110 protein-coding genes (1 of these 110 only partly in view) are annotated in these 112,242 nt (G+C 68.1%); 65 read left to right on the plus strand and 45 right to left on the minus strand.

What is annotated here, in order from left to right:
* Positions 1-228: 228 nt before the first annotated feature.
* Positions 229-1,443 carry an ROK family protein gene (locus ACIQ0W_RS01745; RefSeq protein WP_396641161.1) on the minus strand — a complete coding sequence of 405 codons (1,215 nt, stop codon included), beginning with the start codon at positions 1,441-1,443 and terminating at the stop codon, positions 229-231.
* Between the two features lie 121 nt (positions 1,444-1,564).
* Between ACIQ0W_RS01745 and ACIQ0W_RS01750 the strand changes: the two genes are divergently transcribed.
* From ACIQ0W_RS01750 to ACIQ0W_RS01765, 4 genes are all read left to right on the plus strand, one after another.
* Positions 1,565-2,827 (plus strand): ABC transporter substrate-binding protein, encoded by a 1,263-nt coding sequence (locus ACIQ0W_RS01750; RefSeq protein ID WP_396641162.1) that lies wholly within the window; start codon positions 1,565-1,567, stop codon positions 2,825-2,827.
* 45 nt (positions 2,828-2,872) lie between these two features.
* Positions 2,873-3,814 (plus strand): carbohydrate ABC transporter permease, encoded by a 942-nt coding sequence (locus ACIQ0W_RS01755; RefSeq protein WP_396641163.1) that lies wholly within the window; start codon positions 2,873-2,875, stop codon positions 3,812-3,814.
* Positions 3,814-4,686 carry a carbohydrate ABC transporter permease gene (locus tag ACIQ0W_RS01760; protein ID WP_396641164.1) on the plus strand — a complete coding sequence of 291 codons (873 nt, stop codon included), beginning with the start codon at positions 3,814-3,816 and terminating at the stop codon, positions 4,684-4,686. The genes ACIQ0W_RS01755 and ACIQ0W_RS01760 overlap by 1 nt, the downstream gene beginning before the upstream one ends.
* 113 nt (positions 4,687-4,799) lie before the next feature.
* Positions 4,800-6,497, plus strand: a complete 1,698-nt coding sequence (locus ACIQ0W_RS01765) for a glycoside hydrolase family 13 protein (protein WP_396641165.1) — start codon at positions 4,800-4,802, stop codon at positions 6,495-6,497.
* Positions 6,498-6,653: 156 nt separating this feature from the next.
* Here ACIQ0W_RS01765 and ACIQ0W_RS01770 read toward each other — a convergent pair whose 3' ends face one another.
* Both ACIQ0W_RS01770 and ACIQ0W_RS01775 read right to left on the minus strand, forming a co-directional pair.
* The gene (locus ACIQ0W_RS01770) at positions 6,654-7,583 is read right to left on the minus strand and encodes a hypothetical protein (protein WP_396641166.1); all 930 of its coding nucleotides are present in this window, start codon (positions 7,581-7,583) and stop codon (positions 6,654-6,656) included.
* Positions 7,580-7,930, minus strand: a complete 351-nt coding sequence (locus ACIQ0W_RS01775) for a hypothetical protein (protein WP_396641167.1) — start codon at positions 7,928-7,930, stop codon at positions 7,580-7,582. The genes ACIQ0W_RS01770 and ACIQ0W_RS01775 overlap by 4 nt, the downstream gene beginning before the upstream one ends.
* A 231-nt stretch (positions 7,931-8,161) precedes the next feature.
* Between ACIQ0W_RS01775 and ACIQ0W_RS01780 the strand changes: the two genes are divergently transcribed.
* The 3 genes from ACIQ0W_RS01780 (at position 8,162) to ACIQ0W_RS01790 (ending at position 11,309) form a co-directional block, all read left to right on the plus strand.
* A complete protein-coding gene (locus ACIQ0W_RS01780; RefSeq protein ID WP_396641168.1) occupies positions 8,162-8,656 on the plus strand; it encodes a hypothetical protein in 495 nt (164 codons plus the stop codon).
* Positions 8,653-10,185, plus strand: a complete 1,533-nt coding sequence (locus ACIQ0W_RS01785) for a polysaccharide deacetylase family protein (RefSeq protein WP_396641169.1) — start codon at positions 8,653-8,655, stop codon at positions 10,183-10,185. The genes ACIQ0W_RS01780 and ACIQ0W_RS01785 overlap by 4 nt, the downstream gene beginning before the upstream one ends.
* 176 nt (positions 10,186-10,361) lie before the next feature.
* Positions 10,362-11,309 (plus strand): putative zinc-binding metallopeptidase, encoded by a 948-nt coding sequence (locus ACIQ0W_RS01790; protein WP_396641170.1) that lies wholly within the window; start codon positions 10,362-10,364, stop codon positions 11,307-11,309.
* A 34-nt stretch (positions 11,310-11,343) separates the two neighbouring features.
* Here ACIQ0W_RS01790 and ACIQ0W_RS01795 read toward each other — a convergent pair whose 3' ends face one another.
* Complete coding sequence (locus ACIQ0W_RS01795) at positions 11,344-12,093, minus strand: DUF805 domain-containing protein (protein ID WP_396641171.1); 750 nt, start codon at positions 12,091-12,093, stop codon at positions 11,344-11,346.
* Positions 12,094-12,176: 83 nt separating this feature from the next.
* Here ACIQ0W_RS01795 and ACIQ0W_RS01800 point away from each other — a divergent pair, with 83 nt between their 5' ends.
* Entirely contained in the window at positions 12,177-13,451 is a 1,275-nt protein-coding gene (locus ACIQ0W_RS01800; protein ID WP_396641426.1) for a glycoside hydrolase family 3 N-terminal domain-containing protein, read from the plus strand.
* 61 nt (positions 13,452-13,512) lie between these two features.
* On the opposite strand, the gene ACIQ0W_RS01805 is transcribed toward ACIQ0W_RS01800, so the two are convergent.
* Together ACIQ0W_RS01805 and ACIQ0W_RS01810 are read right to left on the minus strand one after the other, a co-directional pair.
* Positions 13,513-14,958 (minus strand): DUF222 domain-containing protein, encoded by a 1,446-nt coding sequence (locus ACIQ0W_RS01805; RefSeq protein ID WP_396641173.1) that lies wholly within the window; start codon positions 14,956-14,958, stop codon positions 13,513-13,515.
* Positions 14,959-15,093: 135 nt separating this feature from the next.
* Complete coding sequence (locus ACIQ0W_RS01810; RefSeq protein ID WP_396641174.1) at positions 15,094-15,390, minus strand: antibiotic biosynthesis monooxygenase family protein; 297 nt, start codon at positions 15,388-15,390, stop codon at positions 15,094-15,096.
* A 244-nt stretch (positions 15,391-15,634) separates the two neighbouring features.
* Here ACIQ0W_RS01810 and ACIQ0W_RS01815 point away from each other — a divergent pair, with 244 nt between their 5' ends.
* Both ACIQ0W_RS01815 and ACIQ0W_RS01820 read left to right on the plus strand, forming a co-directional pair.
* Entirely contained in the window at positions 15,635-16,009 is a 375-nt protein-coding gene (locus ACIQ0W_RS01815) for a VOC family protein (protein ID WP_396641175.1), read from the plus strand.
* A gap of 179 nt (positions 16,010-16,188) precedes the next feature.
* A complete protein-coding gene (locus ACIQ0W_RS01820; protein WP_396641176.1) occupies positions 16,189-16,986 on the plus strand; it encodes an IclR family transcriptional regulator in 798 nt (265 codons plus the stop codon).
* A 119-nt stretch (positions 16,987-17,105) separates the two neighbouring features.
* Here the strand turns inward: ACIQ0W_RS01820 and ACIQ0W_RS01825 are convergent, their stop codons facing one another.
* Genes ACIQ0W_RS01825 through ACIQ0W_RS01850 form a run of 6 tightly spaced genes read right to left on the minus strand, consistent with a single transcriptional unit; the run spans position 17,106 to position 23,285 of the window.
* The gene (locus ACIQ0W_RS01825; RefSeq protein WP_396641177.1) at positions 17,106-18,086 is read right to left on the minus strand and encodes an aldo/keto reductase; all 981 of its coding nucleotides are present in this window, start codon (positions 18,084-18,086) and stop codon (positions 17,106-17,108) included.
* A gap of 50 nt (positions 18,087-18,136) precedes the next feature.
* Positions 18,137-19,330 (minus strand): acyl-CoA dehydrogenase family protein, encoded by a 1,194-nt coding sequence (locus ACIQ0W_RS01830; protein ID WP_396641178.1) that lies wholly within the window; start codon positions 19,328-19,330, stop codon positions 18,137-18,139.
* Positions 19,331-19,343: 13 nt separating this feature from the next.
* The gene (locus ACIQ0W_RS01835; RefSeq protein ID WP_396641179.1) at positions 19,344-20,222 is read right to left on the minus strand and encodes an amidohydrolase family protein; all 879 of its coding nucleotides are present in this window, start codon (positions 20,220-20,222) and stop codon (positions 19,344-19,346) included.
* Positions 20,219-21,835, minus strand: coding sequence for an AMP-binding protein (locus ACIQ0W_RS01840; protein WP_396641180.1), 1,617 nt, complete (start codon positions 21,833-21,835; stop codon positions 20,219-20,221). Before ACIQ0W_RS01840 ends, ACIQ0W_RS01835 begins: the two co-directional genes overlap by 4 nt.
* Before the next feature lie 5 nt (positions 21,836-21,840).
* The gene (locus ACIQ0W_RS01845) at positions 21,841-22,743 is read right to left on the minus strand and encodes an SDR family NAD(P)-dependent oxidoreductase (RefSeq protein ID WP_396641427.1); all 903 of its coding nucleotides are present in this window, start codon (positions 22,741-22,743) and stop codon (positions 21,841-21,843) included.
* Between the two features lie 38 nt (positions 22,744-22,781).
* On the minus strand, positions 22,782-23,285 hold the full coding sequence (locus ACIQ0W_RS01850) for a MaoC family dehydratase (protein WP_396641181.1): 504 nt from the start codon (positions 23,283-23,285) through the stop codon (positions 22,782-22,784).
* Positions 23,286-23,493: 208 nt separating this feature from the next.
* Between ACIQ0W_RS01850 and ACIQ0W_RS01855 the strand changes: the two genes are divergently transcribed.
* The 6 genes from ACIQ0W_RS01855 (at position 23,494) to ACIQ0W_RS01880 (ending at position 29,314) form a co-directional block, all read left to right on the plus strand.
* A complete protein-coding gene (locus ACIQ0W_RS01855; protein ID WP_396641182.1) occupies positions 23,494-24,597 on the plus strand; it encodes a hypothetical protein in 1,104 nt (367 codons plus the stop codon).
* A 34-nt stretch (positions 24,598-24,631) separates the two neighbouring features.
* Entirely contained in the window at positions 24,632-25,912 is a 1,281-nt protein-coding gene (locus ACIQ0W_RS01860) for an aconitase X (RefSeq protein ID WP_396641183.1), read from the plus strand.
* Positions 25,909-26,400, plus strand: a complete 492-nt coding sequence (locus ACIQ0W_RS01865) for an aconitase X swivel domain-containing protein (RefSeq protein ID WP_396641184.1) — start codon at positions 25,909-25,911, stop codon at positions 26,398-26,400. The genes ACIQ0W_RS01860 and ACIQ0W_RS01865 overlap by 4 nt, the downstream gene beginning before the upstream one ends.
* Positions 26,401-26,538: 138 nt before the next feature.
* Positions 26,539-27,591, plus strand: a complete 1,053-nt coding sequence (locus tag ACIQ0W_RS01870) for an ABC transporter substrate-binding protein (RefSeq protein ID WP_396641185.1) — start codon at positions 26,539-26,541, stop codon at positions 27,589-27,591.
* A gap of 80 nt (positions 27,592-27,671) precedes the next feature.
* Positions 27,672-28,517, plus strand: a complete 846-nt coding sequence (locus ACIQ0W_RS01875) for an ABC transporter ATP-binding protein (RefSeq protein WP_036301006.1) — start codon at positions 27,672-27,674, stop codon at positions 28,515-28,517.
* Positions 28,517-29,314 carry an ABC transporter permease gene (locus ACIQ0W_RS01880; protein ID WP_036301003.1) on the plus strand — a complete coding sequence of 266 codons (798 nt, stop codon included), beginning with the start codon at positions 28,517-28,519 and terminating at the stop codon, positions 29,312-29,314. Before ACIQ0W_RS01875 ends, ACIQ0W_RS01880 begins: the two co-directional genes overlap by 1 nt.
* Before the next feature lie 63 nt (positions 29,315-29,377).
* On the opposite strand, the gene mftF is transcribed toward ACIQ0W_RS01880, so the two are convergent.
* The 6 genes from mftF to mftA are packed head-to-tail and all read right to left on the minus strand — an operon-like array spanning position 29,378 to position 34,473.
* Positions 29,378-30,784, minus strand: coding sequence for a mycofactocin biosynthesis glycosyltransferase MftF (gene mftF, locus ACIQ0W_RS01885; RefSeq protein ID WP_396641186.1), 1,407 nt, complete (start codon positions 30,782-30,784; stop codon positions 29,378-29,380).
* The gene (gene mftE, locus ACIQ0W_RS01890) at positions 30,777-31,553 is read right to left on the minus strand and encodes a mycofactocin biosynthesis peptidyl-dipeptidase MftE (protein WP_396641187.1); all 777 of its coding nucleotides are present in this window, start codon (positions 31,551-31,553) and stop codon (positions 30,777-30,779) included. The genes mftF and mftE overlap by 8 nt, the downstream gene beginning before the upstream one ends.
* Complete coding sequence (gene mftD, locus ACIQ0W_RS01895) at positions 31,553-32,743, minus strand: pre-mycofactocin synthase MftD (RefSeq protein WP_396641188.1); 1,191 nt, start codon at positions 32,741-32,743, stop codon at positions 31,553-31,555. Before mftD ends, mftE begins: the two co-directional genes overlap by 1 nt.
* A 50-nt stretch (positions 32,744-32,793) precedes the next feature.
* Positions 32,794-34,071, minus strand: coding sequence for a mycofactocin radical SAM maturase (mftC, locus tag ACIQ0W_RS01900; protein WP_396641190.1), 1,278 nt, complete (start codon positions 34,069-34,071; stop codon positions 32,794-32,796).
* Complete coding sequence (mftB, locus tag ACIQ0W_RS01905; protein ID WP_036300994.1) at positions 34,068-34,352, minus strand: mycofactocin biosynthesis chaperone MftB; 285 nt, start codon at positions 34,350-34,352, stop codon at positions 34,068-34,070. Before mftB ends, mftC begins: the two co-directional genes overlap by 4 nt.
* A gap of 1 nt (position 34,353) precedes the next feature.
* Positions 34,354-34,473, minus strand: coding sequence for a mycofactocin precursor MftA (mftA, locus tag ACIQ0W_RS01910; RefSeq protein ID WP_081766437.1), 120 nt, complete (start codon positions 34,471-34,473; stop codon positions 34,354-34,356).
* Between the two features lie 102 nt (positions 34,474-34,575).
* Here mftA and mftR point away from each other — a divergent pair, with 102 nt between their 5' ends.
* Both mftR and ACIQ0W_RS01920 read left to right on the plus strand, forming a co-directional pair.
* Entirely contained in the window at positions 34,576-35,172 is a 597-nt protein-coding gene (gene mftR / locus ACIQ0W_RS01915; protein ID WP_396641192.1) for a mycofactocin system transcriptional regulator, read from the plus strand.
* The gene (locus ACIQ0W_RS01920; RefSeq protein WP_396641194.1) at positions 35,169-36,812 is read left to right on the plus strand and encodes a GMC family oxidoreductase N-terminal domain-containing protein; all 1,644 of its coding nucleotides are present in this window, start codon (positions 35,169-35,171) and stop codon (positions 36,810-36,812) included. The genes mftR and ACIQ0W_RS01920 overlap by 4 nt, the downstream gene beginning before the upstream one ends.
* Positions 36,813-36,951: 139 nt before the next feature.
* On the opposite strand, the gene ACIQ0W_RS01925 is transcribed toward ACIQ0W_RS01920, so the two are convergent.
* Complete coding sequence (locus tag ACIQ0W_RS01925; RefSeq protein WP_396641195.1) at positions 36,952-38,409, minus strand: aldehyde dehydrogenase; 1,458 nt, start codon at positions 38,407-38,409, stop codon at positions 36,952-36,954.
* A 2-nt stretch (positions 38,410-38,411) separates the two neighbouring features.
* Complete coding sequence (locus ACIQ0W_RS01930; protein ID WP_198517725.1) at positions 38,412-39,569, minus strand: NDMA-dependent alcohol dehydrogenase; 1,158 nt, start codon at positions 39,567-39,569, stop codon at positions 38,412-38,414.
* A 269-nt stretch (positions 39,570-39,838) separates the two neighbouring features.
* On the opposite strand from ACIQ0W_RS01930, the gene ACIQ0W_RS01935 reads away from it, so the two are divergent.
* The 5 genes from ACIQ0W_RS01935 to ACIQ0W_RS01955 all read left to right on the plus strand — a co-directional run bounded on the left by ACIQ0W_RS01935 (position 39,839) and on the right by ACIQ0W_RS01955 (position 44,320).
* The gene (locus tag ACIQ0W_RS01935; protein ID WP_396641196.1) at positions 39,839-40,849 is read left to right on the plus strand and encodes an ABC transporter substrate-binding protein; all 1,011 of its coding nucleotides are present in this window, start codon (positions 39,839-39,841) and stop codon (positions 40,847-40,849) included.
* A 112-nt stretch (positions 40,850-40,961) separates the two neighbouring features.
* On the plus strand, positions 40,962-41,801 hold the full coding sequence (locus ACIQ0W_RS01940) for an ABC transporter permease (RefSeq protein WP_081766435.1): 840 nt from the start codon (positions 40,962-40,964) through the stop codon (positions 41,799-41,801).
* A complete protein-coding gene (locus ACIQ0W_RS01945; RefSeq protein ID WP_243420041.1) occupies positions 41,798-42,583 on the plus strand; it encodes an ABC transporter permease in 786 nt (261 codons plus the stop codon). The genes ACIQ0W_RS01940 and ACIQ0W_RS01945 overlap by 4 nt, the downstream gene beginning before the upstream one ends.
* Complete coding sequence (locus ACIQ0W_RS01950; protein ID WP_396641197.1) at positions 42,573-43,412, plus strand: ABC transporter ATP-binding protein; 840 nt, start codon at positions 42,573-42,575, stop codon at positions 43,410-43,412. The genes ACIQ0W_RS01945 and ACIQ0W_RS01950 overlap by 11 nt, the downstream gene beginning before the upstream one ends.
* Before the next feature lie 110 nt (positions 43,413-43,522).
* Positions 43,523-44,320: an IclR family transcriptional regulator C-terminal domain-containing protein gene (locus ACIQ0W_RS01955; RefSeq protein WP_396641198.1), complete on the plus strand. Its 798-nt coding sequence runs from the start codon at positions 43,523-43,525 to the stop codon at positions 44,318-44,320.
* Between the two features lie 108 nt (positions 44,321-44,428).
* On the opposite strand, the gene ACIQ0W_RS01960 is transcribed toward ACIQ0W_RS01955, so the two are convergent.
* Together ACIQ0W_RS01960 and ACIQ0W_RS01965 are read right to left on the minus strand one after the other, a co-directional pair.
* Positions 44,429-45,808: an FAD-dependent oxidoreductase gene (locus ACIQ0W_RS01960; protein WP_396641199.1), complete on the minus strand. Its 1,380-nt coding sequence runs from the start codon at positions 45,806-45,808 to the stop codon at positions 44,429-44,431.
* On the minus strand, positions 45,805-47,589 hold the full coding sequence (locus ACIQ0W_RS01965; RefSeq protein WP_396641201.1) for a dihydroxy-acid dehydratase: 1,785 nt from the start codon (positions 47,587-47,589) through the stop codon (positions 45,805-45,807). The genes ACIQ0W_RS01960 and ACIQ0W_RS01965 overlap by 4 nt, the downstream gene beginning before the upstream one ends.
* Positions 47,590-47,641: 52 nt before the next feature.
* Here ACIQ0W_RS01965 and ACIQ0W_RS01970 point away from each other — a divergent pair, with 52 nt between their 5' ends.
* From ACIQ0W_RS01970 to ACIQ0W_RS01985, 4 genes are all read left to right on the plus strand, one after another.
* On the plus strand, positions 47,642-48,937 hold the full coding sequence (locus ACIQ0W_RS01970; RefSeq protein WP_396641202.1) for a multidrug effflux MFS transporter: 1,296 nt from the start codon (positions 47,642-47,644) through the stop codon (positions 48,935-48,937).
* Positions 48,938-49,005: 68 nt separating this feature from the next.
* Entirely contained in the window at positions 49,006-49,557 is a 552-nt protein-coding gene (locus tag ACIQ0W_RS01975; RefSeq protein WP_036300980.1) for a UGSC family (seleno)protein, read from the plus strand.
* Positions 49,558-49,865: 308 nt separating this feature from the next.
* Positions 49,866-50,504: a PadR family transcriptional regulator gene (locus ACIQ0W_RS01980; protein WP_396641203.1), complete on the plus strand. Its 639-nt coding sequence runs from the start codon at positions 49,866-49,868 to the stop codon at positions 50,502-50,504.
* A 106-nt stretch (positions 50,505-50,610) separates the two neighbouring features.
* Complete coding sequence (locus tag ACIQ0W_RS01985; RefSeq protein WP_396641428.1) at positions 50,611-52,356, plus strand: ABC1 kinase family protein; 1,746 nt, start codon at positions 50,611-50,613, stop codon at positions 52,354-52,356.
* Positions 52,357-52,524: 168 nt separating this feature from the next.
* Here the strand turns inward: ACIQ0W_RS01985 and ACIQ0W_RS01990 are convergent, their stop codons facing one another.
* Positions 52,525-53,598, minus strand: a complete 1,074-nt coding sequence (locus ACIQ0W_RS01990) for a DNA polymerase IV (RefSeq protein WP_396641204.1) — start codon at positions 53,596-53,598, stop codon at positions 52,525-52,527.
* A gap of 46 nt (positions 53,599-53,644) precedes the next feature.
* Here ACIQ0W_RS01990 and ACIQ0W_RS01995 point away from each other — a divergent pair, with 46 nt between their 5' ends.
* Positions 53,645-53,989 carry a DUF2200 domain-containing protein gene (locus ACIQ0W_RS01995; RefSeq protein WP_396641205.1) on the plus strand — a complete coding sequence of 115 codons (345 nt, stop codon included), beginning with the start codon at positions 53,645-53,647 and terminating at the stop codon, positions 53,987-53,989.
* A 129-nt stretch (positions 53,990-54,118) separates the two neighbouring features.
* Positions 54,119-55,687: a DUF222 domain-containing protein gene (locus ACIQ0W_RS02000; RefSeq protein ID WP_396641206.1), complete on the plus strand. Its 1,569-nt coding sequence runs from the start codon at positions 54,119-54,121 to the stop codon at positions 55,685-55,687.
* Positions 55,688-55,901: 214 nt separating this feature from the next.
* Here the strand turns inward: ACIQ0W_RS02000 and ACIQ0W_RS02005 are convergent, their stop codons facing one another.
* The gene (locus ACIQ0W_RS02005; protein ID WP_396641207.1) at positions 55,902-56,909 is read right to left on the minus strand and encodes a lytic transglycosylase domain-containing protein; all 1,008 of its coding nucleotides are present in this window, start codon (positions 56,907-56,909) and stop codon (positions 55,902-55,904) included.
* A 235-nt stretch (positions 56,910-57,144) separates the two neighbouring features.
* A complete protein-coding gene (locus tag ACIQ0W_RS02010) occupies positions 57,145-58,329 on the minus strand; it encodes a hypothetical protein (protein ID WP_396641208.1) in 1,185 nt (394 codons plus the stop codon).
* Positions 58,330-58,455: 126 nt separating this feature from the next.
* Here ACIQ0W_RS02010 and ACIQ0W_RS02015 point away from each other — a divergent pair, with 126 nt between their 5' ends.
* Positions 58,456-59,178, plus strand: coding sequence for a potassium channel family protein (locus ACIQ0W_RS02015; RefSeq protein ID WP_396641209.1), 723 nt, complete (start codon positions 58,456-58,458; stop codon positions 59,176-59,178).
* Positions 59,179-59,299: 121 nt separating this feature from the next.
* Positions 59,300-59,971, plus strand: a complete 672-nt coding sequence (locus ACIQ0W_RS02020; protein WP_396641429.1) for an NUDIX hydrolase — start codon at positions 59,300-59,302, stop codon at positions 59,969-59,971.
* 88 nt (positions 59,972-60,059) lie between these two features.
* Here ACIQ0W_RS02020 and ACIQ0W_RS02025 read toward each other — a convergent pair whose 3' ends face one another.
* Positions 60,060-60,446: a DUF3054 domain-containing protein gene (locus ACIQ0W_RS02025; RefSeq protein WP_396641210.1), complete on the minus strand. Its 387-nt coding sequence runs from the start codon at positions 60,444-60,446 to the stop codon at positions 60,060-60,062.
* Between the two features lie 92 nt (positions 60,447-60,538).
* On the opposite strand from ACIQ0W_RS02025, the gene ACIQ0W_RS02030 reads away from it, so the two are divergent.
* The 6 genes from ACIQ0W_RS02030 (at position 60,539) to ACIQ0W_RS02055 (ending at position 65,045) form a co-directional block, all read left to right on the plus strand.
* Positions 60,539-61,498, plus strand: coding sequence for an NAD-dependent epimerase/dehydratase family protein (locus tag ACIQ0W_RS02030; RefSeq protein ID WP_396641211.1), 960 nt, complete (start codon positions 60,539-60,541; stop codon positions 61,496-61,498).
* A gap of 158 nt (positions 61,499-61,656) precedes the next feature.
* Positions 61,657-62,553: an SDR family oxidoreductase gene (locus tag ACIQ0W_RS02035; protein WP_396641212.1), complete on the plus strand. Its 897-nt coding sequence runs from the start codon at positions 61,657-61,659 to the stop codon at positions 62,551-62,553.
* 182 nt (positions 62,554-62,735) lie between these two features.
* Positions 62,736-63,299 (plus strand): NYN domain-containing protein, encoded by a 564-nt coding sequence (locus tag ACIQ0W_RS02040; protein WP_396641213.1) that lies wholly within the window; start codon positions 62,736-62,738, stop codon positions 63,297-63,299.
* 80 nt (positions 63,300-63,379) lie between these two features.
* Positions 63,380-63,808 (plus strand): DUF6325 family protein, encoded by a 429-nt coding sequence (locus ACIQ0W_RS02045; RefSeq protein ID WP_396641214.1) that lies wholly within the window; start codon positions 63,380-63,382, stop codon positions 63,806-63,808.
* A gap of 92 nt (positions 63,809-63,900) precedes the next feature.
* Positions 63,901-64,251 (plus strand): SHOCT domain-containing protein, encoded by a 351-nt coding sequence (locus ACIQ0W_RS02050; RefSeq protein WP_396641215.1) that lies wholly within the window; start codon positions 63,901-63,903, stop codon positions 64,249-64,251.
* A 92-nt stretch (positions 64,252-64,343) separates the two neighbouring features.
* Positions 64,344-65,045, plus strand: a complete 702-nt coding sequence (locus tag ACIQ0W_RS02055) for a DUF2510 domain-containing protein (RefSeq protein WP_396641216.1) — start codon at positions 64,344-64,346, stop codon at positions 65,043-65,045.
* A gap of 6 nt (positions 65,046-65,051) precedes the next feature.
* Here the strand turns inward: ACIQ0W_RS02055 and ACIQ0W_RS02060 are convergent, their stop codons facing one another.
* Genes ACIQ0W_RS02060 through ACIQ0W_RS02070 form a run of 3 tightly spaced genes read right to left on the minus strand, consistent with a single transcriptional unit; the run spans position 65,052 to position 67,563 of the window.
* Entirely contained in the window at positions 65,052-65,810 is a 759-nt protein-coding gene (locus tag ACIQ0W_RS02060; RefSeq protein ID WP_396641217.1) for an alpha/beta fold hydrolase, read from the minus strand.
* Between the two features lie 47 nt (positions 65,811-65,857).
* Positions 65,858-67,018, minus strand: coding sequence for a DUF4349 domain-containing protein (locus ACIQ0W_RS02065; RefSeq protein WP_396641218.1), 1,161 nt, complete (start codon positions 67,016-67,018; stop codon positions 65,858-65,860).
* Positions 67,015-67,563 (minus strand): RNA polymerase sigma factor, encoded by a 549-nt coding sequence (locus tag ACIQ0W_RS02070; RefSeq protein ID WP_396641219.1) that lies wholly within the window; start codon positions 67,561-67,563, stop codon positions 67,015-67,017. The genes ACIQ0W_RS02065 and ACIQ0W_RS02070 overlap by 4 nt, the downstream gene beginning before the upstream one ends.
* A 290-nt stretch (positions 67,564-67,853) precedes the next feature.
* Between ACIQ0W_RS02070 and ACIQ0W_RS02075 the strand changes: the two genes are divergently transcribed.
* On the plus strand, positions 67,854-68,990 hold the full coding sequence (locus ACIQ0W_RS02075; RefSeq protein WP_396641220.1) for a TerC family protein: 1,137 nt from the start codon (positions 67,854-67,856) through the stop codon (positions 68,988-68,990).
* Between the two features lie 187 nt (positions 68,991-69,177).
* On the opposite strand, the gene ACIQ0W_RS02080 is transcribed toward ACIQ0W_RS02075, so the two are convergent.
* Entirely contained in the window at positions 69,178-69,795 is a 618-nt protein-coding gene (locus tag ACIQ0W_RS02080) for a hypothetical protein (RefSeq protein ID WP_396641221.1), read from the minus strand.
* 778 nt (positions 69,796-70,573) lie between these two features.
* On the opposite strand from ACIQ0W_RS02080, the gene leuC reads away from it, so the two are divergent.
* Genes leuC through ACIQ0W_RS02110 form a run of 6 tightly spaced genes read left to right on the plus strand, consistent with a single transcriptional unit; the run spans position 70,574 to position 77,005 of the window.
* Positions 70,574-72,118 carry a 3-isopropylmalate dehydratase large subunit gene (gene leuC, locus ACIQ0W_RS02085; RefSeq protein ID WP_396641222.1) on the plus strand — a complete coding sequence of 515 codons (1,545 nt, stop codon included), beginning with the start codon at positions 70,574-70,576 and terminating at the stop codon, positions 72,116-72,118.
* 1 nt (position 72,119) lies between these two features.
* The gene (leuD, locus tag ACIQ0W_RS02090; RefSeq protein ID WP_396641223.1) at positions 72,120-72,731 is read left to right on the plus strand and encodes a 3-isopropylmalate dehydratase small subunit; all 612 of its coding nucleotides are present in this window, start codon (positions 72,120-72,122) and stop codon (positions 72,729-72,731) included.
* An 11-nt stretch (positions 72,732-72,742) separates the two neighbouring features.
* Complete coding sequence (gene murA / locus ACIQ0W_RS02095) at positions 72,743-74,125, plus strand: UDP-N-acetylglucosamine 1-carboxyvinyltransferase (protein WP_396641224.1); 1,383 nt, start codon at positions 72,743-72,745, stop codon at positions 74,123-74,125.
* Positions 74,126-74,129: 4 nt separating this feature from the next.
* Entirely contained in the window at positions 74,130-74,894 is a 765-nt protein-coding gene (locus ACIQ0W_RS02100; RefSeq protein WP_396641225.1) for a lysophospholipid acyltransferase family protein, read from the plus strand.
* The gene (locus ACIQ0W_RS02105) at positions 74,884-76,011 is read left to right on the plus strand and encodes an NAD(P)H-dependent glycerol-3-phosphate dehydrogenase (protein ID WP_396641226.1); all 1,128 of its coding nucleotides are present in this window, start codon (positions 74,884-74,886) and stop codon (positions 76,009-76,011) included. Before ACIQ0W_RS02100 ends, ACIQ0W_RS02105 begins: the two co-directional genes overlap by 11 nt.
* On the plus strand, positions 75,917-77,005 hold the full coding sequence (locus ACIQ0W_RS02110) for a D-alanine--D-alanine ligase family protein (RefSeq protein WP_396641227.1): 1,089 nt from the start codon (positions 75,917-75,919) through the stop codon (positions 77,003-77,005). The genes ACIQ0W_RS02105 and ACIQ0W_RS02110 overlap by 95 nt, the downstream gene beginning before the upstream one ends.
* Before the next feature lie 29 nt (positions 77,006-77,034).
* Here ACIQ0W_RS02110 and ACIQ0W_RS02115 read toward each other — a convergent pair whose 3' ends face one another.
* Entirely contained in the window at positions 77,035-77,511 is a 477-nt protein-coding gene (locus ACIQ0W_RS02115) for a DUF3515 family protein (RefSeq protein WP_396641228.1), read from the minus strand.
* A 22-nt stretch (positions 77,512-77,533) separates the two neighbouring features.
* On the opposite strand from ACIQ0W_RS02115, the gene thiL reads away from it, so the two are divergent.
* Positions 77,534-78,523, plus strand: coding sequence for a thiamine-phosphate kinase (gene thiL / locus ACIQ0W_RS02120; RefSeq protein ID WP_396641229.1), 990 nt, complete (start codon positions 77,534-77,536; stop codon positions 78,521-78,523).
* 59 nt (positions 78,524-78,582) lie between these two features.
* Here the strand turns inward: thiL and rsmD are convergent, their stop codons facing one another.
* Positions 78,583-79,137: a 16S rRNA (guanine(966)-N(2))-methyltransferase RsmD gene (rsmD, locus tag ACIQ0W_RS02125; protein WP_396641230.1), complete on the minus strand. Its 555-nt coding sequence runs from the start codon at positions 79,135-79,137 to the stop codon at positions 78,583-78,585.
* 81 nt (positions 79,138-79,218) lie between these two features.
* Here rsmD and ACIQ0W_RS02130 point away from each other — a divergent pair, with 81 nt between their 5' ends.
* From ACIQ0W_RS02130 to mutM, 6 genes are all read left to right on the plus strand, one after another.
* Positions 79,219-81,390, plus strand: a complete 2,172-nt coding sequence (locus tag ACIQ0W_RS02130; protein ID WP_396641231.1) for an ATP-dependent DNA helicase RecG — start codon at positions 79,219-79,221, stop codon at positions 81,388-81,390.
* 76 nt (positions 81,391-81,466) lie between these two features.
* Entirely contained in the window at positions 81,467-81,964 is a 498-nt protein-coding gene (coaD, locus tag ACIQ0W_RS02135) for a pantetheine-phosphate adenylyltransferase (RefSeq protein ID WP_396641232.1), read from the plus strand.
* Between the two features lie 136 nt (positions 81,965-82,100).
* Positions 82,101-82,592, plus strand: a complete 492-nt coding sequence (locus tag ACIQ0W_RS02140) for a YceD family protein (RefSeq protein WP_396641430.1) — start codon at positions 82,101-82,103, stop codon at positions 82,590-82,592.
* A gap of 24 nt (positions 82,593-82,616) precedes the next feature.
* Positions 82,617-82,826 carry a 50S ribosomal protein L32 gene (gene rpmF / locus ACIQ0W_RS02145; RefSeq protein WP_036296900.1) on the plus strand — a complete coding sequence of 70 codons (210 nt, stop codon included), beginning with the start codon at positions 82,617-82,619 and terminating at the stop codon, positions 82,824-82,826.
* A gap of 16 nt (positions 82,827-82,842) precedes the next feature.
* Positions 82,843-83,568 (plus strand): ribonuclease III, encoded by a 726-nt coding sequence (gene rnc, locus ACIQ0W_RS02150; protein WP_396641233.1) that lies wholly within the window; start codon positions 82,843-82,845, stop codon positions 83,566-83,568.
* Positions 83,561-84,496, plus strand: coding sequence for a bifunctional DNA-formamidopyrimidine glycosylase/DNA-(apurinic or apyrimidinic site) lyase (gene mutM / locus ACIQ0W_RS02155; protein WP_396641234.1), 936 nt, complete (start codon positions 83,561-83,563; stop codon positions 84,494-84,496). Before rnc ends, mutM begins: the two co-directional genes overlap by 8 nt.
* 162 nt (positions 84,497-84,658) lie before the next feature.
* Here mutM and ACIQ0W_RS02160 read toward each other — a convergent pair whose 3' ends face one another.
* The 3 genes from ACIQ0W_RS02160 to ACIQ0W_RS02170 all read right to left on the minus strand — a co-directional run bounded on the left by ACIQ0W_RS02160 (position 84,659) and on the right by ACIQ0W_RS02170 (position 86,439).
* Positions 84,659-85,750, minus strand: a complete 1,092-nt coding sequence (locus ACIQ0W_RS02160; RefSeq protein ID WP_396641235.1) for a GNAT family N-acetyltransferase — start codon at positions 85,748-85,750, stop codon at positions 84,659-84,661.
* Positions 85,751-85,838: 88 nt separating this feature from the next.
* Positions 85,839-86,111 (minus strand): hypothetical protein, encoded by a 273-nt coding sequence (locus ACIQ0W_RS02165; RefSeq protein ID WP_396641236.1) that lies wholly within the window; start codon positions 86,109-86,111, stop codon positions 85,839-85,841.
* Between the two features lie 199 nt (positions 86,112-86,310).
* Entirely contained in the window at positions 86,311-86,439 is a 129-nt protein-coding gene (locus ACIQ0W_RS02170) for a hypothetical protein (protein ID WP_396641237.1), read from the minus strand.
* A 169-nt stretch (positions 86,440-86,608) separates the two neighbouring features.
* Between ACIQ0W_RS02170 and smc the strand changes: the two genes are divergently transcribed.
* The 3 genes from smc (at position 86,609) to ACIQ0W_RS02185 (ending at position 91,632) form a co-directional block, all read left to right on the plus strand.
* Positions 86,609-90,139, plus strand: coding sequence for a chromosome segregation protein SMC (smc, locus tag ACIQ0W_RS02175; protein ID WP_396641238.1), 3,531 nt, complete (start codon positions 86,609-86,611; stop codon positions 90,137-90,139).
* A 9-nt stretch (positions 90,140-90,148) separates the two neighbouring features.
* Positions 90,149-91,021: a signal recognition particle-docking protein FtsY gene (ftsY, locus tag ACIQ0W_RS02180; RefSeq protein WP_304689000.1), complete on the plus strand. Its 873-nt coding sequence runs from the start codon at positions 90,149-90,151 to the stop codon at positions 91,019-91,021.
* Positions 91,022-91,131: 110 nt separating this feature from the next.
* The gene (locus ACIQ0W_RS02185) at positions 91,132-91,632 is read left to right on the plus strand and encodes a DUF2004 domain-containing protein (protein ID WP_396641239.1); all 501 of its coding nucleotides are present in this window, start codon (positions 91,132-91,134) and stop codon (positions 91,630-91,632) included.
* Between the two features lie 106 nt (positions 91,633-91,738).
* Here the strand turns inward: ACIQ0W_RS02185 and lipA are convergent, their stop codons facing one another.
* Both lipA and lipB read right to left on the minus strand, forming a co-directional pair.
* On the minus strand, positions 91,739-92,701 hold the full coding sequence (lipA, locus tag ACIQ0W_RS02190; protein WP_396641240.1) for a lipoyl synthase: 963 nt from the start codon (positions 92,699-92,701) through the stop codon (positions 91,739-91,741).
* A gap of 83 nt (positions 92,702-92,784) precedes the next feature.
* Positions 92,785-93,456 carry a lipoyl(octanoyl) transferase LipB gene (gene lipB / locus ACIQ0W_RS02195; protein ID WP_396641241.1) on the minus strand — a complete coding sequence of 224 codons (672 nt, stop codon included), beginning with the start codon at positions 93,454-93,456 and terminating at the stop codon, positions 92,785-92,787.
* Positions 93,457-93,635: 179 nt separating this feature from the next.
* Here lipB and ACIQ0W_RS02200 point away from each other — a divergent pair, with 179 nt between their 5' ends.
* Together ACIQ0W_RS02200 and ffh are read left to right on the plus strand one after the other, a co-directional pair.
* Positions 93,636-94,217, plus strand: coding sequence for a TetR/AcrR family transcriptional regulator (locus tag ACIQ0W_RS02200; protein ID WP_396641242.1), 582 nt, complete (start codon positions 93,636-93,638; stop codon positions 94,215-94,217).
* A gap of 67 nt (positions 94,218-94,284) precedes the next feature.
* The gene (ffh, locus tag ACIQ0W_RS02205; RefSeq protein WP_396641243.1) at positions 94,285-95,841 is read left to right on the plus strand and encodes a signal recognition particle protein; all 1,557 of its coding nucleotides are present in this window, start codon (positions 94,285-94,287) and stop codon (positions 95,839-95,841) included.
* Positions 95,842-96,012: 171 nt separating this feature from the next.
* Here ffh and ACIQ0W_RS02210 read toward each other — a convergent pair whose 3' ends face one another.
* Positions 96,013-97,176: a glutamate--cysteine ligase gene (locus ACIQ0W_RS02210; protein ID WP_396641244.1), complete on the minus strand. Its 1,164-nt coding sequence runs from the start codon at positions 97,174-97,176 to the stop codon at positions 96,013-96,015.
* A 207-nt stretch (positions 97,177-97,383) separates the two neighbouring features.
* On the opposite strand from ACIQ0W_RS02210, the gene rpsP reads away from it, so the two are divergent.
* The 5 genes from rpsP to trmD all read left to right on the plus strand — a co-directional run bounded on the left by rpsP (position 97,384) and on the right by trmD (position 100,870).
* Positions 97,384-97,809: a 30S ribosomal protein S16 gene (rpsP, locus tag ACIQ0W_RS02215; protein ID WP_100813897.1), complete on the plus strand. Its 426-nt coding sequence runs from the start codon at positions 97,384-97,386 to the stop codon at positions 97,807-97,809.
* A gap of 4 nt (positions 97,810-97,813) precedes the next feature.
* Entirely contained in the window at positions 97,814-98,044 is a 231-nt protein-coding gene (locus ACIQ0W_RS02220) for an RNA-binding protein (protein WP_036296939.1), read from the plus strand.
* A complete protein-coding gene (gene rimM / locus ACIQ0W_RS02225; RefSeq protein ID WP_396641245.1) occupies positions 98,028-98,678 on the plus strand; it encodes a ribosome maturation factor RimM in 651 nt (216 codons plus the stop codon). The genes ACIQ0W_RS02220 and rimM overlap by 17 nt, the downstream gene beginning before the upstream one ends.
* A 172-nt stretch (positions 98,679-98,850) precedes the next feature.
* Positions 98,851-100,050, plus strand: a complete 1,200-nt coding sequence (locus ACIQ0W_RS02230; RefSeq protein ID WP_304689010.1) for an NADH:flavin oxidoreductase/NADH oxidase — start codon at positions 98,851-98,853, stop codon at positions 100,048-100,050.
* A 130-nt stretch (positions 100,051-100,180) separates the two neighbouring features.
* A complete protein-coding gene (gene trmD / locus ACIQ0W_RS02235; protein ID WP_304689011.1) occupies positions 100,181-100,870 on the plus strand; it encodes a tRNA (guanosine(37)-N1)-methyltransferase TrmD in 690 nt (229 codons plus the stop codon).
* Positions 100,871-100,919: 49 nt separating this feature from the next.
* Here trmD and ACIQ0W_RS02240 read toward each other — a convergent pair whose 3' ends face one another.
* From ACIQ0W_RS02240 to ACIQ0W_RS02265, 6 genes are all read right to left on the minus strand, one after another.
* Complete coding sequence (locus ACIQ0W_RS02240; RefSeq protein ID WP_304689012.1) at positions 100,920-101,657, minus strand: sirohydrochlorin chelatase; 738 nt, start codon at positions 101,655-101,657, stop codon at positions 100,920-100,922.
* On the minus strand, positions 101,654-102,796 hold the full coding sequence (locus ACIQ0W_RS02245) for a uroporphyrinogen-III synthase (protein WP_396641246.1): 1,143 nt from the start codon (positions 102,794-102,796) through the stop codon (positions 101,654-101,656). The genes ACIQ0W_RS02240 and ACIQ0W_RS02245 overlap by 4 nt, the downstream gene beginning before the upstream one ends.
* The gene (cobA, locus tag ACIQ0W_RS02250; RefSeq protein ID WP_304689014.1) at positions 102,793-104,025 is read right to left on the minus strand and encodes a uroporphyrinogen-III C-methyltransferase; all 1,233 of its coding nucleotides are present in this window, start codon (positions 104,023-104,025) and stop codon (positions 102,793-102,795) included. The genes ACIQ0W_RS02245 and cobA overlap by 4 nt, the downstream gene beginning before the upstream one ends.
* Positions 104,022-104,453, minus strand: a complete 432-nt coding sequence (gene nirD, locus ACIQ0W_RS02255; protein ID WP_396641247.1) for a nitrite reductase small subunit NirD — start codon at positions 104,451-104,453, stop codon at positions 104,022-104,024. Before nirD ends, cobA begins: the two co-directional genes overlap by 4 nt.
* Positions 104,450-107,026: a nitrite reductase large subunit NirB gene (nirB, locus tag ACIQ0W_RS02260; RefSeq protein WP_304689017.1), complete on the minus strand. Its 2,577-nt coding sequence runs from the start codon at positions 107,024-107,026 to the stop codon at positions 104,450-104,452. The genes nirD and nirB overlap by 4 nt, the downstream gene beginning before the upstream one ends.
* Positions 107,027-107,318: 292 nt before the next feature.
* Positions 107,319-107,984, minus strand: coding sequence for a GAP family protein (locus ACIQ0W_RS02265; protein WP_304689018.1), 666 nt, complete (start codon positions 107,982-107,984; stop codon positions 107,319-107,321).
* Positions 107,985-108,109: 125 nt separating this feature from the next.
* On the opposite strand from ACIQ0W_RS02265, the gene pyk reads away from it, so the two are divergent.
* Entirely contained in the window at positions 108,110-109,567 is a 1,458-nt protein-coding gene (pyk, locus tag ACIQ0W_RS02270; RefSeq protein WP_396641248.1) for a pyruvate kinase, read from the plus strand.
* Here pyk and map read toward each other — a convergent pair.
* A complete protein-coding gene (gene map, locus ACIQ0W_RS02275) occupies positions 109,564-110,346 on the minus strand; it encodes a type I methionyl aminopeptidase (protein ID WP_396641249.1) in 783 nt (260 codons plus the stop codon). The genes pyk and map overlap by 4 nt on opposite strands.
* Positions 110,347-110,478: 132 nt before the next feature.
* Between map and ACIQ0W_RS02280 the strand changes: the two genes are divergently transcribed.
* The 3 genes from ACIQ0W_RS02280 to lepB form a co-directional block, all read left to right on the plus strand.
* Positions 110,479-111,015 (plus strand): MFS transporter permease, encoded by a 537-nt coding sequence (locus ACIQ0W_RS02280; RefSeq protein ID WP_396641250.1) that lies wholly within the window; start codon positions 110,479-110,481, stop codon positions 111,013-111,015.
* Positions 111,016-111,180: 165 nt separating this feature from the next.
* A complete protein-coding gene (rplS, locus tag ACIQ0W_RS02285; RefSeq protein ID WP_396641251.1) occupies positions 111,181-111,528 on the plus strand; it encodes a 50S ribosomal protein L19 in 348 nt (115 codons plus the stop codon).
* Positions 111,529-111,694: 166 nt separating this feature from the next.
* Positions 111,695-112,242 carry the 5' portion of a signal peptidase I gene (gene lepB, locus ACIQ0W_RS02290; protein WP_396641252.1) on the plus strand. The gene runs 217 nt beyond the window's last position, so only the first 548 of its 765 coding nucleotides appear in the window; it begins with the start codon at positions 111,695-111,697; its stop codon lies beyond the right edge, outside the window.

Raw genomic sequence — 112,242 nt, forward strand, 5'->3', positions numbered from 1 at the left:
GACCTGTTCTTGCGGACCGAGCTGACCCACGACGCCGACCACCACATCGTGGCGATCGAGGGCGGCGCCGCGGGCTGAGGCGTCGCGCGGGGCTCACGAACGGTCGCGACATGCCGTTTCATACGGGTGTGGAACGGCATGTCGCGACCGTTCGGTGCGTTTCGACCCGCTGCGTTCGCTCGACGACCGGAGCGACCGGAGCGACCGGAGGGCTGGGCGATGCCGGCGTCAGACGGCGAGGGTGCGGTCCAGGGGCGTGAGTGACAGGATGCCCGAACGTGCCAGCTCGATGGCTGCCGAGACGGCGCCCGTCGATACGACATCGCCCCCGAGATCGGAGGCGACGAGCTCGGGCGGCGGTACGTGGAGAAGGTCGGAGAGTCGCGCCCGAGCGGCAACGAGAACGTCCGCGACGCCTGCCGAGACCGCGCCCGAGATCACGATCATCCGCGGATCGAGCAGACTCGCGAAGACCCCGGTGACGCGCGCGAGCATCTGGCCGACGCGGTCCACGATCGCGAGTGCGAACTCGTCGCCGGCCGACGCCAACTCAAAGACGATGCGTCCCGAGATGTCGTCCGCGGATGCGCCGGCCAGCGGATGCCCCGGCGGCACCTGGCCCGCGGCGATGGCTTCGCGCGCCCACTGCGCGGCCCGGTACCCGAGTCCCCACGCGCCCTCGACGCCCGAGACCTGGTCGAATGCGATCATTTCGCCGACGCCGCCGTGGGCCCCGCGCAAGAGGCGTCCGTCGACGACGACACCCGCGCCGAGGCGTTCGCCGGCGAGAAGCGTGACGTAGTCGCGGCATCCGCGGGCGACGCCCAGACTGCCCTCTGCGACGGCGGCGAGCGAGGCGTCGTTCTCGACGCGGACGAGCGGGGCCCAGGCGCCGAACATGTCGATCAGGTCCGGGTTCATCCGCTGCCAGAAACCGTCGTGGTGCGTGGGGGAGACGCCCTCCGAGTTCACCGGGGCAGGCACGCCGGCGCAGAGAGCGATGACGTCACCGCGCTCGAGGCCGGCGACCGCGAGGGCATCGTCCACCGCGGACTCCAACACGGCACGACGTCGGGCGACGGAGTCGTCGTCGAGCGTGAGGTGTTCGCGTGCCAGGACGTCGCCGCTGAGATTCGCGACGGTGGTCGTCGCGTGGGCGCGTCCCGCGTCGAGCCCGACGACGACACCGGCATCCGCACAGAATTCGAAGCGGCGTGCCGGTCGGCCCTTGCTGTAGCCGCCCACCGCGCGGGCGTTGGGGAGTTCCCGGATCAGACCGCGCTCGACCAACTCGTCCAGCGCATCGATCGTCGTCGATCGGGTCAGGCCGACGGCCGGCATCGCCTCGCCGGCGGTGAAGATCTCGGCGTCCCAGGCGTAGTCGAGCAGAGCGTCCAGGCTGGCGCGGCGCGGGGCGGAAACCCGCTCGGAGGGCTGTGACAAGGGTCTTGACCTTTCGGGTGCTTCCCTGCATTATGGTCCACATCGACTTGATTCGAGAGATAAATCTAATCGGTGTACAAAGACGTACGACCGCCCACGAGGCGGTAGAAGGGACGATGACGTGCCGAGAATACGGTCACATGCGCTACGTCTGACGGTAGCCGCGCTGGGAATCGCTCTGGCGGGCGGGACGCTCGCAGGATGCTCATCGGGCGGGCCCACCGAGATTCGTTTCCACCTGAGCAAGCCCGAGGCGATCCCGTATTTTCGCGAGCTGATCGCGGAGTACAACTCGTCGCAGGACGACGTGCGCGTCGTCTTCGACACCTCCTCGAACCTGCAGGCGGGCTTTCTGCGCGGCAACCCGCCCGATCTCGGCCTGTTGAACTACAACATGGAGATGTCGCGCTTCATGGAGCGCGGTGCCCTCAGCGATCTGAGCGACATGCCCGAGGCCGACCGGATCCTGCCCGAGGTGCAGGACCTCGTCGACCAGTACGCGACCTACCCGGGGCGAACGAGCGTGCTGCCGTACTCGGTGATGGCAGCATCCGTCATCTACAACGTCGACATCTTCGAGCAGCAGGGCCTCGAGGTGCCGCAGACCTGGGACGAGCTCATCGCGGTCTGCGACCAGTTGCAGGCCGCGGGGATCACCCCGTTCTACGGCACCTTCAAGGACCCGTGGACGGTCGCGCAGGGATGGTTCGACTACACGGTCGGGGGCACGGTCGATGTCGCCGAGTTCTACGACGAGATGAACGAGCTCGGCACCGAGGTCGGTCCCGACTCGCCCGTGTCGTTCGAGCGCACCTTGATCGAGCCGGTCGACCGCATGACCCTGCTCACCGAGACCTACACGAACCCGGACGCCGCGAGCCGCGGCTACGGTGACGGCAACCTGGCCTTCGCCCAGGGGCAGGCCGCGATGTACCTGCAGGGTCCGTGGGCGTTCGGCGAGATCGCCAAGACGTCTCCCGATCTCGAGCTCGGCACCTTCCCCCTCCCGATGACGGACGATCCGGAAGATCTCGAAGTCCGCGTGAACATCGACCTGGCGGCGTGGATCCCCGAGGCGTCCCCGCATCAAGAGGAAGCGCGGGAGTTTCTGTCGTACCTGTTCCAGAAAGACGTGATGGATGAGTACAACGCCGCTCAACTCGGATACGGGACCACGACGGATGCGGCGCCGGTGACAGATCCCCGCATCCTCGGGATGAAGGAGTTCTACGACGAGGCTCGCTTCTACCAGGGAGCATCCAAAGCCATCCCGTTGACCATCCCCACCGAGAACTACATGCAGGGCATCGTCACGGGCGGCAACGCCGAACGCACCCTGCGGGTCATGGATGCCGACTGGGCGCGCCTCGCGCTGCGTCAGTAACCCGACTCTTTGCGCGAGACCCAACGAAGGGAACCGACACACATCATGGCCACGACAACGGCGGCGTTGATCACGCCGAAGACCCGCGGGCGCACTGCCGCACCCGCGGATACGAAGGTGCCTCGAAAGCGGCGCAAGGTCGAGGGGGTCTACTACTTCTTCCTCCTGCCGAGCCTCATCCTCTTCAGCCTCGCGATCACCCTGCCGGCGATCGTCGGGATCTTCTTCAGTTTCACCAACTCGATCGGGTTCGGCGACTGGGAGTTCATCGGGCTCATCAATTACATCGCGCTCTTCTCCGACCCCGCGATCCTGCAGAGCTACCTGTTCACCTTCGGATTCGCGACCGTGACGGTGCTGGCGGTGAATGTGCTCGCGTTCCTGCTGGCGGTGGGACTGACCTCGCGCATCCGCTTCAAGACCGCGCTCCGGACGATCTTCGTGATCCCGATGGTGATCTCGGGAATCGTCATCGCGTTCGTCTTCAACTTCCTGTTCTCGAACTCGGTGCCGGCCCTCGGGCAGGCCATGGGAGTCGGATGGCTGAGCGAGAGCATCCTCGCCAACCCCGACCTCGCCTGGGTCGCCGTCGTGATCGTGACCGCGTGGCAGGCGATCCCGGGCACGCTGCTGATCTACATCGCCGGGCTCCTGTCGATCCCCGGGGATGTCTACGAGGCGGCCGAACTCCACGGTGCCGGCAAACGCCAGCAGTTGTGGCGCATCACCCTGCCGCTCGTCGCCGGGTACGTGGTGATCAACGTCATCCTCGGCTTCAAGAACTTCCTGAACGCCTACGACATCATCGTCGGTCTGACCAACGGCGGTCCGGGCACCTCCACCCGAAGCATCGCGATGACGATCGTGACGGGCTTCACCGGTGGCGATTACGCCTACCAGATGGCGAACGCGACGATCTTCTTCGTCATCGTCGTCGCGATCTCGCTCATCCAGCTGCGGCTGACGCGCGGAAGGAACGTGTTCTGATGACTGTTCAACCAGCCCTGGCGGTCGAGGACATCGACGCCGAACGAACACTCGCGGGCGACTCGCCGCGCAAGGCCAACCGTGGTCGATCCGCCATGGAGCGGGTCAGCTGGTCGAACACCATCGTGCTCGCGCTGTGCACCATCACGGTTCTCATTCCGCTCTACGTGACCCTCTCGATGGCGTTCAAGACGCAGTCGCAGGCGGTGGATGGCAACGCGTTCTCGCTGCCGAACCCGTTCAGCGTCGAGGGTTTCGTCACCGCCTGGAACCTCACGAACTTCCCGCTGGCTTTCACGGTGTCGGTGCTCATCACGGCGGGGACCGTGGTCGGCACGATCGTGCTGGCCGCATGGGCGTCCTTCGCGATCTCTCGAAACTGGGACCGCAAGCTCTTCCGGTATTCGTTCTACTACCTTCTGGCGGCGATGTTCCTGCCGTTCCCCGTCGTCGCGCTGCCGCAGATCCAGCTGACCGGACTGCTGGGCCTCGACAACCCCGCCGGGGTCGCGCTGTTGCACATCATGTTCCAGCTGAGCTTCAGCATCCTGCTCTTCACGGCCTTCTTGCGGTCGATCCCGGCGGAGCTGGAGGAGAGCGCTCGGATCGACGGCGCGTCCACCTGGCAGACGTTCTGGCGGCTGATCTTCCCGTTGCTCGCTCCGATGAGTGCCACGGTCGGCATCTTCGCCTTCCTCGCCTCGTGGAACGACTTCATGATGCCGTCGCTGATCATCTCGGACCCCGGGCTGCAGACCCTCCCGGTCGTCCAGAGCATCTTCCAGACGCAGTTCAGCAACAACTACAACGTCTCGTTCGCGTCGTACCTCATGGCGATGGCGCCGGCGATCGTCGTCTATCTCTTCACCTAGCGCTGGGTGATGGAGGGCGTGACCCAGGGCGCCGTCAAGGGCTGACGCCCCGGCGACGCGGGACAGAAACCCGCACCGCACCGAACAACCTCGATGAAAGGACCCGTTCTCTGATGAGCCAGGCAGTCTCAGCGACCCCCGACCTTCGCGCCCAGGCGTCGCCCGATGCCGCGCCGTGGTGGCGTCAGGCCGTGGTCTATCAGGTCTATCCGCGCAGTTTCGCGGACACGGACGGGAACGGCCTCGGCGATATTGCGGGAATCACGTCACGCGCGGACTACCTCGACGAACTCGGGGTGGACGCCGTGTGGCTCAGCCCGTTCTATCCGTCGGCGCTGGCAGACGGTGGGTACGACGTCGCGGACTATCGCGACGTGGATCCGAAGCTCGGCACCCTCGCCGACTTCGACGAGATGGTCGCGACGCTGCACGCGCGAGGCATCCGTGTCGTCGTGGACATCGTGCCGAACCACACCTCCGACCTGCACGCGTGGTTCCAGGAGGCGCTGCTCGCCGAGCCGGGTTCGCCTGCGCGAGACCGTTACATCTTCCGTGAGGGGACGGGACCGGATGGCTCTCTTCCGCCGAGCGACTGGATCTCTGCTTTCGGGGGCCCGGCCTGGGAGCGGGTGCCCGACGGTCAGTGGTACCTGCATAACTTCGCGGTCGAGCAGCCGGACCTCAACTGGTCGAACCCGGAGGTGCGGGCCGACTTCGTTCGGACACTGCGATTCTGGTCCGACCGCGGCGTGGACGGATTCCGCATCGACGTCGCGCACATGCTCACGAAGGACCTCGCCGAGGTCCTGCCGTCTCAGGCCGAACTGGACGCGATGCCCCGGGACGGGCAGCACCCCACGATCGACCGGGACGACGTACACGAGGTCTACGCCGAATGGCGCGCCGTGTTCGATTCGTACGACCCACCGCGAACCGCCGTCGCCGAGGCGTGGGTGGATCGGTCGCGGGTACCTCTCTACGCAAGCTCCGAGAGCCTGGGCCAGGCGTTCAACTTCGACCTGCTCGAGGCGGACTTCGACGCCTCGCAGTTTCGCGAGATCGTGACGGCGAACCTCGAGCTGGCCGACTCATCGGGATCGTCGAGCACCTGGGTGCTGTCGAATCACGACGTCGTGCGGCACGCGACACGATACGGGCTGCCTGACGCCGGGCGGGGCGCCGACGGACGTCCGAGCCGCAAGCACGGGCAGGAATGGCTGCTCTCGGGCGGACGGGAGCCCGAGCTCGACCGCGCACGCGGCGAGCGGCGCGCTCGCGCAGCGACACTGTTCGTGCTGGGGCTCCCCGGGTCGGCCTACCTGTACCAGGGTGAAGAACTCGGTCTGCACGAGGTCGCCGAGATCGAAGTAGGGCAGCGCCAGGACCCGACGTTCTTCCGCAGCCCCGGATTCGACCTCGGACGGGACGGATGCCGCGTGCCATTGCCGTGGGAGGCATCCGGTCCCTCGTTCGGATTCGGGCCGGGCGAAGCCCACCTGCCGCAGCCGGAGTGGATGGGGGATTATGCGGTCGAGCGTCAGGTCGATCACGACGACTCGACGCTCAACTTCTACCGTCGTGCACTCGCCCTGCGCACCAACCTGCAGACGGGCGAGAGCCTCGACTGGTTCGAGACCGGACGCGCCGACGTGCTGCGGTTCGGCCGGCCGAACGGCTGGCAGATCGTGACGAACTTCGGGGACGAGCCCTACGCGCTCGACGCGGCGGGGTTGTCGGTCGTGCTTGCGAGCGACCCGGAAGCTGCGCCCGACGTCGTGCACCCGGCGTCGACGGTGTGGCTCGCACCGTAGCGACGCACAAGGAGCGCGTCGAGCGGACGCGACATGCCGTTTCATGCGCGTGGAACGGCATGTCGCGACCGTTCGGTGCGTTTCGTCTCGCTGCGCTCGCTCATCGACCGGGGAGACGCGGGTGGCTTCTGCAGGCTCAGCGGCCGGAGACCGGGTTCAACCGGCGACGATGCCCTGCCAGATGCCGGCCGCCCAGCCGAGCTGCGCCGGCCCGCACCCGCCCGAGGCCTGTGTCGCACCGCGAGTGGCGGCCATGCAGTTCGCCAGCAGCTCGGGGTTCCTGTTGAACAGGGTCTGGTACGAAGGCGACGCGGTCATCTGCTTCCACACCCGGAACTGGTACTGGTGCGCGAGCTCGTGCGTCATGCCCCAGACCTTCGTCACATAGGGCCAGTTCGCCACCGCGGACGACACCATGATCGTGCCGCTGCTGCTCGCACACGCGGGAGCCGTCACGCCACCGCAGTTTCCGTCGTATTCGACGAGCGCGTAGCCGCCGCCGCCGACGTTGTTCAGGATCGCCCGCATCTCGGCGAACCATCCGGCGCTGCCACCTCCCGTCGAGGGTGACGAACTCGTTCCGCGGGTCACGGGAGCGGAGTATGACCGCGCTGCCGCCTCGGCGGCCTTTCGGCGTTGCTCAGCCTCGTACGCCTTGACCTTCGCATCCACCTCGCTCGTAGCGCGCTGGACGGCGGCGGTCGGTTCGGCGTAGGTGCCCGCCTCGGTGGGAGCTGCCGTCACGGTGGCCTGGGCATCCAGCGCGGCCTGGCGCTGCGAGTCGACGTCCACCTTGTCCGCGGCCGCGTCGAGGGCCGTCCGCAGAGCGGCGATCGCCTCGACGAAGGTGGCCCGCGCGGTCGCCGCTTCGGACAGGGCGGACGCTTCGGTGTTCTCCTCGTCGATCGTGGTGCGGAGTGCGGTCAAGGATGCCTCGGCATCCGTGATCTGCGTTTCGAGAGCGAGCATCCGTGATTCGCGGATGTCGGCCACGCCGTTCAGCTCGGCGACCTTGATCGTGCCGAGCGTGATGGTGAAGGCAGCGACGCCCGACACCATGATCAGGGCCCACGACGACGCCCTCACTCGAGGAACCCCTCCGTGGATCCGAGCGCGGCCCGCGCGTCCTCATTCTGCGCCTGACGGTCGGCCGCACGAGTGGTGAGGTCGTCGACCTGTTCGAGGTGATCCTGGAGGCGCAGCTGCATCAGGGTGATGCGCTCGTCGAGCTCGAGCAGACGTGCTTCCGCCCGCGTCTGAGCTGTCACTCCGATCCCGAACGCCACGAGCGTGCATACGACGGCGACGCTCGTGAGCAGGGCGACGAGTCGACGACGCCGTGCGCCGGCCCGTTCACGCCGGGGTTCGCGGTCGTCCGGGCGAGTGGACGGGGACGTCTGCGCTGGGCGCCTGTCCTTCGTCTGCTGGAACACGATTCCCCTCCTCGTGACCTCTTCTTGCCCCTGATCCACCGGATTTCGCCGGTCGATGCTCCCCGATCCGGATTCTAGGTCGGACAATGGCGGGAATCGGGGAGGCGCGGCGGCTCGCCACGAGACTCGAACTCGCAACGCTTGTCCGGCGCGCTTACCGAGCAACCGCGCGGCGGTTCGAGAAGATTTCGACGTGCGACAGGCTCCGTACAACGCGCGCTCGGCGTCGTTGTGTTGACGGCGGTCGTCACGGCGATGCTGGGCGTGGCCGTCGTCGCTCTGCTGCCCCCGATCTGGGTCGCGGCCACGACGCTCGTCGCGGAAGAAGACATGACGACCACGATTCGTGGGGAGCGTGTCGAGGCATCCGTGCCTGTGCCTGCCGGGTGGGCGATGCGGCCCACGTTCGCCGATGAGTCCCGGGTGACACTCACGAGCCCTGACGGTCGGATGCAGGTCGATCTGGCCGTCCGCGATGCGGGTGACCCCGTCGTGACCCTCGGGGACATCGCCCCGCGACCGCTCGATGCCCTCAGCCGCGAGCGAACGGTCGCGGGCCAAGAACTGCTGCACGCCAACACCGCGGACGGCGAACTCATCGTCGGCGTCGTCGTGTCGGGCGACGCCCTGCTGACTTTCGTGTCGGGTCCGCGTCAGGGGTACGACGCCGAACTCGCCGAACTCCTCGCCGAGATCGACGTGAGTCAGATCGGGGTGACCGGGTGATCCGCCGGAAGGTTCTCGCGACGGTGCTCGTCGCCGCGGGAGTCGTCGGTCTGTCGGCCTGTGCACCCGACACTGATCCGTCGTGGACGCCCGTTCAGTGGCCGGTCGTCGGAAGGATGCTGACGGCGCCGCCGCCACCGGTGGACCCCGCGGGCATCGCGCTCGCGTCGCAGCGGATCCGTAACGATGCGGTGCGTGTCGAGGCGCGTTGGGCGTACCTGCCCGGCGCGCAGCCGCTGAACGAGAAGATCGAGGCGACGGTGCGGGCCGCTATCGGCGAGCAGTCCGCGGCGGTCGGGGTCGTGTACGAGCCGCAGGTGTTCGGCGTCGAGGCTGCGCTCGGTGAGCGCGGGTGTGTCGCCGGCGTCACGGCGCTCCCGGCGGCCGACTTGCTGGGGACCGCGACCGACTCGCACACGGTGGTGGTGTGCGAGATCGTGCACGCCGCGGGATCTACGTTCGGCGAACGCCTCCGAGTCGTGCGCGGCTCCGCCACGGCTGTCGAGATGGACCAGATCACGACGCTCTACACGGATGTCGCGACCGGCGCCGTGGGCGACGGTGCGGCGCTGATCGGTGAGACCGATGTGCTGTGGGAAGACGTGGTTTCGATCGCTCGTCGCGCCGCCGGGGGACTGAGCCTGATCGCGGTCGGTCCGCCGTCGGACGAGCAACGCGCTTCGCTCGGGAATGCGCTGCAGGATGCCTCTTTCGTGGGTGGCGAACTCGTCGTGCCGCTGCCGGTGGGCTTCACAGCGCCCGAACTCGAGCGGCTTGCGGGTTGGCAGACGCCTGACGCGGCGCATCCGGTCTGGGTGTCGCTGCCGCGGGAATCCTACGATCCGGCCCTCACGGAATTCGGACGCCTGATCGCGGATGCGCAGGGTCCGTTCGCCGGCCCCGCGACGACCGGTGCCGCGTTCGATCGAACGCCGTGCGATCTCGTCCCGTGTATGGCCCTCACTCTGGATGACGGTCCGAGTGGGCTGACCGACGGCATCCTCGATGCTCTCCGTGATCGGCACTCCTCGGCGACGTTCTTCATGCTCGGCCGCAACGCCCAGAACAGACCCGATACCGTGCGGCGGGTTTCGGCCGAGGGGCACGAGATCGGCAACCACACCTGGAATCACTCCGATCTGACGACGCTCACGGACGAGCCGATCGCAGCCGAGCTGCAGTCGACCGGCGACCTGCTGCGTTCGCTTTCGGGTCAGGCTGTCTCGACATTCCGCCCGCCGTACGGCGCGCTGAACGATCGCGTGCTGGGCGTGGCGAGTATGCCGGCGATCCTGTGGAGCGTCGACACCCGGGATTGGGCCGGGCAATCCGATGCCGACCTGCTCTCGTACTCGGTGAGCGCTCCACGCGTCGGCACGATCATGCTCATGCACGATATTCAGGGTGCGACGGGCCGGGTCATGCCCCAGGTCCTGGACGGCCTGCTCGACCGCGGGTTCAGCCTGGTGACGCTGTCGAAGCTGTTCGACGGGCAGAGTCCCGGCGGGATCGTCCGGTATGCGCCCTGATCCGGGCGTTCGCGAGCCCGGCGCGGGCGCTACGGTGAACACGTGAGCTCTGCCCCGCGTTGTCCGCACTGTCGCCACTTCGTCTTCCTCGGCACGTTGACGTGCCCCAACTGCGAGGGTGAACTGGGTTTCAACCTGCTCGATCGCTCGTTCTAGCCATCCGTCAGGGTCGCACCGTGATCGAGGGCGCGACCTGGTACACCTGCTCGAACCGGGGCTGGGGCTGCAATTGGCTGGTGCGAGAGGATGCTCCGGCGGGCAAGTGCTTCTCGTGTCGCCTCACCCGTCGCCAACCGGACAGCAACGACACCATCGCCCTCGAGAAGCTCGGCAAGACCGAAGAGGCCAAGCGGCGCCTGATCCTGCAGCTGGGTGAGCTCGGCCTGCCGATCGTGCCGTGGGATGTGAAGAAGGGCGGGCTCGGGTTCGATCTCGTCTCGAGCCTGTCGACGGGCGAGCGGGTCGTGATCGGACACGCCAACGGCATCATCACGATCGACCTGGCCGAGAGCCTCGACGACCGACGCGAAGCCCTCCGCGTGCGGCTCGGCGAGCCGTACCGAACGATGCTCGGCCACCTGCGGCACGAGGTCGGACACTACTTCCAGAACGTCCTGTTGCCGGATGACGCGGCCTGGGACCGATGCCGGGCGCTGTTCGGAGACGAGCGCGCCAGCTATCAGGACGCCATCGCTCGCCACTACTCGCGCGGCGCGCCCGAAGGGTGGAGCGAATCCTTCATCTCGGAGTACGCCACGATGCATCCATGGGAGGACTTCGCCGAGACGTTCGCCCACTACCTCCACATCACCGGCACCTTGCAGACGGCGGCGGCGATCGGAATCCACCTCGACGCGGGCGTGACGAACCGCGACACCGATGTCGAACCGCTGGAAAGCTACCGGGACGAGCCGATACAGCGCCTGCTGACGGACTGGGACTGGATGAGTCAGGCGTTCAACCGCATCAACCGTTCCATGGGGTCGGCGGACCTCTACCCCTTCGAATTGGTCGGACCGGTACGTCACAAGCTCGCGTTCGTGCACGACATCGTCACGAAAGCGCCGCTCACCCTGCCCGAGCAGATCGCGTTGGCGCTGCCGAGGGATATGGAGCGGACCTGAGCTCTTTTCGGCGGCTTGTTGGGCTGCGGCTCGATCAGGGGTACTTCGAGGGCTGGCACCACAACACGATGAGCGCGATGCCGCCGAAGGGCACCACGGACAGAAGGATCCACGCCCAGTGCAACCCGGCGTCGCGCAGGCGCCGCACCGAGAGAGCGAGGGTCGGGATCAGGATGCCCAGTCCCCAGGCGAGAAACCCGAGACCCGCGAGGTAGCCGAGGATCGCCACGACGCTGAGGAACATCAGGCCGACCGTGATGAGCACCGAGAAGAGGGTGAAGTACCAGAATTCGGCGCGCGTGGCGCGACCCTCGAACGTCGCGTAACGCGTGAAGACGACGCGGATCGCGTCCCCCATGCCGCGGATGAGCGGCCGGGTGTCTGCGGGCGAGCGCCACACGCCGACGGGTGGCGGGGTGTATCCGGAGCCCAGCTGGCCGCCGGTGCCGGGAACCAGCGGACGATAGACGGATGCGGGTGATGTCGATCCGGGGGTCGCTCGTGCGGACGCGGCTGATGCGGACGGGGCTGATCCGGTCGGGACGAGCGCGTACTGCGGTGTCGTCTGTGGCCTCGCGTACGGCGGGATGCGTGTCTGCTCCGGGGGAGTCGGAGACTCGGCGTGGAGCAGCGCTCGTGGCTGCGCTCCGGGTGTCGTCGGCACCGGTGACGTCTGGTTGGACCACGAGAGTCCGTCCCACCAGCGTCGCTGACGGGCGTCGGACGGGTCGGGATACCAGCCTGCGGGCGGCGGGGGTGAGACGGGCGGGGGTGAGACGGACATGGTGCTCCCGAATCGGTGGAGATGTATGCACCATTCAACAGCACCGCGTGACGCCGAATCGCCACGCCTAAGCTGGACCGGTGATGCACCGGCGCGGAACCCTCACCGCTGTGGCGGCGGCTGTCGCGTTGCTGTGCGTCGCACCGTCCGCGGCCGCCGTCGGCGCCACCGCATCGTATGGCGCGGCGTCGACTCCCGCCCCCGCATCCGTCTTCGCATCGCAATCCTCTGACGTGGCGTCCTCCGATTCACCGTCCTCGGGGCCGACCGCGACGGATTCGCCGGCCGGGGTTCGAGTTGTCGCGGGCGCCGATGCGGCGCTGGCCGAGCGTGCGTCCGCCCTCGTCGCGGCAATGAGCCCACGCCAGAAAGCGGGTGCTGTCGTTATGGGGCATCTGCCCTCCACCGATCCCGCTGCCGTGAGCTCCTACATGGAGCAGACGGGCGCCGGCGGCTTCATCGTGATGGGCGCGAATGTCTCGGGCTCCGAGTCGGCGCTCCGTGCGCTCGCCCAGTCCGTCACGCTCGATCCCATGCTGCCTGCACTGGTGGCTGTCGACCAGGAGGGCGGGGACGTGCGGCGGCTGAAATGGGACGACTTCCCGTCGTCGCTGACGCTCAAGTCCGCGCCGCCCGAGTCGACGGCCGCCGCATTCTCAGGACGCGGGTCTCTCGTCGAGCGCGCCGGCATCGACATCAATTTCGGGATCGTCGCGGACTACTCCGACGATCCGGGCTCGTTCATCTATCGACGCTCGTTGGGGACGGATGCCTCGGCTGCCGCACCCCGTGTCGCGGAGGCAGTGTCGGGTGAGGCGTCCTTCGTCGACTCGACGCTGAAGCACTTTCCGGGTCATGGCGCGGCGCCCGGTGACTCGCACCGGACGATTCCCTCCACCGACATGTCTCTTGAGGCGTGGCGTGCCGGCGAAGCACTGCCGTTTCAGGCGGGCATCGACGCCGGCGCTCAGCTGGTGATGTTCGGGCACCTCGCGTACACGTCGGTGGATGCCGCCCCGGCGTCGTTGTCGGTTGCCTGGCACGACATTCTGCGCAACGAACTGGGGTTCACCGGAGTTGCGATCACGGACGACATGGCGATGCTCGAGGCATCCGGAATCGCCGCCTATCGGGACCCGGTCGCGAACGCCGTCGCGGCGCTCGTGGCCGGCAACGACATGGTGTTGGGCGTGGCGTATTCGTCCGTAGATCGCGCGAACGCGGTGATCGACGGCATCGCCGGTGCCGTCGCATCGGGGGCCCTATCTGCGGAGCGTTTGGACGAGGCTGCGACACGCGTGGTCGCGCTGCGCCTGAGCTCGGCGACGGCGGGTGCCCTGCCCTGCAGCGGGTGCTGACCCGCTGGTTCTTTGTCTGAGCCGAATCCTGGCCTGAGCGGGGGTCGTCGGCGTGTGTGGGTCAGAAGGGGATGGGTTCGAGTGGGTCGAATTCGAGGTTGTCGTATTCGATGTCGTCGGGGTCGAGTTCGTCTGGCACGCGCGTCGTTGTCGCGGGGATGGGGTCGTGGGGTATTTCGTGTTCGGGGTCGGGTGCGAATTCGATGGTGCTGATGGGTTTGTCGAGGTAGATGCGTCCGGTGGGGCTGGTCCATTCGAGGACGCCGCCGGGGAGTTGTTTGACGGTCCAGGCGGTGTTGTGTTTGAGCATGTGATGGCGTTCGCAGAGCAACGCGAGGTTGTATTCGCAGGTGACGCCGCCGTGGGCGTGGTCGATGGTGTGGTCAACATCGCAGCGTTTGGCGGGCATGCGGCATCCGGGGAATCGGCAGTGTTGGTCGCGGATGGTGAGGTGTCTTCGTTGTTGTTCGCTGGGCCGGTACCTGTCGACGGCGAGGACTTGGCCGGAGATGGGGTGGGTGAGGATCCGGTCCCACCCGGCCGCGCCAGCGGTGAGCATGCACGCGGTTTGCGGGTCGACGGGGGAGTGCCCGACGAGGAACGCGGTTTCGTAGGGGTCGGTGATGCGCTTCTCGATCAAGCTCATCACCGGGACGGTGATCTGGACGCTCGCGCGGATCGCACCGAGGTCGGTGGGACCGCCGTCGTGCGCGGTGGGCGCGGCCGTGAGGAGCAGGTCACCGAGGATGTCCGCACGGATCTGGTCGGTCGTGCGGATATCAGGGGTGGCAGTGGCTTCGTCGTCCCCGCATCCGCCCGCGTCGCCACCCGTGCCCGCTTCGCCCCGGCGCGCGTCGATGACGGATCGGGCCATCTCGCTGAGCCGGTCGTGCACCCCATGCGCGACGACGGCGGGCAGGAGTGCGCGAAGCTCAGCCATCCCGTCCTCGACATCGGTGACCCAGACGGCGCGGTCTTCGACGGCGCGGCGGTGGCGTTGCTCGAACGTGGTGTCGGCGTACCACTCCGCCCGCCGCTTCGCGAGGGGCGTCAACCGCGTCGCGGACTCCGCCGCCGCGAGCTGCAAGACATCCTGTTCGAACTCGGCCCGCATCTCCGGCGTCTCGATGATCGCCCCGGCGGTCACGATCGCCCGCACATGCGCGCTTGAGATGGCCCCGGCATCCAGTGCTTCGAGCGTGCCTTTGTAGTCGTTCACGAGGGTTGCGGCGTCGCCCATCTGGCGTTGCACGGTGCGGTCACTGACCCGCAACGCGGCACCGATCTCGGCCGCGATCGACCGATACGGGAACCCGGCATCCGACCCGACCCGCCCGTTGTCCGCTTCTTCGGTCCAGTCCGCCGCGATCGCCTCCGCCTCAGCAAACGCGCGCGCTTCCTCAGCGTCCAAACGGGCTTTCGCGGCACGAATCTCGATCAGCTTCGGCAGCACCACATTCATCCGCGCGTCGGCCCGAAGCCGGGCATTCAGTGCGGAATCGGTCATGACTTCATCATCCGACCAACCACCGACATTCCCACCCCGAAAACGACCCGGATCAGGCCTTCACAGATGAGAAGAACATGAGAAAACCGACCCTTCTGGGTGCGTGCTCAGGCCGCACGGCCCGAGCGAGCCAGATCATTCTGCGATGACGGAGATGAAGTGCTCGACCACCGGGAAGGGGTCGTAGAAGTGATGCAGCAGTGCCTTCCAGGACTCGTACTCGCGAGACATCCGAAAGCCCTCTGTGTGCGCCTCGACCGAGTCCCACTCGATGAGCAACAGGTAGAGGTTCGGGGATTCGATCGACCGAGTCAGGGACACGGAACGGCAGCCCGGTCGGTTCGCAACGAGAGGCCGCGCCTGCGCAAACGCCGCCTCGAAGTCGGCCTCGGTACCGGGACGGACGGGAAGGATGGCGTGCTCGAGTATCACGGGGCCAGCTTCGCATGCCGTCGAACTGTCACGAACCGCTCGATCCGGACGACGGACGCCGCGGTTCGTGACAGGTCGACGAGCCGAGGTGGCGCTGGGCGGGGGTGCCCGTTAGCATCGGCGGGATGATGACCAGCCAGGCCGTTCGCGGCCGCTCCCGGATCGGCGATCTGGTCGATCCCTGATCCGCGCCCCTCCCGTCGTCTGTGCGACCTCGACCCACTCACACAGACGAAGGAGCATCATGACCGCGCGTTTCAACCACACCATCATCGCGTCCCAGGATGCGGCCGAGATGGCCGACTTCTACCGGGACCTGCTCGAAGCCGACGAGGCCCCGTCCTGGGGACCGTTCACCAACATCCTCATCGGCGACGGGGTATTGCTGCAGTTCGCGGCTCCGCCGATCGAATTCCCGCCCCAGCACTATGCGTACCTCGTGGACGACGAACACTTCGACCGCGCCTACGCGAAGATCGCCGGCAGCGGTCGTGAGCACTGGGCGGACCCGCAGCGCACCCGCCCGGGAGAGATCAATGACGAGCACGGGGGACGGGGTGTCTACCTGCTCGATCCGTCCGGCCACTACCTGGAACTGATCACGCGCCCGTATCTGTGATCCGGCATCGAACTGTCACGAAACGCTCGATGGGGGCGACGGATACAGCGGTTCGTGACAGTTCGGCGGCCGGAAAGACGCTGTCGAGCAGCGGAAAATCGGACGCACGGGCGACAGAATGTGAACGCCCAGCGTACTCCTAGGTGCCAAAGCGTACATCGAGGAGTAACCTGTCACGCATGACGATGGCGCCAATGAAGGTCCTCGACCCCGATGCCGGGTCCCGTTCGGTCGTTGACCGTGCACTCTCGATCCTGGCCACATTCCAAGGCACTCGCTCCCGGCAGGCCCTCTCCGACATCAGCCGGAACAGCGGTCTTCCGATCGCGACCTGCTACCGCATCGTGCAACGCCTCACCGAGTGGGGCGCGCTCGAGCGCGACAGCGACGGCCGCTACCGCGTCGGCCTGCGGCTGTGGGAGGTGGCGTCACGCGCGCCGCGCTCCGTCGGCCTGCAGCGATACGCGCGGCCTTACCTGCTCGACCTCTACGAGACGACGGGATTCGCGACCCACCTCGCGATCCGCGAGGGCATCGAGCTCGTCTCGATCGAGCGCTTCCACAACCCCCGCAAGAACCCGCGCCGCCCCATCATCGGCGACCGCTACCAGATGCACACGAGCGCCATCGGGCAGGTTCTGCTCGCCTACGCGCCCCGGCATATCCAGGAAGAGGTGCTCGCCGGCGACCTGCCCGCCTTCACCGCGCACACCTACACCGATCGCGACACGCTCGAGCGCGTGCTCGTCGACGTCCAGCGCAGCGGCTACGCGGTGAGCGACCGGCAGACCGACCTCGAGAACGTCGCGGTCGCCGCCCCCGTCCGCGGATTCGACGGCTCGGTCATCGCCGCTGTGTCACTCTCGTACCCGCCCGAAACGGGCGACGTGCGCGGAATGGTGCACCTCATCCGCCTGACCGCGACCTCGATCTCGCGCACCCTCGCCGCCGCGGGCTACGGCGACGCCGCCAGCTGACCTGCACACACAGACAAGACCGGGCACACACAGACAAGACCGGGCACACACAGACAAGACCGGGCACACACAGACAAGACCGGGCACACACAACAGGGCCCGCGCAGCACACGGCAGCTCTAGACGAACCCCTCTGGCCGCCGCGGTGTGTACGGCGCCTCGATCCGCGCCACCTCGTCGTCGGTGAGCTCGACATCGAGCGTCGCGACCGCGTCCGAGAGGTGATTCGGCTTCGTCGCCCCGATGATGGGCGCCGACACGGCCGCCTTCGTGAACTGCCACGCCAAGACAACCTGGGCGCGCGAGATTCCGCGTTCGTCGGCGATCGACCCGACGGCATCCGAAATCGCGCGATCGGATGCCTCGTCCTGGCGGTAGAGCTTCGCGCCCGTCTCGTCGAGCCCGAGCCGCTCGCTCGAAGCGCCATACGGTCGCGAGAGCCGTCCCCGCGCGAGCGGGCTGTAACTGAGCACGCCGACCCCGGTCGCGGCGCAGAACGGATGCATCTCGCGCTCTTCTTCGCGCATGATCGGGTTGTACTGATCCTGCATCGAAACGAACGGCGTCCAGCCGTTCCGCTCCGCGACGTGCTGCGTTTGCGCGAACTGCCACGCCCACATCGACGACGCGCCGAGGTAGCGGACCTTCCCCGCCCGTACGACGTCGTGCAGCGCCAGCATCGTCTCTTCGATCGGCGTATGGGGGTCGTAACGGTGGATCTGGTACAGGTCGATGTAGTCGGTGCCGAGGCGCTGCAGCGAGGCATCCACCTGCGTCATGATCGCCCCGCGTGACAGGCCTTGATCGTTCGGACCCGGCCCCATCGGCATCGCGAGCTTGGTGGCGATCACGACCTGGTCGCGGGTCGCGAACTCTCGAAGCATCCGTCCCGTGATCACCTCACTCGACCCGAGCGAATACACGTTCGCGGTGTCGAAAGTCGTGATACCGGCTTCGAGGGCGGCCCGGAAGAACGGGCGTGAGTCGTCTTCGTCGAGCGACCACCCGTGGCCTCCCCGCCCCGGCTCGCCGTAGCTCATGCACCCCAGCACGAGCCGCGAGATCGTGAGTCCGCTCGCACCGAGTTTCACGTGCTTCACAACTGCCTCCTGAGACGTGGACGGGACGGATGCTTCGGCGGGCGATCCGGTCAGCGCGTGAACGCCGACAAGCCCGTGATCGAACGCCCCACGATGAGAGAGTTCATCTCGTGCGTGCCCTCGTAGGTGTAGACCGCCTCGGCGTCGGTGAAGTACCGGGCCAGATCGTGGTCGACACGGATGCCCTCGGCCCCGGCGATCTCGCGCCCGAGCGCCACCGTCTCGCGCACACGGTCGGCGGCCCAGGTCTTCGCCAGCGCGGCGACGGTCTCGGTGAGCTCGCCGCGCACCTTCAGGTCGGTCAGGCGAACCGCGAACGAGAGGGTCGCGGTCGCGTTGCCGAGCATGCGGGTGAGCTTCTCCTGGATGAGCTGGAATCCGGCGATCGGGCGTCCGAACTGCTGCCGCCCGAGTGCGTACCGGAGCGCGGCCTCGTAGGCGCCGATCTGCATGCCGGCCGCGTTCCAGCCGATCACGTAGCGCAGCTGCGCGAGGATCGCCGAGACGTCCCGGAACGAGTCGATGCGCTGCAGCCGCTCGGACTCGGGCACGACCACGTCATCGAGCGTGATGTCGCCGTTGCGCACCATGCGCAGCGCGATCTTGCCGCGGATGTCGGTCACACCCACACCCGGCGCATCCCGTGGCACGAGGAATGCCTTGGCCGCGCCATCCGCCGCGTCCTTCGCCACGACCAGGATCAGGTCCGAGAGTGCGGCGTTGCCGATCCACCGCTTGTGGCCCGTGATGCGCCACGAATCGCCCTCGCGCGTCGCGGTCGTCGCCATGCCGGCCGCGACGTCCGAGCCGTGATCGGGCTCGGTCAGCGCGAAGCATCCGGTCACCTCGAACGTGGCGATACGCGGATCGAGACGCGCGACCTGTTCGGGGCTGCCGCCCTCGCGCACGACTGTGCGGAACATGCCGACCTGCCCGCCGTAGAGCGTGGCGATGGATGCGTCGAAGCGCTGGAACTCGAAGTGCTTGAACCCGATGTAGTACGGGTTCGGGGCGCCGTTCGCGTCGAGCAACGCCGGGTCGTCCTCGAGGTTCAGGGCCGCGAGCTCGGTGCGCAGGTGCGCGGGGGATTCGGCGGCCTCCCACCAGTCGGCGAGGTGCGGGCGGGCTCGCTCCTCAAGCAGGTCGCGCAGGGCCTGCAGCTTGGCGCGCTCACCCTCCGACAGCAGGTCGGCCGCGTAGCCGAGCAGGTCGGTCGGTGCCGCACCTCGCGCCGGTGCATCCATCAGCGATCGCCCATCAGTTCAGTCCGAGGAGCCGAACGGCGTTGTCTTTCACGATCGCCTGGCGGGCCGCGTCCGGAAGCTCGAGCGCATCGAAGTCCTTGAGCCACCGATCGGGCGTGAGTGCCGGCAGATCCGATCCGAACAGCGTCTTGGCGTTGAGGTAGGTGCGGGCCGCGCGTACGAGCGAGGGCGCGAAGTACTTCGCCGACCAGCCCGACAGCTCGATCCAGACGTTGCCCTTGTGGGTCGCGACCGAGAGCTGCTCGTCCTGCCAGGGAACGCTCGGGTGGGCCATGACGATCTGCAGCTCCGGGTGGCGCGCGGCGACGTCGTCGAGCAGCATCGGATTCGACAGGCCGAGCCGGAATCCGAACCCGCCCGGTAGCTGAGCGCCCGCGCCGGTCTGCCCCGTGTGCACGATGATCGGCAGGCCCAGCTCTTCGATCGCGGCGAACAGCGGGGTGTAGGCGGGGTCGGACGGATCGAACGCCTGCACGGTCGGGTGGAACTTGAACCCGCGCACGCCGATCTCGGCCTGCCGGCGGGCCTCGTCGACCGCGGCCTCGCCCTGCAGGGGGTCGACGCTGCCGAACGGGATGAGCACGTCGGCGTTGCGCGCCGCACCCTCGACGATCTCGTCGACGCTGTTGGGCGCGTGATCGAGGTTCGTGGTCGCGTCGACCGTGAAGACGACCGCGCCCATCTGCCGCTCGCGATAGTAGGCGGCGGTGGCATCGACATCCCGCGGCTTCTCATCGCTCTTGAAGTACTTCGCGAGGGCCTCGGTCAGTGCCGGCGGCGACGCCGTGCGACCGGTGGAGTCGATCGAGACGTGCACGTGCATGTCGATCGCGGTCAGCGGCGCGGGGTCGAACCCGGGGATCTTGCTCATACGTTCGCCTCCTGCAGTTCGCGCAGCGCGTCCTCTTTCACGCGAGCCAGCTCGACCTTGCCCGTGATGGAGCGGCCGAGCGTCTCGCGCACGAAGAGGTGCCGCGGTTTCTTGAATCCGGCCAGTCGCGACGCGACGAACTCGAGCAGCTCGGCGCTGTCGATCTCGGCGCCCTCGGCGGGTGCGACCATCGCGCTGACGGCCTCGCCGAATCGCGGATGCGGCAGCCCGAACACGATCGCATCACCGACACTCGGATGCTCGAGCAGCACCTCTTCGACCTCGGTCGGGAACACCTTCTCTCCGCCGGTGTTCACAACGGCCGAGAGGCGGCCGAGCAGGTCGATCGTGCCGTCGCCGTTGGAGCGCGCCCAGTCGCCGGGCACCACGTAGCGGTGGCCGCGGATCTGGAGGAAGGTCTTCGCCGTCTTCTCGGGATCGCCGTAGTAGCCCTTCGGCAGAACGCCGCGGTAGCCGAGGATGCCGAGGGCTCCGGCCTCGAGCGAGATCTCGTTGTAGTCCTCGTCGAGCAGCACGGCGCCGGGCGTCAGCACGAGGCGCGCCGGCAGGTCGTCGACGCCCTTCGTGATGCCGAACGCGTACGGGCCGCCTTCGCTGGACGCGAGCAGATCGATGATCTCGAGGTCGCCGAGCGAGTGCAGGCGCCTCTTCACCTCGTCGCTGAAGCGCATGCCGGACGAGAAGATCCACTTCACATGGGGGAGACCATCGTGCTGCTCGGCCTTCTCGGCGAGGGGGAGCGCGAGGGCGTCGCCCGCCACGATGAGCCGCGTCGCACGGTGCTCGGTCATGAGGCGGTAGGCCTCTTCGAGATCCATGCTCGGGTGCGCGTGCAACACGACCGTGCCGCCGAGCGACAGGGTGCCCATCGTCATCGACTGGGCCGTGCCGTGCAGCATCGGACTCATGGGGAGCGTCACGACCTTCGGCGTCGCCGGGTCGATCGCGATCTGGATGGCCCGCTCGAGGGTTTCGGGCGGCTTGATCCCGGTGACGGCCCAGGTGGACTGGCGGCGCGCCTCGAGCAGCGTGTCGAGATCCCACTCGACGGCCTTCGGCGCGCCCGTCGTACCACCCGTGTACAGGCGCAGGACGGCGCCCGCGGGAGCCTCGGCGGGCATCGACCCGCCCGCCGACACGATGTCCTCGTAGCGGACCGCGCCGGGGATCGAGGAGCTGTCGAAGGTGCCGTCCGTGTCGTCGACGAGGACGATCGGGATGTCGAGCCCCGCCGCGGCCTGCGCGGCGATCGCGCCGAACGACGCGGGCGCGAAGAGCACCTTCGAGTCCGAGTCGACCAGCAGCGCCCGCACCTCGCTGGCGTTGTAGCGGTAGTTCAGCGCCACCGGTGCGACACCGGTGGCGAGGCACGCCCATGTGAAGGTGAGGTACTCGGGCCGGTTGTAGAGCAGCGTCGCCGCGGCATCCTCGGTCTGCAGCCCGCACTCGTCGATGAGGTAACGAGCGATGGCGCCGGACTCGTCGGCGAACTGGCCCCAGGTCATGTCGCCGTCGCGGGTGATGATCGCGGTGCGCTCCGGAGCCTCGCGGGCTATGCCCTGCCAGAGGTCGGAGTAATGGATGCGAATCACCCGCGTCACCCCTCCGTGCGGGACGGCGGACCGGATGTCTGCGCCTGGGCGGCGAACCGCGACTGCCAGCTGGCGTCGATGGCCGCGGCGCTCCATCCTCCGTCGGCGTAGTCGACGTCGAGCACGGCCGGGTGCGAGTAGAGGGTGAGTCGGTCACCGCCGATGCCGATCGCCTGACCGGTGACCGCCTGCGACTTCTCGGAGGCGAGCCAGACGATGAGCGGGGCGACATCTTCGGGGCTGCCGAGTCCCTTGTCGCGCCGGATCTCGCGGGGGATGGGCTCACCCGCGAGGTAGCGCTCGTAGAGCTCGGTGTAGGCGGGGATCGTGCCCGTCATGGGCGACATCGCGATCGGGATGACGGCGTTCGCGGTGATGTCGGCACGGGCGAGCTCGAGCGACCACGTCCGCGCCATGGCGACGAGTCCGGCCTTGACCGCGGCGTAATTGGTCTGCCCGAAAGATCCGAACTGACCCGCCGGCGAGCCGATGACGATGATGCGTCCGCCCTCGCCCTGCTCACGCATCCGGATCGCGGCGGCACGCCCCGTCGTAAAGGTGCCGCGTAGGTGAGTCGTCACGACGGCATCGAAGTCGTCGTCCGACATCTTCCACAGCACCCGGTCGCGCAGGACTCCGGCGTTCGCGACGAGGATGTCGAGCCGGCCGAAGGCGTTCACGGCATCATCGACCAACTGCTGCGCCGTCTCGGCCGAACCGACCGGCGCGACCGACGCGATGGCCCGGCCGCCGCGTCCCTCGATCTCGGTCACGGCGTCGGCGGCGGACTCGGCATCCACATCGTTGACGACGACCGCGGCACCCGCGTCGGCCAGGGCGATCGCATACGCGCGACCGAGGCTCCGGCCCGCACCCGTCACGATCGCGACGCGACCGTCGAGACGGATGTCGTCCGCCGCAGCGCCCGACATCTCCTCGGCGGCGCTCACTTGTAGTGCCTCAGGACGAGCTCGGCCGCGACGGCCGGCTTGGTCGCACCCTCGACCTCGAAGACGAGCGCCAGGGTCACCTGCCATCCACCGGGAATCTCTTCCACCTTCGCGACCGTCCCACGCACGCGGATGCTCGCGCCCGAGGGCACGGCATTCGGGAACCGGATCTTGTTGAAGCCATAAACGATGCCCGTCGAGGTGCCCGACACCTTGTAGATCTCGCGGAGGTGGGGGACGACCATGCTGAGCGTCAGCATCCCGTGTGCGATGCGCCCGCCGAACGGCGACTTGGCCGCGGCCTCGGCATCGACGTGGATCGGGTTGTCGTCGCCCGAGAGCTGCGCATACAGATCGATGTCTTCTTGGGGGATCGCACGCCAGGTCGACGGGCCGAACGCGCGGCCCTCGATGGAGCCGACCTCGTCGATCGTCGTGAACACGTGCAGCTGCTCGGAATCAGCAGGAGCGCTGGTGGGCGCGGGGGAGTTCTCGGTCATACGGGCTTCCTTGCCTGATCTGCTCGGCCTGATCGGGTACACCTGATCGGTACCTTCGCCATCCTGCCGTGTGACAGACACCCTGAGACGCAGCTTTTCGAACAGTGAAACCGCCGCCGTGGCCCCCCGCGGCCCTATGCGACATTGCTTGCGGCCCCCGGCGCGGTGGGCCAGCGCTTACATCAGCGGATACAGAGGAGTTTCACGCATGTCTGTCACGGTGTCCAGCACGCCCGAAGTCGATTCCCACGAGATCATCGACGCCGTCGAGTACTACTTCCAGAACGAGTGGACGGATGGCCTGCCCGTCGTCCCCGTCACCGAGTCCTACCTCGCCGAGTTCCTCGCGACGGTAGACCGTGACCCGTCCGAGGTCCTCTTCACGGTCACGCACCTGAACCGCAGCATCACGGTGCGCCTCGCCGCGCTCAACGCCGCGCTCGCCGGCTGCAAGCCCGAGTACCTGCCCACCGTGATCGCCGCGTGGGAGTCGGTGGCGAAAGAGCCGCACCCCGCCCGCGGCATCTGGCAGTCGACCACGGGAACGGCCCCGTTCCTGCTCGTCAACGGCCCGGTGCGAGCCGAGCTCGAGATCAACAGCCGCGGCAACATCTTCGGCGGCGGGTTCCGCGCCAACGCCACGATCGGCCGCGCCATCCGCCTCGGCCTGATCAACGTCTTCGGTCTGAACCCGCACGGGCTCGACCAGGCCACGCAGGGAAACCCCTCGAAGGTCACAGCCGTCATCGCCGAAAACGAAGAGCAGAGCCCGTGGCCCTCGTTCGCCGTCGAGAACGGGTTCGCCGAGGGCGACAGCGTCGCGACCATGTTCGTCATCCGCTCCGTCGTGCACATCGAGGCGCGTCACACGATGATCCCCGAGCAGCTGGCTCTCGACTTCGTCGATACCATCTGCCGCACGGGCGCCCTCATCCACGAGTACACGTCGACGTTGCTCGTGCTCGTGCCCGAGCACGCCGAGCTGTTCGCCAACGCGGGCTGGAGCAAGGACGACCTCCGGGCCTTCATCTTCGAGAACGCCGTGCGTGATCGGGCCGAGCTCGCCCGGGTCGGCAAAGAGGCGCTCTCGAACAAGACGCGCTGGCGCCTGCCCGCGGACCACCCCGACTCGACCCCCGACACGGCGAGCGCTTCCGACACGCCCGACCGCGTGCGGCTGCTCAGCCATCCGACCAACGTCCAGATCGTCGTCGCAGGCGCGGATAACGCGGGTGTCTCGGCGGTCGTCGAGGTCTTCACGCTGAACCCGCCGCGCGCGATCCCGTTCTCATCGACCAAGATCGACGAGTAAGGCTATGCCCGCTCTGCGGGCCTGAGGAGGAGCGATGCAGCTCACCGACGAAGAAATCCGGATGCGTGACGGCGCGGATGGCGCGGCCGTCGCGGCCGCGATGGACCTGCTGATCCGGTACGGCGAGGCGCTCGGGGCGGAGCGTCTCGTCGACACCCGCAATGTCGCCGGCACGATGACGCAGCCGTCACCCGCGAAGGCACAGCTGGTGCGCGAGGGCGGCTGGGCCAAGGCCTACGCCGTCATCAACCTCGATTGCGACGACGACATCGAGATCCCGCGCATGAAGGTGCCGACCTGCCAGCTGCAGCACGGCTTCTCCGACGATGCCGAGGGACTCACGGCCTATTCGCCGCAGTCGATCGAACTGCAGACGGATGCCGAGAACTACTACTCCGAGCGCGGCGTCAACATCCTGGCGACCTGCACGCCATACCAGGTGGGTAATCTGCCGGTGCGTGGCGAGCACGTCGCGTGGATGGAGTCATCCGCCGTCGTCTACGCCAACTCGGTACTCGGTGCCCGCACCAACTGCGAGGGGGGTGCTTCGACGGGCGCCGCCGGGCTCACCGGCAAAATCCCGTACTGGGGCAACCACATCACCGAGAACCGGTACGCGACGCACCTGCTGCAGGCCGACGCGCGCATCGACACGTTCCAGGAGTGGGGCATGTTCGGCTACTTCGTGGGCGAGCACGTGCAAGAAGCGCGTCCGGCGATCGTCGGATCGTTCGCGCAACCCGACCTCGCCGACCTCAAGCACTTCGGTGCGGCGACCGCGACGTCCGGCGGTGTCGAGATCTTCCACATTCCGGGCATCACTCCCGAGGCGCCGACGCTCGAGGCCGCCTTCGGCGGGGGAGCGATCCCCGAGCCGATCCGCTACGGCGAGGCCGAACGTCGCTGGGTATACGACACCCTCAACGCGCAGGGTGAGAGCGACGAGGTCGACTTCATCCTGCTCGGCTGCCCGCACGCGTCGCTCGACCAGGTCGCCCTCGTCGCCCACTTGCTCGAGGGCAAGCGCCTGAAGGAGGGGACGGAGCTCTGGGTCATGACACCGCGAGCCCTCCGCACCATGGCCGACCGCAACGGGTACACCCGCGCGATCACCCGGGCCGGCGGCAAAGTGCTGACCGATTCGTGCCCCGCCATGTCGCGCGCAGCCCCTCCCGGCACGAAGGTATTCGCGACAGACTCGGCCAAACAGGCGCACTATCTCCCCGCCATCCTCGGCATCGAGGCCTGGTTCGGAACGCTCGAAGAGTGCGTGGACGCGGCCATCACCGGACGCTGGCGCGGGGCGCTCGCGTGAGCGCCGTCACGGACGACTACCGCGAGCCGATCACAGAATTCCGTGGACGGGGCATCGTGCCCGGCGTGACCGAGGCGGAGGCGCTCGTGACCCGAGACCCGATCTCGGGTTTCGGGGGGATCGACGTCGCGACCGGCACGGTCATCGAACCCCGCCACGAGCTGTTCGGTGTGTGCTTCACCGGCAAGGTGCTCGTCTTCCCCGGCGCGAAGGGTTCTTCAGGTTGGTCGGGGTTCTTCCAATCGACGCGGCTCATGGGCACGGCACCCGCGGCGATGGTGTTCAACATCGTCACGACCAAGGCCGTTCTCGGGGCGATCGTCACCCGCATCCCGACCGTCGTCGAAGCCTCGCCCAACCCGCTCGACGTCATCCGCACGGGGGATCTGCTCCGCGTCGACGGCGACACAGGGGTCGTCACCATGCTGCGTCGCGGTGCTGCCCCTGCAGGTTCCCCGCGAGTTCGCTCGGCTGATTCCATCCAGTAAAAACTCGCGTTTGCATCCCGAGTTATGCTCGGCACACTCGATGGACCGGCCGCACAGTTGCGGGCGGGTCATCCGACACAGGAGTCGAAAATGTCCACAGCAGTGCAGAAAAAGAACCCCTGGTCCTTCCGTCGACGCATGCGAATCACGACCACGGCGCTCGTCGCCGTAGCCGGACTCGCCCTCGCCGGATGTACGGGAACAGCCGCGCCGTCGGCGAGTGAGGGCGAGGCTGCCCCCGCCGAACTCAACGACATCGTCGTGGTGTCGTTCCTTCCCCTCCAGTCGTTCACCTTCACGCCCGAGATGTACGCGTACTCGTCGGGCATCTTCGAGGAGTACGGCCTCGACGTACAGCTTCAGCCCGTGCAGGGAACGTCGGCCGCGATCCAGACGCTGCTCGGTGGCGCAACCCCGATCACCCGCGTGAGCACGGTCGACGTCATGCCCGGCATGGAGTCCGGCCAGCCCATCGTCGGCGTCGGCACGATGGCTTACCGCAGCAACCTGCGCGTCATCTCGACCGAAGAGAACCCGATCGAATCGGCAGCCGACATGGAGGGCAAGGTCATCGGACTCGGCTCGGTCGGCGGCACCAGCGAGAAGATGCTCAACTTCGCCCTCGACGACGCCGGAGTGGATCGTGACTCGGTCACGCGTCAGGCTGTTCCCGTCACGTCCGCGACCTACGAGCTTGTCAAGCAGGGTCAGCTCGACGGGTACGTCGTCAGCCTCGACACCTCCATCGGCATCACCGAGCAGAACGAGGATGCCGTCTCGAGCCCCGCAGGTCTCGTCGATGCCCCCGAGCGTCAGGTCTGGATCACGACCCAGTCGAACCTCGAGAACCCGGAGCGGGTCGAAGAGATCGAGCTGTTCCTCGCCGCGATCAAGGAAGCGACGCAGGAGATCATCGACGACAGCGAGAACGACTTCGCCAACGTCCTCGCCACGCTCCGCGACAGCGGTGACTGGGACTTCGCGGCTCTGACCGACGACGCGATCGCGGTCGAGGCCTTGAAGACCTACACGACCGAGACGTGGATCGACTCGACCGGCACCGTCGGTCTGCTCGAGAACGACGAGGACTTCTGGACCACGATCTACGACTCCTACGTCGCGGGCGGCCTGCTCGAGGGCGGCGCCGACCCGTCGGCGTGGATCACAAGCGACCTGCTGCCGGCCAACTAAACCTCGCAGCCATCCGGTGGTGGTCTCGCGGACTCCGCGAGGCCACCACCTTCCCCTGAAACGAGAGCGATGATGCCCCTATGAGCACCCCGATCCCGACTCCGTCCCCGGCCGGAAGCGCACCCGCATCCGGTACGACCGACACCGTCCCACGACTGAAGATCCAGGGCGTGGGACGTGACTTCATCACACGCTCCGGCACGACGCACGCTGTCTCAGGCGTCGACCTGACCATCGAGCGCGGTGAGTTCATCGCCCTGATCGGCCGATCCGGTTGCGGCAAGACGACGCTCCTGCGCATGATCGGCGGGCTGCTGTCGCCCACCGCGGGCACGATCGAGGTCGACGGCAACAATCTGTGGCGCGGCACGACCGTCGATGAGTCGGCGATCACCAAGCTCGGCTTCGTCTTCCAAGAGAGCAACCTCTTCCCCTGGCTGTCGGTGCTCGACAACATCGCCCTGCCGATGAAGCTGCGCGGGGCGAGCAAGCAAGCCCGCCGCGCCCGTGCCACCGAGCTCGCGGCCCTCGTGGGCCTCGGCGGGTTCGAGAAGTCCTACCCGCGTGAGCTGTCGGGCGGTATGCGCCAGCGTGCAGCCATCGCGCGTGCACTCTCGACCGAGCCTGACCTGCTGCTGATGGACGAGCCGTTCGGTGCCCTCGATGCTCTGACGCGCGAGCGCATGAACCTCGAGTTGCAGCGCATCGTGCTCGAGACGACATCGACCGTCGTCTTCGTCACCCACGACATCCCCGAGGCGGTGTTCCTGGCCGACCGCGTCGTGCACATGACGCCGCGACCGGGTCGCGTGCGTCAGATCCTGCCGGTCGCCGAGCCGAAGCCGCGCACGATCGACACCACGACGACCGCCGAATTCAACGAGATCGTGCGGAAGCTCCGTCACGACATCGACGAGGAGAACTGATGAACCGCCAGAAGGTCATGCGGATCCTGCCCTGGGTCGTGACGCCGGTTCTGGTCGTCGTGATCATCGTCATCTGGCAGCTGGTCGTGACGATCGGGCAAGTCAACCCGTTCCTGTTCCCACCGCCCGCCGCGGTCGGCGAGAAATTCATCGGACTGTTCACAACCCCGGGAATCTGGGGTCACACCCTGACCACGCTGTCCGAGATCCTCATCGGGTTCGCGATCGCCGTCGTGACCGGTGTCGTCGTCGGCGTGCTGCTCGGAAAGCTGCCCTGGCTTGAGGCGAGTGTGCGTCCGCTCATCGTCATCACGCAGGTCGCCCCGAAGGTCGCCTTCATCCCGCTGTTCGTCATCTGGTTCGGATTCGGCATCACGTCGAAGATCTGGCTGTCGGCCCTCTTGGCCTTCTTCCCGATCATGCTCAACATGCTCCTCGGTGTCCGCTCGGTCGAGCAGGGGCAGCGCGAGGTCATGAAGAGCCTGAACGCATCGCGCACGCAGACCCTGCTCCAGCTCGAGATGCGAAGCGTCCAGCCCTATCTGTTCGCGGGTATGGAGGTCGGTATCGTCCTGGCCACGACCGGTGCGATCGTCGGTGAGTACATCGCCGGCAGCCAGGGACTCGGATTCCTCGTTGTCTCGAGCATGAACCAGCTGGATGCCGCGCTCACCTTCGCGCTCATACTCTGGCTCTCGCTGCTCGGGCTCGCGCTGTATCTGATCGTGAACGAGCTGAAGCGCTTCTTCATCCCGTGGCACGAGTCGGTGTACGGCCTGCGCAACACCACGGCGTAACGCGCCGCACAAGGCGCCGCACTCTGCGCCGAACGAATAGGCCGACGGATGAACTCCGTCGGCCTATTCGTTGCCTCGGACGACCCGGGGCCGGAGTGCGGCGGCGGACCGGCCGCGGAGGGACGACCACCACACACCCGCGCCGTAGGCGACGTCATCGAGGCGCCGGGCGAGCGTGAACCGCACCGGGTCGAGCCGGGGACGCAGTCGCACGTACTCGATCGCGGCATCGCCGAGGGCGGCGACGAGCGCAGCGCGGCGCACCCGCTTCGACCCGAGCGCGAGGACGATCGTGAGCGGCCACCAGTGCCGCACCAATAGCGCCGATCCCTGCACGAGCGTCGTGACCGTTCCCTGAGCAGCGAGAAGCGCCGCGAGACTGCGCCGATTCGGGATGTGCGAGATACGTCGGGAAATTCGTGCGGCAAAAGCCGCGACGATGCCGACACCGACCGGCACGGACCACGGGCGCTGCGCCAGGGTGACGGTGAGTAGCGCGATGCTCCACGGTGGCAGGGCCACCGGCGCGATGTCCTGCGGATGCCGCACACCGAGCCCGTATGCCCCCGTGCCGTAGTCGAACTTGCGCCGCATCCAGGCCACGAGCGAGGCACGATGTTCGTGCCGGACGATCGCGGTGGGGTCGTACGTCACGCGATGACCGGCGGCCACGAGACGCCACACGAGGTCGACGTCCTCTCCGACCCGGAGGTCGGCATCGAACCCGCCCCCGAGCGCAGAGACACGTGCGACGAGGCACGTGCTCGACACCCAGGACACGCGGCTGCGCGGACGGACGGTCGAGGCATCCGGACCCAGATCGAGTGAGGACCGCGCGTCCTCGTACCTTTCGAGCCAGGTCTCGCGTTCCTGCCGCAGCCCGCGGACACCGGGTGCGACCAGAGCGACGTCGGGGTCGATGAGGTGCCGGACGAGCGTCTCGAGCGCGTCCTCATCGAGGACGACATCCGAGTCGACGAATGCCACGTACGGCGTCTGCGCCGTCGACATGCCGGCGTTCCGCGCCGCGGCGGGGCCCCGATTCTCGGGCAGCTTCACGAGCCGCGCGCCATGCTCGGCCACGACGCGAGCAACGGCCTGCGGACGAACGGAGCCGTCGTCGACCACGACGACCTCGGCGACACCCGCGGGGACGCTCGCGAGCAACCGGGCGAGTGGGGTCGGGCGGTCGCGCACGGGGATCACGACCGTGAGCATGCCGAGAGGAACGTCCGGAAGGGAGGCCGACAGAAGCTCGCCCATGCCGGTCTCGAGAAGGTACCGAGCGAGCGCACGGCTCGTCTCGTCACCTACCGCGAGATCGCGTCCCGGCAATCGTTCGGCGGCCGCCGCGCTGATTCGCGAGACCCGGATCGGAGCACCGCCCACGAGGACCCGCCCGCCCGTTCGACGAGTGTGGGTATTGAGACGCACGATGGTGCCATCCGGCGGGAAGGTCGGGTCAGACATCCGTCCCGCCCCGATCGCCGGTTGCTGGCACGAGTCGTCCGTCGTCCGCGACGACGCCCGTGAGTCGCCTCCACGCTGCGTCGACAATGGTCGCCAGGAGCTGCTCGCCCGCCTCGGCCGACGCCCCACGCGGGTCGCCGAGTACTCCGTTCGGCGAGACCGCCCGCACACCGCCAGTGCGCAGGCGGGGGAGGAGAGCGGTGATCGGGTCGGTGGCGCCGGGTTCGAAACGATCGAAACGGATGGCCGGGGCACGCAGATGGGCCATGATTGACGTTTCGTCATAGCCCGCGTGGGCGTCGTGGCGCCCACGCGCGTCCGCTGCACACGGCAGCCAGGCCGCGTCGCGACCTTCCGACCGGAGCACACGGACGGACGCGACGAGGGCGTCCAGATTGCCCCCGTGCGCGTTGACGAAGACCACACGGGGCGCCCACGACGACGCCGAGCGACCGAGCTCGATGAGCATCAGCTGAAGCGCTGCCGTACCGATCGAGAGCGTGCCGGGAAAGTCCTGGTGCTCGCCGCTCGACCCGTACGCGATCAACGGCGCGACGACGGCATCGTCACCCCGATCGCGCGACCGCGCGGCGAGTCGATCGGCGACCGTCTGCGCAATCGCCGCGTCGACGTCGAGCGGCAGGTGCGGTCCGTGCTGCTCGGTCGCGCCGACCGGCACCAGCAGGAGAGGTGCGGCGACGCTCGGCCACGTTCGGTCGACGAGCCGCGCCGAATCGTCCAGCGGGTGCTGATCCGGGCGCTCGGGCATCAGTCGACCGGAGCCTGCGGAACCCCCAGTCGACGCTCGAAGCCCGGCGGGATCCAGAGGTCTTCGCGGCTCAACTCGTCGATGGAAGCCCGGCCGAGGCCGAGGACGGCAGAGTCCAACCCGCCTCGCAAGATGTCGAGCACGTTCTCGACGCCCGCCTGTCCGTTCGCGGCGAGGCCCCACAGGTACGCACGGCCGATCATCACGGCATCGGCGCCGAGCGCCAGGGCCTTCGCCACATCGCCGCCGCGGCGCACGCCGCCATCGAGGAGCACCTCGATCTGGTCGCCGACAGTCTCGGCGATGCCCGGAAGCATCCGAATCGCTGCGGGCGTGGAATCGAGATTGTTGCCGCCGTGGTTCGACACCGAGATCGCCGAGACGCCGGCATCCACGGCGCGGAGCGCGTCGTCGATGCGTGAGACACCCTTGAGGAGGAACGGACCGTCCCACTGCTCGCGGAGCCACGCGACGTCTTCCCAGCTCGGCGGCGGGGTCGTCATCCATTCTCCGTAGGCCCCGAAGAACGTCGGCGGCTTACCCCCGCCGACGGCCAGGTTAGGCGCCGTGAGATCGGGTACGCGGCCCGAACGCAGGAACTCGGCGAGCCACTGCGGACGCACGAGTGCGTGCGGTGCGAAGCGTGCGGCGGCGCGCAGGGTCAACTTTTCGGGAATCTCGGGGCTGCCCCAGTCGCGCCCGTGCGAGAACGACCAGTCGAGTGTCGCGATGAGGGCCTTGGCGCCGGCCGCGCGGGCCCGGTCGATTCGCTCGAGCATCGTGTCACGGGTGCCCTGCCAGTACACCTGGTAGAGCACGTTCTCGTTCGCGGCGGCCACCTCTTCGACGCTCTTGCTCGCGAACGAGCTCAGGCCGATGGGGATGCCCCGGTTCGCCGCGGCGCGTGCGACCGCGACCTCGCCGTCGGGATGGACAGCCTGCACCCCCGTCGGCGAGATGATCACCGGCATCCCGATGTCGAGACCCAGGACCGTCGTCGACAGCCGTCGTTCGGCCTGATGACCGGCGACCTTCGGAGCGAACGCGAGTTCGCCGAACGCGGCCAGGTTGTCCTTGTACGACAGCCCCCGCTCCGACCCGGCGATCAGTGCGCCGTAAACGGGGGCGGGCAGTCGCTTCTTCGCGCGACGCTGCGCCTCGGCGACCGTTTCGAACCACGGATTGGGCATGGGTGTCTCCTGAAAGGGGTCGTGCTGAGAAGGGAACCGGATGCGTCGAATCAGCCCGCGGGGGGCACGAATCCGGCGAGCGGACTCGACGCACACGCGCTGACGGGCATCGTCTCGATGTCGTCGCGACGCTTCAGGGTGAGGGGAACCGGCTTGTTCGTACGCGGCCGCGGCGGCGATGTGCGGTGTGAGTGGTCGCCGCTCGGACGAGGAGCATCCGCGGGATCCTGACGGCCCGCGAGCAGCTCTTCGCCATAGCCCTGGACGCACTCGGGGTCGGGCCCATCGAGCGGTAGTCCTGTGAAGAACTTCGCCGCCATGCATCCGCCCTTGCACGTGTCGAAGAACGCACACGACGCACACGCGCCACCGGTCTGCGGTGCACGCAACTCCTGGAACAACTCGGATTCGCGCCACACCTCGGTGAAGCCGCCGGGGGCGCGCACGTTGCCCGCGAGGAAGTCATCGTGGATCGCGAACGGGCAGGCGTAGACGTCACCGATGGGGTCGATCAGGCACACGACTCGGCCTGCACCGCACAGGTTCAGACCGGGGAGCGACTCGCCGTAGGCCGAGAGGTGGAAGAACGAATCGCCCGTCAGTACCTCATCGGCGTGCGCGAGCAGCCAGTTGTAGAGCTCGCGCTGCTGGGCCTGCGTCGGGTGAAGCTCATCCCACACATCGGCCCCGCGACCCGAGGGCCGCAGGCGCGTGAGGCGCAGCTGCGCGCCATATTCGTCGGCGATCCGCTTGAAATCGTCGAGCTGCGGGATGTTGGTGCGCGTGCAGACGACCGACAGCTTGAAATTCTTCATGCCCGCGTCGCGGAGATTGCGCATCGCGGTGATCGCGGTCTCGTACGAGCGCGGGCCTCGGATGTAGTCGTTGACCTCGGGCGTGGCGCCATCGAGTGAGATCTGCACGTCGACGTAGTCGTTGGCGGCGAGCAGCGCCGCGCGTTCGGGCGTGAGCATCACGCCGTTCGTCGAGAACTTCACGCCGACGTGGTGCTGGGTCGCGTAATCCAGCAGCTCCCAGAAGTCAGATCGCACCGTCGGCTCGCCGCCGCCGATGTTGACGTAGAAGACCTGCATCCGCTCCAGCTCGTCGATGACGGCCTTGCACTCGTCCGTCGACAACTCGCGAGGGTCGCGGCGACCCGAGCTCGACAGGCAGTGCAGACAGGACAGGTTGCACGCGTAGGTGAGCTCCCACGTGAGGCAGATGGGGGCATCAAGACCGCGCTCGAACAGATCGACGAGGCGTTCGGGTCGCGGTGCCGGTGCGCGCGGGGGCGCGAGAGTCGTGGACTCGAGTGCGATGGTCATGCGGCGTGCTCCTCGATACGTCGTCGTTCGATCATTCGAGACTCAGCGAGAGTCCCGAGAGCACGCAGGTAGCGCGCTTGGTCCTCATCGGCGACGCCCACCGCGACGCACGCGGTGCGAGCGCTAGGGGAGTCCGACAGGGACGTGACGATGCTCAGCAACGTCCGGTCTTTCAGGAACGACAGCTTGCGGGTGCCGAAATGATAAAGCAGAGCTCCGAACGGCTCGGGCCGGACGGAAACCTGCTCGCTCAGCGTCCACCCCGCGTCGGGGTCGAACACGTCAGTACACGCCGCACATGCCGTCGATGGATACTTCCTCGACGAGGCTGTCTGATTCGACGGGGCTGTCGGCTGCGACTGCCTCGGTCGACGTGGCGGGCTTCACGATCTGCGGATCCATGGGATGCTCCTTCACAACGCCACGGCTCCTTCGCCGTGCGCGGTACGCTCGACTCTAATGGCACTGAGTGCCGAATGGAAGACAGAAGGCGAACAACACGCCGTGACGACATCGCCCCGTATCGGCCGCGCTCCGGCAACGACGCACGGAGAGCTCAGTACCATCGCGCTCGGGCTATTTCTTGAGCACGGCTACGACGAGACCACAGTCGACGACATCGCCGCCGCCGCCGGGATCGGCCGCCGCACGCTATTTCGCTACTTCCCCTCGAAGAACGACCTGCCGTGGGGGGACTTCGACGCTCTGCTGACGATGATGCGCGGCCACCTGACCGATCTGCGACCCGATGTGCCGGTCATGGAAGCGCTGCGCGTCGCCATCATCGAGTTCAACAGGTTTCCTCCCGAGCAGATCGCGCTGCACCGCGAGCGCATGCACCTCCTTCTTGAGGTACCCGCACTCGTCGCGCACTCGTCGCTGCGCTATCGAGACTGGCGCACGGCTGTCGCGGAGTATGTCGCGCGGCGAATCGGGGCGGACGTGAACGACCTCGAGCCGCAAGCCGTCGCCTGGGCGTGTCTCGGTCTCTGTCTGTCGGCGTATCAGGAGTGGCTGCACCACGACAGCGAGGATCTGCTGACGCTGATCGATCGGGCTTTCCGCCGTCTCGAAGCCTCGTTCCAGGTGTCATCCTCATGAGCATCGACGAGAACGGCCCGGACCTCGACGTCATCGTCGTGGGCTCGGGTGGAGCGGGTGCGCCGCTCGCCGCTCGCCTGAGCGAGGATCCGAAACGTCGCGTGCTGGTGCTGGAAGCGGGGCCGGTGCCCCGCAGCCGACGCGACTACCCGGCGGAACTGCTCGACGCATCCACCGTCCAGGGCGCGATGCCCGGATACCCCCACAACTGGGCATACCTCGGTCACCTGACCCCCGAGCTGCCCTACCTCGTGGCGCGGGGCCGGATCCTCGGGGGATCGACCGCGCTCAATGGCGCCTACTTCGTGCGCGCGACCCCCGAGGACTTCGCCGCCTGGGCCGAAGTGGGGGGACCGGACTGGACCTACGAGGCCGTGCTCCCCGCGATGCGCCGCCTCGAAAGCGATCCCGCGTTCGCCGACGATCCGCGCCACGGCGACGCGGGTCCGATCCCCATCGAGCGCTCCGCGCTCACCGACCGACTGAGCGCGGCTTTCCGTGCCGCGGCGCTCGAGCGGGGGTTCGCCGACGAGCCGGATAAAAACGTGCCGGGCACACCCGGTGTCGGACCGGTGCCCTCGAGCCTGCATCGCGGGATGCGGTGGAATACCGGCCTCGCCTATCTGCTGCCGGTGCTTGATCGAGCCAACCTCGAGGTGCGGGGTGACGCACGCGTCGTGCGCGTGCTCATCGAAGACGGCACGGCGGTCGGGGTCGAACTCGCGGGCGGTGAACAGCTGAGAGCCCGCGAGGTCGTGTTGGCAGCCGGCGCCATTGCCACGCCGCAGCTTCTGCTTGTGTCGGGCGTCGGACCGCGCGAGCAGCTCGAGGGATTCGGCATTCCCGTCGAGGCCGACCTGCCCGTCGGGGCCGCATTCTCGGATCATCCGGATATCGCGGTCGGGTGGCGTCCGCGCGCGAGCGTCGGTAGCCCGGGGGATCGGGCCGCGTTCCCCGCGTGCCTGAACTTCGCCTCGGCCGGGGCCCCGCACGCCGATCTTGAGATCCTCCTGTCCGTGAAGCCCTTGGGCTACCTGCTCACCGGGTCCGCGCATCCGCTCGGCAGTGGGGTGCTTGCGGCGCTCCGGCATCCGTTGCGCACGATCCGCGCGCTCGTCGGAGTCTCAGCCCGGCGGATGGCCTCGCAGTTGGCGCACCGGGACGACCTGCAGTTGATCGTCGCGGTGCAGCAGCCCGAGGGTCGCGGCTCGATCCAGCTCGTGAGCGCCGATCCCGACGACGGCCCCCGCATCGATTACCGCTACCTCGAAACGCCGTCCGACCGCGCCCGCATGCGCGAGGGACTGCGGGTTGCCGTGAGCCTGCTGCGTTCCAACGCCTTCGCGCCACTTTTCGGCGGTCTGACCGAACTGGACGACGCGACCCTCGATGACGACGATCGCTTGGATGACTGGGCCCGGGCGCACCTCGGCACGGCCATCCACATGTGTGGGACCGCGCCGATGGGTCCGGCCGGGTCACCCGGTGCCGTCGTAGATGGGCAGGGACGGGTGCACGGGATCGCGGGGCTACGCGTCGCCGACACATCCATCCTGCCGACCGTCCCCTCGCGCGGGCCGGCCGCGACGGCCGTGCTCATCGGCGAGCGCATCGCCGAGTTCATCGCCCGCGGTGACTAGCGGTCGGTCGTTGAGCGGGTCACTTCGACAGGCTCAGTGACCATTGCTGAGTACAGGAGATCCGACCGAGACAGGACGATACGCGCCGAAGTATCCTGTCCTGGCCGAATCTCCTGTCCCTGTGTAAACCCACCGGGGCTCAGCGCCAGATCGACTTGACCTCTTGGAAGTTGCGCACAGCCTCGGCGCCGAATTCGCGGCCGAGTCCCGAGTCCTTGTACCCGCCGTAGGGCGTGTTGAAGTCGGGGCGGTAGCCGTTCAGACCGATGGAACCGGTGCGGATGCGACGGGCGACACCCACGATCTCGTCCTCGGCCCCGTAGACCGCGCCGGCCAGTCCGTAGTGCGAGTCGTTCGCGATGCGCACGGCGTCGTCGACGCCGTTGTAGGACATCAGGGTCACGACGGGGCCGAAGATCTCTTCCTGGACGATCTCGCTGTCTTCCGCGGCGCCGGTGATGACCGTCGGCGCGTAGAAGTAGCCGGTGCTCGGCAGCGACTGTCCGCCGGTGAGGACCTGCGCGCCGGCTGCGCGCGCACGGTCGACCATTCCCGAGACGCGCTCGTGGATGCGCCCCGAGACGAGCGGGCCGAGCTCGGTGCTCTCGTCGTGGGGATCGCCGACCTTGAGATCGCCGGCCAGAGCGACGAGCCGGTCGCGCACCTCGTCGTACATGCTCGCGGGGGCCAGCACGCGCGACATCATCGCGCAGATCTGTCCGCTGTTATCGAAGATGGCGTGACGCAGGCTCGTGAAGGCCTTGTCCAGGTCGGCGGATTCGAGCACGATCGCCGCGGACTTGCCGCCGAGTTCGAGCGTGACCGGGATCAGTCGCTGTCCGCCCGCGGAAGCGATCTGGCGCCCCGCGTCGGCCGATCCGGTGAAGCTGATCTTGTCGATCCCGGGGTGTGCGACGAGCGCCTGGCCCGTCTCGCGCCCGCCGGGAACGATGTTGATGACGCCCGGGGGCATCCCGATCGCGAGGCTCGCCTCGGCGAACGCGAAGACATCGAGCGCCGTCTCGGCGGCGGGCTTGATGACGACCGTGCAACCGGCCGCGAGGGCGGGGCCGAGCTTGAGCGTCAGTGAGGCCTGCGGATGGTTCCACGGCACGATGAGGGCGGCGACACCGAGGGGCTCGCGACGGATGATGGAGTTGCCGTCGCCGTGGATGTTCGGCCGCTCCTCCTCTTCGAAGTCGGGGCGCCGCGCGACCTTCGCGTAGTAGCGCAGATGCGTGATGGGTCGAACGCTCGCCCATGGGCGCGATACCGAGATGGGCTGACCGATCTCGGCCGTGATGAGCTCAGCGGTATCGAGGCCGCGGCGTTCCATCTCGTCCGCCAGTTTGTCGAGCCAGTCGGCCCGTTCGGCGGGGGACATGCGTCCCCACGGGCCGTGGTCGAAGGCCTCGCGGGCGGCACGGACCGCACGGTCGACGTCGGCGGCGATGGCGTCGGGGGCTCGGCCGACCTCGCTGAGGTCGACCGGGCTCTCCAGGATGATCTCGGCGGTGGTGGAGGGTGAGACCCACTCGCCTCCCGCGAAGATGCTGTCGCGAGAGACGGAGCGCGGTGTGGTGGTTGCGGTTGTCATGATCAGTCCTCGGGGGTAGTCGGGGTGACGGATGCGGGGTGCGCGATGCCACCGCGCATGTTGCGGCCTTCGATCAGGTCGACGTACCCCTGCTCGATGTCGTCGAGTGCGTAGGTCGCCGAGATCAGTTCGTCGAGCTTCAGCTGTCCCGTCTTGTACATCGCGTACTGGCGGGGAATGTCGGCGCGCGGGTTGCTCGCGCCGTAGATCGCGCCCTGGATGCGCTTCTGGAAGCGGGTGATGTCGAGCGGTGAGATGGGGATGCTGACCTCAGAGCTCGGCGCGATCGCCGTGACGACGACGGTGCCCGCCTTGCGGATCGCGTAGAACGCATCGGCGACATCTTGGCCGCGCAAACTACCGACCGTGATGATCGCGCTGTCGGCGCCCTGCCAGTCGGTGATGCTGCGCGCGAACTCGGCCGCGTCGGCGATGTTGTCGAACGCGTGCGTCGCGCCGACCTGGAGGGCCGTCTCGCGCTTGAGCTCGACGGGGTCGACGGCGATGACCGCCATCGCGCCGGCGTGCGATGCACCCTGAACCGCGTGGATGCCGACGCCACCGACACCCATGACGATCACGACGTCGCCCGGGCTGACATCGGCCGCGTAAACCGCCGAGCCCCACCCGGTGCCGACACCGCAGCCGAGCAGCCACACCTTGTCGAGATCAGCGTCCGCGGGAAGTTTGACGGCGGAGTTGACGTCGACGACGGTGTGCTCGGCGAAGGTGCCGAGGCCGCACATCTGGCCCACGGGCGTGCCGTCTTCGAGCGAGAAACGGAAGCTGTCGGTGTCGGTGAAGCGGCTGCCGCGCATCAGGAACGCGCCGAGCTGGCAGAGGTTCGTCATCCCCTCGTTGCACCAGCGGCACTTGCCGCAACTGGCGATGAACGAGAAGACAACCTTGTCGCCGACTGCCCAATCGGGGGTGTTGGGTCCGACCGCCTCGACGATTCCGGTTCCCTCATGCCCGCCGACCATCGGCAGGTGCCCCGCCGTGCTGTCACCCGTGACGAGGTGGTAGTCGGAGTGGCACAGACCGCTCATGACCATCTTCACGAGAATCTCGCCCTGGCGCGGGTCGTCGAGAAGGACGTCGGTGACTTCGAATGGTCCGGGCTGCTCGCGGACGAGGGCCGCACGCGTGCGAATCGGCATGGTTTCTCCTTTGAAACGGGGACTTCCCGCGTTGTTCGAAACGACGTGCGGGGTCGCGATAACGATAGCCATGAAATCCGTCGTTTGCACCACTCTGCGTACAGAAGTACGCAATGTGTTGATTTGAGCCCTCCGGGTGTGGCAGCATCACCTGCGTCGGACACCGTCGAAGTCGAGGTGTCCGGCCATACCGGACGGAGTGCATTCACCCCGGGCCCGGGCCCCGCGCAGTGGCGCGCGGGGTAACCCGACTGGCAATGGAGGCAGTAATGAAGTCCCTACGCACCCGCGCACCCCTCACCCTGGGGATCAGCATCCTCGCCGTCCTCGGTCTTGCCGCATGCGGCGCCCAGACCGACGCCGGCACCGACAGCAGTGCCGACACCAGCGACGCGCCCATGGAGGTTCAGCCGCTCGTCGCCGGTGTCATCCCCGTGACCGACATCGGACCCGTCTTCATGGCGCAGCAGAACGGCGTCTTCGAAGAGAACGGCTTCGACCTCACGCTGCAGCCCGCAGGCTCGTCGACCGAGATCATCCAGGCCATGCAGTCCGGCCAGGTACAGATCGGCTATGGCGGATCGACCGGCGTGTTCCAGGCCGTGGAGAACGGAGTCGACCTGGTCATCATCGCGGCGGCGAGCGCGACGCCCGACGACCCGGAGAACGGCATCAACGACCTGCTCGTCACGGCCGACAGCCCGCTGGAATCGGCGAAGGACCTCGAGGGCAAGACCGTCGCCGTCAACGCCCCCGGCGGTTACACGCAGTTGCTCGGCGACATCGCGGTTGCCGCGGACGGCGGCGACCCGAGCCTCGTGAACTACGTGCAGATGGGTGTTCCGGACCAGCCGGCGGCCCTGGCCAGCGGCGCGATCGACGCATTCGTCGCGGGCGAGCCCTTCGGTACCCTCGGTCGTGAGCAGAACGGATTCCGCACCCTCGCGAACCCGTTCACGGCCCTGTCCGACAGCGCCGTCATCGCCGGCGTCTGGTACGCCCTCCGCGCCGACGTCGAAGAGGACCCGGAGTACTACGAGCGGGTCGCCGCGACGATCGACGAGGCGAACGCCTACGCCTTCGAGAACGACGAAGAGCTCCGCGAGAACATCGCCGAGTTCACCAAGATCGACCCGGAGCTCGCAGCCCGTATCCGACTCGGTTCGTACGGCAAGCTCCCGCTGACGATCGACAACCTGCAGGCCATCGCCGACTGGTCGTTCGAACTCGGCTACGTCAAGAACGAGGTCGATCTCGACGGCCTCGTGTGGGTCCCCTGACCCTCACGGCGTAAGAACGCTGACAACGCGGGTTCGCGGCTTCCGGATGTTCCGGGGGTCGCGAACCCGCACAGCCAGGCCCCCGACCGCCCCACCCTCACGGAGGATGCGCATGCCGACACGTGCGGCGCCCGCAAGCAATACCACCCGTCTCGCTTTCAGCCAGACCAAGATTTCGACGCCGATCCTCGGCATCCTCGGGATCCTCGCGTTCATCGCGGTCTGGGAACTGGCCTCGCGGCTCGAGCTCGTGAATTCGACATATCTGCCGCCCTTCACCGAGGTCGCGGTGACGGTCGTCGAAGTCGTCTTCGGTGAGCAGTACCGCGCACAGTTCTGGACGGCGCTCGGCAACACGATGCTCGGTTGGAGCGTCGGCCTCGCCATCTCCCTCGTTTTCGGGATCGTCGCCGGTCTCGTGATCGGATCGAACCGGTGGGTGCGCGAATTCACCCACTCCACGATCGAGTTCCTCCGACCGATCCCCTCGGTCGGTCTGATCCCGATCGCCATCGTGATCTTCGGCGTACGGCCCACCGCGACGATCGCGATCGTCGTGTGGGCGTGTTTCTGGGTCATCCTGATCCACGTCGTCTACGGCGTGAGCGACGTCGATCCGGTCGCCGCCTCAACCGCTCGCAGCTACGGCTTCGGCCCGCTCGCCCGCGCCCGCTACGTCGTCTGGCCGACGCTGCTGCCCTACCTCATGACCGGGGTCCGTCTCTCCGGCACCATTGCCCTGGTGGTCGCGATCACGATCGAGATCGTCGTCCAAGCCCCCGGCGTCGGCCAGATGATCGCGCAATATCAGTCGGCCGGAAACGCCCCCGTCGTCTACGCCCTCGCCCTGCTCGCGGGCGTGCTCGGACTCATCATCAACCTCGTGCTGCGGCAACTGGAGAACTCGGTGCTCGCGTGGCATCCGTCCGTCCGTGGGGAGGTCATCCCGTGACCGCTCGCACCCTCACCCGACGCGTCTTCATGGCGCTCGCCCTGCCCATCATCATCATCGCGCTCTGGTGGTTCGCCACCCTCGACGACACGAACCCGTTCGTCCCCAAACCCGTCAACGTGGTGACCGACCTGACGACGGTGTGGGCCGGCCCCCTGTTCGTCGAACAGGTCTTCCCCTCGCTCTACCGGCTCGGGGTCGGACTCGGCGGTGCCATCATCGTCGGCGTGCTGCTCGGCATCCTCGTCGGCCTCAGCCGTGTCGCTCGCAAGCTCACGGGTCCGCTGTTCGAATTCGTTCGGGCCGTACCGCCGCCCGTGCTCTTGCCCGTGCTGCTGCTCGTGATCGGGATCGATGACCGCTCGAAGATCTTCCTGATCTTTCTCGGATGCCTGTGGCCCGTCCTGCTGAACACGATCGACGGGGTCCGCTCGGTCGATCAGGTGCTCGGTGACACGACGCGCACGTACGGGTTACGTGGCTGGTCACGGCTGCGGTACTTCGTGCTTCCCGCTTCGATGCCGCGCATCATGACCGGCATCCGGCTCGCCCTGCCGATCGCGATCATCCTGATGGTTGTGTCGGAGCTGTACGCCGCGCTCGATGGGCTCGGCTACCAGATCATGCTGTTCAAGCAGACCTTCCAGACCGGGCCCATGTGGGCCGGAATTTTCATCATCGGTTTCATCGGCATCCTGCTCGCCTTCATCTTCCGGGTGATCGAGCGCCGGGTGCTGGGCTGGTACTACGGACAACGAGAGGTGGAAACCAGTGAGCGCTGACGTGAGGGGGGCCGAGGCCCCCGTACTCCTCTCGGTTCAGGGGATCCAGAAGATCTACTCCACGACGGGTGGAGGCGGGGTCGAGGCCGTTCGCGACCTCACGTTCGACCTGCGCAAAGGCGAGTTCGCCTGCCTCGTCGGACCATCAGGGTCGGGCAAGACGACGCTGCTGAAGGTCATCTCGGGCCTCATGGGTGCGACGAAGGGCCAGGTCGTCCTCGACGGCAAGGTCGTCGACGGGCCCCCGCGCAACATGGCGCTGGTCTTTCAGGAGTACGGGCGCTCGCTCTACCCGTGGATGCGGGTCGCCGAGAACGTCGAGCTGCCGCTGAAAGTGGCGGGTGTCGGAAAGGACGAGCGCAAGGCGCGGGTCGCCGAGGCGCTCGAGGCGGTCGGGCTCGCGCACGTGCCGAAGTCCTACCCGTGGCAGCTGTCCGGCGGCATGCAGCAGCGCGTCGCCATCGCTCGGGCCGTGGCGTACCAGCCCGAGGTGCTGCTGATGGACGAGCCCTTCGCGGCGGTCGACGCGCAGACCCGAGCGGACCTCGAAGACCTGGTGCGATCGGTGTGGGCGAAACTCGGGCTGACGGTGCTGTTCGTGACGCACGACATCGATGAGTCCGTGTATCTCGGCGAGCGCGTCATCATCCTGTCGTCGTCGCCCACCGTGATCCTCGAGGATCTGGCGATCGACCTGCCCGCCGAGCGTGACCAGCTCGAGACGCGATCCGACCCACGGTTCGTCGAGCTGAGGCACCACGTCTACGAGCAGATCCAGAAGGCGAAGACGTACACGGGCGATACCGACACGATTCGAACCGTGGCCTGAATCCCGTGAGCGACAGACGCGCCGCGATCTCGTTGCGCAACGGTTGGACGCCCCCTATCCCTAGGATGGTGCCGGTGGACGCAGAGCGTCCACACGGAGAAGGGGCTGACATGTTGGATGAGAGATCGCGCGATCGCATTCAGAGCATCGAACGCGGGGTGGAGGTGCTTCGCGCCTTCAACGACCGTCAGGGCCCGCTCAGCGTCGCCGACATCGCGGCACGCGTCGATCTCGCTCGGCCGGTCGTCCGACGGATCCTGCTGACGTTCGCGCATCTGGGATACGCCGAGTCGGCGGGCGGACTGTGGAGCCTCACCCCCCGCATCCTCGAACTCGGCTCGGGCTACTTCGCCTCGTCGTCGCTGCCCGAGATCTCGTACGGGTACATGGTGGACCTGGTCGAGCGCACGGGCGAGACGTGCAGCATCGGTGTGCTCGACGGCATGGACGTCATCCATGTCGCGCGCGTGGAGGATCGGCGCCCGCTGCCCGACTCGGTGCGGATCGGCAACCGGCTGCCCGCGCACGCGACGGCCATCGGCAAGGTTCTTCTCGCTCGACTGTCGGATGCCGAGCTCGACGACGTGCTCGCGACCGCCGCGCTCGAGAAGCACACCCCCGCGACGGTGACGGATGCCGAGAGGCTGCGGGCGCGTCTGGTCGGGGTGCGTACGAACCAGTACGACATCTCGATGGAGGAGTTGCACCCCGGGCAGGTCGCCGCGGCGGTGCCCATCCTGATCGACGGTCGGGCGGTCGGCGGACTCGCCGTCTCATCGACGACGGTGCGTGAGACCGAAGAGAGCCTGCGCGAGGTCATCATCCCGGTGCTCTTCGCAACGGCGGCCGACATCGCCAGCGCCTACCGCAACGCCAACCCGCAGCTGTTCCGCGCGAACGCGCGCTGACCCGCCCCGCGCCCCCTGCCCCCGCCCCCAGGCGCGAGACTTCACCTGTGTCACGAATCGGCCCGCACAAAGGGACAGAGGTGAAGTCTCGCGCGTCGGATGCGGGGGTCAGGGCACCGGGACGGCGATGCCCTCGGGAAGGCGCGCGCCGAGGTACGCGCCGTCCGCCTCCAGCCGCTGCTGGAGCGTCGGGACGTCGACGCCGGCAGTGGTGCCGTCGGTCGAGAGTGCCAGGTCGGCCGCGGTGCCCGCCGCCTGACCCATGACCCAGCACGGTCCCGTGACGCGGCCGGACGACTGTCCGCCCTGCGTCATCGACGCGGCACGCCCGGCGACGAAGAGGTTGCCGACGACCTGGGGCACGATCATCCGGTACGGAAGCTGGTTGTAACCGCGCGAGTCCTCGGGCGCGAACTTGAACACGACGTCGCCGACGACGTGCGCCTCGACGGGCCATCCGTTGACACCGATCGTGTCGTCGAAGTCACGGCACTCGAGGACGTCCTCCTGCGTGAGCTGATACGCCCCGATGATGCGTCGAGTCTCTCGGATGCCGATCGACGGGGCGATGTCGACGACGTAGGAGTCCTGGAACCCGGGCGTCACCTGCTTGATGAACGCGAACGTGTCCTTGACCTGCTGGCGGCCCTGCAGTTCGCCGCGGGTCAGCTGGTCGACGTTGGTGCCGTCGATCGCCGAGCCATCCTCGTTCGAGAGCTGCGTGAGATTCGAGCGCCACTCGAGCGGGTTGCGCTGGGGGCGCACGATCGGCTTCTTGCGGGGGAAGTGATGCGTGCCGGCAGCCTCGGCCTCTTCCATGAGCCGCCGCACGGTCTTCCACGCTTCACCGGCTTCTTCGGGATGCACGCCGTTGATACGGAACATGAGCGAGGGATACATGAGGTGCTCGCTCACCTCGAACGGCGCGCCCGACCACGCGGCCAGGTCGCCGTCGCCGGATCCGTCGATGAAGAACCGGCCCCGAACCGCGGCGCGCCCGGACTTGGACTCGACGATGACGGCATCGATCGTCTTCTCATCCCGCATGACGACATCCGCGACCGACGTGTGGAACAGCAACTCGGCACCGCCCGCGACGACGAGTTCGTCGGCGGCGATCTTCAGCGCCGAGATGTCGTACGAGAGGGCCTGGATGCGGTTGTCCACCGACAGGTGCACATCGTTCAGGCCGTCCATGACACGCATCCGGTCGAGGAGTTCATCCGCGAAGCCGTGCACCGACTGGAAGTCGGTGCCGTACGCCCGTGCGTGCATGCCGCAGAACGTGGCCAGGCCACCCATCGTGCCGGCGCCGCCGAGGAATCCGTACTTCTCGATCAACAGAGTGGAACGACCGGCGCGCGATGCGGCGGTCGCCGCCATCAGCCCGGCCGGACCGCCACCGACGACGACCACGTCGTACTCGCCGATGACGGGGATGTTGCGCTCGGGCTCACGGATCGTGCCGTGTGCGGGGGAGGTGGTCATGCTGACTCCTTGACAGGGGAGGGGTTCGTGGAACAGGGCCGCGCGCACAGCACGGCGCCGCAAGACAGGGGCTGAACGAGGGCCTCGTACTGGTCGAGATACCCGTGGCCCGTGTCGCGATCGACGGGCGGAACGTAGTCGGGGCGTGCCGCGAGTTCATCCGCGTCCACGAGCAGGTCGACGGTGCCGCGTTTGACGTCGATCTCGATGAGGTCGTCGTCGCGGACGCGTCCGAGGGGGGAGCCGGGACTCGCGGCCTCGGGTGAGACCTCGCCGACCGTCATGCCCTGGTTGACCAGGCCCGAGAACTGCCCGTCGGTCACGAGGGCGACGCTGTGGGCGAGCCCACGCGCGTGCAGGGCGAAGATGAATGCCGAGGTCAGGCCGAGGCCGGGGGCGCCCGTCACACCGATGCCGCGGATGACGGCGACGTCACCCTCTTGCAGACGCCCGCTCGAGATGGCGGCGATCGCCTCTTCGCGCGTGCCGAAGATGCGTGCGGGGCCGCGGAAGGTGTGCGGTCCCGGGTCGGGCACGGGGCGTTTGGCGACGGCGCCGCCCGGGGCGAGCGTGCCCTTCAAGACGCTGATCGCAGGATCGGTTCCGAAGGGATCGTCGATGCTGCGGATCACGTCGCCGTCTGCGGGCTTGGCGAGCGCCGAGTTCTCGGCCACTGTCGCGCCCGTCACCGTCAGCTGAGTGCCATCGAGCAGGGGGAGCAGTTCCCGGATGATCGTCGCACCACCGCCGGCGTCCTCGAACTCTTCCGTGAGTCGCGGGCCGTTAGGCCGGACCGAACACAGCAGTGGCGTCTCTCGACCGAGCTGGCGGAACAACTCCCACACGTCCACGTCGAGTCCGGACTCGATGGCGATCGCCTGGAGGTGCTTGATGGTGTTCATCGACCCGCCGATCGCGAGCATCGCGCGGACGGCGTTTCGAACCGAACCCTCGGTGATGATCTGGCGCGGCCGGATGTCCTTCTCGATCAGCGCGGCGAGGGCATGGGCCGAGCGGCTCACGGTGTCCCACATCGGCTCGCTCAGCGCCCGCACGGGGGCGGAGCCCGGCATCGCCATGCCGAGCGCCTCGGCGAGGATGTGCATCGAGTTCGCGGTGGCGAGGCCCGCGCAGACGCCCGGGCTGAGGATGGCATCTTCAGCGAGCAGCTCGAGCTCGTCCGTCGACTCACCCGTGACCGCGGCCTTAGACGCGTGCAGGAAGATCTCTTCGATGTCGGCCGTGCGGCCCTCGGCCAGCCCGGAGTGCTGGTAGCCGCAGGGGATGATGATCGTCGGGATGTCGAGTCGGCCGGCCGCCATCAGGTGGCCGGGTGTCGTCTTGTCGCACGAGGACAGGCAGATCATCGCGTCGAGCTTTGCGCCCTCGACGGCGGCCTCGATGTCGTCGACGATCAGGTCGCGGCTCGGCAGGATGTAACGTCCCGCGCGCCCCGCGCTCGTCACGAAGTCGCTCGGTGCGGTCGTTCGGATCTCGAAGGGAAGGAGTCCGGCGTCTCGCAGCTCGTGCTTGAGTCGCGCGGCGACTTCGTCGAGGTGCGAGAAGCACGCGGCGAGGTCGGACGACGTATTGACGATCGCGACCTTCGGCTTCTCCCAGTCGGCCTTGGGGATCCCAAGCGCCGTGTAGTGCGCACGGCGGGCGATGGCGAGTGCCGATGTCGGTGGCAGGTTGCTGCGTAAAGCGGGCATCTTTGTCCTCTCGTCGCGGCGGGGCATCCGGATCTGACCGAACGATGCGACACCATCGAGTGTACGCATTGCGGACGATAGGTCGCAATGCGTAAATTGATGCCGCGACGAGGAGGTGCGCATGGGCCCGTTCGACCGACTCGGCGGCGGAGGTGCCGGGGGCGAGAGCGCGCCGCGGCTCACTCCCGGACTGCTCGTGGTGCTCTGCGTTCTGATGACGCTGAACCCCATCGTGGCGAACATGTACCTGCCCGCGCTGGGCATCATGGCGGACGACCTGGGCACCAACATCGTCGGTATCCAGCTCGCGCTGACCGCATTCTTCCTCGGCGTCGCGGTCGGTCAGCTCGTGGTCGGGGCGCTCTCCGACAGCCTCGGCCGTCGGCGGGTCCTCGTTCTCTCGTTCGTTGTCTTGACGGCCGCGAGCTCATTCGTCGCGGCGGCGCCGACCCTCGAGGTCATGATCCTCGGGCGCGTGCTGCAGGGGTTCGGCGCGGCGGCGAGCGTCGTGATCGTCCGGGCCATCGTCTCGGACATCGGCGTGGGCACTCAGGTCTCTCGCGCCTACAGCATCCTGATCGGGACACTCGCTGTCGGGCCGCTGCTCGCCTCGCTCTCGGGGACCGTGTTGCTCCAGATCTCGGGATGGCGCGCGATCCTCGTCGGCACGGTTGTCGCGAGCGTCGCCTACCTCGTGATCGCGGTCGTGGCGATCCCCGAGAGTCTGCCCGCTGCGCGGCGCGCTCCGTTCCGGTTGCCGTCGATGATCGGATCGTACGGACGCCTGCTGCGCGACCCGGCCTACGTCGGTTTCGCCCTCACCATGGCGTTCGTGTTCGCGGGGCTCACGGTCTACGTCAACGCGACCTCGTTCGTGGCCCAGGACGTGCTGGGACTCAGCCCCTGGGGCTTCTGGCTCATCTTCACCGCCTACGGACTCTCGGTTTTCGCGGGGGGCTGGGCGAACGCGCCGCTGTCCGCGCGGTACGGCTCGCGCACGATGCTGGCGGTCGACCTTGCCGTCGCGATCATCACGACTGCGGCGCTCGTCGTGATCACGTGGCTGGGCGCGCTCACTGTGGCCACCTACGCCGTGTTGATCGTCGTCTGCTGCGCCGCCGTCGCGGGAGTCATGGCGAACGCGACCACGCTGACGCTCGGACGGGTGTCGTTCGCGGCCGGGTCCGGCGCGGCGCTCATGGGCTGTGTGCAGTTCGCCCTCGGCGCTCTGGCCGCGCCCATCGGGGGGCTCGCCGGGCCCGAAACCGCGCTGCCGATGACGCTCGGGATGCTGGGATGCTTCGTCCTCAGCCTCGTCGCGAGCGTCTTCGGCCGCCACCACGAGCGCCGTGCCCCACGCGGCTTTCCGACAGATGAAAATCCGCCTGCGCTGCCGGGAGGCGGCGCGGCACCGTAGAACCCGGCGGCCAATGCTGGCCACTGACGGCGGCCAACGGCGGATCGCCGCGAGACCTGGAGGAAACCATGACCACTTCGACACGCGAAGCACTCCTCGACCCGACCGGTGCAGCCGAGGGCGCAAGCGACGGTACGCTCTCGCCGCGCCCCGTCACCCTCAAGGGGCTGACGGTGGGACTGCTCGATAACACCAAGCCCAACTCCACACTGCTGCTCGACGAGATCGCCGCGGACCTCAAGCGCGACTACGGCATCGGCGAGATCAAGCACTACGTCAAGGACTACTTCGGCACGCCCGTCAAGGACGAGCTGTTCCAGCAGATCGTGTCGGAGGTCGACATCGTCATCACCGCCGTCGGCGACTGCGGGTCGTGCAGTGCGGCGACGGTTGCGGACGGCATCATGTTCGAGCGCGCAGGCATCCCGACCGTCAGCATCACCTCCGACTCGTTCGCCATGTCGGGACGGGCGATGGCCGAGGTGCAGGGATTCCCGGGCTTCCAGTTCGTCATGGTGCAGCACCCGGTCGCGAGCTTGGACACCGAGCACATCCGCGGCCGCGCCGACCAGGCCGTGCCCGACGCACTCCGCATCCTCGGGGTCACCGAGCTGGCTTGAGGTGGCGCCCGGCGGGGGCATCGGGCCCAGCTTGGATCAGCGCCACCGGGTAGGTCTCATCTCGTCCGTGTTCACAATTCAGTCTGCGCGTTGAGGGCAGACACGGGCGCCCGCTGAAACAGGAGGGCGTGCCGGGATTACGAGTCCGGCGGGACTGAATTGCGAACCGTGGATCCGACGCAGAGGCCTTGAGTGCGCGGTCCGCGAGCACGGCAATCTCACAGGCATCCCTATATCGAAGCGGCCCTCAGCGACATATCGTTGAGTATCGTTAGATAGGCGGCAATCGACACCGCATGGAGGTCATGATGAGCGATTCATTCGGAACCAACGGCTTCGGATTCGGCGGCGGAAGCGGCATGGGCAACGGCGGCTTCGGCGCCGGACTCGGCTCGGGCTTCGGCAAGACCGGCGCCGGAATCTGGGATGCGATGGAGCAGCTTCGCGACGAGTTCGAGCGTCGCGTGATGCCCAAGGGTGGGGCCCGTATGGGCCGCGGTGATGTGCGAGCGGCCGTTCTGGCACTGCTCGCCGAGAGCCCCATGCACGGCTACCAGATCATCCACGAGATCGAAGAGCGCAGCGGCGGTAGCTGGAAGCCCAGCCCCGGCTCGGTCTACCCGACCCTGCAGCTCCTGACCGACGAGGGACTCGTCACCGCGGAAGAGGCGAACGGTCGCAAGACCTATGCCCTGACCGAGGCGGGACGCGCCGAAGCGGATGCAGCGGGTGAGCGCCCCGCGCCGTGGCAGGCATCCGGCGCCGGAACCACCACTGGCGCCCGCGAAAGCAGCGGACGTGCGACGGCGCTGCCCAAGGCCGGCGTCGAGCTGGCCCAGGCTGCGGCTCAGGTGGCTCGCACCGGTACGCCCGAGCAGGTGCAGCAGGCGGTCGCCGTGCTCGAAGACGCGCGTCGTAAGCTCTACTCGATCCTCGCCCAGGACTGACCGGAGTGCCCTCGGCGCGAAGGCGTCGCGAGGGAGCAGGGCGTTGGTGAGAAATACAGTGAACGGCAGGGTCGTCGACAAGACCGACGCGTACGATGCCGGCGCCATGCGCGCCCGGTATCGGCGCATCCTGCGGTTCGCTGCGCGCTACCTCGCACAGACGTGGTGGTTCGAACTCGTGCTGCCCCGCATCGGCCTGACCCGGATCGCGGTGCGCACGCGCAACAAGCGCATGAAGCGGTTCGCTCGGGCCTTCCACGGGCTCGCCGTCGACCTCGGTGGCCTGATGATCAAGGTCGGGCAGTTCATGTCCTCGCGCCTTGACGTTCTGCCGCCCGAGATCACGAAAGAGCTCGAGGGCTTGCAGGACGAGGTTCCTGCCGTGCCCTTCGATCGCATTCGGTCGGCCGCGGAGGCAGAGCTCGGCATGCCGCTCGACCGCGCCTATTCGTGGTTCGACGAGACCCCGGTGGCCGCGGCATCCCTCGGCCAGGCTCATCGCGCGCGCCTGTCGGCGCTCGACGCGAGCGAGACGGGGCTCGACGCGGTCGTCGTCAAGGTGCAGCGACCGGGCATCCAGCAGATCGTCGATGTGGACCTTGCTGCGCTTCGCAAGGTCGGCGGATGGCTGAGCCGCATTCGCCTCGTCTACACCCGCGTGAATGCGCCCGCGCTCGTCGAAGAGTTCGCCGTGACGAGCCTCGAAGAGATCGATTACGTTCACGAGGCCGCCAACGCCGAACGCTTCGCGCGCGACTTCGAGGGCGATCCGCGGGTGGCGGTGCCGGAGGTCGTGTGGGAGCGCTCGACCGGACGCGTCCTGACACTTCAGGACGTGACGGCGATCAAGATCAACGACTACGACGGTCTCCGCGCCGCGGGCATCGACCCCGACGAGGTGGCCCGCGAGTTCGCGTCGGTCATGTTCGACCAGTTGTTCGACCATGGCTTCTTCCACGCCGACCCGCACCCCGGCAACGTCTTCGTGACATTGATGCCGGATGCCGCGGGCTCCGGAGCCGGGGGAACGGGCACCGTGGCGGGCTCGAGTCCCGGGGCGAACGCATCCGTCTCGGTCGCCTCGTCGCCCGCCTGGCGCTTCACGTTCATCGACTTCGGGATGATGGGCGAGGTTCCGCCGGGGCTGCGCCGCGGGATGCGTCAGCTGCTCATCGCCGTGGCGTCGCGCGACGGGCGCGGGCTGGTCGACGCGATCCGCGAGGTCGGCGTGCTGCTGCCCTCGGCCGATACCGGCGAGCTCGAGCGGGCCATGACCGCCCTGTTCGCGCGGTTCGGGGGCATGGGATTCGCCGAGTTGCAAGAGGTCGACCCGCGCGAGTTCCGCGACTTCGCGATCCAGTTCGGCGATGTGGTGCGGTCGCTGCCGTTCCAGCTGCCCGAGAACTTCCTGCTGATCATCCGCGCCTCGTCGCTCACGTCGGGCGTCTGCAGCGGCCTGAACCCCGCGTTCAACCTGTGGGATTCGGTCGAGCCGTACGCCGCGCAGCTGCTCCGCGACGAGCGCGGCAACATCGCGCAGGCCGTGGGCAAAGAGGTCGTCTCGATCGCGGGCCTGGCTGCGCGACTCCCGCGGCGCCTCGACGAACTCGTCACCCGAATCCAGGACGGCGAGATCTCGGTCGACACCCCACGGCTCGACCGGCGCGTGGCTCGGTTGGAGCGGATGGTGCGCCGGGTCGTCTCGGCCGTGCTGTTCGCCGGACTGTTCATCGGCGGCGCGGTGCTCCGACCCGAGGACCCCGTCTTCGGCTCGGTGCTGATGATCGGCTCGGTGCTTCCGCTGCTGCACGCGCTGTTCGCCGGGGCGCGCCGGGGGCCCGGCGCGGGCTGAGGCGCGGCCGAGCCACCCCGGGGACTTCTGGGCCGCCCTCCTCGGCGTGCCCCGCCCCGCGAACGGACGCAACACGCCGTGTCGGGCGGCCGCAGGCGGCGAGTCGCGACCGTTCGGTGCGAGATCCGGGTCGATGAGCGGTTCGGGTCAGCCGGGATGAAGCGCTGCTCACCAGCCGCTGCGAGTGGGCGTGTGCCCCTCGCGAGCGTCGTCGGGCATCGCCATCTCGGCACGGACGCCGAGCAGTCGCACGGGCCTGTCGGGCTGGATCTTGGCAACCAGGCGCATCGCCTCGGCCGTCACGATCGAAGCATCCGTCGTGGCCGGAACCTTCCGCGTGAACGTCTTCGTCACGAACGGCGCGTAGCGCACCTTCAGTCCCAGCCCGACGACGGGCCGCGCATCCGCCGCAACGTCCGCCAGTACCTGGGCGAGCAGCATCCGTGCCGCATCCTCGATCTCCGAGCGTGCCTCGAGGTCCCGTTGAAAGGTCGTCTCGTGGGAGTGCCCGCGTGGCACGTACGGGGTGTCGTCCACCGTCGCCGATCCTTCGCCTCGCCCCAGTTGCGCGTACCAGGGACCCATGCGCGGACCGAATTCACCGGCGAGCGCGCCCTCGTCAGCGCTGGCCAGTTCACCGATGGTGCGGATGCCGAGGGTCGCGAGCCGCTTCGAGATCTTCGACCCGATGCCCCACATCTCGAGCGTCGGGCGTTCTCCCATGATCTCGAGCCAGTTCGTCGCGGTGAGCCGGAAGACACCGCGGGGCTTGCCGAAGCCGGTCGCGACCTTCGCGCGGACGAGCGTATCGCCGATACCGACGCTGCAATGCAGTGCGGTACGCGCGAGAACCGCGGCCTGGATGGCTCGGGCGCAGGTCTCCGGGTCTTCGGTCGTCACCCCGACGAACGCCTCATCCCATCCCAGAACCTGCACAACCGCACCCGGTTGCGCGCGCAGTTCGGCCATGACCTGCGCGGACGCGGCCTCATACGCGTCGCGATCGACGGGGAGGATCACCGCATCCGGGGCCTTGCGGGCCGCGACCCGCAGCGGCATCCCGGATCCCACGCCCAGCTCGCGCGCCTCGTACGAAGCGGTCGACACGACGGCGCGCTCCGTGGGGTCGCCGCGCCCGCCGACGATGACCTGCCTGGCCGCGAGTTCCGGATGCCGCAGCACCTCGACCGCTGCGATGAACTGGTCGAGGTCGACGTGGAGCACCCACGAGGTGGCGGTCATGAAGTCAGTGTGCGCGGTTTCGGTGGTGCGTGGCTAGGCTCACGGCATGCATCGGATCTTCACGACGTCCGTCTCGGCCGTGTATCCGCACTACCTCGCGAAGGTTGAGCGGAAGGGGCACACGCAGGCCGAACTTGATGAGGTCATCGAGTGGTTGACCGGGTACGACCGTGCCGAGCTCAAGCGACTCCTCGCCGACGGGACGACCTTCGAGCAGTTCTTCGCCGCGGCCGCGCTCAACCCGCATGCCGCCCTGATCACGGGCACGATCTGCGGCGTGCGCGTCCAAGAAGTGGAGGACCCCTTGATGCAGAAGATCCGCTACCTGGACCTGCTCGTTGACGAGGTCGCGCGCGGCAAGAAGATGGAGAAGATCCTGCGTCAGCCGTGAGCCGCGGTGTTCGCCTGCGTTCCCTGCCGGTCCCGGTTCCGGCGGTTCGTTATCGTTCGTGACCTGCCCGGTGCCGGGATGATGCGGATTCGACCCATCAATGTCGGTGGTCGTTCGTACATTTGTTCTATGACCTCGGGCGTCCCATCACCGCTTCCGCGCCTCACCAGTGCGGTCGATCGGATGACGGGGGTCATGGCCGACTGCGCGCTCACCGCATTCGTGCAGGAGGTGGACGATGACACGCTTCTCGCCGTGTTGACCGACGCCACTGACGCACGAAAGGCCCTCGATCTGATCGTCGCGGCCGCGACCGCGGAGGTCGGGCACCGGTCGGCACGCGAGCTCGGGTACGCGGGACTTGCGCAACGCAAGGGGCATCGAAATGTTTCATCGCTCGTGCAGAACATCACGGGGCAGTCGCGAGGAGATGTGGGGCGGTCTCTGCGGACCGGCGACGAGCTCGTGCCCGTCTTTCGCGGCGTGGGAGCAGTCGAGGGTGATCCCGCCGGTCCGGATGCGCCACCCGCCGTTGCTACGTGGCTCTCGATGCTTCGCGACGCGCTGACATCTGGGTCGCTGAGCTCGCCGCAGTTCCAGGCGATCAGAACGGGGTTGGGAGAGCCGCCCGTCGAGCGCTATCCCGAGCTGGACGCCGCGTTTCTGCCCGAGGCCTGGGCGCGGGCGGTGGCACTGCTCATCGAAGAGTCTGGCCATCTACCGGTAGAAGAACTTCGCGCCGCCGCCCGGATCGCGCGGGACCGGCTCGATCCCGTCGGGGTCACGCTGCGGTTCGAGGAGCGCTTCGCGGCGCGGTCCTTCCGCGCATGGATCGACGAGAATGGACAGCACCACGCGCGGATCGTGTTCGACGACGACGCTGCGGCATGGGTCCATGCGATTCTGCAGGCGTCGCTGAGGCCGCGGCGCGGACCGCGATTCGTCGGTGAGGACGCGTCCGAACAGGCTGCCTTCGCGGCGGTCGACGAGAGAACGAACGAACAGCTTCAGTACGACACCGTGATGGCCGTTCTGCGCACGGGCGCTGCCGCGGATCCGAATCAGTCCTTCGGTGACCGGCAGCCCGGGGTTCGCATCCTGCTCGAGGCCACGGCGATCGAGGACACAGGGGTCGAGGACACAGGGATCGCGGACGCAGGGATCGAAAGCGCGGGGATCGCGGACGCAGGGATCGAAAGCGCGGACTCCTCGGGAGGAAAGCGGGTTTCGGGTATTGGCCACCTCGAGGACGGCGGTCAGGCGCTGCCCGGCGGTGTGGTCGAAACGTATCTCTGTGACGCCGGCACGATAGAGATCAGTCGAGATTCGTTTGGGCGACCGCTCGACGTGGGCCGCGAGCGTCGACTATTCACCCGAAGACAACGCGTCGCGATCGCCGCTCGCGACGGGGGATGTATCTGGCCCGAGTGCATCGCGCCCATCTCTCAATGCGAGTACCACCACACCAAACACTGGTGGGAGGACCACGGGGCAACCGACGTGGATGACGGGGTCCCGCTCTGCCGCAACTGTCATCTCCGTCTGCACAACCAGGGCTGGCGCATCACCCGCGAGCGAGATCCCGACTCGGGGATCGACTCGTATTGGCTCCATCCGCCGCCCGACCCGCTGACCGGCGAGGTGCCGGAACGGGTTCGGCTGGCCTCGAAAACTCCGACGAGGTTCGAAGCGGCGTGACGCTGGGCGAAAAGCGGCGTGACGCTGTGCGAAAAGGCGTCCAGTGAGTAATCCGGAGCTCAGTGGTCAGTGCCGCCGACCTGCCGGGTGACGTCAGTGTTGCGCCGAGGTGCGGAGTGACGTCAGTGTTGCGCCGAGGTGCGGAGTGACGTCAGCGCTGCGCCGACCTGCGGAGTGTTGTCAGTGTTGCGCCGAGGTGCGGGTGATCGCTAAGTCAGTACCAGCCGACGGATTGCGAGTGCGACCAGGCGCCACACGGGGTGCCATAGCGACCCGAGATGTAGCCCAGACCCCACGAGATCTGGGTCGCCGGGTTGGTCTGCCAGTCAGCACCGGCCGAGGCCATCTTGCTGCCGGGGAGCGCCTGCGGGATGCCGGTCGCACCACTCGAGCGGTTGTACGCCAGGTAGTTCCAACCGGACTCCTTGTTCCAGAGCGAAACAAGGCACGAGAACTGGTCGTCGCCCCAACCACGAGCCGTCACCATTCCGCGTGCGGTTGCCTGCGCTTCAGCGGCACTCGTGCCGCTCTGGGCGAGCGCCGGCGTGCCACCGGACGACGCGCGCGGAGCCGCCTGCTGGGCGGCGGTGGCGGCGGCGGCGGCAGCCGCAGCGGCCTCTTCGGCCGCCACGCGAGCGGCTTCGGCGGCGGCGGCTTCTTCTGCGGCCTTCTTCGCAACGGCAGCCTCGAGGCTCCCACGCAGACCGGCGACACGCTCGTTGACCGGCGTCACCAGTTCGTTCACATCGGAGATCAGACCCAACACCAACGGGGCGGGAAGCAAGTCGGCGCCCTCGAGGCGATCCGCAGCCTTCTCGAGCGCGGCAGTGTCGACGCTGGTGTCCGGTTCGCCCACGTCGAGGCCGGATGCCTGGATGTCCGACGACACCGTGGCGGCCGCGGAAACCGAGGCATCCGCGGCGGCAAGCGCATCGCGCATGTCAGAGGAACCGTCATCCGTGCCCGTCGCGGTGAGGATCGGCGTGGCCGCAACAGATGTCGTGAACGAGGCGAGCGTCATCGTCAACGCTGAGTCCGACCGATCGGAGGCCGGCGATGCCTCGGCCTGCACTGCGGGAACCGTCGAGAATGCGAGGGCCCCGACGAGCGCGACGGCGAGGCCGGTCGAGATGAGGGCGGGGCGGCGGCGGGCTCTGCGGGCGCTTTGCTCAGCGAGTCGTCGGGTGCGGCGGGCGGGCAAAGAAGTCGAGGCAGAGCGCATGAAGACCAGTTCCGTATCGGTGAGCTACGCCCTCGGGCGGGCGCGTCGCATCCGCACCTGCGGACACAAAGCATCGACTTTGGCACACCCCACCTGGACGCTTCCGGTACGTTTCCTGGGTGCCCGGTGAGAACCGGGGTCCGAAAAAGGCCAGATGGCGGGCGCTCGAGGCGTCCGGAACGAGGCGCTGGACGAGCCCTCGGCGGGTCGTCAGCGGGTCGTCAGCGGGGCCGGATCAGAGCGACGCGAACGCCTCGAACGTGGTGTCGGAGGGCAGCAGGTCGTAGAACAGGGCCTCGAACTGCACCTTCGTCCCGTCGCTCGGCAAGCGTTCGACGTAGCCGTACTCGGCGCCCAGGATTCGGCCATCCGGAGCTCGCGCGACCACGACGATGCTGACGAACTCCTGTTCCGTCTCGAACGTGCCGCTGACGGTGCCCGTGACCGTCGTGGAGAAATCATCCGACATCGGAGTCACGCCCTCGATGATGAACGAACCCGTCTCGTCGAACGGCGACGCGATGGCTTCCGCCGCCACGGGGCCCCGCACATCGAGTTGGGTGATCTCCGCCTGCCCGACGGCGGTGAAGATACCCGTGATGGCGGTGCGTCCGCTCAGGATGGTCGGGTAGTCCGACGACGTGTCCAGGATCGTGCCGTCCGCGCCGAGCGCCTCCACGTCGATACCGGCGAAATCGAAGACGTAGTCGGCGTTCGGGTTTTCGAGGATGACGACGTACCACCACGTGGTCGGGTCGTAGGACGTGCGACCGAAGGCGGATTCCACGAAGACGAGGTCTTCAGCCGCGGTCGCCGGATCGCCCGCAGGGTCGTCATCGCCGGGTGGCTCGGTGACGGCGATACCCGGACCCGGGTCGATCGTCTCGGTCGTCGCGTCCGCGAGGATCGCGAACGATGCGATCGACATGACGACGGAGACGATCCATCCGACGACCGAGATCACGAGGGCCGCGATGCTGAGCCCCTTCGCCCCCTGCGTCTTCTTGATCAGCGCGATGAGCGCCACGACGAAGCCGGCGAGCAGAACGAAACCCGAGAACCAGGTGACGAAGGGAACGAAGGCCATGACCAGACCGATGAGCGCCAGGACGAGACCGATGATCGCGAGCGTTTTCGGTCGCGACCCGGGTGGGGGAGCGGCGCCGGCAACGGGAGGCGGCAGGTAACCACCCCCGTAGGCTGCCGCGGGTGGTGCGCCGGGGTAGGGCTGCACAAGCGGCGCCCCCGCGGGAACACCTCCCGCCGCCGCGGCTCCGGGGTAGCCCGGTACCGCGCCCGGATACCCGTCACCGGGAAGGGCGCCGCCCTGGTGCGGCGCCGCCGCATAGGGCGGGAGGGGCGGAACAGGAGCCTCCGGTGGGGGCTCGCCGATGCCATCCGGATCGCGGGAATCTGACATGAGGCTCTCCTCCGAATTGGCGCTGAGCGGTCGGACCGGCCGTCGGGCGCGAAAAGGCCTGACTAGCGGATGCTATCGAGGAACTGCTCCCGAAATCGACGCCGCGCCCGCTGCGATAATCAGCGGATGTACGGACCTCGAATCGAACGCTGGCAGAGTGCGACCGATTGGCTGCTCACCACCGCCGCCATCCTGTTCCTGATCGCCTATGCGACGCAGATCCTCGCCGAGCCGACCGGTGTGATCGCCGGTGTGTGCGAAGTGATCCTCTACGTAACCTGGGGCGTATTCCTGATCGACTATGTGGTGCGCCTTGCGATCGTCGAAAATCGGGGGAGGTGGTTCGTCCGACATCTCCTCGACCTGGCCATCGTCGTGCTTCCGATGCTGCGCCCGCTGCGTCTCATGCGATTCCTGGCGATCATCGCCATTTTCCAGCGCGGCGCCGGCAACATGCTTCGTGGGCGCGTGGTCATGTACACGGTCGGTGCCACGATCCTGACGGTCGTCATCGCCGGCCTCGCCGTGTACGACGCCGAGCGCGCGAACGGCAACATCGACTCGTTCGGGGACGCGATGTGGTGGGCGTTCGTGACGATCACGACCGTGGGTTATGGCGACTACTACCCCGTGACGATCGCGGGCCGCGTCGTCGCGGTCGGGCTCATGATCGGCGGGATCGCCCTCATCGGTGTCGTCACGGCGACCTTGGCGTCGTGGATCGTCGAACGTGTCTCGGATGCGGCTTCCCAGCAGAAGCCCGCCGCCACCGAAGAACACGTCGAATCCCTGCGACGCGAGATCGCCGATCTGAAGGAGCTGGTTCGCGGCCTGGTGCCCGCGAAGTGACGGGGCAGGCTCACCGCGAAGGGGCTGCGCGGCAGTGTCTACGGAGGAAAGCGCGACGTACGCTGGGCGGGTGTCTGCACCATCCACGCCGTCCACACCGCAGGACGCACGATCGCAGCTGATGGCGTTGACCGAGGTCATCGCGGCCGGCCGGTTCGATCCGCAGATCGCCGCTCGCTTCGGGCCTCCCGTGGACGACGCTCGGGCCGCTGCCGTCCTCATCCTGTTCGGTGTTCTCGATTCGCTGCCGAGCGATCACCACGCTCATGCGAGAGCGGTCTCGCGGGACCTCGATGTCCTGCTCCTCGCGCGGGCGCTCACCCTGCGGGCGCATCCGGGCCAGGTCGCTTTTCCGGGCGGCCGGGTGGACCCGGGCGACGACGGGCCCGTCGGGGCGGCCCTGCGCGAGGCTCGCGAAGAGACGGGCCTTGATCCGGAGGGCGTCGAGGTGCTCGGATCGCTGGGCACCATCCCGCTCGCCTTCTCGCGGCACGCGGTGACTCCCGTGCTGGCGTGGTGGAAGCATCCGTCCCCCGTGCGCGCCGTCGATCAGGCCGAGTCCGCCGACGTCTTCCGAGCTCCCGTGGCGGACCTGCTGAACCCTGCGAATCGGGGCACGACAGTGATCCGCCGCGATGGGCAGGAGTGGCGCGGACCCGGATTCCTCGTGCAGCACGCGACCGGAAACCACCTGGTCTGGGGCTTCACCGGGATGTTGCTCGACGGACTGTTCGACCTGCTGGGCTGGACCGAACCGTGGGACACGTCCCACGAACTGTCCGTCGAGGTATGACTCCGCGCGGAGCGCGCAGGTAGCTCCGCCTCGCGAGACCGTGCGCGAGCACGCGACGCCCGGGATGTCCGGTGGAGAACGAATCCAGTCAGTCGACCACCCGACGGGCCCGTTGCCGTGTCACGGCTGACACTGCCACCCGCCACCCGACGAGCAGAACGAGCAGGGACACAGAAGCGACGATGACGAACGCGAGCGCGGTGCCCTGCCCGCTGGCGACGCGGAGCAGCATCCCGCCGATGATCGTGATGCTCCATACGCCCAGCCCCGTCCGGACGGGCACGAACGGCTGGCGCCACGCCAGGGTGACGAGCCAGCCCGCAACCAGCGCGACGAGGAATGGCCAAGAGGTCTGCAACAGGCCGGACCCGCCGGGACCGAGCACCGCTTCATCGTGACTTGCTCGACCGATGACGGCGAAGACGACGACGAGGACGGCGTCGGCGACGAAAGCAAGGACGACGCGGCGATTCATGGGAACTCCTGTGCGTGCTCGGACCAGATCCGACCCCAGCATGGCACTCGAAGGCGCTGGTCTTGACAGGAGCCACATGCCAGGATGGGCATGTGGCGGCAGAGCTGCACGTTGTCGTGGGAGCCGGCCCCGTCGGCGCTACTGTCGCGCATAAGCTCGCCCGTGACGGGCGCCGCGTTCGGTTGGTGACGCGCTCCGGCTCCGGGCCCGAACATCCGCTCATCCAGAGGGTCGCAGCGGATGCGTCCGACGTTTCCGCATTGACGACGATCGCGAAACGCGCGACTGTCATCTACAACTGCGCGAACCCCGGCACCTATCCGCAATGGAAGCGCGTCTGGCCGCCGCTGGCCTCGTCCATTCTGCGCGCCGCGGAGTCGTCCGGCGCGGTGCTGGTGACCCTCGGGAACCTCTACGGATACGGGCCCGTGACCGAGCCGATGACCCGTGAGATGCCGCTCAGACCGAGCGATCCCAAAGGTGCTCTGCGGGCGCGAATGTGGGAGGAGGCGCTCGCTTCGCACGAAGCAGGGCGAGTGCGCGCCACCGAAGCCCGCGCGTCGGACTACATCGGACCCACCGCCCCCGCCCGCAGCTCGGTGCTCGCCTTCTACGCGAACGCGACCCTCGCGGACCGGGTGGCCTGGGTCTTCGCCGACCCCGATCAGCCGCACGCGTGGACGGCTGTCAGCGACATCGCGGCAACCCTGATCGCGCTCGGCTCGGACCACCGTGCGTGGGGTTCCCCCTGGCTTGTCCCGTCGAGCGCCCCCATCTCGACGCGGGAGGTCTTGAGGCAACTCGCCCGAATTGCCGGCGCCGGAGAACCGCGATTGCGTCGCATCCCGCGCGGCCTCTTGCATGCCGGAGGTATCTTCCTGCCAACGATGCGTGAACTCGCGGGGGTGCTCTACCAATTCGACGCACCGTTCGCCGTGGACGCGAGAGCGACGACCGAGACTTTTGGTGTGGCCGCGACCGCTTGGCGGAAAGTCTTGAGCCGGACCGCGCCGATCTGGCGTGAGCGCGCGCTGGTCTCCCGCACGACCTGACAGTTGGTGCGTACCGCTAGCCAGGTCGGGCGCGTTCCGCAACCCCGGGACGGATGCGTCCCCACATCCGTACGGTGGCTCACGCCGGACACCACCGGTCGGAAGCGGAGGCCCTGTGCCGCCGACCGCACCGACGCAATCATGACGACGGAGAACCCATGTCACGAGACCAGTACACCCTGACCGATCCCGCGAAGCTCTACGCGGACATCGAGCCCGAGAAGCAAAAGATGTCCGAGCCCGGCCTCGACGCCGAGCTGAACGACAAGGCCGACCTCGGCGAAGAGACCTACCGTGGCACCGGCTGCCTCACCGGTCGCAAGGCGCTCATCACCGGCGCAGACTCGGGCATCGGAGCAGCCACCGCCATCGCGTTCGCCCGCGAGGGAGCGGATGTCGCTATGTCGTACCTGCCCGAAGAGAAGGAAGATGCCGACCGCATCGCCGGGATCCTGACCGAGGCCGGCGCGAACGTCGTGCAGTTGCCGGGTGACCTCCGTGACCCGGACTACTGCCGCGATCTCGTCGCGCAGTCGGTGGAGAAGCTCGGGGGCCTCGACATCCTCGTGAACAACGGCGGCAAGCAGGTCGCCGTCGAAGACCTGGCGGACGTGACCGACGAGCAGTTCGACGACACTTTCAAGACCAACGTCTACGCGATGTTCTGGATCACGAAGGCGGCGCTGCCGCACCTGAAGCCGGGCGCGACGATCATCAACACGACGTCCATCCAGGCCTACAGCCCGTCCGAGACGCTCGTCGACTATGCCTCGACGAAGGCGACGATCAACAACTTCACGAAGGGGCTGTCGCAGCAGCTCGCCCCGAAGGGCATCCGCGTGAATGCTGTTGCACCGGGTCCGATCTGGACGCCGCTGCAGCCGAGCGGCGGCCAGCCGCAGGAGGCGCTCCCGACCTTCGGTGAGCAGACCCCGCTCGGACGCATGGGCCAGCCGGCCGAGTTGGCGCCCGCGTACGTCTTCCTGGCTTCGGCCGAGTCGAGCTATGTGATCGGCGAGACGCTCAACGTGAACGGCGGCATGCCGACGCCGTAGCGGCGAGAGCTCGAACGGACGCGACACGCCGTCTGCCGTTGTGGTGGACGGCGTGTCGCGTCCGTTCGCGGCGGTTGGGGAAACTCACGCGGCGGTGCGGTGTGCGACGGGGATGGGCACCCTCGCGCTTAGGATCGGGGGCGGGCGCCCCGCATCCGCGCCGGAGCCGAACGAGGAGTCACGTGAACGACAACGACGCGCGCACGACCTGGGTGCTCGTCGATGGCGAGAACATCGACGCGACGCTCGGCGGTTCGATCCTCGGACGCCGCCCACAGCCGGACGAACGCCCCCGCTGGGACCGCCTCCTCGACTTCGCCGAGCGCCAGTGGGCGCAGTCGGCCCGCGGGGTGTTCTTCCTGAACGCGTCGATGGGCATCCCGATGCCCTTCGTCCAGGCGCTGAAAGCGATGGACTACATCGTCGTGCCGCTCTCGGGTTCGCCCGACGAGAAGGTCGTCGACATCGCTATCCAACGCACGTTGCAGGCGCTGCTCGCTCGCCCCGAAGACGTGATGCTCGTCAGCCACGACGGGGACTTCCTGCACGACCTCGGAGCTCTGCTCGCGGCCGATCGCCGCGTCGGCGTCGCCGCCTTCTCCGAGTTCCGCAACGCGGGGTTCGGCACCCTCGCGGGCCTCGAGAAGTTCGATCTCGAGTACGACGCGCATGTCTTCGATGCGCCGCTCCCGCGCATCCGGGTCATCCCGATCGATGAATTCGACCCGAGCGACTTCTTGCGCTGAACGCACGGCAAACGCGGGTGGCGGCGGGAGTCGGCGGGGTGTCAGGATGTGCAGAACACCCCTACCCGGAAGGCGCCCCCATGGTTGCGTTCGCATACGGTCCCGTCGAGTTGTATCTCGTCGGTCTGGAGAATGAGCGTCCCGCGCCGGGGGTCGTCGATGCACTCGCCGAGGTCCTCGATGCCGGGCTGGTTCGTCTCCTCGACCTGGTTCTCATCTCCCGCGATGAGAACGGCAACCTCACCGTCATCGAGATCGAAGACGAGGCCGACGACTACGGATTCGAGGGGGTCGAGCTCGCCGTGGTCGGAATCGTCGGCGACGAGGACATCGCGGAGCTCTCGGAACTGGTGGAGCCCGGAACATCCGCGGTTCTGGTCGCGCTCGAACTCGCGTGGGCGCGGCGACTCTCCGAAAAGCTCGCGGCTTCGGGTGGGCAGCTGTTGAGCGTCGAGCGGATCCCCGCGCCGGTCGTCAACGCCCTGATCGATTCGATCGACGAGGACTGATGACCACCGCGGCGCGTTCACCCGACCGCGCCGCTTGAGATACGCGTCGACCGCGCGTCCCCGCCGGCCGACATCACGAACGGATGCTTCACATGAGAAGAATGGGACGCCCCGGCTTGCTCGGGCTCGCCGCCCGTACCGCTGTCGTCGCCGGCACGGCCTCCGCAGTCAGTGGAACGATGTCCGGCCGCCAGCAGCGCCGAGCGCAGGATCAGTACGAGCAGGAGCAATACCGCGCAGCGCAGCAGCAGGCGCAGATTGACACGGCCGCGCAGGCCGCCGCGGCGCAAGCCGCAGCACCGGCCGTCGTGGCGCCCGCCGCCGCAGCGCCCGCGTCGGCCTTCGATCTCGTCGGCGAGTTGCAGAAGCTCGCCGCGCTGAAGGATGCCGGAGTCCTGAGCGATTCCGAATTCGAGGCCGCGAAGGCCAAGCTCCTCGCCTGACGCCTGGGTAGAATCGCCGGTTCCCGCGTTCGATGCGTATCGGCGCGCCCGAGGACCGAGAACCCGAGGACCAAGAACGACGAAAGGCGACGATGTCGGACACCACACCCACGAACGTTCCTGCAGGCTGGTACCCCGACCCGACGGATGCGTCGTGGCAGCGGTGGTGGGACGGCTCCGGGTGGACCGAGCACGCGGTGCCCGCGGCATCCGCCTCCGTTGCGCACAACACAGGCACCCCCCAAGCGCCCGCGTACGTGCACGCCCCGGCTTCGCCCACCGCGCCGTTGCGCACCGACATCCAGACCAGCACGGTGTGGATCTGGCTCGTCGTGCTGCTGCCACTCGTGATGCTGCCGACGATCTTCCTGATCGACTGGCGTGGATACCTCGAGTCGAGCTTGGACATGTCGTCGCTCGACAGCGCCAACCCGATGATGCCCTCCGTCGGCATGACCCTCGGTTCGCTCGCCCTCAGCGTCGCCGGCTACGTCGTGGCCGGTCTCGGGATCCTGTTCGCCTGGCTCGACTGGCGCGAACTGAAGCGTCGCGGTATTCAGAAGCCGTTCCACTGGGCGTGGGCCTTTCTCGCCCTGGTCGTCACGAACGGCGTCTACGTGATCGGCCGCGGTGTGATCCTGCGCCGACAGACGGGCAAGGGTCTCGGTCCGGTCTGGGTCTGGATCGCCGTCTCGCTCCTGAGCCTGATCGTCGGGGTCGTCTACGCCAGCATGATCATGGGCGAGGTATTCGACCTGATCTTCGAGCAGGCCGGTGACATGCAGTTCTCGTAGCGCCGATCACTCGCCTCGCGCGTGCGCGATGATCAGTCGCGCCGCGGGAGCGGGGTTCGTGATCATCGCTTCGTGTCCGCGTTCGGGGATATCGCGCATCCGGGCGTGGGGGAGAAGCTCGGTGACGTGCGCGACCCACGCGCTGGGGCACACGCGGTCGTCGGCGCCACGCAGCACAAGCGCTTCGGCCTTCACCGCGGGCAGCGTCTCTTCGATCCGGTGGTCCAGCATCACGCGCAGCTTCCGCAGAAACCAGCGTGGGCCGGTCTTGACGTAGCTCACGGCGCCGATCCAGATCACGCGCGGGTTCTCATCGATCAGGTCCTGAACCATCCGCCACGCCTGCTTTCGCACACTCCGCTCGGCGGCGTTCACCGTCGGCGCGATCAGCACGATGCGATGAGACACCGCGGGATGCCTCGCCGCGGCCTCCGCCACCACCTGCGCACCCATCGAGTGACCGACCAGCACGGGATCGACGATGCCGAGTCGCGCCACGAAGTCGATGATCAGATCACCGGATTGCGCCATCGTCCGCGGTCGGGACGATTCGGGGGACTCGCCGAAGCCGGGAAGATCGAGGGCCAGAACGCGTCCCGCGGTGCCGAGCTGCTCCGCGAGTGCGCGGAACACGCTGTGCCCCATGCCGATCCCGTGCACCAGGACGAAGGTCGGACCGCCACGGACACCGGTGTCTTCGTAGACGATGTCCTGGTCGCCGATGCGCACCGTTCTGTCGTGATGTTCGGGCTTGCTCTGCGGCACCCCGTGAGCTTAGTCGGGAGCGCGAGTCGCGAGTCGCGAGTCGCCGGTTACCCGTCGGCGTCCCGGTCTGAGGATGCCGCGGTTGCGCGCGTGCGCAGCTCCGCACGTCGAGTCCGACCGCGCCGGATCGCTCGGCGGATGACCCAGACGATCGTTCCGGCGACCGCGATGACGACGATCCAGGGGAGGAGGAAGCCGAGCCCGATCACGATGCCGTTGAGGGTCGCGATCAACCCGTTCCACCCCGCGACCAGACCGTCGCCGAAGCCCGCCGGGTCGGCCTCCACGCTCTCCTGGGCAAGCGTCAGATCGACGTTCAGGCTCGACATCTCGACCTGGCCCTCGAGCATCTCGAGCTGCTGTTGCAGCGACTCCAGGGTCGCCTGCCGCTCGGCGAGCGCCGACTCGGCGGCGATCAGGTCGGCGACCGACGCGCTCTGCGACATCAGCTCGGTGAGTCGGGCGACGGATGTCTCGGCCGACGTGATCCGGGCGCGCAGATCCACGGCCTGCTCGGTCACGTCCTGCCGAGAGATGGTCGACGCCGTCACCTCACCGAGCGAGCCCAGTTCGTCGATCATCTCGGTCAGCTGGTCGGCGGGCACCCGCACCTGCACCCACGCCCCGTTGGGAGCCGCGGGCATCGTCGTCATGCCGTCGATATCCATCACCATGCCATTGGTGCCGACGTTCAGGCTCTCGACGTATCCGCCGCGTGCCTCCGCAGCATCCGCCACCGCCGCCGCCGAGGTGTCGATGTCGTCCACGCGCAGGCTGAGCGAGCCCGAGGCGATCAGTTCGCGATCACCGGATGCATCGGACTCGGCCGGTGCGGCGCCGCCCTCGATCATGGCGCCGTCCAACGCGCTGCCGTCGATCATGCTGCCGTCTGCCCGCGCGCCGTCGGCGGACTCGGGAACGACGGCCATGTCACCGTCCTGAACCTGGCCGATGGCTGGCTGGCCCGCCTCGTTCGAGGCACCCGAGAATCCGCCCGATCCGCCCGCAAGAGAGGGGCCGACGATCGCTGCAACCACGACGACGGCCGCAGCAGCGCCCGCGCCCGCCCACATCCGTCCGCGCCGGGCGCGGCGCCGTTGCCGGTCGGCGGCGATGTCCGCGAAGACCGCCGTCTCGATCCGCTTGATCGTCTCGTTGCTGACGTCGGGCAGTGCGTCGGCGCCCGAAGCATCCTGTGTCGTGTTCATGTCGTCTCTCCGATGGCCGTCCGCATGCGCGTGCGGATTCGCGAGAGACGATTGCGGACCACGCCGTGTGGCACGCCGAGCTCGTCGGCGGCTGCCTGATAGGCATATCCGCCCGAGGCGCACAGCACGAAGATCTCGCGATCGAGCGGTGACAACCCCTCCACCTCGCGGAGGATCCGCTCGGCCACCTCGGCGTCGATGATCTGCTGCTCGACATCGATCGTGCCCGGCAGGTTCTCGTCGGCCGCCGCGCCCGTGTGCTCGCGGTCGCGCCTGCGGGCACGCATCCGATTCGCCGCTTGGAAGCGGCAGATCGTGCTGAGCCACGGAAGAAGCGAATCGCTCGCGAGTTCGAGCGATGGCAGTTTGCGCCACGCCACCACGAACGTCTCTTGCGTGACGTCCTCGGCATCGGAGGCATCGTTCAGCAGCCGATGCGCGATCCAGTACACGGGCTTCACGTAGGCCGCGTAAAGGGCACGAAAAGCGTGTTCGCTGCCTGCGGCGGCCTGTGCCACCAGCATCCTGTCGCTCACGTCCACCATCCCGCCACTCGGCCCTCGCCATACGGTGTCTTCGGCTCACCGCCCCACCCACGGGTGGCGCGGCTGCCGCTCATTGTCTCTCACCCTGCAGGTGTCGACATCGGGCCGATCGTCTCAGACGGGTTTGCCGGGCAGTATGCTTGCCGACGCGAGAGGGAGTATCCCGATAGCGCACATCCGTCATCACGGGTCCCGACGACGCGGCCCCGGGTGTGCGCCGCCCGGCACGATCCGGGCGAGGGAGAGACTTTCGTCATCGAATGACCCTCCCTCCTTTTGAAAGGCCCTCCATGGACCTGGAACTTCCCCTGTGGTTCGAGATCGGCTCGCTCGTCGTGCTGACGCTGATCCTCGCCGCCGACCTGCTGCTGATCCTGAAGCGTCCGCACATCCCCTCGACGCGCGAATCGACGCTCTGGGTCGTCTTCTACGTCACGCTCGCGCTGATCTTCGCGGGCCTCATGTGGGTCTTCGCGGGTGGCGAGTACGCGGGGCAGTTCGTGGCCGGATGGCTGACGGAGTACAGCCTCTCGATCGACAACCTGTTCGTGTTCGTGCTGATCATGAGCCAGTTCGCGGTGCCGCGGCGGTACCAGCAGGAGGTGCTGATGGTGGGCATCATCATCGCGCTCGTGCTGCGGGGCGCGTTCATCCTCGTCGGCGCGGCGGTGATCGAGAACTTCAGCCCGATCTTCTACATCTTCGGCGCGTTCCTCGTCTGGACGGCCATTCGTCAGGCGTTCCCGGGCGATCACGACGAAGAGGTCAAGCGCGAGAACTTCATCGTGCGGATGCTCCGCCGCACCATCGACATCAGCGACGAGTACGACGGCAAGAAGATCCGCACCGTGGTGAACGGCAAGAAGATCTGGACGCCGATGATCATCGTGTTCGCGGCGATCGGTGTGACCGACCTGCTGTTCGCGATCGACTCGATCCCCGCCATCTTCGGCATCACGACGAGCCCGTTCATCGTGTTCACCGCGAACATCTTCGCTCTGATGGGCCTGCGCCAGCTGTACTTCCTGCTCGGCGACCTGCTCGACCGTCTCCGCTACCTGCACTACGGCATCGCGTTCATCCTGGCGTTCATCGGTGTGAAGCTCGTGCTGCACGCGATGCACGTCAACGAACTGCCGTTCATCAACGGCGGCGAGCACATCGAATGGGCGCCCGAGATCTCGACGTGGACCTCGCTCGGCGTGATCGTGGCGTCCATGGTCGTGGCGACGGTGGCGAGCCTCATCGCCTCGGCGCGAGATCGCCGGGTCGTCGCGGCGGGTGGCGCGGGGACGACGGATGCGGGCACCCCTGCGGTCACTGACGGTCCCGCGGGCACCCCCACCGCTGCGGCCGCGGTCGTGGCGGACGAGAAGGGCACGCCGCCCACGGTCGAGCAGCCCCCTGCCCCCGACGCCCGCGGCTGACCTTCGGCTCCGCGAACGGACGCAACACGCCGCTGGCATGCGGTTCGCACGGCGTGTCGGGTCCGTTCGCCCAGGCCCGTGCTCCCAGGCCCGTGCTCCCGAGATCGCACGTTCGCGCTCCGCGACCTCGCGAACGGACCCGACACGCCGCTCGCAATCGCGTCGTGCGGCGTGTTGCGTCCGTTCGTCAGCGCTTCCAGCCGCGCGATGTGAGGGCGCGGGCGGCACGAGCCACGACTTCGGCATCCGTCATCGTCTTCGAGGCGCGAATGGTGAGCCATCCGGCCTCCGCAAGGTCGTTGTAGCGTTCGAGATCGTGAGCCCACTGCCGCGCGTCCGTGCGGTGCTGATCGCCCTCGTACTCGATCAGCACGCGCTGCTCCCGGTACACAAGATCGCCATGCACGATGCGCCTGCGCAGCGCGATGGTCGCGTTGAGTTCGGGTTCGGGAAGCCCGCCGCGAACCAGGGCTAGTCGAGCGCGGCTCTCTCGCGGCGAACGGGAACCTTCGCGAACCAGCTCCACGGCGCGTGCGAGCAGGCGATGACCCCTTCGCGCGGAGTGTTCGCTCACCTCCGCCAGCAACTCGTCGATTGTGGCGAGCGGGGTGGGAATGCCGAGCAGTCGATCACCCGCGATCACGAGCTCGTCAAGGCCCAGATGCGGGGCGAGATCCGTCCACGTCCGAACCGCCGAAGTGACCCGTACTCCTCCGGAGACGCGCATCGGCGGGATGCGCTGAGTCGTGTGCCCCGCCACGCCCGCCCCGCGTGGCGCGCGTTCTCCGAGAGCGGTTACGTGCACACGTGGATCGTTCTCGAGTCGACGCGGCAGTGGGATGCCATGGATCCGCGCCGCAGTGATGTGCGAGAACGTCCAGCGGGGCGGCATTTTCGCGGCATACGCCAAGCAGTCCGCGTACCAGCCCGTCATTTCGACCGGGCGCCGAACGGCGTGGAACGGAGAGACGAGGTCGCTTCGGCGAAGCCTGGTCGCGGGAACATTCCGATTCAGGGCGTCGGCGACAGCGAATGGCCGCCCGTGCAGTGTGTCCGGCAGTCGACGTGGTTGAGGCATCCGTGCATGGTTTCGCGCTCGGTGTCGCTCATCGGACGGAGCGTGCAGTTCTGTGGGCGTATTGCGGGTATCTGCGTTGGTGAGGACGCATGCCGAATCCGCGTACGTCGACTCGAACCCGTGCGGTCCCGCGAACGGACGCAACGCGCCGCTCTGGTCGGCGTGCTGCGGTGTGTCGGGTCGGTTCGGCGGCCGTCTCAACGAGTCGCCCGCCCGGGGCGGTCCCGCGAACGGACGCAACACGCCGATCCGTGCGGGCCGGCGCGGCGTGTTGGGTCCGTTCGGCGCGGGCGACCGCGGCCGACGGCTGGGCGCAGGCTGCCCGCGGGCGCACGACCAACGCGACACCGGCGGCGACGCCGGCGGAGCGGCCCGCGGTGGTAGCCTGGCCGAATGCTGATCGCTCGCCTTCTCCTTAGCGGCCGCGACGAGTCCTCGTTCTAGGCCCTTCTCGTCGCGGAGTCTGTCGCGGGCTTGATCACCCTCACAGGAGAGAACGACTGTCATGACTAACCCTGAATCCACGTTCACCGCGTCCAGCGCAGCAGAGCCGTCGGCCGCCCAGATCGCCGCCAGAATTCCGGATGCTCCGCGCACCCTCGCCGAGAAGGTGTGGGACGACCATCTCGTCGTCAAGGGCAACGACGGCGAACCCGATCTGATCTACATCGACCTGCACCTGCTGCACGAGGTCACGAGCCCCCAGGCCTTCGACGGTCTGCGCGCCGAAGGCCGGCCGCTGCGCCGCCTCGACCTGACGATCGCGACCGAGGACCACAACACCCCGACGCTCGACATCGACAAGCCGATCGCCGACCTGACCAGCCGCACGCAGATCGAGACCCTGCGCCGCAACGCCGAGGAGTTCGGCGTGCGCCTGCACTCGCTGGGAGACAAGGAACAGGGCATCGTGCATGTCGTCGGTCCCCAGCTGGGCCTGACGATGCCGGGCATCACGGTCGTCTGCGGCGACAGCCACACCTCCACCCACGGCGCGTTCGGCGCGATGGCGTTCGGCATCGGCACGAGCGAGGTCGAGCACGTCATGGCGACCCAGACGCTGCCGCTGAAGCCCTTCAAGACCATGGCGATCACGGTCGAGGGTGAGCTGAAGCCCGGTGTCACGGCCAAGGACATCATCCTCGCGATCATCGCCAAGATCGGGGCGAACGGCGGTCAGGGCTATGTGCTCGAGTACCGCGGCAGCGCGATCCGCGCCCTCTCGATGGAGGGGCGCATGACGATCTGCAACATGTCGATCGAGGCCGGCGCCCGCGCCGGCATGGTCGCGCCCGATGAGACGACGTTCGCGTACGTCAAGGACAAGCCGCACGCGCCGCAGGGTCAGGACTGGGAGGATGCCGTCGCCTACTGGCGGACGCTCCCGTCCGACGAGGGCGCCGTCTACGACGCCGAGGTCTTCCTCGATGCCAACGAGCTCGAACCCTTCGTCACGTGGGGCACGAACCCGGGCCAGGGCGTCTCGCTGAGCGACGTGGTGCCCACGCCCGCGGACATCTCGGACCCGAACGAGCGCGCCGCCGCCGAGCGCGCGCTGGAGTACATGGATCTGAAGGCCGGAACACGGATGAAGGATGTCCCGGTCGACGCCGTCTTCATGGGCTCCTGCACGAACAGCCGCATCGAAGATCTGCGCGCCTTCGCATCCATCATCGAGGGTCGCAAGAAAGCCGACGGGGTGCGGGTCATGGTCGTCCCGGGCTCGGCACGCGTGCGACTGGAGGCCGAGGCCGAGGGTCTCGACAAGATCATCACCGACTTCGGCGCCGAGTGGCGTTTCGCCGGGTGCTCGATGTGCCTGGGCATGAACCCCGACCAGCTGGCGCCGGGGGAGCGGTGCGCCTCGACGAGCAACCGCAACTTCGAGGGACGGCAGGGCAAGGGCGGACGCACGCACCTGGTTTCGCCCCTCGTCGCGGCGGCCACCGCGATCCGTGGCACGCTGTCCAGCCCGAGCGACCTCGAAGAAGACGTGATCGCGGACGAAGACACACCGATTTACGCGCGCGTCGAGGCGGGGGAGATCTGACATGGACAAGTTCGTCACGCACACCGGGATCGCCGCGCCGCTGAAGCGTTCCGCGGTCGACACCGACCAGATCATCCCGGCCGTATATCTGAAGCGCGTCACCAAGACGGGCTTTGAGGACGCGCTGTTCGCGTCGTGGCGCCAGGACCCCGAATTCGTGCTCAATCAGCCCGCATACCGGGGAGCATCCGTCCTCGTCGCGGGGCCCGATTTCGGGACCGGATCGAGTCGCGAGCACGCCGTCTGGGCGCTTCGCGATTTCGGGTTCAAGGTCGTGTTGAGCCCCCGCTTCGCCGACATCTTCCGCGGCAACGCCGGAAAGCAAGGCCTACTCGCAGGTGTGATTCCCGAGGCCGAGATCGAGCGCATGTGGGCGGCGATCGAGGCGAACCCCGGGGTGCAGATCACGGTCGATCTCGAGGCGCGCGAGGCCGTCATAGCCGATATCCGGGTCCCTTTCGAGATCGATGATTACACTAGGTGGCGTCTCTTGGAGGGACTCGACGACATCGGGCTGACCCTCCGGAACGAAGACAAGATCGCCGCCTACGAAGCGCGACGCGAATCCTGGAGGCCACGCACTTTACCGGTGCTGCCGCTTCCCGCACAGTAAGGCTGCACCGCATGACGACACTCCTGAACGACACCGCGGGCAACAAGAAGTCGGGGCCAGGGCGGAGCGCGAAAGTGAGTGCAGAAGTTCTGGCGATCCGTGGCGGCAGGCCGCTAAAGGGCACGATCGAGGTCAAGGGCGCGAAGAACCTCGTCACCAAAGCCATGGTGGCGGCGCTTCTCGGCGAGACCCCGAGCATCCTGCGCGATGTTCCCGAACTCAGCGACGTCGCGGTCGTCCGCTCGCTCCTCGAGGTGCACGGCGTGACGGTGACGGACGGCGACGAGCCGGGAAGTCTTGTGCTCGACCCGAGCGGCGCCGCCTCGGCGCACTTCGAAGAGATCGACGCACACGCGGGTGCCTCGCGCATCCCGATCCTCTTCTGCGGTCCCCTGCTGCACCTGCTGGGCGAGGCGCTGATCCCGGACCTCGGCGGATGCCGCATCGGCGACCGGCCGATCAACTTCCACATGGACGCCCTGCGCGCATTCGGGGCGATCGTGGACAAGAGCTACGAGGGCATCCGCATCACGGCGCCGAACGGGCTGCACGGTGCGAACATCGAGCTGCCGTACCCGAGCGTCGGGGCGACGGAGCAGGTTCTGCTCACCGCCGTCAAGGCCAAGGGCATCACCGAGCTCAAGAATGCGGCCATCGAGCCCGAGATCATGGACCTGATCGCGGTGCTGCAGAAGATGGGCGCGATCATCTCGTACGAGCCGAATCGCGTGATCCTGATCGAGGGTGTCGAGACGCTCCGCGGCTACGACCACCGCTCGATCTTCGACCGCAACGAGGCCGTGTCCTGGGCCTGCGCCGCTCTCGCGACGGACGGCGAGATCTTCGTCGCGGGCGCGAAGCAGCAGGACCTGCTGACGTTCCTCAACGTCTTCCGCAAGGCCGGCGGATGGTTCGACATCCGCGAAGACGGCATCCTGTTCCGCCGTGACGGTTCCATCAAGCCGGTCATCGTCGAGACGGACGTGCACCCCGGCTATATGACCGACTGGCAGCAGCCTCTGATCGTCGCGTTGACGCAGGCAGAGGGCGAGTCGACCGTGCACGAGACGGTGTACGAGAACCGCCTCGGATTCACCCAGGCCCTGGTCAAGATGGGTGCCGACATCGTCGTGCACCCGCACGGGCTCAAGGGTGGCGAGCGCCGCGTGCCGCGTCGCGCGCTCGAGCAGGCCGCCGTCATCAACGGTCCGACGCCTCTGACCGGCGCCGAGATCGAGGTCCCCGACCTGCGCGGAGGCTTCTCCTACGTCGTCGCGGCGCTGGCAGCCCAGGGCGAGTCCCGGGTGTCCGGCGTCGGCATCATCAGCCGGGGCTACGAGAAATTCTTCGACAAGCTCACCGCGCTCGGCGCCGACTTCGACATCGTCGGGTGACCCGGTGAGCCGGAAGCGCCCGCGATCGAGCGAGAAGTCACGGCCAAGCGTCTTCTGGCTGCTCGGCGGAATCGTCGAACCGTTCACGAAATACTTCGCCCGCATCCGCATCCACGGCGCGGAGAACATCCCGGCCGAGGGCTCGTTCATCCTCGCGCCGAATCACTACAGCGAGTTCGATCCGCTGATCGTCGCCGTGACGGTGTGGGACATCGGGCGGGCGCCGCGGTTCCTCGTCAAGGAAAGCCTGTTCCGGGTTCCCGTGCTCGGGTGGGCGCTCAAGGCCACCGGCATGATCCCGGTCTCGCGTGAGTCGACGTCGTCTTCGGCGAAGTCGACGTTGTCTGGCGCCGAGCGGCTGGCGACGACGGGTAGCAGCGTCATCGTCTACCCCGAAGGAACGCTCACGCGCGACCCCCTGCTTTGGCCCATGCGCGGCAAGACGGGCGCTGTGCGCCTGGCCTTCGAGTCGGGAGCGCCCCTGATCCCGGTAGCGCACTGGGGCGTGCATGAGATCATGCCGCGCTACGGGGGCAAACTGCGCTTCTGGCCACCGCGCAAACACGTCGACTTCCTCGTGGGCGAGCCGATCGATCTGTCGGACTTCGCCGGCCGTCATCACCAGCCGGGTGCGCTGCTCGAGGCCACGGACCGCTTGATGAACGCGATCACCGCGCTGCTCGAGGAGTTGCGCGATGAGAAGGCGCCGCCCGTTCGCTGGAACCCCGCGACGCACGCGCAGAAAGAGACGGGTCGCTTTGAGTCGTAAAGCTCCGGATGGTCCGAAGGTCGCTGTCATCGGCGCGGGGAGCTGGGGCACGACTTTCGGCAAGATCCTCGCCGACGGTGGCGCCTCGGTCACGATGTGGGCGCGTCGCCCCGAACTCGCGCACGAGATCGCCGAGGGCAAGCGCAACAGCGAGTATCTGCCGGGCGTCAACCTGCCCCGGTCGATGACCGCCACGCCGCACCTCTCCGAGGCCCTCGACGGTGCGACGCAGATCTACCTCTCGGTGCCGAGCCAGGCGCTGCGCGAAAGCCTCAAGGCCCTGCGTCCTCTCGTCGCCGACAACGACGCCCGGCTCATCAGCCTGATGAAGGGGGTCGAGCGGCGCTCGGGTATGCGGATGAGTCAGGTCATCGAGCAGGAGCTCGCGTGCGATCCGGGTCGCATCGCCGTGGTATCCGGTCCGAACCTGGCTCTCGAGATCGCTCGCGAGCAGCCGACCGCCGCGGTCATCTCGTCGACCAGTCAAGAGACCGCTGACGCCGTTGCTCGTCGAGCACGCAACACGTACTTCCGATCGTTCGTGAACACGGATGTCATCGGCACCGAGTTCGGCGGCGTGCTGAAGAACCTCATCGCCGTCGCGATCGGCATCGTCGACGGTGTCGGCTACGGCGAGAACACGAAGGCGTCGATCATCACGCGCGGGTTGGTCGAGATGACCGACTTCGCGGTTGCGTACGGCGCGCAACCCGAGACTCTGCAGGGCCTCGCGGGCCTCGGCGATCTGATCGCCACCTGCCAGTCGCCGCTGTCGCGCAACAACACGGCGGGCCGACTGCTCGGTCAGGGATACTCGTTCCAGGACGTCGTCAAGCAGATGCAGCAGACGGCCGAGGGACTCGCATCCGTGGCTCCCGTGCTCCAGCTTGCGAAAGAGGTCGGCGTCGAGATGCCGATCGTCGAGCAGGTCAAGCGTGTGCTGGATGGCACGATGAAGCCGCAGCAGATCGCCCCACACCTGACCACCGACGATGACACCCCCCGGGGCGAGAGGACGCAGAATGCACAAACCGGCGGTGGCGGTGCTCTTTGGCGGTCGCTCCAGCGAGCACTCGATCAGCTCCGCAACGGCGGGCGGGGTGCTGCGGGCGATTGACCGCGCGCGGTATCGGGTGATCCCGATCGGCATCACCCGTGACGGTGTATTCGTTCTCGAAGAAGACGATCCCGACAAGTTCGCCCTCGACGCCGAGAAGCTGCCGGAGGTCGTCGACAACGGCACCCGCATCGTCTGGCCCGAGGGTGGTTCGGCACGCGAGCTACGCGTGCGCCGAGCCGACGGCACGGTCGAGGATCTCGGTTCCATCGACGTCGTCCTGCCGATCCTGCACGGTCTGCACGGCGAGGACGGCACGATCCAGGGGTTCCTCGACACCCTCCAACTTCCCTACGCCGGTGGCGGGGTACTCGATTCTGCGCTGTGCATGGACAAGCACTTCATGAAGATCGCGCTGCAGGCCGAGGGTGTGCCCGTCGCTCCCTGGGTCACCGTGCGGCGCGGCCGCTGGGACAGCGACCCCGCGGGGGTGCGGACGGATGCTGCGGCGCTCGGAGACGTCCTGTTCGTCAAGCCCGCGCGTGCCGGGTCGAGTGTCGGCGTCTCGAAAGTGCATCACCTGGGCGAACTCGATGACGCGCTCGCCCTGGCCTTCGCCGAGGACGAGAAGGTGTTGATCGAGTCGGCGCTTGTCGGTCGTGAGATCGAGGTCGCCGTGCTGGAGGGACGTCGGGGAGCGCCTGCGCGAGCCTCGCTGCCCGGTGAGGTCGTGCTGACGACCCGTGAGTTCTACGACTTCGAGGGCAAGTACCTCGGCGGCGACGGCGTCGATGTGCGCTGCCCAGCGGAGCTCGAGGCATCCGACATCGACGCGATCCAAGCGCTGGGCGCGCGAGCCTTCGAAGCCGTGGATGGCCGGGGCCTTGCCCGTGTGGACTTCTTCCTGACCGCGGACGGGCTCGTCGTGAACGAACTCAACACGATGCCGGGCTTCACGCCGATCTCGATGTTCCCGAAGTGCTGGATCGCGTCGGGCATGTCGTACGCGGAGCTCATCACCGAACTCATCGACACGGCGCTCGAGCGCGCCTGACCGGGCGGTCTGCGGGCCGGACCGGTCGGCTACGGCACAGGGACGTCGGTGCATGCCCCGTCGATGGGCAGGCGTCCGACGGACGAAGCGAGTGCCTCGAGCACCACGGCACTCGATACGCCGGTGTCGACGTTCGTATCGAGATACAGCTCGACCGCCGGCGTCCGGCCGAACGTGGTGACGCGGAAGCGGAAGTCGCCGAGGTCCTCGATGATCCAGTCGACGCCGTCGACGGTGCTGCAGGGCAGGGTCGTCGGCCCCGGCGGCTCGATGCCGCACGTCAGCAGCACAGCAGCCGGGTCGCCCCACGCCCCGGTGGCCTGGGCATCCGTCTGGCGACGCTCCTTGCCGTCGAGCGTTTCGGGGAGACGCACCGACACCTCGGCGCAGAGCGGGTCGTTCGCGCTCGGAGCGGGCTGCATGGCCACGGGCGAGGTGCAGCCGCTCAGCAAGGCCGCCGACACGACCACCGCGGCCGAGAGGACGAGCGGGCGACGCAGGGGCACCCCTCCAGGCTAGCGTGGGGGCATGACAGAGCTGGACGACCCGCGCGTGGGCGACCTCGCCGAGTCCGCCATCCTGCGCACGATCCTCGCGAGCATCGGCACGGCCGAGGCCGCCGAGGTGGGCCCCGGCGATGACGCGGCCGTGCTGCGCGTCCCGGACGGTCGTGTCGTGGCGACGACCGACACGCTGGTGCATGGTCCGGACTTCCGCCTGGCGTGGTCGTCCGGCGTGGATCTGGGGTGGAAGGCGGCCGCGGTCAACCTCGCCGACATCGCCGCGATGGGGGCACGCCCGACCGGTTTGCTCGTCGCGCTGGCGATGCCCGCCGACACTCGTCTGTCGTTCGTCCGCGGTCTCGCGGAGGGGCTCGCGGCGTGCTGCAGCGCACTCGCGCCCGGCTGCGCGGTGATCGGTGGCGACCTGACCATCTCGTCCACCCTCACGATCGCCGTGACGGCTCTCGGGTCGCTCGAGGGGCGGGCGCCGGTGCTCCGCTCGGGCGCACGCCCGGGCGACGTCGTGGCGTTGGCCGGTGCAGCGGGTGTGGCGGCGCGCGGGATCGATCTGTTGTTTTCGCGATTCACGGATGCCTCGGGCCCGGTCGCGGTCGACCGGACGACGCTGAACGCGCTCGAGCTCGAGGCGCTCGACGCTCAGCTGCGCCCGTCACCCCCGATCGGACAGGGCGTGGCGGCGGCGGATGCCGGGGCCACCGCCATGATGGACGTGTCCGACGGGCTCGCCCTCGACGCGACGCGCCTGGCGGAAGCATCCGGGGTGACGCTCGCGCTTCGCGCTGCCGAAGTGGGTGGCGATACACGCTGGGCCATCGATGGCGGCGAGGACCATGCTCTGCTCGCGACCTTCCCCCGCGGCTCGGACGTGCCGGCGGGATTCCGCGTGATCGGCGACGTCACCGCGGCGGGCGCGCGCCCACTGTTGCTCGATGGCGAGCCTCGGGCGCCACGCGGGTGGGACCCGTACCGGGACTGGGACGCCGGAATCGGCTGAGCGGATCGGGAACGGCCCCGGGCAGTTCGCCTACGGGAGCTCGGCGCCCCCACGGGAGCTCAGTGCGCCTGCCAGATGACCGTGTCGCCGTAGGCGCGCTCGCGCGCGAGTTCGAGGCCGGGCGGCCATCCCGGCTCCGGTGAGTGCCGCGAACGCTCAACGACGACCAAGCCGTCGTCGGCGAGACGGGGCGCGAGGAGTGCGAGCGTCGTGGCCAGATCGGATTCGCCCAGTTCGTACGGCGGGTCGAGGAAGACGACGTCGAACGAGTCGACAGAGCCGCGCAGGTACGCGTCCGCAGCCACGGTGTGCACGCGGCCGAGTCCCGTGCGGCCGAGGGATCGCTCGACACGGCCGATGTTGTCGCGCGCGATCGCCGCGGCCGGGCGCGACAGCTCCACCAGATCGACGGATGCGGCACCGCGGGACAGGGCCTCGAGTCCCAGCGCGCCGGAACCCGCGTAGAGGTCCAGAACGCGCGCGTCATCCAACACACCCGCCGCCTCGATCCCGGCGAAGAGCGACTCGCGCACGCGATCGCTCGTGGGGCGTGTGCGGCGCGCGGGGACGGCGAGCCGGATGCCGCGGGCGCCGCCGGCGATGATCCGGGTCATCCCCTCACCCTACAAACCACGGAAGGCGATGGCGCACACGGCGGGCAGAGCGACGTCCCACCCGCGAACTAGAGTCGTGGCATGTCGTCGGTGCTTCTCGAAACCCGACTCGAGGGTGTCGTGGGGGGCAAGACCTCCGCGGCCCTCGAGCGAGCCTTCGGCATGCGCACGGTCGGCGACCTGCTGGCGCACTACCCCCGGCGCTACGCCCATCGCGGCGAGCTGACGCCGATCCGCGATCTGCCGGTGGGGGAGCAGGTCACGATCGTCGCGGAGGTCGTGAGCGCCGGTGAGCGCCGCATGCAGGCGCGCAAAGGTTCGATTCTCGAGGTCGTCATCAGTGACGGACAGGGGCGCCTCACGCTCACGTTCTTCAACCAGACCTGGCGTCTGAAAGAGCTCCATGCCGGCCGTCGCGGCATCTTCGCGGGCAAGGTCGGCGAGTATCGCGAGACCAAGCAGCTCGCGCATCCGGATTATGAGCTGTTCGACGACGAGGAGACCGCGCGTCGCAGTGCGCAGGAGTACGCGAACCTGCCGATTCCGATCTATCCCGCCACATCGACGATCGCGAGCTGGCAGCTGGCCAAGATCATCGCGATCGTGCTCGATGCCCTCGGCGAGGTGGACGATCCCATCCCGGCCGCGCTTCGTTCGCGCAAAGGTCTGGTGCCGGCGCGGGATGCTCTCGAGAAGATCCACCGTCCGGCATCCGATGCCGACGTTCACATCGCCCACGAGACGCTCCGGATGCACGAGGCGCTCGTCCTGCAGACGGCGCTTCTGCAGCAGCGAGCAGCGGTCCGCGCCCTGTCGGCTCGCCCACGCCCCGCACAGGGCGGCGGATACCTCGAACGCTTCGACGCGGCGCTGCCGTTCACGCGAACCCCCGACCAGGACGACGTCGGCGAACGGATCGCCGCCGACCTGGTGGGCGAGTGGCCGATGAACCGGCTGGTGCAGGGCGAGGTGGGATCGGGCAAGACGCTCGTGGCCCTGCGCGCGATGCTGCAAGTTGCGGAGTCCGGCGGACAGTCCGCCCTGATTGCCCCGACGGAGGTTCTGGCGGGGCAGCACCTGCGCTCGATCGCGCGGATGCTCGGGCCCGATCTGGCTCCGGAGCTCATGCCGACCCTGCTGACAGGTCAGCAGGGCGCAGCGGATCGTCGCCGTGCAGCCCTCCGCGTCGCGTCGGGACAGGCGCTGATCGTGATCGGAACACACGCCCTGCTGAGCGACACGACGACCTTCGCAGACCTCGGCCTGGTGGTGGTCGATGAGCAGCACCGCTTCGGTGTCGAACAGCGTGAGACGTTGCGCGCGAAAGGCTCCAGCCCGCACGCCCTGGTGCTGACCGCCACGCCGATTCCGCGCACGGTCGCCATGACGGTCTTCGGTGACCTGGACGTGTCGACCATCCGCACCATGCCCGCGGGCCGCGCCGGCATCGAGACGTTCGTAGCTCCCGTCGGGGAGCGCCCTGCCTGGTTCGAGCGCGTGTGGCAGCGCGCGGCCGAAGAGGTGGGCAAGGGTCATCAGGTCTTCGTCGTGTGCCCCGCGATCGATGTCGAGGCCACCGGCAAAGCGGCGACCGACGACACGGTCGAGGCTCCGCCCGTCGAGGGGGAGTCGGTGCGGGAGCGGTGGGGGGTCGTGCAGGTCGAACGGATGCTGGCGGCCCGCGCCGATTACGCCGAGTTGCGTGTTTCGATCCTGCACGGGCGCATGCCGGGGGACGAGAAGGATGCCACGATGCGTGCCTTCGCCGACGGCCAGATCGACGTGCTCGTCGCGACCACCGTGATCGAGGTCGGGGTCGACGTACCGAATGCCTCGACCATGATCATCCTCGAGGCCGACCGCTTCGGCGTCTCGCAGCTGCACCAGTTGCGTGGCCGTGTCGGCCGCGGCGGGGTGCCAGGTCTCTGCCTGCTCGTTACCGAGGCGCAGTACGGCACACCCGCCCGATCGCGCGTCGAGGCGGTGGCGCGTACGCTCGACGGGTTCGAGCTCGCCGAGGTCGACCTCGAGCTGCGGGGTGAGGGCGATGTGCTGGGAGACATCCAATCGGGTGCTCGCTCGTCGCTGCGGTTGCTGCGCGTCGTGACGGATGCCCCGCTCATCGCCGAAGCGCGCGCTCAGGCCGAGGCGATTCTGGGGGATGATCCGGACCTGTCCGCCCATACGGGGCTCGCCCGCGCTATCGATCGCCGCCTGGACATCGAGGACCGCGCGGCGATGGCACGCAATTGACCCAAATGCGTGCGGAGAAGCGCATCCGGCGTAACGCAGCTCGGTCAGGCGCGGTGGGCGCGGATAGGCTGGCCGAGTGAACAACAGGATCGCGGTCGTCCCGGGTTCGTTCGACCCGCCGACCCTCGGCCATCTCGACGTCATCCGGCGTGCGGCGTCGCTATACGACTCGCTGCACGTCCTCGTCGTGCACAATCCCGACAAAGAGGCGATGCTTCCCATCGCCCACCGTCTGGCGCTCCTCGAACAGTCGATCGCCGAGAGCGACATCGAAGGCGAGATCATCGTGGCGTCGTGGAGCATGGGACTTCTCGTCGACTACGCCACCGATGTGGGAGCGGGAGTGCTCGTGAAAGGCATCCGTTCGCAGATCGACGTCGTCTACGAAACGCCCATGGCGATCGTCAACCGTCACCTCGCGCACGTCGAGACCGTCTTCCTGCTGCCCGATCCGTCGCACGCGCTCGTGTCGAGCTCGCTCGTCCGTCAGGTAGCGGGGCTCGGAGGGGATGTCTCGCCCTACGTACCGGGGCCCGTGGCACGATTCCTCGCCACGGGAACCAGCGCGGGTTAGGGCCCACGCGCGACACGGCGACCGGGTCGCCTGACCCCGACGCAGCGCACCGCGGGTAGCATGGACCCCCGTGAGAAACCGCAGGCCAGGACCATTCGCCCTCAACGTCCGCGACATCGAGCGCCGTCCGGGCGAGATGCGCGAGCACGACTTCGAGGTGAGCCTCGTCGAGCGCTGGGGTGAAGGCCTCGTCTACCTCGAACAGGGCGGCGCGGTCGATGTCGATGTGCGGCTCGAGTCCGTCCACGAGGGCATTCTGGTCAGCGGAGAGGCGCACGGGGACTACGTCGGCATCTGTGGACGTTGCCTCATCGACATCGCCGCACCCCTCGAAGTCGAATTCCAGGAGCTTTTCGCGTACCCTGGAGAGGAAACATCTGACTTCGAGGTTCAAGACGATCACGTGGATCTTGAAACTCTGGTCAGGGATGCGGTTATCCTGTCGCTTCCGTTTCAGCCGGTATGCCAGCCGGATTGCCCCGGGTTGGACCCGGTGACGGGCGAGCGACTGGCCGATACGGATAGCAATTCTCTGAGTTCCGACCTCGATCCACGCTGGTCGGCGCTCAGGCAACTGGCCCAGGACGACGCTTCAGCGAGCGCCCGCGAGCCGGACCAGAACCCCTAAGACTCGAACGAAAGAGATAGAGCCATGGCAGGTAACCCCCCGAAGCGCAAGGTTTCGCGCTCCAACACCCGTTCGCGCCGCGCGCAGTGGAAGGCCGAGCCGATCGCGCTCGTCAAGACCATCGAGAACGGCAAGGTCGTCTACAGCCGTCCCCACCAGGCCAAGGTGGTCACGGACTCGCAGGGAACCGAACTGTTCCTCGAGTACAAGGGCCGCAAGGTCGCCGACGTCTGACCGGCTCGCTGTAGCCGTGGCAGTGCTTCCGGGGGGGAGACGCGCTCTCGTCCAGCGCCTCGGGGTCGTCATTGACCCCGGTTTGCTGACGCTTGCGCTGACGCACCGCTCGTACGCGTACGAGGACGGCGGAACCCCGCACAACGAGCGTCTCGAGTTCCTCGGGGATTCGATCCTCGGCCAAGCGGTGACAGTCATGCTGTTCACGCGCCATCCGGAACTGGACGAGGGGTCGTTGGCCAAGCGGCGGGCGAGCCTTGTGTCGACGGTGGCTCTTGCCGAAGCCGCGCGCCACATCGACCTGGGCCGCCATGTTCTTCTCGGCCGCGGCGAAGAGCAAACGGGTGGCCGTGACAAGGATTCGATCCTTGCCGACACCACGGAAGCGATCATCGGGGCGACGTACCTGTCGGCTGGCCCGGATGCCGCGACCGACCTCGTGCTGCGTTTGATCGAACCCCTTCTGGGCGACCCCGAGCGCTACGGCGCCGCGATGGATCCGAAGACGAGCCTGCAGGAGTTGGCTGCTCGCCGGCAGGAATCGCCGCCGGCGTATTCGGTCCAGGCTGCGGGTCCCGATCACAACCGCATCTTCACCGCCACTGTGCGTGTCGGCGCGACGGCAGCTCAGGGCGTCGGGTCCAGCAAGAAGTCCGCCGAGATGGCCGCTGCCCTCGCGGCCTGGCGGGACATGACGACGCGCGACGACGTCGAGAGCGACGACGTTTCCGCGAGTGCCTGAGCTCCCCGAGGTCGAGGTCGTCCGCGCCGGACTTTTCCCCGCGCTAACGGGCGCCCGCATCGTGGCTGTTGACGCACGCGACCCTCGAGCCCTCACGAGGCACACGGGAGGGGCGCACGATTTCGAGGCCCGATTGCGGGGACGCAGCATCACCGGAGCGGCGCGGCGCGGCAAGTTCCTCTGGTTGCCTCTCGAGGCCGATGTTTCCGGCGTGGCCGAGGGTTCCACCGGGGCCGAAGCGATCCTCGTCCACCTCGGGATGAGCGGACAGATGCTGTTGCGGCCGGATGGCGCACCGGTCGAGCGCCACGAACGCATCCGGCTGTCGATCGAGCACCCCGAGCACGGTCCTCTCGATGTCGTATTCGCCGACCAGCGCACGTTCGGATCGCTCGCGATCGATCCGCTCGTGCCGACGGCGGATGGCGAGGCGGCGGGATGGGGCACGCCGGATCCGCTCCTCCCGGGTCAGGTCGCCCACATCGGGCGGGATCCGCTGGACGCCGCATTCCGCGACCGGGCATTCGTGCACGCCCTTGCTCGGAAGGACTCGGCGATCAAGCGTGTGCTGCTCGATCAGACCCTCGCGAGCGGCATCGGCAATATCTACGCCGACGAAGCGCTGTGGGCGGCACGCATCCATCCCGAGACTCCCGCTCGCGCGCTCTCGTCGCGCGCCGCCGGACGACTGCTGACGGAGGTGCGGGTGGTGTTGAACCGTGCGCTGGCCGAGGGGGGCACGAGCTTCGACGCGCAGTACGTCAACGTCAACGGACAGGCCGGCTACTTCGCGCACAGTCTGCGGGCTTACGGACGCGCAGGTCAGCCGTGTGAGAGGTGCGGGCGCCCGATCGTGCGCGCGTCCTTCATGAATCGATCGAGCCACTTCTGCCCGCGCTGCCAGCGCGTCTCGCTGGCGCGCGCCTGACCCCGCCCGCCCGCTCCCGGCGCCGTGCCGGCCCCCCTCCTGGCGCCGGGACACCCCTTCTTCGACGAAACACCCCGTGGCGACGGGTGTTTCGTCGCGCGAGGGGTGTTTCGGCGAAGGTGCCGGAGGGGAGCGAAGGTGGGGGGAACGGATGGCCGGGGGTCAGGCGTCGAGCACCTTCTTCCACGCGCCCTCGTAGGCGATCGGCACGAAGCCGATGGCCTCGTTGATGTCGAGCATCGGCCGATTCTCTTCGGCGTTGTACGTGATCACCCGCGGCGAGTCGGGCACGAGTTCGCGCCACGCCCGGAGGCCCGCGCACTTCACGAGCATCCCGAGGCGATGGCCGCGGTGCGCCCTCAGCACGAGCGTGTCCTCCTGGTGGGATGCCGCGGTGCGGTCCGGTCCGATCGCCAACTCGTTGAACGCGCACAACCCACCCGTCGGGATGTGCTGGGCGGCGGTCACATGGAGCAGGCGCCCGCCGTCGATCGCGCGCGCGTCGCCCAGGGCGACGCGCTCCGCGTCCCACTTCTCTTCGTCGTACTCGATCGCGGCGGCGGGAGCATCCGTCACCATCCGCGACTTCATCCAGGCATAGCCCTCGGCGAATCGCGGGGGAGTGGGCGCGTTCCACGACACGATTCGGTAGCCTTCGGCCGCGGCAGTCGCCTCTTCGAACAGGCGATCGACCTCGTCGAACGGCCCCCGCAGGTCGAAGGCGCTGTTGCGCTCGATCTGCTCGAGAGTGAAGCCGTGTCGGACGTAGAAGCGCGCGCCCGGGTCGTCGGCGGGGATGCTGCCGAAACCGGTCGGCGGCTCGAGTCGTGGGCCGGGCCGATCGGGGTGCTCGGCCCACGATTGGAGGACAGAGCGCCCGTGCTCGCGCGCGACCCGCTCGACCAGCTCGAGCGCGCGGGTGCCGATGCCGCGGCCCCGGACATCCGGAAGCAACTCGATGAGCAGGTAAGCGACGCGCGATTCGGTCTCGATAGGAAGGTCGAGGCCGACGCGTCCGACCGGGCGACCGTCGTCGAGCACGAGCCACGACAGCCGAATCTCGTACGGCTCGGTGCGGTAGTTGGGCAGAAGTTCGCCGGGCGACATCGAGTGGTCGTCGTGACCGGAGGTGTACCGGTAGACGGCGTTTCGAACCTCGGTCATCGCGCGGAAGTCCGCGGCGTCCTCCGCATCGATGGATTCCGGGATCACGAGGGGTCGATACTCGACGCGATCGAGGGTGGTGGTGCTCATCAGAAGTCTCTTTCGTGGGGCGTTTTCGGGGGCGTCGCGTTCGCTGAGCGAACGGGCCGGATGGTGGGGGTGGATGAACGGCGCCGGATCAGGCACCGTGCATCCAGAGGCGCGTCGCATAGGCGGCGTCCGCCTCGTACTTCTCGCGCTGCTGGGCATGGAAGACACGACGGCGGTGACGCTCGAGCGCGTCGGTGGGGCTTGCGGGCCGCGAGCCCCACAACATGAGCCAAAGCCCGACGCGCATCGCTGCGCGATCGAGCAGCGAGGTCCGGGCGACGCGGTCCGAGGTCGGCGCGAGGAGCGCCGGCGGTTCGGGCGGATGGGATAGGTGCTGCGGCTGATTCAGCTGCATGTTCATGGTGGTTCCTCGAAGAAATGGCTGGAAAACGGGGTGGATGGGGATGCCGACGAGGGGCATCCGAAGGCCGTGATCCGACGGGGCGCGAAAATGCGCCGATTGTGCCGGACTGGCGGGAGGATGCGGGAGAGCCGCTGGACGGCCGCCGCACGCGTGAATTCATCAGCCCGAGAACGGGCAGAGTTCTCCTACGCGCGGGTCAGCTGCCGGTGTGGGCGCGGTGTCCCGAGAAGGCGCCGAGGGAAACGGTCACCACGGGGATCGCGACGACTCCTCCGAGTGCGGAGCGAGTGGCGGTGATGCGGGTGGGTGCGCAGTTCATCAACATGGTGACCTCCTTTCAAACCTCTGATGCGAGAAGTGACGCTAGCGCGGACCCGGTCGCGCGTCAAGCTGATTCACAGAATTCGTGAACGCCCGGGCGTTGCCTGACGGGAGGTACGCCCCGCCTCGGGTAGCCTGAACCGCACTGTAATGCTGGGTCGGAGGCTGAATTCATGCACCTGAAGAGCGTGACGCTCAAGGGGTTCAAGTCGTTCGCCCAGCCCACGACGTTCGCATTCGAGACCGGCGTGACGGCGATCGTGGGCCCCAACGGATCCGGGAAGTCGAATGTCGTCGACGCCCTGGCGTGGGTCATGGGCGAGCAGGGAGCCAAGACCCTTCGCGGCGGGAAGATGGACGACGTCATCTTCGCCGGCACCTCGACGCGCGGTCCTCTCGGCCGCGCCGAGGTCCAACTCACGATCGACAACGCTGATGGTGCGCTGCCGATCGAATACTCCGAGGTCACGATCAGCCGCACGCTGTTTCGGAACGGTGCCAGCGAATACGCGATCAACGGCGACACCTGCCGGTTGCTCGACGTACAGGAGCTGCTGAGCGACTCGGGCCTCGGGCGCGAGATGCACGTGATCGTCGGTCAGGGCCGCCTCGACACGGTGCTGCAGGCGAGCCCCGAAGACCGGCGCGGCTTCATCGAGGAAGCCGCCGGGATTCTGAAGCATCGCCGCCGCAAGGAGAAGACGCTCCGCAAGCTCGAGGCGATGGAGGCGAACCTCACGCGACTGAGTGACCTCGCCGGGGAGATCCGACGCCAGCTCAAGCCGCTCGGGCGCCAGGCCGAGATCGCGCGCGAGGCGCAGACGATTGCGGCTGTCGTTCGTGATGCCAAGGCCCGACTGGTCGCCGATGAGCTGGTGGGATTGCGGAACGAGCTCGCGGCACATGTGCGCAGCGAGCATGAACGCCACTCCGAGCGCCTCGTGCTGCAGGAGCGCGCGGACGATGTGCGCAAGCGCGTCGAGGTGCTCGAGGCCGAGCGCCGCGGATCGGATGCGGTAGACGCGGCGCGCAGCGTGTTGTTCGAACTCGAGAGGGTCCGCGAGCGGTTGCGCGGATTGTTCACGCTTGCGAACCAGCGCATCGCGCTGCTCGGATCGGCCGACGAGCAGACCGAGATCGGTTCGAGCGTTTCGCAGGCGGATATCGACGAGGCGCGTGCCGAGATCATCGAGCTGCGCGACGCGGTGGACGCCGCTGCCCAGATCGCAACGGATGCCGGACGTGCCGTCGCGCACGCCCGCGCCGAGCTCGACGCGCTCGACACCGACATCGCCGCACAGAGCGCCCTGGTGTCCGAACACGAGATGCGCATCACGTCACTTCGTGGATCCGCGGATGCCGCAGCATCCGCTTTGGCGGCCGTTCGCGGGGCGGTGCTCCGCCAGCAGAACGCGCTGGATGCGGCCCTCGTCCGGCGCGCGGCCGCTGCCGAGGCGCTGGAGGGTCTCGAACCCCTGCCGCAGCCTGCCGGAGACGTCGACCATCCCGCAGCGTATGACCGTGCCCAGCGTGCCGTCGCCGACGCGGATGCCGAGCTCGCGGGGATTCGCGAGCGCCTGCACGAGGCCGAGCGCGAGGCCGGTGCCCTGACCGCGCAGACGGCCGCGCTCACCCGCGCGCTCGACGTACGCAATGGTGCTTCCGCGCTGATCGAACGGGGTCTCGCGGGGGTGCGGGGCCTCGTTGCCGACGGCATGCAGGTGCGCCCCGGGTACGAGGCAGCTGTCGCAGCGGTGCTCGGCTCTGTCGCCGAGGGGCTGCTCGTGGATACGCGAGACGCTGCATTCGACGCCCTGGCCGAGGCCGAGCGCGCTCAGCTCGGGTCCGTGGAGGTCGTCGTGGGCGACGCGGATGCCACGACATCGACGACGTTCCCGACCCTGGACGGCGTCGTTCCCGCCCTCGATGTCGTCACCGCGCCGAATGGGGTCCTAGGCCTGCTCGCACACGTTGCCATCGCGGATGACCTCGACTCCGCGCGCGCCGCCTGGCCGCAGCTGCAGGCAGCGTGGGGTTCGACAGCCGTGACCGTCGTCACGCTCTCGGGTGAGGTCGCGACCGCGTACCTTCTGCGCGGCGGAAGTGGCGGGTCGCCGTCGCGCCTCGCTTTGGTGGCCGAACGGGATGCCGCGGCCGATCGGTTGAGCGAGCTGACCGTCATCGTCGACTCACTGCGCGAGGCATCGGCCGACGCCAAGGCTGCCCTGGCTGAAGCGCGCCAGAAGGCTGCGGCGGCACTCCACGACATGCGCGCGTACGACGCCGCCCTCGCCGCCCGCGCCGAGCACGTCAACCGCGTGACGGTTCAGCACGAGGCAGCCGTGGCCGAGTGTGAGCGCCTCGAGACCGGACTTGCTCAGGCTCAGTCCGCTGTGAGCGACGCGGAGGCCGCGGCACATCGCACCGCGAATGAGCGCGACACGGCGCTCGAGGCACCTCGCCCGATTCTCGACGCGTCTGCTCGTGAGGGCGTGCTCGGTGAAGTGGAGGCGGCGCGCGAGTCCGAGATGCGCGCTCGCCTCGAGGTCGAGACGCTGCGCGAGCGGGTGCGGGCGCAAGAGGCTCGGGTCGTGTCGCTCGAGCGCCGGCGCGAGAGCGAGCGTGCGGCTGCCGAAGAAGCGGCGCGTCGCGCTGTCATCCGTCGCGCCCAGCGCGAGGCCGCGACGGGAGTGATCGCCCGCGTGCCGCACGTCCTCGATGCGGTCGATCGGTCGGTCGCGCAGGCCGGGCTGGATCTTGCCAATGCCGAGCGCGAGCGCACGGAACAGAACGTCGAACTCGCGACGCTTCGCGAGCAGGATATCGGCCTGCGCGAGCGTCTGGCCGCGCTGACCGAGGGGGTGCATTCGCTGGAACTGAGAATCCATGAGAAGCGTCTGCACGTATCCGGCCTCCTGGACCGAGCTCGCTCCGAGCTTGGGTTGGAAGAGAATATTCTCGTCGAAGAATATGGGCCGGACCGTGAGGTTCCCACGCCGGAGGCGGGCGAAGACACATCCGAGCCGTTCGATCGCGCGCGCCAGCAGCGTCGCCTGCAGCAGGCCGAACGCACCCTCGCGCAGCTCGGTCGGGTGAACCCGCTCGCGCTCGAGGAGTTCGCCGCGCTCGAACAGCGGCACGCGTTCCTCGTCGAGCAGCTCGGCGATCTGACGCAGACGCGCAAGGACCTGATGACGATCATCGGCGACTTGGACGAGCGGATGCAGACGATCTTCGCGGCGGCATTCGACGATACGAAGGCGGCTTTCGCCGAGGTCTTCCCCGTGCTCTTCCCCGGAGGAACGGGAAGCATCTCGCTGACGGATCCCGACAACATGCTCACCACGGGCATCGAGGTGTCGGTGCGCCCCGCGGGCAAGAAGATCGAGCGCCTCTCGCTGCTGTCGGGTGGCGAGCGGTCCCTCGCTGCCGTCGCCCTGCTCGTGGCGATCTTCAAGGCGCGCCCGAGTCCGTTCTACATCCTCGACGAGGTCGAGGCAGCACTCGACGATGCCAACCTCGGTCGTCTGCTGAGTGTGTTCGAGCAGCTGCGCGAGAGCAGCCAGCTGATCGTGATCACGCACCAGAAGCGGACCATGGAGATCGCGGACGCCCTCTACGGTGTGTCGATGCGCCAGGACGGGGTATCGGCCGTCGTCGGTCAGCGCGTGGGGGATCGAACGGCCGAGCGCGCGTCCGCGTAGGCTGGACGGATGGCGGAAAGTTCCTGGTCGCTCGGTCGTGCCCTGCGCGGCATGTTCGTCAAGCCCACGATCGATGAGACGACGTGGGACGACCTCGAGACGGCGCTGATCCAGGCCGACTTCGGTCCCGACATCACCGAGCGCATCGTCGACGAGCTGCGCGCCAAGGTCGAGCGGTATCGCACGACCGACCCGAAGGATCTGCAGCGGATGCTGCGCGAAACGCTCGAAGAGCACTTTGCGCGCTTCGACACCACCCTGAACCTCACCGAGCGGCCGGCCGTCGTCTTGGTCGTCGGTGTCAATGGTGTCGGCAAGACGACCACGATCGGAAAGTTCGCGAAGTTCCTGCAGCGCTACGGCCGCTCGGTCGTCGTCGGCGCGGCCGACACCTTCCGCGCGGCTGCCGTCGACCAGCTCGCGACCTGGGCGGAGCGCGGGGGAGCGGCGATCGTTCGTCCGCAACAAGAGGGCCAGGATCCCGCATCCGTCGCGTACCAGACGATCGAATACGCGCAGCGGACCGGCACCGAGATCGTGCTGATCGACACCGCCGGACGACTGCACACCAAGGGTGGGCTCATGGACGAGCTCGGCAAGATCAAGCGCGTCATCGAGAAGCAGGCGCCGATCAGCGAGGTGCTGCTCGTGCTCGACGCCACGACGGGTCAGAACGGTGTGATGCAGGCGCAGGCGTTCCTCGAGCACGCGGGTGTCACCGGCCTCGTGCTGACCAAGCTGGACGGTTCAGCGCGCGGCGGCTTCGTCCTCGCGGTGCAGGAGCGCACGGGCATCCCCGTCAAGCTCCTGGGGCAGGGCGAGAGCATCGGCGACCTGACGGGATTCACCCCGCACGTCTTCGCGTCCGCACTCGTCGACTGAGGCATCCGAACGCACGCCGTCAGCTGCGTGACAGCTCTCGATTCGCCGCGTAAACGGCGCCGCGCCGCGTCGGGCTACCGTGTACGGCATCCGGCTGGTTACATGGGGGGATGGCGATCGAGCACGATTTCTTCGGGGTACTCGAGTCCGGACCGGACGGATCCATCTTCTGGTCCGAGAACATCGAGCTGGGTGACCAGTCGGTCACTGTCGACCTCACCGCGCCCGATCAGGACGACGTGTCCGCTGCCGCACTCGACATGGCCGCGACGCTGGTGTCGTCGATCGAAGAGGTCGACCGCCGGGCGCGCGACGCGATGCTGTCGCTCTTCGACGACCGCACGAGCGAGGTGACCGAGTACATCATCCAGCAGCAGGAGACGCTGGGCGACGATATCGAGGGCATGCTCACCGACATCTCGGGCGACATCGCCGTGGACGTCATCCGGTCCCTGCAGCTGATGAGCATGACGATCCTCGCCGACGAGATGGGCAGCGGCGACCCGTTCGCCGTTCTCGAGTACGCGCTCGACCCGGATGCGACCGACGACGTGCTGCTTGTCAACATGAGCAGCGACGGTGACGTCCAGTCGGTCACCAGCGCCGAGTAGCGGAGTCACGCGCGCTACCGGAGGAGATCCCCGGTTCGGAGGATGTTTCGGCGCGTTGTGATCCTCCGAAGTGGAGATTTCCTCCCGAGCGGGGATCGGGTGCGGCTCAGACGGCTTGGGCGAACCCGAGGTCGGCGGCCTCGGCGATATGCGACAGGTGTGCGGGGATCTCGCGCCCCTTCGACCGCATCGACTGAGCCCAGAGGCGCCCCGCCCGGTACGACGAGCGCACGAGGGGTCCCGCCAGCACGCCGAGAAAGCCGATCCGCTCGGCCTCCTCCTTGAACTCCACGAACTCGTGAGGCTTGACCCAGCGCGCCACAGGCAGGTGGCGCGGCGTGGGCCGCAGGTACTGGGTGATCGTGATGATGTCGGTGCCCGCGTCGTGCAGATCCTGCAGTGCCTGGACGACCTCTTCGGGCTCCTCGCCCATCCCGAGGATCAGGTTGGACTTGGTGATGAGGCCCGCGTCGTGCGCCTGCGTCAGCACATCGAGCGAGCGCTCGTACCGGAACGCGGGCCGGATGCGCTTGAAGATGCGAGGTACGGTCTCGACATTGTGGGCGAAGACCTCGGGCCGTGCGTCGAAGACGACGTTCAACAGGTCGGAGCGACCCGAGAAGTCCACCGCGAGGATCTCGACACCCGTGTTGGGGTTGGCGGCATGGATGCGCCGGACGGTCTCCGCATGCAGCCAAGCCCCCTCGTCGGGCAGGTCGTCGCGTGCCACGGCTGTGACGGTCGCGTAGCGAAGCTGCATCTGTGTGACGCTCTCGGCGACGCGCCGAGGCTCGTCCATGTCGTAGTCGGCGGGCTTGCCGGTGTCGATCTGACAGAAGTCGCAGCGCCGCGTGCACTGCGAGCCGCCGATCAGGAACGTGGCCTCGCGGTCCTCCCAGCACTCGAAGATGTTGGGGCAGCCGGCCTCCTGGCAGACGGTGTGCAGGCCCTCGTCCTTCACGAGCGAATGCAGCGCCGTGTACTCGGGGCCCATCTTCGCCTTGGTCTTGATCCACTCGGGTTTGCGCTCGATGGGGGTCTCGGCGTTCCGGATCTCGAGCCGCAGCATCTTGCGGCCGTTGGGCGCAGTCGCGGGCGTCGAGCTCGCTCCGTGCGAGTGGGAGCCCGACCCGCAGGAGGGTCCGCAGCCGCTCACGCGGAGACCCCGATCATGGTCGCGGCTGCTCGCGCGCCGACTTCTGCGTACGCGTGCTGGAAGGCCGCGCTCACGGTGTCGAGGATGTCGCGGGGTGAGACATCCGCCCCCACGACCTCGCTGACCGTCGTGACCCCGGCATCCGTGATTCCGCAGGGGACGATCGCGCGGAACGCGGCGAGGGAGTTGTTGCAGTTGATCGCGAAGCCGTGCATGGTCACGCCGCGCTGGACGCGAACGCCGATCGCGGCGACCTTGTCTTCGGAGAGGGGACGGCGGACCCAGACACCGCTGCGGCCCTCGACGCGGTAGCCGTCGACGCCGTGGGTGCTCAAGGCGTCGATGAGGATTCCTTCGAGGCGCCGTACGTGCGCGACGACGTCGATCGGCTCGTGCAGGCGGACGATCGGATAGCCGACGAGCTGGCCGGGTCCGTGCCAGGTGATCTTGCCCCCGCGATCGACATCGATCACGGGCGTGCCGTCGTTCGGCCGCTCGTGCGGCTCGGTGCGCTTGCCCGCCGTATAGACGGCCTCGTGCTCGAGCAGCATCATCGTGTCGGGACGTTCGCCGCCGACGACCTCGGCATGGATCAGCCGCTGCAATTCCCATCCTTCGAGATAGGGGACGTAGTCGGGTGCGAGGCCGACCTCCTGCACTTCGAGCACGCGCGCTCCCTTGTCGATGGGATGAATTGCTGGATCGCGTCTAACAATACCCCCGTCGACCCGCATCGGCTCTCACGTTCCGTTCCGCTGTCGCAGACCGCTCGTCGACGTTCGGCCGTAGGTAGATGTGCGACAGCGGAGCGGGGGAAGGGGGGAAAGGAGGGGGGTAGCCTGGCGGCATGTCCGAGCAGCGCAGCGGTCGCCCGCGCGCGTCATCGCGCGAGGTTCTCGCCGAGGCTGCCTGCGAGTTGTTTCTCGAGCAGGGATACGCCGCGACGTCCGTCTCGGACATCACCCGCCGCGCGGGGGTGAGCCGGTCCAGCTTCTTCAATTATTTCCCGTCGAAGGCCGACGTCCTCTGGGGCGGTTTCGACGAGCGGATCGCCGGGCTTGCGGAGCTTCTCGGGGGCTCGGAGGCGGGCGGCACGGTGAACGAAGAGGTGGTGCGCGGTCTGGCAGCCATGGCCGATGGGTTCGCCCCGGACAGCCTCGCGCTCGCCCTCATCAACGCGCAGCAGATGGAACTCGACGACGAGCTCGAGCGTGAAGCATCCCTCCGTCAGTCGCGTATCGCGCGGATCGTGGCGAATCGGATGCATCAGGCCGGTGTCGACGACTTGCGCGCCGCCGTGGTCGGATCGGCGTACGGGGGCGCAGTCATGGCGGCGGTCGAGGAATGGGCGCGGCAGGGCGCGGGACGTGTGCAGCTCGGCGAGGTCGTGGCTCGCGCTCTCGCGGTCGTGGACTTTCGCGCGGACTGAGGTCCGTTCTCGGGAGACATCGTGCGGGATCGGTCCCCGGCATCCGCTCGCGTAAACTCGAACAATCATGGCTACCTTCGGCACCCTCTCCGATCGGCTTACCGATACGTTCCGCAACCTTCGTAAGAAGGGGCAGCTGACTCCTGCGGATGTCGACGGCACCGTTCGCGAGATCCGACGCGCTCTCCTCGAGGCCGACGTCGCGCTCGTCGTGGTCAAGGAGTTCACCGCCAAGGTGCGCGAGCGGGCGCTCGGCGACGAGGTCAATCGCGCGCTGAACCCGGCACAGCAGGTCGTGCAGATCGTCAACGAAGAGTTGATCGCCATCCTCGGCGGACAGCAGCGTCGCCTGCAGTTCGCCAAGACCGCCCCGACCGTCATCATGCTCGCGGGTCTCCAGGGTTCGGGTAAGACGACGTTCGCGGGCAAGCTCGCGAAGATGCTCGAGAAGGATGGCCATACGCCCCTGCTCGTGGCCGCGGACCTCCAGCGCCCCAACGCCGTCAACCAGCTCCAGGTCGTCGCCGGCCAGGCGGGCGCTGCGATCTACGCGCCCGAGCCCGGAAACGGTGTCGGCGACCCCGTGCGCGTCGCGCGCGACGGTGTTGAGACCGCCCGTCGGCAGCAGCACGACGTCGTCATCATCGACACGGCCGGACGCCTCGGTGTCGACGCCGAGATGATGAAGCAGGCCGCCGACATCCGCCGCGGCACGAACCCCGACGAGGTCCTGTTCGTCATCGACGCGATGAGCGGTCAGGACGCCGTCAACACGGCCAAGGCCTTCCAGGAGGGCGTCGACTTCACCGGCGTCGTGCTGTCGAAGCTCGACGGCGACTCGCGCGGTGGTGCCGCGCTGTCCGTCGCATCCGTCACCGGTCGCCCGATCATCTTCGCGTCCACGGGGGAGGGGCTCGACGACCTCGAGGCCTTCCACCCCGACCGCATGGCGAGCCGCATCCTCGACCTGGGTGACATCCTCACCCTCATCGAGCAGGCGCAGGGCGCCTTCGATGAGGAGGAAGCCCGCAAGGTCGCCGAGAAGATCGCGACAGACAGCTTCACGCTCGAGGACTTCCTGCAGCAGATGCAGCAGCTGAAGAAGATGGGCTCGATGAAGAAGATGCTCGGGATGCTCCCGGGTATGGGCGGGATGAAAGAGCAGCTCGAGAACTTCGACGAGCGCGAGATCGACCGCACCGAGGCCATCATCAGGTCGATGACACCGGGTGAGCGTCACAACCCGAAGGTGCTCAACGGCTCGCGGCGTCTGCGCATCGCGCGTGGTTCCGGGATGACGGTGACTGACGTCAACCAGCTCGTGCAGCGGTTCGACCAGGCAGCCAAGATGATGAAGACCGTCGCCCGTGGCGGTACGCCGCAGATTCCGGGCATGGGTCCGATGCCGGGCGCGCGTCCCGGTGCGTCGTCGAAGCGCGGGAAGCAGGCGAAGGCCAAGGGTGGGTCGCGATCGGGCAACCCGGCGAAGCGCGCGGCCGAGTCATCCGGTGTCGTCGCGAAGGCCCCGACGGGTTCGGGCTTCGGGCTCGGCGCGGGCGGGGCGGCGAAGGAGCCCACCGAGGCGGACCTGGCCGAGATCCAGAAGCTCTTCGGCCGCGGCTGAGCGCTCCTTGAGCGGATTCGGCTGCGTTCTCGGCTGAGCGCGCGTTGGTCCCGCCGCGCCGCACCATATCCGCTCCGGCGAACGCCGAAACACCTGTCGTGCGTCGAAACACCCTGTGTCGAGAGGTGTTTCGCCGCACATGGGGTGTTTCGGCGACGTTCGAGGTTTGGGTCAGGCGCCGAGCTTCGCGAGGTGCTCGCGCAGGGTCGGGCCGGCCCGGAATTCGCGGATGAGGTGTTGGACGACCTCACGCAGATCCCCGCCCGCAGCATCCGCGACGAGCAACTGGCGCGAGTAGCTCGCACCACCGGTGAGAATTGCGTCGAGCCCGGCGAACTCGCGCGCGCAGTGCAGCTCTTCGGCAATCGTCTCGAGCCGCTCCATCGTCTCGCGGATGTGGTCGGCGACCGGCACCTGCGTGCCCTGGCGGTCGACGATCACCCGCGCGTCGAGGCCGTACCGGGCGGCTCGCCACTTGTTCTCGCGGACGAACCACGGCTGGATGATCGTCAGGTCGCGGCCCGCGTCGAGCTCGCGCGAGAAGTGCTCGACGAGCGTCTGCACGAGGGCTGCCACCGCCGCGAGCTCGGGCAGCGTCGACATCCCGTCGCACGCACGCACTTCGATCGTGCCCCACTTGGGTGCCGGACGGATGTCCCACCGCACCTCTGTCGCATCCTCCATGACGCCGGTGCCGACCATGTCCGCGAGGTACGACTCGTACTCCGCCCAGTCCGTCAGGGGCCAGGGGAGGCCCGCGGTCGGCAACTGCTGGAAGACGAGGGAGCGGTTGGACGCGTAGCCCGTGCGCTCGCCCGCCCAGAACGGGCTCGATGCCGAGAGCGCCTGCAGATGAGGCAGGTAGACGGCCAAGGCGTTGACGATCGGCAGCACCTTGTCCACATCGTCGACGCCGACGTGCACGTGGATGCCCCAGATCATCATGTTGCGTCCCCACCACTGGGTGCGCTCGATGAGCGTGTTGTACCGGGTCTTGTCGGTCACGCTCTGCTCGTACCACTGGGCGAACGGATGACTGCCCGCACACAGCAACTCGACGCCGAGAGGATTCGTGATCTCGCGCACCGCCGCGATGGCGTCGGCGATGTCGTCGACGGCAGCTTCGACGGTGTCACCGATGCCGCTCGTCACCTCGACGGTGTTGGTGAGCAGCTCCTCGGTGACGGTGTATCGCTCATGTTTGGTGGCCTCGCCGACCGGCCCGGTGACCTCGCTGGCCCGACCGACGAGATCGCCGGAGTCGCCATCGGCGAGCATGATCTCCCACTCGAGTCCGACCGTCGACCGGCCGGAGGACGCGAAGGTCACAGTCATGCGCTCAGTCTGGCACGCAGGATGGATAGCGCCCATGACATCCGGATGGTTCGCGACGCACCCCGTCATCTGGCAGAATGGTGGGTCGGGTGGGCGCTCGACCCTCTATCCAGCGCCCGGTCCCTTTCATTTGAGCTTCCGCCGGGTGTGCACCCCACTCTCCAGGCGATCGGTTCGTCTTTTTCGTAATTCACATTCAGGAGAATCGTGGCTGTCAAAATTCGTCTCAAGCGCATGGGCAAGATCCGCGCGCCGTACTACCGCATCGTTGTCGCCGACTCGCGCACCAAGCGCGACGGCCGTGTCATCGAAGAGATCGGCAAGTATCACCCGACCGAGGAGCCCTCGTTCATCGAGGTCGACTCCGACCGCGCACAGTACTGGCTCGGCGTCGGTGCCCAGCCGACCGAGCAGGTCGCCGCGCTGCTGAAGCTGACGGGCGACTGGGGCAAGTTCAAGGGTGACAAGGACGCGGTTTCGACCGTGCGTGTCGCCGAGCCCAAGAAGCCGTTCGAGGCGGATGCCGCCAAGAAGGCCGTTCTCGTGCCGAAGGCCGAGAAGAAGGCTCCGAAGGCGGACGAGTCGGCCGAGGCCGACGCCCCCGCAGACGCCGACGCGAACGCAGCTGAGTAGTCCGTTGCTTTCCGCCGCACTCGAACACCTGGTGAAGGGCATCGTCGATCACCCCGACGAGGTCCGGATCACGTCCGCAACCTCCCCTCGCGGGGAGGTCCTCGAGGTGCGCGTGCACCCCGACGATCGCGGGCGGGTGATCGGGCGCGGCGGACGCAACGCCAAGGCCCTGCGCACCCTCATCGGCGCTCTCGCGGGAAGCCGACGCGTTCGCGTTGATGTCGCGGACGACTGACGTGGCCGAGAAGGCCACGCCGCCCGAGGGCGCGAAGACGCAACTCCGAGTCGGACGCCTGGTCAAGGCGCACGGCTTGAAGGGTGCGCTCAAGCTCGAGCTGTACACCGACGACCCCGCGGGCCGTTTCGCTCCGGGTTCGACGTTCACCCTGCAGGTGCCGGAGTCATCCGCCTGGCACCGAAAGACACTGACGGTCCGCGAGTTCCGCTGGATGAACACGCACCCCGTCGCCTTCTTCGAGGGCGTCGACGATCGTGATGCCGCGGAAGGTCTGGTCAAGGCGATTCTCTGGATCGACGCGGATGCCACGGCCCAGCCGATCGAAGAGGACGCCTGGTACGACCACCAGCTCGTGGGCCTCGATGTCGTCCGTGATGGCGTGAGCGTCGGCACGATCGTGCGCGTGGATCACATGCCCGCGCAGGACCTGCTGATCATCAAGGCGGGCGAGAACGAGGTCATGGTGCCGTTCGTCGCCGCGATCGTTCCCGAGGTGGATGTCGCGGCGGGTCGCGTCACGGTGACGCCGCCCCCGGGGCTGTTCGAGGACCTCGCCGACGACGCGGACGAGGCTCCGTCGGACGACGCTGGTGCAGCTGAGCCGTCGGCACCGGACGCACAGACCGACTGAGTTCGGGCGCGGCGTCCTTCGGGCCGGATCAGACCCGGTCACGCCACCCGGCGCAACCTCACAATCCCCAAGGCACGGGGGTGAGGACATTGTTACGGCCGTGCAACTGCGCCGACACTCGAGCGTGTAGGTGGCCCTGCTGGAATATCGACACCCCCGACAAAGGAGTGTCATGTCCAAACTGTTTTCGCCCTTCACGCTGAAGGATGTCACGCTGCGCAATCGCATCGCGATGTCCCCGATGACGATGTATCGCTCCACCGACGGCAAGATGGATGACTTCCATGTCATGTATCTGGGAGCTCGCGCGGCCGGCGGCTTCGGGATGGTTTTCCCCGAGCAGGTCGCGATCACGCCTGATGGACGCACAACGACCAGCTGCGCTGGAATCTACGACGACGACCAGATCGAAGGGCACGCGCGCGTGACCCGAATCATCCGCGACATGGGCGCCGTCGCGGCCATTCAGCTGGGTCACACCGGTCGGAAGGGATCGCTCGTGAAGCCCTGGGAGGGCGGACACATGCTCCCGCCCGAGCACGAGCTGGGCTGGCAGACGCGTGGACCGTCGGCCATTCCCTACGGCGACGACATGCCGTACGCTCCGACCGAGCTTTCCCGGGAAGAGATCGCGCAGCTGATGGTGGACTACGCCTCTGCCGCTCGCCGCGCGGTAGACGCCGGATACCAGTGGATCGAGATGCACTACGCCCACGGCTACCTGGGTTCGAGTTTCTTTTCGCCGCTGGCCAACCAGCGGACCGATGAGTACGGCGGCTCGCTCGAGAATCGCGCGCGCTTCCACCTGGAGGCGCTGGACGCGGTGCGCGCCGTCATCCCCGAAGGGATGCCCCTCACCATGCGGCTCGGCGTGGACGACCTCAATGCCGACGGGGTCCAGCTCGAAGAGGCCATCACGGCCGTCGGATGGATGAAGGAACACGGCCTGGATCTCGCCGATCTCAGCCTCGGAATCAACTCCAACCAGATGAGCGAGAACCCCTTCAACCAGCAGGGGTACATGGTCGGTCGGGCAAACCGTGTCCGCGAGGAGGTGGGTATCCCCGTCGCGACGAGCTGGAACCTGGGTGATCCCGCTTTCGCCAACGAGATGATCTCGCGTGAACTGATCGACCTGGTCTATGTCGGACGTCCCGCGCTCGCCAACGCGCACTACCCCGTCTGGGCTGCACGCGAACTCGGACACGAGGACCCCTTCGGGCTCGTTCCCGAGGACTGGGCCTGGTGGCTGCGCAATCTCCGTGCCCACCCCGCATCCATCGGGTGGCCGGAGGTCGCCGAGGGTGACGTCGCCACGCCCTCCCTCTTGAGCGCTATCGCGGATCCCGAACCTGAGCGGCTGATCGCCTGATCGTCGAACCTCGCGTCGGTGGGTAGGCGAACGGGAGCGAGACGATCGTCCCCGCTCCCGCTCCCGCTCCCGTTCGCGTTCGCGTCGTGAGCGATGGGTGAGGCGGCCGATCGTCCCTAGACTCGTCCCTGTGCGCATCGACATCGTGACGATCTTTCCGGCGTTCTTCGAGGTGCTGGACGTCTCGTTGATCGGCAAGGCTCGTGACCGCGGCATCCTGGATCTGCGGGTGCACGACCTGCGGGACTGGACGTCGGACCGGCACCGCACGGTCGACGACACCCCGTACGGGGGCGGCGCGGGCATGGTCATGAAGCCCGAGCCGTGGGGCGATGCGCTGGATGCGACCCTCGCGGAGGATTCGGTTCTGATCGTGCCGTCCCCCGCGGGAGAGCTGTTCTCGCAGGCGCTGGCGAGAGAGCTGGCGGGAGAGGCGCGCCTGGTGTTCGCCTGCGGACGGTATGAGGGCATCGATCAGCGCGTCGTCGACCACTACGCCGAGCGTGGCCGCGTGCGCCTGGTGAGCCTCGGCGACTATGTGCTCAACGGGGGAGAGGTCGCGACGATGGCGATGATCGAGGCGATCTCGCGTCTCGTGCCGGGAGTCGTCGGCAACCCCGAGAGCCTGGTCGAAGAATCCCACGAGGACGGCCTGCTCGAATACCCGAGCTACACCAAGCCTCCGGTCTGGCGGGGCCTGGAGGTGCCGCCCATCCTGTTGAGCGGCAATCATGGCGCGATTGCGGCATGGCGGCGTGAGCAGAGTATCGAACGAACCCGCGAGCACCGGCCGGACCTGCTGCCCGACCTGCCGGCCTGAGCTGCCAGTCCGAGTCGCCGGCGCGAGCCGCGCGCCTGAGCCGCCTCGTTCAGCCGACGGTCGCGACGCTGTCGGCCCGCAGCTGCTCGGCCGCGGCGCGGTAGCGCTCGACGATCAGAGCGGCGATGCGCACATCCGGCGCAAGCGGAGCGGTCACGACATCCGCGCCCGTCCGCCCGATCACGTCGTGGAAGTGGCCGGGCGCGAGGACGTAGCTCGCCGCGATAACCCGTTCCGCTCCCGCCGCGCGGGCTGCCGCGATCGCAGCGGGGATGCGCGGTTCCGCCCCCGCCGCGAACCCGACCGTGACGGGTGTCAGGATGCAGCGCTGCAGGAGCGCCGCCATGCGAGACACGGCCACCGCGGCGGCGGGGTCGCTCGAGCCGGCCGCCGCGAGGACGACCGCGTCACCGCCCTGCAGCGCGGCTTCGGCGAGACGGGACTCCAGGACGAGCGCGAGCAGGTCGTGGGGTCCGAGGGCGGGCGCGGGGATCGCGCGACCCGGATGTGCGGCGACGGCACGCGCGATGTCCACCCGCGTGTGGAACCCGGCCGAGAGGAGGACGGGCACCACCACAGCGGCGCGGTCACCTGTCCTCTCGGCGGTCCCGTCCGAGATAACTCGCGCCACGACGTCGTCGATCGCGGGCTCCTGGACGTCGACGAACGCCTCTTCGACGCGCACGTCCGGCAGCAGGGCGCGGACCTGGTCGAGCTGTGCGGAGATCGCGGCTCGCCCCTCGATGGATCGGGTGCCGTGCGAGCAGGCGATGAGGGTGGGGGTCATGGTCGCTCCTCCACGCTTTCGATCGTGTTGAGGCGGTAGCCGCGCTTCACGACGGTTTTGATCAGGTCCGGTTGCGCGAGAGACTCGCGAACGCGCGCGACGGCCATCTCGACGGCATGGGTGTTGTCGCCCGAGCGGGGCAGCGCGCCCTGCAGGCTCGTCCGAGAGACCACCCCGCCTCTCGCATCAAAAAGCGCCGCGAGGATGGCGATGCCAGCGCGGGAGAGCGGGATCAGGCGTCCGCCCAGCACGGCGCCCGTGCTACGGATCTCGAGGCGGCCGGCGACGGTGTCCAGCCCGACTGAGTGACCACCGCCGAAGTGCGTCACGACAGCGCGGACGAGTGAGCCGAGGCGGCCGCGTTCCGCGACGAGCGGATCGAGGAAGGCGGCCTCGAGCGGTCCCGCGGTGATCGGCCCGACGGCCGCCACGAGCACGCGGCCGCGCCCGACTCGCTCCCGGATGTCATCAAGAACGTCCGCACGCCGCGCGGCCGCCACCCACTCCTGCGCTCCCGGCGCCGAGGTGAAGAGCACCGCGTCGACCTCGCCCACACTCGTCGCGATCACCGACCGCCGGACGACCTCGGGGTCGGGTGGCGGCCCCCACCGGTACATGGTCAGGCTCACGACATCCGCGCCGTGTTCGCCGAAGAGCTCATCGAGGCCGTCCGCGCCCGATCCGTGGTGTTGAACCGCGATCCGCTTGCCGGCCACGCCCTCGGCGAGCAAGAATTCGCCGAGTTCCGTCGAGGTCTCGGACTCGGCCACCCAGTCCGCGGTGAATCCGGCCTGCTGGATCGCCCCGCGTGCCTTGGGCCCGCGCGCGACGATCTGCGCGCCGGCGAGTGCGGGCTGGAGCGCGTCGAGCAAGCCGGCCTCGTCGGCGGCCTCCATCCATCCGCGGAACCCGACGCCCGTCGTGACGACCACGATGTCGGGTGGGCTCTCGACGAGTTCCCGGGTGCGGGCGATGAGTGCTTCGTCGTCGATGTGCGGCACGATCGTCAGTGCCGGCGCGTGACGAACGGTCGCGCCGTGCCGCTCCAGGGCCGCCGCGAGTTCGCCGGAGCGACGATCGACGGCGATGACGATCGTGCAACCGGCGAGCGCGGCGGACAGCGTGGGGCGTTCGGTCACCGGCGTGCGTCACCCGCCAGCACGTGTTCGGGCAGCAACAGGTTCGCGTCGGCGACCCGGCCGATCACGATGACGGCGGGGTTCTGGACTCCGGCGGCCGCGGCATCCTCGACGGCGCTCCCGAGCGTGGTGCGCGTCGTACGCTGGCGCGGGGTGTGACCGCTCTCGATGATCGCGATCGGGCGGTCTGCCGGGGCGCCCGCCTCGAGGGCCGCAGTGACGAGCCGGGGCAGGGCGGCGACGCCCATCAGCACCACCGTCGTGACGGCGGCGTCCCCGATCGCCGCGAGGGTCGCCGAGCTGATCTCGGCCTGCCCGTTCACGACGTGCACCGACGCGGCCGTGCCGCGATGCGTGACCGGGATGCCGGCTGCCGCCGGAACCGAGACGATGCTGGTGAGCCCCGGAACCACCTCGACGGGGACGCCGGCCGCGAGGCACGCCGTGACCTCTTCGCCGCCTCGACCGTAGACGAACGGGTCGCCGCCCTTGAGGCGTACGACGCGCTTGCCCGCGAGCGCGTGCGTCACGAGCAGCGCATTGATCTCGTGCTGTGGCACCGGATGGTGGCCCGGCTGCTTTCCGACGTCGAAGATCTCGACCTCGGGGTCGAGTTCGGAGAGGACATCCGTGGGACCGAGGCGGTCGGCCACGACGACATCCGCTTCCGCCAGCAGGCGGCGGCCGCGGACCGTCATCAGGTCCGCGGGGCCGGGTCCGCCACCGATGAGATCGACGCGACCGGCCGCGCCCGCGCGCCGACGACGGAGCGGGAGGCGACCCTCGCGCAACTGCACGCCGATCGCGTCGCGCAGTTGCGCGGCACGGCGGGGGTCCACGCCGGCATCCGAGACGACTCCGACGACGACGTCCCCGGACCGTGTTTCGGCGGTGAGGCGGGCCGTCCCGTGCGCGCCGTCGGATGCGTTGACGCACAGCACGCGGCGACTCTCGCACGCCGCGGCCAGGTCCGCATCCGCTCTCGGGTCTCCCGTCGCGGTGTGCACGAGCCAAGCCTCGCCGATGTCGGCGACTTTTGCACGCCGGGACGTCCACGAGAGTCCGTGCTCGTCCACCAGCGCCCGCACGTCCTCGCACAGCTCGGGCGCGACGATCCGCACGCGTGCTCCGTCCTCGAGAAGACGACGCAGGCGCCGGGCGGTCACCGCGCCCCCGCCCACCATCAGCACATCGCGTCCGGCCAACGAGACACCGAGCATCGTGGTCATGCGTTTCCCTCCAGACGGATGAAGACATCGCCGTCACGAACGGCGGCGGGCCAGACCTGTAGCGACGCCGGCTCCTTGCCCTGCGTGTCGAGGCAGACGCCGGTGCGGAGGTCGAAGACCTGCTTGTACATCGGCGAGGCCACGGTCGGTGCTCCCTGGCGGGTGCCGACGATGCCGCGCGACATGACGTGGGCGCCGCTGTACGGGTCGCGGTTCGACACGGCATACACGCGACCCTCGTGGGTGAGGAACAGGGCGAATTGGACGCCGTCGACGAGGGCCGCTCGACCGCGTTCGGTCTCCAGCGCGTCGAGCGGGCAGATCCGGACCCACGTCGTCTCGGGGGAGCCGGGCTCGGTCGATGGGACATCGGCCCCGCTGAACTCGGTCGTCCGGGCTGGGGTGATCCCGGTTTCGCCGATGGTCATCGGCGCACCTCCAGCGTCGTTCCGGCGATCAGCACGCGCCCGCCATCCTTCTCTTCGGCCGTCGCGGGCCGCGGCTGTCGGCGTTCCACGGTGTAGGCGAGGGACGGATCCGGGGTGGTCGGCGCATTCACGAACGACGCGAAGCGGCTGAGCTTCTCGGGATCTTCGAGCGTGGCTTTCCACTCGTCCGCGTAGTTCGCGACGTGGGCGGCCATCGCCGCATCCAGGTCAGCGCAGATGCCCAGGCTGTCATCGAAGATCACGCGACGGAGCTCGTCGATTCCGCCCTCGAGGTCCTGGAACCACGGCGCGGTTCTCTGCAGACGGTCGGCCGTGAAGATGTAGTACATCAAGAACCGGTCGATCGCGGTGAGCAGCTCGTCGTCGCTGAGCCCCTCGGCGAACAGCACGGCGTGCCGCGGCGTGAAGCCCCCGTTGCCACCCACGTACATGTTCCACCCGGCCTCGGTCGCGATCACCCCCACGTCCTTACCGCGGGCCTCGGCACACTCGCGCGCGCAGCCCGACACACCGAGCTTGATCTTGTGGGGGGAACGCAGCCCGCGATAGCGCAGTTCGAGGTGCACGGCCATCCCGACGGCATCCTGGACGCCGTATCGGCACCAGGTGGATCCGACGCACGACTTGACCGTGCGCAGCGACTTGCCGTACGCGTGACCCGATTCGAAACCCGCGTCGACGAGACGCCGCCAGATGTCGGGGAGCTGCTCGAGCCGTGCCCCGAACATATCTATGCGTTGCCCGCCGGTGATCTTCGTGTAGAGGCCGAAGTCCTGGGCGACCTGGCCGATCACGAGAAGGCCTTCGGGCGTGATCTCGCCGCCGGGGATACGGGGAACGACCGAGTAGCTGCCGTCCTTCTGCAGGTTGGCCATGACGTGGTCGTTGGTGTCCTGCAGCGTCGCGTTCTCGCCGTCGAGGACGTGCGCTCCGACGAGGGTCGACAGGATGCTCGCGAGTGCCGGCTTGCAGATGTCGCATCCGCGTCCCGACCCGAAGCGCTCGATGACGGCGCTGAACGTGCGAAGCCCCGAGACCCGTACGGCGTCGAACAGCTGCCGCCGCGACAGCTCGAAGTGCTCGCACAGGGCGGTGCTGAGTGTTGCGCCCGTCTTGATCAGCTCGGCGCCGACGATCTTCTTGATCATCGAGACGCACGATCCGCACGCGGCTCCCGCCTTGGTGCAGGCCTTGACGGCGGCAACATCCTGGCATCCCTCTTCGCCGACGGCGTGACGGATGGCGCCTGCCGTGACGCTGTTGCACGAGCACACGAGCGCGCCGTCCGGCAGCTCGGCCGTCGGCGCGGCGACCCCGTCGGCCGGCATCAGGTACGCGGCGGGGTCGCCGCCGAGCGGGCCACCGACGAGGGGACGAAGCGAGCCATAGGCCGACGCGTCACCGACGAGGATGCCGCCGAGCAGGGTCTTCGCGTCGTCCGACAGCACGAGCTTCTTGTAGACACCGGTGATGGGATCGGCGTAGACGACATCGAGGGCACCGGGCGTCGTGGCGAACGCGTCGCCGAAGCTCGCGACATCCACCCCGCTCAGCTTCAACTTGGTCGACAGGTCGTAGCCGGGGAAGGATGCTTCGCCGCCGAGCAGTCGGCTCGCGGCGACCTCCGCCATCGCGTAGCCGGGGGCGACCAGGCCGACGCACGCGCCGTCGTAGTTGGCGACCTCGCCGATCGCGAGGATACGCGGGTCGCTGGTCGCGCATCCGTCGTCGATCACTACGCCGCCGCGCTCGTGCACCTGCAGGCCGGCCGCGTGCGCCAGCTCGTCGCGCGGGCGCACACCGACGGTGAAGATCACGACGTCGGTGCTCTCGCCGGTGCCGTCGCGGAACGCGATCGCGTTCACGTGGCCGTCGGAACCGCTGTCGATCCGCATCGTGAGGGAATCGGTTCGGACCCGGATGCCGCGGGCCTCGATGAGTCGGCGCAGGGCGTTGCCACCGCTGAGGTCGAGCTGGGCCGACATCAAGCGGTCCGAGGACTGCACAACGGTGCACTCGACGCCGAGTTCCTGCAGGGCGCCGGCGGCCTCGAGACCGAGCAGCCCACCGCCGATCACCGTGCCGGTGAGCGCGCGGCCGAGTTCGGCGCTGCGACGCTCCACGAAGGCGCGTAGCCCTGAGACGTCGTCGAGGGTCCGGTACACGAAGCATCCCTCGGTCTCGCCACCGTCGACGGCGGGGCGCGCGGCGAACGAACCGGTAGCGAGCACCAGACGGTCCCAGCCGATGTCCTCGCCGCTGGCGGCGGTGACGTTCGCCCTCTCGAGATCGATGCGCGCCACCCTGTCGCCCGCGACGAACCGGACGCGTTCATCGGCGAGCACCGATCGTTCCAGGCTCAGGGCATCCGCGTCCGCTCCAGAGAAGTACCCCGTCAGCCCGACCCGGTCATACGGATGCCGTCCCTCGTCGCCGACGACCGTCACGCGCCACTCGGCGCCGGCTCGGCTCAAGAGACTCTCGACGAATCGGTGCGCCACCATCCCCGCACCCACGACGACGACGTGTTGACCCGTCGTCGCGTTGCTCATGTCGTCACGGTACGTCGGTGATGTTGCCGCGTCATCAGCGGAGTGTTTCGTGGCGTCGACAGTATGCGACAACCGGGCGGATGGCGTCCGATCGCTGGCCGGGCGTTCTGCGTCCTGGGTCATGACGTCTCCTGCGGTCGGCGGGTGCGGCTGTCCGTCGAGGCTAAAGGCGCGGTGTTTCGACCCGTCGCGGGCTTCGATTACCCGCAGCGAACGTTTCGCTCACTCGCGGTGCACGCGGATTGTGAGATCGATGTGGGTGACCGTGCGAACGATGTCGGACTGGTGCCGATCAGAGCCCTTCGATGCCTCTCCCGATGAGGAGGAACCCGAACACGACCAGGAGCAGCGTCATGATCGCGGAGTTGTGGAGTGTGAGCCAGTCGCGCAGGCGGACCAGCACCGCCGCCATGCGCTTTGGTGCGACGGTCGACGCGAGAACAATGGCGAGGACCGCCGCCGCGGCGAGAACCACGTAGACGAGGCCCGCCGCCACGGCCGGGCCGCCGATCAGTCCCGCGGCGCCGATCGAGATACCGGCCGCGACACCGAGCAGGGCGTTCTTCGGGTTCGCCGCCGAGAGGAGCAGGCCGAGCCCCACGGCGCGCGCGGGCGAGGCGGACATCAAACCCGACATCCAAGCGGGGAGCTCAGGCTCCGCTCGGCGATTCTTGACGAACTTTCGCACGGCCATGAGCAGCAGGACGATGCCGAAGACGAGGCGCGCCCACGAGGCGATCGCCGTTGTGCCCTCGGCATCCGCGCTTCTCAGAAAACCCGCCGCGAAAGCACCGATCGCGACGACGAGCCCGCACCCGAGGATCCACCCCGCGGCGAAGGCCGATCCGCTCGCGCGTGGGCGCGGAGACATCATGATGAGGACGACGGCGATCAGGGGAATCGGGCTGAGCCCCGCGGCGACCGCGAGAGGCAGGATGTCGCCGATGACCTCGTTCATATGCCGATCCTGGCAGAGCACGTGCAGGCGGTGCCGACATAGTTCGTTACGCGCCGTTCATCTGTCGCGACGCTCCTCGCGCAAGAATCGACCGGGGCCCGATGTCCGGGCGCGAAGGGACACGTATGCGCCGCGCGAAGATCGTTGCCACCCTGGGGCCTGCCTCGTCGTCCTATGAGGTGATCGAGGGGCTCGTGCGAGCGGGGATGGACGTTGCCCGGCTGAATCTCAGCCATGGCGCATATGAGCAACACGAACAGACGTACGCGAACGTACGTCGTGCGGCGGACAGCACGGGCCGAGCGGTCGGGATCCTGGTCGATCTGCAGGGTCCGAAGATCCGCCTCGGACGGTTTGCGGATGGACCCCACGTGCTCGGGGCCGGTGACATCTTCACGATCACGACGGAGGATGTCGTGGGTACCCGCGAGATCGTGGGCACGACATTCGCGCCTCTCGCCCGGGACGTGAAGGTCGGCGATTCGATCTTGATCGATGACGGCAAAGTGCGGCTACGGGTGCTCGAGACCGACGGCGTGAGCGTCCGGACCGAGGTGGTGGTCGGGGGAGCGGTCTCGAACAACAAGGGCCTGAACTTACCCGGGGTCGACGTGAAGGTTCCGGCGCTCAGCGAGAAGGATGAGGCCGATCTGCGCTGGGCGCTGGCGCTCGGCGCCGACATGATCGCGCTGTCGTTCGTGCGTTCAGCCAAGGACGCGCATCCCGTTCGTCGCGTGATGGCAGAAGAGGGCCGGTTCGTGCCCGTCATCGCGAAGATCGAGAAGCCCGAGGCCGTCGCCGTGCTGCACGAGATCGTCGACGCGTTCGACGGCGTGATGGTCGCGCGCGGCGACCTCGGTGTCGAGCTGCCGCTCGAGCAGGTCCCGATCGTGCAGAAGCGCGCGGTCGAGGATGCGCGGCGCTGGGCGAAGCCGGTGATCGTCGCGACGCAGATGCTCGAGTCGATGATCGAGAACGCGGTGCCCACGCGTGCCGAGACATCCGATGTCGCGAACGCGATCCTGGATGGCGCGGATGCCGTGATGCTCTCGGGCGAGACGGGGGTCGGGGCTCACCCGATCACCGTGGTCGAGACGATGGCGCGCATCATCGCCTCGACCGAGGAGCAGGGCCTCGACCGCATCGTCCCCCTCGGGACCCGGCCCCGCACGCAGGGTGGAGCCCTGACCCTGGCGGCGGCGAGCATCGCGGACTTCGTCGACGCGAAGTACGTCTGCGTCTTCAGCCAGTCGGGGGATTCGGCGAGGCGGATGGCTCGGCTGCGCTTCCGTCTGCCGACCCTGGCCTTCACCGATCTCGCGACCACGCGGTCGCGCCTCGCGCTGTCGTGGGGCGTCGAGACGTTCCTCGTGCCGCGGGTTCCGACGACGGATGAGCTGATGCGGCTCGTCGACGAGGTCCTGTTACAGACGGGACGTGCGGTGCCGGGGGACCGGGTGATCGTCACGGCCGGTGCCCCTCCGGGGGTTCCCGGCTCGACGAACAACGTGCGGGTGCACCGCGTCGGCGACGGAGTAGGTGCCGATATCGCGAGCGAGCTGGCGGGACGCGCCCGAAGTTAGCGCACGCCGAGGAACGACCGGTCGGTCAGCACGATCGGTCCGTCCGCGGTGATCGCGATGGTGTGCTCGGCATGAGCGCCGCGCGAACCATCCGCGCTGCGGAGCGTCCAACCATCCGGATCCGTGATCAGCTCGTCGGTCGTCTGCAAGAACCAGGGCTCCAGCGCCACCACCAGGCCCGCGCGCAGCGGGTAGCCGCGACCGGCCTTGCCGTCGTTCGGGATGTGCGGGTCGCCGTGCATGATGCGCCCGACGCCGTGGCCACCGAAGTCCGTATTGATCGAGTAGCCCTCGCCGTGCGCGACACCGGCGATGGCAGCGGAGATATCACCGATCTTGTGGCCGACGGTCGCGCTCGCGATTGCAGCATCCAGGGCGCGCTCAGCCGTGTCGATCAGGCGCAGGTCCTCGTCCCGCGGTGTGCCGACGACGAACGACACCGCCGAGTCCGCGACCCAGCCATCGACCGCCACCGCGAAATCCAGCGATACCAGGTCGCCGTCGCGAAGGACGTAATCGTGGGGGAGTCCGTGCAGCACGGCATCGTTGATCGACGTGCAGATCACCTTGCCGAAGGGACTCGCGCCGAACGAGGGGTGGTAGTCGATGTAGCAGGACTCGGCTCCGGCACGCCGGATCAGGTCGTGCGCGCGCCGGTCGATCGCGAGCAGGTTGGTACCGACCGTCGTCTCGTCGCGCAGCGTCGCCAACGTTTCGGCGACGAAACGCCCGACGGGACGCATCGCTTCGATCTCGGCGGGTGTGCGCAGTTCGATCATTGTGTTCCTCTCCTGCCTTCCTTTCCATTGTGGCTGACTCACGCGACGTATCTTCCCGGTGGCGCTGGGAGGTTGCCCAGCGCAGTCGCCATGGCGCCCTCTGGCGACCCGTCGAGGCGTACCATCGTTCACATGTGGCTGCGGCGTGCTTTCTTCCACTGGCTGATCCCAGCCGCATTTTTGCTGCCCATTTGGCTGCTGGTCGGCTGGGGCGTTTTCCAGGGCGGCGCGGGGGCTTTCCTCTGGGTCCTCTTCATCGCCGTTCCGTCCGTCTTCCTCGGCCAGCTGCTCCTGACGCTTCTGGTCCGCGCTCGTCCGACCGTGCGGGCCCAACGGGCCGTTTCGTGGTGGGATGTCGCGGGTTTCGCGCTCTGGCATGCACTCACGGTCGCGGTCGGCTTCTTCGGGTCATGGTTCGCCGCGCTCCTCGTGGGCGCGATCGTCGTGGCCGTGGCGCTTTTCTGGTTGAGCCTCTGGCAGCTGTGGAGCGAAGCGCGCTCGGGAACAGGCCGAATCGTGTTGCGCTACTCGACCGCATCCGGCGGGGCCACCTCGGAGGACAACACATTCGACGGTGTGCGCGCGGCGCGCGAGTCGCACAGCCTCGACGGCGACGTGATCGTCCTCTCCGAGACCTCCCAGCCCGGAGATGGTCGCGTCTCGCACTGACGCGGTTTGGTGGCCCCGGTCATTCGTGGCAGAATAGGCGTTTGTGCCGCGACCGGCTCTGCCACAGGGGAGTCCAAGGATCGAACTGATCCCGCATCGCACGACATCCATCCTTTTCACACTTTCACCCGCGCCCGACCCGTGGCGGACGCAGAGAGATAGATCATGCGGATCCTCGACGCCGTTGATGCAGCATCGCTGCGCACAGACATTCCCGAGTTCGGACCCGGCGACACCGTCAAGGTGCACGTCAACATCACCGAAGGCACGCGCTCGCGTATCCAGGTCTTCCAGGGCTTCGTGCTCGGTCGCTCGGGCGATGGCGTGCGCGAGACCTTCACGGTCCGCAAGATCAGCTTCCAGGTCGGCGTGGAGCGTACCTTCCCGGTGCACAGCCCGGTGATCGACCACATCGAGGTCGTCACCCGCGGTGACGTCCGTCGCGCGAAGCTCTACTACATGCGGAACCTCCGCGGCAAGAAGGCGAAGATCAAGGAGAAGCGCGACAACTGAGTCGCCTTATCCGACGAGACCCCGTGGCCTACGCCACGGGGTCTCGTCGTTTTCCGAGCCCCCGATCGATCTTCGGATGTGTGCGTGCCCGGCGTCTGCATAGGTCGGGATGTGCGACGCTTGATGAACGGGCGCACGATACTTGCGAGCCGTGAAGGACGAGACCGTGAGCAGCCCCGCAACAGATACCCCTGAGACTCCGTCGCGAGCGCGCAGCCGTCGCCGCGGCGCGTTGGCGCTGCTGCGCGACATCCTCGTGATCGTCCTCGTGGCGGTCCTCGTCTCGTTCCTCGTCAAGACTTTTCTGGTGCGCTCGTTCTACATCCCCTCCGGGTCGATGGAGAACACGCTTCTGGTGAATGACCGCATCCTGGTCGACGAGATCACGCCGCGTTTCGGCGGCTACGAACGCGGCGATGTCGTCGTGTTCCGCGACCCGGGCGGGTGGCTGCCGCCCTCGACCCAGCCCGAGCGTGCGCCGGTCGTGGAGGCATGGGAGTGGGTCCTCTCGCTGGTGGGACTGGCCGCTCCCGATAGCGAGGATCACCTGATCAAGCGGGTCATCGGTCTTCCGGGAGATCACGTCCAGTGCTGCAATGCGCTCGGCCAGATCACGGTCAACGGTGTGCCGGTCGATGAGTCCTCGTACCTGTCCCTGCCCCCGGGTGAGACCGCCGCATCCGCCGACGCGTTCGACGTCGTCGTGCCCGCGAA

The organism is Microbacterium sp., assembly GCF_044340635.1.
Lineage (GTDB): Bacteria > Actinomycetota > Actinomycetes > Actinomycetales > Microbacteriaceae > Microbacterium.

What these genes read in the sequence shown, in the direction of transcription:
- ACIQ0W_RS01755 (WP_396641163.1), top strand. Translation starts at nt 2,873, where the DNA reads ATGGCCACGACAACGGCGGCGTTGATCACGCCGAAGACCCGCGGGCGC.
- ACIQ0W_RS01760 (WP_396641164.1), top strand. Translation starts at nt 3,814, where the DNA reads ATGACTGTTCAACCAGCCCTGGCGGTCGAGGACATCGACGCCGAACGA.
- ACIQ0W_RS01765 (WP_396641165.1), top strand. Translation starts at nt 4,800, where the DNA reads ATGAGCCAGGCAGTCTCAGCGACCCCCGACCTTCGCGCCCAGGCGTCG.
- ACIQ0W_RS01795 (WP_396641171.1), bottom strand. Translation starts at nt 12,093, where the DNA reads ATGTCCGTCTCACCCCCGCCCGTCTCACCCCCGCCGCCCGCAGGCTGG.
- ACIQ0W_RS01800 (WP_396641426.1), top strand. Translation starts at nt 12,177, where the DNA reads ATGCACCGGCGCGGAACCCTCACCGCTGTGGCGGCGGCTGTCGCGTTG.
- ACIQ0W_RS01805 (WP_396641173.1), bottom strand. Translation starts at nt 14,958, where the DNA reads ATGACCGATTCCGCACTGAATGCCCGGCTTCGGGCCGACGCGCGGATG.
- ACIQ0W_RS01815 (WP_396641175.1), top strand. Translation starts at nt 15,635, where the DNA reads ATGACCGCGCGTTTCAACCACACCATCATCGCGTCCCAGGATGCGGCC.
- ACIQ0W_RS01820 (WP_396641176.1), top strand. Translation starts at nt 16,189, where the DNA reads ATGACGATGGCGCCAATGAAGGTCCTCGACCCCGATGCCGGGTCCCGT.
- ACIQ0W_RS01830 (WP_396641178.1), bottom strand. Translation starts at nt 19,330, where the DNA reads ATGGATGCACCGGCGCGAGGTGCGGCACCGACCGACCTGCTCGGCTAC.
- ACIQ0W_RS01835 (WP_396641179.1), bottom strand. Translation starts at nt 20,222, where the DNA reads ATGAGCAAGATCCCCGGGTTCGACCCCGCGCCGCTGACCGCGATCGAC.
- ACIQ0W_RS01850 (WP_396641181.1), bottom strand. Translation starts at nt 23,285, where the DNA reads ATGACCGAGAACTCCCCCGCGCCCACCAGCGCTCCTGCTGATTCCGAG.
- ACIQ0W_RS01855 (WP_396641182.1), top strand. Translation starts at nt 23,494, where the DNA reads ATGTCTGTCACGGTGTCCAGCACGCCCGAAGTCGATTCCCACGAGATC.
- ACIQ0W_RS01860 (WP_396641183.1), top strand. Translation starts at nt 24,632, where the DNA reads ATGCAGCTCACCGACGAAGAAATCCGGATGCGTGACGGCGCGGATGGC.
- ACIQ0W_RS01870 (WP_396641185.1), top strand. Translation starts at nt 26,539, where the DNA reads ATGCGAATCACGACCACGGCGCTCGTCGCCGTAGCCGGACTCGCCCTC.
- ACIQ0W_RS01875 (WP_036301006.1), top strand. Translation starts at nt 27,672, where the DNA reads ATGAGCACCCCGATCCCGACTCCGTCCCCGGCCGGAAGCGCACCCGCA.
- ACIQ0W_RS01880 (WP_036301003.1), top strand. Translation starts at nt 28,517, where the DNA reads ATGAACCGCCAGAAGGTCATGCGGATCCTGCCCTGGGTCGTGACGCCG.
- mftF (WP_396641186.1), bottom strand. Translation starts at nt 30,784, where the DNA reads ATGTCTGACCCGACCTTCCCGCCGGATGGCACCATCGTGCGTCTCAAT.
- mftE (WP_396641187.1), bottom strand. Translation starts at nt 31,553, where the DNA reads ATGCCCGAGCGCCCGGATCAGCACCCGCTGGACGATTCGGCGCGGCTC.
- mftD (WP_396641188.1), bottom strand. Translation starts at nt 32,743, where the DNA reads ATGCCCAATCCGTGGTTCGAAACGGTCGCCGAGGCGCAGCGTCGCGCG.
- mftC (WP_396641190.1), bottom strand. Translation starts at nt 34,071, where the DNA reads ATGACCATCGCACTCGAGTCCACGACTCTCGCGCCCCCGCGCGCACCG.
- mftA (WP_081766437.1), bottom strand. Translation starts at nt 34,473, where the DNA reads ATGGATCCGCAGATCGTGAAGCCCGCCACGTCGACCGAGGCAGTCGCA.
- ACIQ0W_RS01920 (WP_396641194.1), top strand. Translation starts at nt 35,169, where the DNA reads ATGAGCATCGACGAGAACGGCCCGGACCTCGACGTCATCGTCGTGGGC.
- ACIQ0W_RS01925 (WP_396641195.1), bottom strand. Translation starts at nt 38,409, where the DNA reads ATGACAACCGCAACCACCACACCGCGCTCCGTCTCTCGCGACAGCATC.
- ACIQ0W_RS01930 (WP_198517725.1), bottom strand. Translation starts at nt 39,569, where the DNA reads ATGCCGATTCGCACGCGTGCGGCCCTCGTCCGCGAGCAGCCCGGACCA.
- ACIQ0W_RS01935 (WP_396641196.1), top strand. Translation starts at nt 39,839, where the DNA reads ATGAAGTCCCTACGCACCCGCGCACCCCTCACCCTGGGGATCAGCATC.
- ACIQ0W_RS01940 (WP_081766435.1), top strand. Translation starts at nt 40,962, where the DNA reads ATGCCGACACGTGCGGCGCCCGCAAGCAATACCACCCGTCTCGCTTTC.
- ACIQ0W_RS01955 (WP_396641198.1), top strand. Translation starts at nt 43,523, where the DNA reads ATGTTGGATGAGAGATCGCGCGATCGCATTCAGAGCATCGAACGCGGG.
- ACIQ0W_RS01960 (WP_396641199.1), bottom strand. Translation starts at nt 45,808, where the DNA reads ATGACCACCTCCCCCGCACACGGCACGATCCGTGAGCCCGAGCGCAAC.
- ACIQ0W_RS01965 (WP_396641201.1), bottom strand. Translation starts at nt 47,589, where the DNA reads ATGCGTACACTCGATGGTGTCGCATCGTTCGGTCAGATCCGGATGCCC.
- ACIQ0W_RS01970 (WP_396641202.1), top strand. Translation starts at nt 47,642, where the DNA reads ATGGGCCCGTTCGACCGACTCGGCGGCGGAGGTGCCGGGGGCGAGAGC.
- ACIQ0W_RS01975 (WP_036300980.1), top strand. Translation starts at nt 49,006, where the DNA reads ATGACCACTTCGACACGCGAAGCACTCCTCGACCCGACCGGTGCAGCC.
- ACIQ0W_RS01980 (WP_396641203.1), top strand. Translation starts at nt 49,866, where the DNA reads ATGAGCGATTCATTCGGAACCAACGGCTTCGGATTCGGCGGCGGAAGC.
- ACIQ0W_RS01985 (WP_396641428.1), top strand. Translation starts at nt 50,611, where the DNA reads ATGCGCGCCCGGTATCGGCGCATCCTGCGGTTCGCTGCGCGCTACCTC.
- ACIQ0W_RS01990 (WP_396641204.1), bottom strand. Translation starts at nt 53,598, where the DNA reads ATGACCGCCACCTCGTGGGTGCTCCACGTCGACCTCGACCAGTTCATC.
- ACIQ0W_RS01995 (WP_396641205.1), top strand. Translation starts at nt 53,645, where the DNA reads ATGCATCGGATCTTCACGACGTCCGTCTCGGCCGTGTATCCGCACTAC.
- ACIQ0W_RS02000 (WP_396641206.1), top strand. Translation starts at nt 54,119, where the DNA reads ATGACCTCGGGCGTCCCATCACCGCTTCCGCGCCTCACCAGTGCGGTC.
- ACIQ0W_RS02005 (WP_396641207.1), bottom strand. Translation starts at nt 56,909, where the DNA reads ATGCGCTCTGCCTCGACTTCTTTGCCCGCCCGCCGCACCCGACGACTC.
- ACIQ0W_RS02010 (WP_396641208.1), bottom strand. Translation starts at nt 58,329, where the DNA reads ATGTCAGATTCCCGCGATCCGGATGGCATCGGCGAGCCCCCACCGGAG.
- ACIQ0W_RS02015 (WP_396641209.1), top strand. Translation starts at nt 58,456, where the DNA reads ATGTACGGACCTCGAATCGAACGCTGGCAGAGTGCGACCGATTGGCTG.
- ACIQ0W_RS02020 (WP_396641429.1), top strand. Translation starts at nt 59,300, where the DNA reads ATGGCGTTGACCGAGGTCATCGCGGCCGGCCGGTTCGATCCGCAGATC.
- ACIQ0W_RS02025 (WP_396641210.1), bottom strand. Translation starts at nt 60,446, where the DNA reads ATGAATCGCCGCGTCGTCCTTGCTTTCGTCGCCGACGCCGTCCTCGTC.
- ACIQ0W_RS02035 (WP_396641212.1), top strand. Translation starts at nt 61,657, where the DNA reads ATGTCACGAGACCAGTACACCCTGACCGATCCCGCGAAGCTCTACGCG.
- ACIQ0W_RS02045 (WP_396641214.1), top strand. Translation starts at nt 63,380, where the DNA reads ATGGTTGCGTTCGCATACGGTCCCGTCGAGTTGTATCTCGTCGGTCTG.
- ACIQ0W_RS02050 (WP_396641215.1), top strand. Translation starts at nt 63,901, where the DNA reads ATGAGAAGAATGGGACGCCCCGGCTTGCTCGGGCTCGCCGCCCGTACC.
- ACIQ0W_RS02055 (WP_396641216.1), top strand. Translation starts at nt 64,344, where the DNA reads ATGTCGGACACCACACCCACGAACGTTCCTGCAGGCTGGTACCCCGAC.
- ACIQ0W_RS02065 (WP_396641218.1), bottom strand. Translation starts at nt 67,018, where the DNA reads ATGAACACGACACAGGATGCTTCGGGCGCCGACGCACTGCCCGACGTC.
- ACIQ0W_RS02070 (WP_396641219.1), bottom strand. Translation starts at nt 67,563, where the DNA reads ATGGTGGACGTGAGCGACAGGATGCTGGTGGCACAGGCCGCCGCAGGC.
- ACIQ0W_RS02075 (WP_396641220.1), top strand. Translation starts at nt 67,854, where the DNA reads ATGGACCTGGAACTTCCCCTGTGGTTCGAGATCGGCTCGCTCGTCGTG.
- leuC (WP_396641222.1), top strand. Translation starts at nt 70,574, where the DNA reads ATGACTAACCCTGAATCCACGTTCACCGCGTCCAGCGCAGCAGAGCCG.
- leuD (WP_396641223.1), top strand. Translation starts at nt 72,120, where the DNA reads ATGGACAAGTTCGTCACGCACACCGGGATCGCCGCGCCGCTGAAGCGT.
- murA (WP_396641224.1), top strand. Translation starts at nt 72,743, where the DNA reads ATGACGACACTCCTGAACGACACCGCGGGCAACAAGAAGTCGGGGCCA.
- ACIQ0W_RS02110 (WP_396641227.1), top strand. Translation starts at nt 75,917, where the DNA reads ATGCACAAACCGGCGGTGGCGGTGCTCTTTGGCGGTCGCTCCAGCGAG.
- thiL (WP_396641229.1), top strand. Translation starts at nt 77,534, where the DNA reads ATGACAGAGCTGGACGACCCGCGCGTGGGCGACCTCGCCGAGTCCGCC.
- rsmD (WP_396641230.1), bottom strand. Translation starts at nt 79,137, where the DNA reads ATGACCCGGATCATCGCCGGCGGCGCCCGCGGCATCCGGCTCGCCGTC.
- ACIQ0W_RS02130 (WP_396641231.1), top strand. Translation starts at nt 79,219, where the DNA reads ATGTCGTCGGTGCTTCTCGAAACCCGACTCGAGGGTGTCGTGGGGGGC.
- ACIQ0W_RS02140 (WP_396641430.1), top strand. Translation starts at nt 82,101, where the DNA reads ATGCGCGAGCACGACTTCGAGGTGAGCCTCGTCGAGCGCTGGGGTGAA.
- rpmF (WP_036296900.1), top strand. Translation starts at nt 82,617, where the DNA reads ATGGCAGGTAACCCCCCGAAGCGCAAGGTTTCGCGCTCCAACACCCGT.
- ACIQ0W_RS02160 (WP_396641235.1), bottom strand. Translation starts at nt 85,750, where the DNA reads ATGAGCACCACCACCCTCGATCGCGTCGAGTATCGACCCCTCGTGATC.
- ACIQ0W_RS02165 (WP_396641236.1), bottom strand. Translation starts at nt 86,111, where the DNA reads ATGAACATGCAGCTGAATCAGCCGCAGCACCTATCCCATCCGCCCGAA.
- ACIQ0W_RS02170 (WP_396641237.1), bottom strand. Translation starts at nt 86,439, where the DNA reads ATGTTGATGAACTGCGCACCCACCCGCATCACCGCCACTCGCTCCGCA.
- smc (WP_396641238.1), top strand. Translation starts at nt 86,609, where the DNA reads ATGCACCTGAAGAGCGTGACGCTCAAGGGGTTCAAGTCGTTCGCCCAG.
- ftsY (WP_304689000.1), top strand. Translation starts at nt 90,149, where the DNA reads ATGGCGGAAAGTTCCTGGTCGCTCGGTCGTGCCCTGCGCGGCATGTTC.
- ACIQ0W_RS02185 (WP_396641239.1), top strand. Translation starts at nt 91,132, where the DNA reads ATGGCGATCGAGCACGATTTCTTCGGGGTACTCGAGTCCGGACCGGAC.
- lipA (WP_396641240.1), bottom strand. Translation starts at nt 92,701, where the DNA reads ATGCTGCGGCTCGAGATCCGGAACGCCGAGACCCCCATCGAGCGCAAA.
- ACIQ0W_RS02200 (WP_396641242.1), top strand. Translation starts at nt 93,636, where the DNA reads ATGTCCGAGCAGCGCAGCGGTCGCCCGCGCGCGTCATCGCGCGAGGTT.
- ffh (WP_396641243.1), top strand. Translation starts at nt 94,285, where the DNA reads ATGGCTACCTTCGGCACCCTCTCCGATCGGCTTACCGATACGTTCCGC.
- ACIQ0W_RS02210 (WP_396641244.1), bottom strand. Translation starts at nt 97,176, where the DNA reads ATGACTGTGACCTTCGCGTCCTCCGGCCGGTCGACGGTCGGACTCGAG.
- rimM (WP_396641245.1), top strand. Translation starts at nt 98,028, where the DNA reads ATGTCGCGGACGACTGACGTGGCCGAGAAGGCCACGCCGCCCGAGGGC.
- ACIQ0W_RS02230 (WP_304689010.1), top strand. Translation starts at nt 98,851, where the DNA reads ATGTCCAAACTGTTTTCGCCCTTCACGCTGAAGGATGTCACGCTGCGC.
- ACIQ0W_RS02240 (WP_304689012.1), bottom strand. Translation starts at nt 101,657, where the DNA reads ATGACCCCCACCCTCATCGCCTGCTCGCACGGCACCCGATCCATCGAG.
- cobA (WP_304689014.1), bottom strand. Translation starts at nt 104,025, where the DNA reads ATGACCACGATGCTCGGTGTCTCGTTGGCCGGACGCGATGTGCTGATG.
- nirD (WP_396641247.1), bottom strand. Translation starts at nt 104,453, where the DNA reads ATGACCATCGGCGAAACCGGGATCACCCCAGCCCGGACGACCGAGTTC.
- nirB (WP_304689017.1), bottom strand. Translation starts at nt 107,026, where the DNA reads ATGAGCAACGCGACGACGGGTCAACACGTCGTCGTCGTGGGTGCGGGG.
- ACIQ0W_RS02265 (WP_304689018.1), bottom strand. Translation starts at nt 107,984, where the DNA reads ATGAACGAGGTCATCGGCGACATCCTGCCTCTCGCGGTCGCCGCGGGG.
- pyk (WP_396641248.1), top strand. Translation starts at nt 108,110, where the DNA reads ATGCGCCGCGCGAAGATCGTTGCCACCCTGGGGCCTGCCTCGTCGTCC.
- map (WP_396641249.1), bottom strand. Translation starts at nt 110,346, where the DNA reads ATGATCGAACTGCGCACACCCGCCGAGATCGAAGCGATGCGTCCCGTC.
- ACIQ0W_RS02280 (WP_396641250.1), top strand. Translation starts at nt 110,479, where the DNA reads ATGTGGCTGCGGCGTGCTTTCTTCCACTGGCTGATCCCAGCCGCATTT.
- rplS (WP_396641251.1), top strand. Translation starts at nt 111,181, where the DNA reads ATGCGGATCCTCGACGCCGTTGATGCAGCATCGCTGCGCACAGACATT.